This is a genomic window from Marinithermofilum abyssi (genome assembly GCF_014641195.1).
Classification (GTDB): domain Bacteria; phylum Bacillota; class Bacilli; order Thermoactinomycetales; family DSM-45169; genus Marinithermofilum; species Marinithermofilum abyssi.
Genome location: NZ_BMHQ01000010.1, coordinates 57,672 through 164,942, shown reverse-complemented (window position 1 = coordinate 164,942; position 107,271 = coordinate 57,672). Strand labels below are relative to the sequence as shown.

Here is a 107,271-nt window from a genome sequence, read left to right as displayed (position 1 = left end):
AATGAATTAACGGGTCACGTTCTGACCGCTCTTCAGTTTTCAAGGAACGCTTGTGTGAAGCGTTGTTCGCTTCCTTTCAGTGTCTTCCGCTCTCTCGCGGCGACAAGATCTATCCTATCACTTTCAGTAGATCTTGTCAACACCTTTTTTTAACTTTTTTCGTGGCCTCAGCGCCGGGCTTTCAGCGCCGTTTGCGTCAGCGACAAGAACTAATTTACCATGCTTCTAATAGAGAGTCAACCCATATTTCATAGAAAAATAGTTTTTACAATTCAATGTTTCATGCAAACGCTGATATCATATTCACCAACAGCCGAGATCCCTTTTACATTGTGTCATCGACCTACTTGGTCCCTGCCGCACGTTCCAATTCAAAAACAGGCATTCCCAATCCTCTCCTCAATGCCGCCCGTGTTCGCTGATTGGTCACTTCCCGTTTGTCTGATGCATCAGCATCGATGGAAGGAGAAAGTTGGAGCACTTCAAACACTTGTTGCATCTTCTTTTCTCCATACCGTTCCACCAAAAACCGAAACCACAAATAACATTGCCGGTAATATCGAGATACTGCTTTTCCTTTCAAGGATTCCAAGCTCGTCTTTTCCAAACGGGTTAAAGACCAGGATGGCTGTTCCGGCTCTTCCGGTTCTGTACGAATCCCCGGCAGCAAGTGGGACTGATAATATTCTGCCGCTCCCTCCTGCAGCCAATACGCTGCATTGTCTCCGGTCAGCTCACTTACCATCTGATGTGTCAACTCATGCACAATCCCTGACGAAAACCACTTCTTGTCGGCATAACTGTCCACACCTACAAATTTGATTGATTGGTTCGCTTCATGCCAACCTGTAGCCCATTGAGGGAGTGAAAGCTTGACCGATTGGCGGAACCATTCCGGATGATGGTACAGTTTTACCTCTACATGCCGCCGCGGCTGCCAACCGTACCGCTTATGAAATGCCTCCAATGATTTGGTGACGGCATCCATCGCAATGGATGACAATTCCGTCAGATGTTGATCCGTATAATGAACCGTTACATTGCCCCGCGTCAAATGAAAAAACGGTAGATCCGAGTCCTTCCACCCTGAAGCGGTTTCTTCAAACAAAAGCGGGTATTGAGATTCATGAAGTTGACGATGATGACGATACTGCTGCTTTACCCATACGCGCAGCTGGTGTTCACTGTCCGGCATGACCGAAACAGCTTCCAGCCGAAATGTTCCGGGATCCACAAAGCGGACCGCATCCCGGAACCATCGCTTTTGTTCCTCTATATAAGCAGGAAGATCCGGGTTCAATACCCGAAACAAACGTTCCCATTTATTGTGGTTGACTGCTTCTTCTTTTTCCTTTAACAGATGCCGGACATGCCACACCGCCCCCGGCTCAGCGGCAGCCTGCGTCTTCGCTTCCGGGATCATGCCGAGAAAACTGCACAGAAAAATGGCGATGATCCACACCGTCTGCTTTTTCCAAACTGCCAAACCAACCACCCCGATTTTTCATCTTATCGATAGTGTGGATGAAGGGATGGCAGTTCATTCTTGTGTTGAAAAAGAAAAACCGGGCTCCAAGATGAAGCCCGGTCCGTATAATCCTCAGATACCGCCCAAAAAAGCAAAGCGAAGAGTAAAGATAACGGCCAAAATATAAAGGATGGGATGAACTGCCCGCCATTTGCCGGCAAATACCTTTACCAAGGGATACAAGATGAAGCCAATGGCAATTCCGGTGGCAATGCTGAAGGAAAGGGGCATCATCACTACAGTTAAGAAGGTGGGGACTGCTTCGGACAAATCCTGCCAGTCAATTTGTTTGAGGCTGGAAGCCATTAAGGCACCCACAATAATCAGCGCCGGAGAGGTGATGGCCGCCACCGAAGCAAAAGCTTCGATCAACGGAAAGCAGAAGACGGACAACAGGAACAACACGCCAGCCGTTACGGCGGTCAACCCGGTCCGCCCGCCGGAAGCCACCCCCGCGGAAGATTCGATGTAAGAGGTCACAGTGGACGTTCCCATCGATGCACCGGCAATCGTGGCTACGGAATCCGCAGCCAGCGCTTTGCCCGCTCGGGGCAGCCTGTTGTTTTTCATCAAGCCCGCTTGATTGGCTACAGCCACCAACGTCCCCGCCGTATCAAAGAGATCCACAAACAGGAAAGCAAACACGATGGCGAAAAAGCCCATATCCAACGCAGCCATAACATCCATTTTCATCCATGTGGGAGCCATGCTGGGAGGCATGGCGAAAATCCGGCTGGGTATATCGACAACACCTGTCGCCATACCCAATGCTGCTGTCCCCAACATACCCAGAAAGACAGCCCCTTTGACCTTGCGGATCATGAGAAGCAGGGTAAATACCAGCCCGAAAAGGGTCAGCAACTCTTCCGGTTTGTTCAGATTGGGATTCAATGATACAAAGGTCTCTTTGTTAGCAACGACGATCTCTGCATTTTTTAGCCCGATAAAACAGATAAAAAGGCCGATCCCCGCCGATACGGCATGCTTCAAACCGATCGGAATGGCGTTAATGATTTGCTCCCGTAAACGGGTGGCAGTCAGGATCAGGAAAACCACACCCGAAATAAACACCGCACCCAAGGCAGTCTGCCAGGGAATGCCCATTCCCAGCACCACGCTATAGGTAAAGTAGGCAGTCAATCCCATCCCCGGTGCCAAAGCGATGGGATAGTTGGCGAACAAGCCCATGATCAAGGTACCCAAAGCGGAGGCGAGTGCCGTCGCTACAAAGACGGCACCGAAATCCATCCCCGCTTCTTTCCCTAATAAATAAGGATTGACCAGCAATACATAGGCCATCGTCAGGAAAGTGGTCGTTCCTGCCAGCACTTCCGTTTTCCAATTCGTTTGATGTTCTGCCAGCCGGAAAAAACGGGTCAGTTTGTTTTCAGCCTGCTCCATGTGCAGTTGCCCCTTTCAATCGGTGGTTATTCCCACTCAATCGTAGCCGGCGGCTTGGAGGTAATGTCGTAAACAACCCGGTTGACGCCATCCACTTCATTGATGATCCGGTTGGAGATTTTTTCGAGTACATCATAAGGAATGCGTGCCCAGTCCGCTGTCATGCCGTCGATGGATGTGACGGCACGAATGCCCACGGTGTACGCATAGGTACGGGCATCTCCCATGACGCCGACGCTTTTGAAATCCGGCAAAGCCGTGAAATACTGCCAGATCTCCTGATCCAGACCCGCTTTCTGGATTTCATCCCGCAAGATTGCGTCGGACTCCCGAACAATCTCCAGCTTTTCCTTGGTTACTTCCCCGATCACCCGAATACCGAGTCCCGGTCCTGGGAAAGGCTGCCGCCACACAATCTCTTTGGGCAACCCCAGTTCTTCACCGACTTTGCGCACCTCGTCTTTAAACAAGGTGTTGACCGGTTCTACCAGGTCCATTTTCATATCCTCGGGCAAACCGCCTACATTGTGGTGGGATTTGATCGTTTGCGCGGTTTCCGTACCGGATTCCACGATATCGGTGTACAACGTTCCTTGACCGAGGAAATCGTGATGACCGATTTCCTCCATCGTTTCTTCAAACACGCGGATAAACTCATTGCCGATGATTTTCCGTTTTTGTTCCGGATCCGATACACCGGCCAGCTTGCTCAAAAAACGCTCCTGGGCATCGACTTTGACCACGTTCATTTGGAAATGGTCGGCGAAGGTGCGCATCACACTGTCCGCTTCCCCTTTTCGCAGCAAACCGTGATCCACAAACACACAGGTCAACTGGTCACCGATGGCCCGATGGATCAACGCCGCCACCACAGAGGAATCCACACCGCCGCTCAATGCGCACAATACTTTTTTATCGCCGATTTTTTCCCGCAATTCGTTGACCGTGTCGTCGATAAAGGTTTCCATGCTCCAGTCCCCGCTGCAGCTGCACACGTCATAAAGGAAGCGCCGAATCATTTCATTGCCATTCTCTGTGTGGCGTACTTCCGGGTGGAACTGCACTGCATATATTTTGCGTACCGGATCACTCATCGCTGCCACTGGCGCGGAATGGGTTTTTCCGTCCACCTGGAACCCTTCCGGCGGAGCTATGACGACATCGCTGTGGCTCATCCATACCAGCTGAGAAGGGCTCAAGCCTTGAAACAGCGGGGAATCGGATACGATCTGCAGAGCGGCCTTGCCGTACTCCCGCTTATTTGCCCGTTTGACTTCCGCACCAAAGTGAGCGGAAATCAGCTGCATGCCGTAACAAATACCGAAAATCGGAATTCCCAAATCGAAGATCGCAGGATCGCATTTCGGGGAGTCCGGTCCGTATACACTGGCGGGACCTCCGGAAAAGATAATCCCTTTCGGGTTCATTTCCTTCAGCTTCTCCGCACTGGTGTAATAGGGAATCAATTCGCTGAATACTCCCAGATCCCGTACCCGGCGGGCGATAAGTTGGTTATACTGTCCGCCGAAATCCAATACGACAACGCGTTCCATCGGTTTGTCCATCGAAGACCCCTACTTTCTATTCAGGAATAGTTGATTGATATTAAAAAGACCGGCCACCTTGCATCGTCTCTACCCGACGATACAAGACTCCGGTCCGCCGTTCCTCTGCTCCGCGCAAAAAGAACACAAAGAAAGGCACCGGTGACCCATATACTCGTAGTCCAGCCATTTACGGTGGCCGGGTAGAAACGTTCAGGCCGTATTCCTGAATATATACGAGACAGATCTACCGATCTTATCCTACGTATTGGGTTGGACTCGCTCAATCATATCAAGATCATACCAAGCAGGGTGGGGGAGGTCAAGGACAAGGACCCGACAGGAAAATATTTATAATTATTTCATCTAACTTTTTTTGTCGATTTTGTGTTTCCCTTTGCTTTCCACCCGCTAACAATCATATAATCAGAAGCATGAGATAAACATTTTTGCGGCAACGATTAGATGGAAGATACGCTGTCGACTTCGTAAGTTACTATCATCCGACAAGGATTTGCCTTGTTTTCATATGGGAGAAGTGAACACCGCCATGATTCAAACCATTTTGGAAGTGCTGAAAGAATGGGGACTGCCCGGCCTTCTCGCAGCCACCGCCGTGGAAGCTTCATCCCTCCCTTTTCCCGGCGCTATGGTCGTCGTGATCTACGGGTATCTGCTGAAACCGGGAACGGTGGACTGGATCAAGATCACCCTCTCGGTCAGCTTGGTCTATACCCTTTTCACCTTAATCCCCTACTACATCGGTTATCGGCTAGAGCATATCGCCAAACGCAAGCTGAAAACCCAACAAATCGAAAAAGGACAGCACTTGTTCCAGAAGTACGGAGAATGGAGCATTGTTTTGTCCCGCCCCTTCGGAATCGGCAACTATATCTCCTATATTTCCGGGCTGAGCCGGATTCACCCCTGGCGTTTTATCGGCTTGACCTTTCTCGGGGTGTTTCCATGGAACGCATTTTTGCTGTTCATGGGGAAAACGGGAAATCTCGCCGAAGTTCAAGCTTTTTTTGAAAAAGCCAAACAACTGGGAACAGTCGGGTTCATCTTGCTGGCCGTTGGAATCGCCGTGTTCTATTTCATCAACAAAAAACGAAAGAGCAAGCCTTTGTCACACAAACAGTGATGCCGATGCGCCTCTTGCCTGAGGCGCATTTATAATGGCCATGGTTATCCGACACAAAAAGCCTCTTTATCGGAAACCCTCCTTACTCTAATGAAAAAAGACCCAAAATACCCCAAACCAAGACGAAAACGCCTTGCTGGAATATCTGGATCTTGCCTGCCGAATAGTCATCATCCCTAGAATGTGGTTAAGCCTTAGTCACTTCGCTGCTTGCACCGCTTGGTATGCATCTACATAGCCCGCACCAACCTGGTGCCTTCCATAACCGCTCATCGGTCGAGCAGTGTTCTCCAGGATGTTTTTTACTTGATCCGGTGTCAGCGACGGATTAGCTTCCAGCATGAGCGCCACCACCCCGGAGATATGAGGAGTCGCCATACTGGTGCCGCTGGCAGTCGTGTAATACGGTAGGTTTTGCGGCTCGATCGATTGGATGTCCTTCACCGTCCCCAACGTATTCAGCACCAAACCAGTAGAGGATTTGGTGGAAACGATGTCCTGACCGGGTGCCGTAATCGTCGGATGAACCAGCGGATCTCCCGGAATCCCGCGGGAAGAGAAGTCCGCCAATTTCCCGTCTTTTGTGCCCGCGGCTACCCCAATCACCCAGGGAGCAACGGAATACGGATTGAGCGTGTTGTTGTCGGGCCCTTCATTGCCGGCGGCAAAAGTAACCACCATACCGGCATCATGCAGCTTTTTGCTGGCGACATTGATCGGGTCGTTGGGGTCATAGGGACCGGTGGTACCCCAGCTGTTGCTGACCACGCGGATATCGTATTCTTTACGCTTGTCCAATACATAATCAAAAGCTTCCAAAGCCCACAAGATGGAGATCCCTTCTCCGGTTCCGATACCGATCAGCTTGGCACCGGGAGCCACTCCCTTGTAGGTGCCGCCGCCCGCTTTACCCGAACCGGCGATAATTCCTGCCACGTGGGTGCCATGGCCGCTGGTCGTATCCGTGTTAGACACATTCTCCAGATAGATCGAGTCGCCCCCGAACAGGGAATTACCCAACACCATTTTCACATTTTGAATCGTTTTATCTCCCATAGCCAGATCCGGATGAAGGCCGTCGATCCCCGAATCCACCACCGCCACCGTCACGCCTTTCCCAGAATAGCCCAAGTCGGACCAAACCCGATTCGCTCCGATATAAGGGACACTCTCTTTTAAAAAGTACCGCAAGGATTTGTCGTAATAAACGGATTGCACTTCACTTCGGTGGAAGAGTTTTTCCAGGGAGGTCAGCGAACCCTGAACGGCAACCATCGGTAAATGTTTGAAGGCTCTTGTTTTTAAACCGAGGGAATGCAATAAGTCGAGATCCGATACATCCGGCTGTTCCCGATAGGTTACCACTGCCGAAAGTTGATTCAGATCGGCCACCCGGTCCAATTGTTCCGGTTGTTTGAGAAGAGGGTCCACCTGCGGCAACAAGGCGGCTCCCGCCCGTCCCGAGGGAAAGGGAATCGCAAGGGAAAGCATCATCACAGCAACGATGAGCAAGAACATCCATTTTTTCTTTTGCAACAAGACTCACATCCTCCCGATAGGGTTGGTTAATATTTTATAATATTTCTGAATTTTATTAAATATATTCATCTATAAAAAAAGCCGCCCATAAGCGACTTTCAGTCCATTTGATTCGGATGGAGATCATACAGACTTATCGCATATCGGAAGGCAACAACGACCTTTTCTTTTGCATCTTTCGGTACAGAAGCAATCGAATACCGTATACAGCTAAAACGGCCGCCCAAGTGACAAAGCCCAATATCAACTGAATCCTCATATCAGGCATGACGAGCATGGAACTGATCACGACAATCATGAGCACGATCATTGCATAAGTAACATAGGGAAAACCCCAGACGCGAACCTTTAACCGTCTCGGGTTTTCCCGCTCCAGGATCCCCCTCATACGCAGCTGTGAAATGGAGATCAACAGATAGATAAACAGCGCGATCGCTCCGGAGGAATGGACGAGAAACAAAAACACTTGATCCGGAGAAACATAGGACGAAACAACGGAGAGAAAAGCGGCAAATGCACCCGCCAAGACAGATGAGAACGGTACACCCCGGCGGGTGAGGGAGAGACACCAAGCGGGTGCATCCCCGTATTTCGCCAGAGCGTATAACATCCGGGATGAAGCGTATAATCCGGAGTTGGAACCGCTGACCAAAGCCGTTAAGACGATCCCGTTCATGATTAGGGCCCCCTCTGGAATCCCCAGCTCCTTCAGTACGCTGACGTAAGGACTTTTTAGCACGGCTCCGTCATTCCAGGGAAGGATGGTGACCACCAGAAAAATGGAACCGATGTAAAAGAACAATACCCACCAAGTCACGGTGTTGGTGGTCTTGGCCACGGTCCGTGCCATCGTTTTTGATTCAGCCGAGGCGATGGTGACAATTTCTACACCGACAAAGGAAAAAATCGCAATAATGGCCCCTTGAAAGATGACCGTCAGCCCATTTGGGGCAAATCCCCCGTGAGCGGTAAGGTTAACAAAGCTGAGCTCTGTTCCGGGCCACCACCCAAACACAAATACCAAGCCCGCTAGAATAAATAGAATAATCGCGGTTACTTTTATCATTGAAACCCAATACTGGAATCTCCCGAAAAATCGTACGGATGCAGCGTTCGTCAGTATAAGAAGGAGGATAATTCCCAAACTGATTCCCCAGAGCGGAACGCTCGGAAACCAAGTCTTCAATATTCTCGCCGCCGCTATGGTTTGAGCCGATACGGCTATCACCCAAAAATACCAGTACAGCCAACCGACTGAAAAACCCGCCCAATTGCCCAACGCAAGCCGAGCGTATTCCGAAAAGGAACCCACCGATGGATGAACGGCGGCCATTTCACCAAGCATACGCATCACCAGTACAACAAGGATTCCCGCCATAAGATAGGAGAGAACGGAGGCAGGACCCACAGCATGAATCATGGATCCACTACCGACGAAAAGTCCAGCACCAATTGTCCCGCCATAAGCGATCATCATCAAATGTCGGATTTTTAAATCTCTTTTCAACTCAACCTGTTTTTCCTTCAAGGTAACCTCCTCCTTATAGCCCCCTATTTCGCGAATAATTTGTCTATTTTGATTATAACGCAATAATACAACTATTTGTCCATTCTATTTTTTTCTTCTTTTCCAAAACGCACATTCATTTGACAAAAAAAGAAAGCCGAATGGGCTTCTCTTCTAACACAGTCAATCCAATGGGATCGACGCTCTTTTCATAAATGAGTTGGTAAAAATGGCTGCCTTTTGGGATAATTCAGTTAGGTTAAAAGAAAGGATGAATCTCATGCACCAATTGCCGGTCTCTTTTTATGACATCCAACATGCAATGGAACGCTTACGCCCGGTTGTCCATACCACACCAGTCATGACTTCCCGGACATTGAACCGTCTTTCCGGACGCGACGTTTTCCTCAAATGCGAAAACTTCCAGCGCGGGGGCGCCTTCAAATTTCGTGGCGCATACAACACCCTGGCTCAACTGTCACCTGAGGCGAAACAACGGGGAGTGGTCGCTTTTTCGTCCGGTAACCACGCCCAAGCTGTTGCCTTGGCCGCATCATTGCTGAACATCCCGGCCACCATCTGCATGCCCCAAGATGCACCCCGAGTGAAAGCCGCAGCCACCCGGGATTATGGTGCGGAAATCGTTGTTTATGACCGACTGACCGAAGACCGGGAACAAATCGCCCGGAATATCGCCGCACGGGAAGGAAAAACGTTGATTCCCCCTTTTGATGACCCTCGTATCATCGCCGGAGCAGGGACAGCAGCCTGGGAACTGTTGGAGGAGATTTCGGATTTGGATGCAGCTATTGCTCCCATCGGCGGCGGCGGCCTCCTCTCCGGAACCGCTCTCGCTGTCAAAGGACAGCGACCTTCGTGTCGGGTTTTTGGAGTAGAGCCCGATCAAGCCGATGATGCCCGACAATCCCTGCACAGCGGGCAACGTACCGCCATCACACCTCCCGATACGATTGCCGACGGATTGCGCGTGCCTATGATCGGGGAGATCCCCTTTGCCATCATGCAACATACCGTGGAAGACATCGTCACGGTATCGGAAGCAGAAATCAAAGAAGCGCTCCAATTTGCCTTCACCCGGTTAAAAATCGTGATCGAACCTTCCAGCGCAGTCCCTCTGGCTGCCCTGCTGAACGGAAAGCTCCCGCCACAGGTTCGCCGGATCGGGATCATCGTAAGCGGCGGCAATGTGGACCCTGCTCTGCTGGGAGAACTGTTTTCCGTTTAATACAAAGGTGGTACGAGAGGTAACCCGTGCTTGCTCATAGAGGACGGGTTCCTTTTTTATGGATTCCTTTGCGGATGAATCATCCGATTAAAAGTACCTCTTTTTCCAAAAGATGATGGCTGTCAAGCTTGAAAGAACCAAGGAAACCAGCATGATGATGGTGAATGCATGGGGATAGTCTTGTCCCGGCAACGAAACATTCATTCCATATAAACTCGCCACCATAATGGGCACGGATAAAATGATGGTAATCGAGGTTAACACCTTCATCACATTGTTGAGATTGTTGGAAATTACCGAAGCAAAAGCATCCATCATCCCGCTGAGAATCGTGCTATAGATTTCGGCCATTTCAATGGCTTGCTTATTCTCGATGATGACATCTTCCAGCAAGTCCTGATCATCCGGATACATTTTCATGTATGGGCCCTTGAGCAATTTTTGTGTCATTAGATTGTTGGCTTTAAGGGACGTCGTAAAATACACAAGGCTTTTTTCCAAAGCGAGCAAGGAGAACAACTCTTGGTTTTTCAACGACTGATGAAGCTCCTTTTCGATCTGATCCGTTGTTCGATTAATCCTCTTCAAGTAGTCGAGATAATAAGTAGCGATGACATACAGTATCTGCAATACGAAGCGGGTTTTTTTATAAGTAAAAAATTGCCTTACCTCTTGGGAAGCAAATCGCTCCAAGATGGGGTTCTCCCTCAAACAGACCGTGATAAAAGCGTTTTCTGTGATAATCATGCCGAGCGGTAAGGTATCATAGGTTTCTACTTGCCTGTCCTCGTCCTGATTCACTACGGGAATGTCCACGATGATGAGTATTTGATTCTCCTCTTTTTCAATATGGGATCGTTCCTCCTCGTCCAGTGCGTCCCGAATGAAATTCGTGTTGATGTTTAATTGTTGGACGACTTGTCGAATTTCTTGTTCGGACGGTCGGATGAGATTCACCCAGCATCCTTTTTCAAATGCAGGGATTTCCTGCAGCTTTCCTTGACTATCCGTATTGTAGATTTTCAGCATGTCATCACCTCAAACAAATAGCCGGTAGTATCGGTATCCCGGACATCTGCGATCTCCTAACTTATTGCAGAAGTTCATTCCTCAAATCGTTACGTACTCCTCTCATACTTTAACCCCGGAACGGCAACCTCTTGGGACAGCTGTCCATTTTTTTAAATCCGTCTTACCTTCATCTATCTTACCCTGAGAGATCCATTCTCATCTGGTTGATATGAAGAAAAGGACACTTTTTAACCATTAAAATACTGGAGCTACCAATACACGACTTACAAATCTTGTTGGTACGGACACCATCATCGAAGTTGCCGGTATGGGATTCGTCGCTTCCCAAATTACGTTTGCAGTTTTCTTCGTGTGGAAAACGAAAAGATGGATTTGCGGCTGGTTATCTTGTGGATCGTTAGAAATAGAAACAGCGGCAGGGCCAGAAACCCTACCGCCGGGTAACCGCCGCTGACGAGCGGCCACGATATTATTCATAAACAATATCCCAGATGAAAGTTTTTTATCAGGGTCTTACCCTTTGACTCTTCTTTAGGCGTTTCATTCATCACCGAAGGAAAGATCTTGCGATGTGCGAGACTCCCACTCCACCGGTGTCCTTTATTTCATCATGTTACGCTCTTTTCCCGCCATTTTAGGAAGAACTCCTCAACCATCGGAATGAGGATAGAATCCGAAGAGACTTCTCCAACTTCTTGTAATGTTTTAGCGGGACCTTCCTTCTCAATCATTTTGTTCAGTTGAATCGCTTCCTGGTCCTCGGGATCATGGAACAGCAGGGCTGCGGCGATACCCGCTGCCAAACATTTCGGTTCCATCCCCCGCTCAACCATCTGCAGGGCGGGTCCTACCAGACGGTCAGAAGGTCCCAGCTTACGAAGAGGAGCACGTCCAACCCGGGAAACGGGATCGGTAATACTAGGATTAAGGAAGCGGGCTAAAATTTTTTCCATGTAATCCTGCTGCTTCTGTGCCTCAAAACCGTGTTTGGCGATCAATAATCTTCCGGTCTCCTCCAATGCGCCGGATACCGTTTCCCGAACCTGCGGATCCTTCATGGCCTCGAAGATGGTTTTCTGTCCTAATACATATCCGGTGTAAGCACAGACCGCATGCCCTGTGTTCACGGTGAATAATTTTCGCTCCACATAAGGGGTTAGATCATCTACATAGGTAATCCCCTCTATGGGAGGAAGATTACCTACGATCTCTCTCTGGTCGACGACCCATTCATAGAAAGGCTCCACAGAGACCTCGAGTAGATCATTCCCCGATTGGAGAGGGACAATCCGATCAACCGCTGCATCAGGAAAACCGACGTTCCCCTCCAGCTCCCCTGATCTTTCTTTCCCGAGGTAGGATACCACCTCTTCTTTCAAGCGGGTGGAACCGCCCAGCATATTTTCGCAGGCAATAATGTTTAAAGGAGCTCCCCTTTCTTGCAAACGGAGACTCAATCCTTCCGAAATGATAGGAGCAATAACGGGAAGAATATGAGGACCGACAGCGGTAGTAACAATATCAGCTTGGGCAATGGCCTTCACAACCCGGTCCGATTCAATTCGGCTGTCGAGGGCGGTGACCCCCGTTACCTCCAAGGTTTGGCTTCTTTCCCCCAAGAGATGGACCAAATACCGTTGACGTTCCTTCAATGCTTCAACCAATGGAGCTTGGACATCGACGAAACATACTTTGTAACCCGATTGACTCAGAAGCGCACCGATAAATCCTCTTCCGATGTTTCCCGCACCAAAATGAACGGCCAGCATGTTACTCGGCTCCTTCAAAGATCGAGAGGAGTTCCTTTTTGGAGGCGGCTTCCACTAACCGGGTTACATTTTGTTCATCAGAAACGATAAGCGCGATCTTGGAGAGAATATCCATGTGTTCATCACCTTTACCCGCAATTCCGATCACAATGTGAGCGGTTTGTCCATCTCCATAATCGACACCCTCAGGGAGTTGAACGATGGAGATTCCGGATTGTAAAATCAGTTGCTTGGCTTCCTCGGTTCCATGGGGGATTGCTACAGCATTTCCAATGTATGTGGTTAGACTTTGTTCCCGTTCCAGCATTTTTTCAATGTAAGACGGCTTGACATATCCGCCTTCTACGAGCAGGCGGCCTGCTAAACGAATGGCCTCTTCTTTGTTGTTGGCGTGTGCATTCAGCAAGACGGTGTTTTCGTTGAGAATGTGTTCATTCATCATCCGCTACTCCTTACTCCTTGAAAGTTTCTAATAACGTCCGGTAAAGCTTATCTGCCAGAAATCCTCTGATTTTCTCTTCGTCTTCGGACTGGAAGATGGAAGGTGCCTCAATTGTCAGGACACTAATCCGGCTCAGCAGTTCGGCATCCTTTTCTTCTCCTTCTTCCGGGGCAAGTAAGACCAACAGATTTGTCATTTTGACCCTATTCCCATCCATCCCCTCCACTTTAAGCGGGGTATCCAGTACATACTGGGTAAAGGATGGTTGAAGAACATCCGCTGACCGGGCATGAAAGAGTCCCAATCCCGTACCTGGAATACCAAGGCCACCCCGTCGCTCCCGTTCTAACAATTTTTTCGCCACCATTGAAGGATTTCGGAGGACACCCTTTGACTCTAGTTGAATACAGGCTTTTGTCAACGACTCCAATAGGGACCCTTGCGGAAGACGGGTCAAGCTGAAACCGTGGATTACATCCAAGGCCGTGCCCAACATTCGCTTTAGTTGAACCATGATTTCAACTGCATCCGATTCGCCAGCCTTCCTCCATGGCTTCCGATCTTCTCTCGTCCTTCTTGCTTGTAAATGCTTACGAATACGTTTGATGTCCTTCTCTGTCAGGTAGGGATGAACTCGGATGTATTTCGACTCCTCCATATCGAGAGGGATCGTGGACAGAATCAAGTCATACTTTCGGGTGTCCGGCTTTTCCCACTCTGTCAGAGAAGCAGTCTGTACCCGTGTTATCTCAGGAAACTCCCGCTGCAATCGGCTTGCTAACAGCCTGGACGTTCCGATTCCGCTTGCACAGACAACCAGAGCATGGAGGGGCTGCACTCTTTTTCTGCGTTCGATTGCCGCTCCGAAATGCATGACAAGGTAACCGATTTCTTCGCGGGGGATTTGATATTCCGGGAAGACTTCTTTTACCACTTCCCCTACTGTTTTGAACAGATCGGGATAATCTTTTTGAATTCGTTGCAACAAGGGGTTGTGGATGGGAAGCCCCTCTTCTAACCGGAAAATGGCTCGTTCGAGATGAGCCAAGAGTCCCTGCATCAGGGAGGGATCCCCTTCAAGGGAAACACCGGTTTTTTCACCGATTCGACGAACCAGTTCAGCCGTTTCTTCCAACGCTAGACCGGATCCATCAAACCAGTAGTTTCGATCATCTCCCAATTTGGCCCCCCGAAGGTGGAGAGCAATGTTGGCAATTTCGGATTCAGGAACTACCCATCCAAATTCCCTTTTTAGCTGTTCCGCGATTCGACTTGCCACGAGGTATTCTTCAGTCTGACGTAATTTTTCTACCAACTCCGGATGAAAGGAGATCGCCTCACCTTTTTCAATTCGTTCCAGGGCGAGAGCCAAATGAACCACCAATCCCGAGTAGGAGCTTCCGGCTAAGGTGTAAGGTAGATTTTCCACTTCTTTTTTAAGCACGTTTTCCACTCGGGTGATTTTTTCTTTCTCCACCAATCCCAGCAAGCGTTCTAACAGGAGGCTTGCGTGATCTGACTGCTCACCTTCAGGAATATCTTTGAAGTGAGTAAAAAGATCCGCCTCGTTAAAAAGTTCAGCCAGAAGATTGCGCATCGCCGACCGACGGTTGTTTTCTGTACCAATGATTTGGACGCCCCAGCCCCGTTTTTTGATGAGGCTAAGGTTAAAGGTGGATAACCATTTTTCTACCCCATCCAAATCCTGGCTAATTGTTGCAGGTGTTACACCGAGCTCTTTCGAAAGAGCGGCTAATTTAATCGGCTCAGAACTATCCAACAAAGTGGCCAATAGGATCTTTTGTCTTTCTTTCTGGGAATAATCGGTAGCCCGTGATTCCGTGAGCGAGGCCCGAAGGGCCTTTTCCCCCGCGGGATTCCCTTCCAAGAAAACACCCACCCCCGCTTTTCGCCGCAAGGTAAGGCCGAACCCGTCCAGCGTTGGTTCTAACGCTGCCAGATCGCGATGAATGGTTCGTTCGCTGACATCGAGGGTTTCCGCCAATTCTTTCACAGTCCAATGCCGATCCGGACCGGTCAAGAGCTGGAGAAGATTTCGTTCCCTGAAAGTGAAGTACATCGGGACCACCTACTTTTAGAGTCAGTCTCCGCTTTTCAGACGCTTGATCAAAGTGTCATACTCGGGACTGCTCAAGAAATTATCCACCGAAATGTGATAAGCATCAGGCACCATTTCTTTTGCACGGTCGGTCAAGCTTTTGTGGGTTATCACGATATCGGCATCCTTGGGAAGTTTACTGATTGACGTATTGGTCACTTCAATATCGAGTTCGGCTTGTTGCACTTTCTTTTTAAGTACGGAAGCTCCCATCGCACTGGACCCCATACCCGCATCACAAGCGAACACGATTTTCTTTACAGGTCCATTTAAAATCGGCGTATCTGTACCTTCCTCTGAACCGGTCAATGCTGTTGTTGCCATGCTTTTCTTTCCTTTCATGGCTTCCATGCTTCGGGCAGCTGCCTCGAAGTTGTCTTCTTCGTTTGCTGCGCTTCGTTTCAGGAAAATAGAAGCCACCAGGAACGAAACCGCACCTGCAACCAACACTCCGCTTAAAACACCGAGGTATCCTCCCCGAGGAGTCATCGCTAACAGAGCAAATATGCTGCCCGGCGACGGAACCGCCACTAACCCCGCTCCAAAAAGAGAAAAGGTGAAGACTCCCGATACACCCCCTGCAATAGCAGCCAGGATTAAGACCGGTTTCATCAAGATATAGGGGAAGTAGATTTCATGAATTCCACCCAGGAAATGAATTACTGCAGCTCCTGGTGCGGATTGTTTCGCTGTGCCTTTGCCGAAAAGCCAGTAAGCCAACAGGATACCCAGACCCGGACCGGGGTTGGTTTCCAGAAGGAACAGGATGGATTTCCCAGACTCTGCTGCCTGAGATAATCCGATGGGGCTTAGAATACCGTGATTGATTGCGTTGTTTAAAAACAAGACCTTGGCCGGCTCAATGAAAATGTTGGCTAAAGGGAGTAAGCCGGCTCCAATAATCCCTTCCACTCCTTGAGCCAAGGTTTTGTTAAGACCAAGTACAACCGGACCGATGGACAGATAGGCTGCGATCGTCAAAAGTGCTGCGATGATTCCGGCAGAAAAGTTGTTGACCAGCATTTCAAAGCCGGATCGTACCCTACCCTCAAAAAGACGGTCTACTTTCTTCATGACCCAGCCGCTTAGAGGGCCCATAATCATAGCCCCTAAAAACATGGGAATATCTGCGCCGACGATAACCCCAAGGGTTGCAGTGGCGCCCACAACGCCCCCGCGGGCACCATATATCATGTTTCCGCCGGTAAACCCGATCAACAGGGGAAGCAAAAATTTAATCATGGGGTCGACCAGCTTAGCCAAATTCTCGTTGGGAACCCAACCTGTAGGAATAAACAGGGCAGTGATCAGGCCCCATGCGATAAAAGCACCGATATTCGGCATAATCAACCCACTAAGGAGGCTGCCCAACCTCTGAACTTTTACACGCCATTGCGGCCCAGCAGCATTCGTCTTTTTATCTAGATGACTAGAAGCCATGTCATAATCCCTCCTCATAACCGTCTATTTTTAGAATAAAGCGGTTACAGGAGAACCTCAATGTAATCTAAATGCGGATTTGTCACATCACTTGTTGACATTGTTAAAGAGTTTCGTTTTCATCTGATTCCGGTTAACCGGGGAGGGTTTCATTGCTAGTTTTTTATTATAAAACCATAGTTGATGATATCCATTTCCTATCGAAAAAATCAATGTATTCAGTTATCATGGAAGTAAGATCACATATCACTTGTCCTTTAACAGAAAAGGAGGTTCCACGATGGATCCTGCCAAAAAAGACGAACGTCTCGGAGAAATTTTGCGAAATATCGGGCAAGTAATCGTGGCTTTTTCGGGAGGCGTCGACAGTACGTTCTTGCTCGCGCGGGCCAAACAGGAACTGGGAGATCAGTGTCTGGCGGTCACCGCCAGTTCCGATACGTTCCCTTCCAGGGAGTTTGATGCTGCCGTTCAACTCGCCAAGGAATTGAGAGTTCAACAAATCCAAACCCGCGTGGAGGAATTGTCGAACGAATCTTTTGCCGCCAACGAACCGGACCGCTGCTTTCATTGCAAGTATGGACTGTATACCCACCTGGCGGAATTGGCCCGCATCTACCAGGGAAACTCCACGATCATCGACGGCTCCAACATGGATGATAAGGGAGACTATCGACCCGGGTTGAAGGCAGCCCGCCAATTGGGAGTGCGAAGCCCTCTGCAGGAAGCCGGACTTTATAAACAGGAAATTAGGGAGCTGTCAAAACAAATGGGGTTACCAACCTGGAACAAACCTTCTTTCGCTTGTCTCTCCTCTCGAATTCCCTACGGGACCCGAATCACCCGAGAAAAAATTGATCAACTGGACAAAGCCGAGTTCTTTTTGCAGCAGCTGGGATTTACCCAGGTGCGCGTTCGTCATCACGGGGACATCGCCCGAATCGAAGTGACACCGCCTGATTTGGAAAAAGCGGTTCAAAAACGAAACGAGATTACCCGTAAATTGAAAAGCTTGGGCTTTACTTATATCACCCTCGATCTGGCAGGATACCGCAGTGGAAGCATGAATGAAACTTTCATCCGGCCGGTGGTTCAGCATGAAAAGTGAAGACCTGACCCGCCTTCTTCTTCAAGTAGCCCAAGGGGAGGTTTCTGTGGAAGCAGCCGTACGAAGCCTATCCCCCTCGGCTGACTTGGGGTTTGCAAAAGTCGATCTGCATCGTCCACGCCGGACCGGTTTTCCTGAAGTCATTTACGGAGAGGGGAAAACCCAAGAACAACTGAAAACATTATTTTTGAAGCTTCGAGAATCCCAAACGGTTGCCTTGGCAACCCGTGTCTCCCGTGAAAAAGCAGAAGCCGTATTGACTGCCTGCCCGGAGGCCGAATATCTGGAGACAGCCGGGATTCTGAGGTGGATCCCAAAAGATGTTGGTTATCGCCCCGGATATATCGCCGTGGTGTGTGCAGGCACCTCGGACCTGCCTGTGGCGGAGGAAGCGGCTGCCACCGCTGAAACTCTGGGAAGCCGGGTCGAGCGGATCTATGACGTAGGCGTGTCGGGGCTGCACCGTCTGATCGATCAAATGGATGTCATCAGACAGGCACAAACCGTCATCGTGGTTGCCGGGATGGAGGGGGCCCTTGCCAGTGTTGTCGGCGGACTTGTCGACAGTCCCGTTATCGCCGTCCCCACCAGTGTTGGCTACGGAGCCCATCTCGGCGGGCTGTCCACTTTGTTGTCCATGCTGAATTCCTGTGCTGCCGGGGTCGCGGTAGTCAATATCGACAACGGTTTCGGGGCCGGTCATTTCGCCGCCCGCATCCACCAAACTCAACACTGGGCAACCCTTGAAGAGGAGGCAGCAAAATGAACACCCTCTATCTGGATTGTGCCTACGGAATATCCGGTGATATGACATTAGCCGCTTTAATTGACCTGGGCGCAGACCTGAATTACATCACGGATCATCTCCGACGTCTGCCGATCAACTCCTTCGAAATCACCACCGAAACCGTCGTCAAACAGGGAATCACCGCACAAAAGTTGAAACTCGACCTTCCCGACTCGCACCCCTCCCACAGGGATGGATGTCACTCGCGCCACCGACATACAGCAGACCTGCTTCAGATGATACGGGAAAGTGAACTGCCCAATCGGGTGAAACAACGCAGCTTGGCTGTCTTTGAAGCCATCGCCTCTGCAGAGGGAAAGATACACGGAATCCCGGTGGAAAATGTCCATTTCCATGAAGTGGGAGCGATGGATTCCATCATCGACATTATCGGGGTTTGCCTTGCTATGGAGCATCTGCGAGTCGGGAAAGTCTACGCTTCACCGGTTCCCACCGGCCACGGGAAGATTCGGATCGCGCACGGGCTCTATCCCGTCCCCGCCCCCGCCACCGCGGAACTGCTGAAGGGAATTCCCCTGGCGAAACTGGATGTGGAAGGGGAATTGACCACCCCCACCGGTGCAGGGTTCCTCCATGCACTGGTCCAAGAGTTTGCACCTTTCGGCGGGTTTACCATCGATAGAATCGGTTACGGGGCCGGAGAAAAGGATTTTGATCACCCCAATATATTACGGGCCATTCTGGTTCATGAGGCTCCTTCCTCGCCGAGCCGGGAGACAGAAACGATTTGGGTCCTTGAAACACAAGTGGACGACATGACCGGCGAAGCTCTTGGTCATTGTCTGGACCGACTGTTCAAAGCAGGTGCTTTGGACGTCTACTATACTCCTGTTTATATGAAGAAAAACCGTCCAGGCACCCTATTAACCGTCCTGACCACATCGACTGCGATGGAAGCATGCGAAAACATCCTGTTCTGGGAAACCTCTACACTGGGGATTCGGCGCAGTCAATGGCTTCGCAGAATACTGGAACGAAAAACGGAGAAAGTAGAAACCCCTCTGGGTTCGATCCGGATCAAAGTGGCATACCGAAACGGAATGGTACTAAAAGCCGCCCCCGAGTACGAAGATGTTGCCCGGCTGGCACATCTTCAAAAACTCCCCTTTCGGGAAGTGTATGAGCAGATTCTTACCGCATTTATCTCATCGAATGAGAAAAAGCAGGTTCTGTAAGGACAGAAAAAAGGATCCCTTATGTTCGGATAGGGGATCCTTTTTTCTGAAAACTTCCGCCGCCGGAAGAAAGAGAGACCCGTTTTTGGGGATCATCCGTTTAATTTTTTCATCCATTCCTTCGCACCAGTAGAAAGAAACCCAATGTCAAACGAAACCGTTACATACTGAACGCCCATACCGAAAAATTCTCTCGCCAGTTCCGCCGTGGGAGCATGGATGCCCACGGCCTTGCCGGTGGAGCGCACTTTTCCGGCAATCTGCCGGATCGTATCCAACAACAATGGATGGTCAAACCGGCATGGAATGCCCAAAGACTGAGAAAGATCCGCCGGACCGATAAAAAAGAGATCGACGGCATCCCCCGCCTCCAACATCCCGTCTAATTGCTCCACGGCTTCCTTTGATTCAATCTGTAAAGCGAGAAGAGTATTCCGGTTGGACTCTGCCGCATATGCTGCAAAATCCTCTGTACCGTAACCGTTGGCTCGACAATCCCCCGCCACTCCCCGCTCCCCACAGGGATAATAGCGTGCCGCTCGCACCGCTTGAACTGTCTCCTCTATACGGTTGATCCGGGGTACAATAACCCCCGCTGCTCCCAGGTCCAGTGCGCTGCCAATCCCCGTAGCATCCAGACCCGGCACCCGTACAACCGCCGGGATCCTGCTTCCTTTGGCGGCCAGCAACAAGCGATCCATCGACTCAATGCCGATCGGTCCGTGTTCCATATCCACGTGGATAAAATCCAGACCGCTTTTGGCGAGCACTTCGATTACCGTGGGATGGGGAATACGCAGCCAAGTTCCGACTACCGTTTCGCCAGCGGCTAATCGTTGTTTCAGCATAGCTTGGTCTCTCCTTCGTTTACTCATTGGCCGATGGGGATGGCTGCTACATACCCATCCATGCCCGGTTCCTTTTTTCCATCCCGGAATCCTTAGACGGGCTTTCCCGTTTCATCCGATTTACCAGACGGCCCAGCCCGTCAATCTCCACGGTAACTTCATCTCCGTCTTTCAACCATATTTGCTGATCTTTGGGCATCCCGGCGATGACGCCTTCCGGTGTACCGGTCAAAATAATATCTCCCGGCTCCAACGTCATGTATTGGGAAATATAGCTGACGATTTCATCGCAAGCAAAAATCATATCGGAAGTGTTGGATTCCTGCCGGACTTCTCCGTTTAAGAGACCGCGAATTCCCAACCGGTTGGGATTACCCACCTCTTCCGATGTGACCAGGTACGGACCGAGGGGCAAAAATCCGTCCAAACACTTGCCCAGCAACCATTGCGGAGTACGAAACTGCAGGTCTCTGGCGGATAGATCGTTTGCAGCACAATACCCAAAGACGTAACCCAACGCTTCCTGTTTTTTTACCCCTTTGACGGTCTTTCCGATCACGATCGCCAATTCCGCTTCGTAATCCACCTTTTTGGCATCCGCCGGCAAGGAAATCTCGTCCCCATGGGCGGCGAGACCGTTGTTGAATTTATTAAACAATACCGGATACTCGGGGATGGACATCCCCGATTCCTCCGCATGAGCCCGATAGTTAAGCCCTACACAAAGAATCTTGCCGGGTCGGGGAACACAAGGACCGATATTCAGCTCGGATTCGTCCAGTAGACATTCGTTTTCGCTCTCTTCACTTGTGGACCGCCGGACCAAAAGGTCCAAGGCATCCATCGCCTCCTCCCCTCCAGTAAGCAGTTCCCCGACCGTTACCGGACTCGTTTCGTCCCCGTATCGCCTCTTCGCCGATTCCACGTCCAGAACCCCTCGCTCCGTTTTGACACCCAACTTCATCCCTTCCGAAGTGCGGAACGTCAGCAACTTCACCTTTCATTCCTCCTCACTTTTTGTCCCCTCTGTTTCAGGCCATCTTTCCGAATGTGATTCCCCCATCGATATACAGGGGTGACCCAAGTCCACTTAGGAGGAATAGATCCCGTAACCCATTTTTGCTGAAATTTCCTCTCCCGCTTGTTTCAAAAGAGTTAAAACCGTGTCCGTCTTCTCTTTCCCAAGCCCGGCAATGGGCGTAGAGATACTCATTGCCGCAACCACCTGACCCAGATGATTGCGAATAGGAACGGCAATACAATAAACTCCCGGCTCATTCTCTTGATTATCCACCGCATAACCCAGGGAACGAACCTTTTCCAACTCCTTTAAAAAGGCTTCTTCATTGGTGATCGTATTCTCCGTGTGTGCAACGAAGGCGTAACCGGCCAAAATCTCGCGAAGCTCCTCATCGGATTTAAAGGCGACGAGGACTTTTCCCACGGCGCTGGAATGAATGGGCACCCGCCTTCCGATGCGGGAATACATTACCACTCCGGACGTCCCTTCCACTTTATCGATATAGACGCCCTCTTTTCCATCGAGTATGACCAGATGCACGGTATAACCGGTTTTCACCGATAGATCCAGCAAATACCGCTTGACAATGTTACGGACGTCCAAACCTTGGATCACGAAGTTTCCCCGTTCAAACAATTTCATTCCCAACCTGTATTTTCCGTTTTCCGGATTTTGCTCAATATAGCCGTGGGACTGAAGGGTTTTCAACAGGGAGTGAACCGTGCTCTTGTGCAGATGCATCCGTTCGCTGATATCCGTGATTTTCAGCTCCGATTCATGCTCATTAAACAAATCCAAAATGCGCAGTGCGCGATCGACCGCCTGTATGATCGGCAAGCCAATCACCTCCTAGAAGAAAACCCTTTCGCCATCACCGAGTGCGATTCCTTTCTCCAATGGGGGTTCTTTTCTTTCCAATGGCTTCAACGTACAATTCTGCAGTCCTGGCAATCCTTTCGAAATCAGAGGTTTCCACCGACCGACGATCGACCAGTTCTCCCCCGATACCAACAGCAGCGGCGCCGGCTTCTATGAAGGAAGCGACGTTCTCCAGGTTGATCCCTCCGGTTGGAATCACGGGAATCTGGGGAAAAGGCGCTAGAATATCCCGGATGTATTTTGGGCCAAGCACTCCGGCGGGGAAGATTTTCACCATATCAGCACCGTATTCCAGGGCCATGATCATTTCCGTCGGAGTCATCACCCCCGGAACCGCCACTTTTCCATGACGCAAAGCCACACGGATAACATCCGGGTGCAGGCTGGGGCTGAACAAAAATTCCGCCCCACTCTCAATGGCCCGTTCCGCCGAGGTCGCGTCAATAACCGTACCCGCACCGATGACTGCCCGCTCGCCAATCACTTCAGAAACCTTCCGGAGCACCGAGTAGACCCCGGGAGAATCGACCGTGATTTCGAGAGCGGTGACGCCCCCCTTGATCAGGCTTTCCACAAGGGGCGGAATCCGGTCTTTCGGCACCCGTCGAATCACAGCAATAATGCCACTTTCCGTCATCCGTTGTATAAGGGAGACCTTGGGCAGCATGCTTCTTCATCTCCGTTCATGGAATATTATCGCAGCACCTGTTCCTCCGGATCGGGCGCCACCTCCGACCAAAAGGGCAACCCTTCCACATCCCCAACAACGGTGAGGGCATGAGCGGCCACCCGATTACCCAACCGAACCGCTTCGGACCATGACCAACCCCGGATGAGTCCCGAAAGGAACCCCGCGGCAAAGGCGTCACCGGACCCCACCGGATCTACAATGTGCGGTACCGGGTAGCCGTCAATACGGGCCGATTCGTGAACGGCAGCATAATAAGCCCCGCTTCCCCCCAACTTGACTACCACCGCTTTCGCCCCGAGGTCCAATAGATAAGCCGCTATCTCTTCCGGATCGGTGGATCCCGTCAACACTTCTCCCTCTTCCAAACCCGGCAACACGATGTCGCATCGTGCAGCCACATCCAGCAATTCACTGCGCACCCGCTCTTCCGACCACAGCTTCAGGCGGATGTTGGGATCAAAAACTACCGTGAGACCATGCCTGCGCGCCAACCGGATGGCGTGGTATACCGTTTCCTTATTGGAATCGCTCAGCGCGGGGGTAATCCCGGTTATGTGAAGAAACCCCGCTTTGGCGATGTACTCCTCATCCAGGTCATCCGGGCGAAGGCGACTAGCTGCAGACTCCTTCCGGTAATAATAGATTTTGGACTCCTTCATCGGCCGGCGTTCTTTAAAAAAAACACCGGTGGGGTATGCTGCATCAAAGATCACCCGGGACGTATCCACGCCTTCCCCCCGGATAAAGTTCCGTACGTACAATCCGAATTCATCCTTCCCCAACCGGCTGATCCAACCAGCTCGGTGCCCAAGCCGGGTCAGTCCGATGGCTACATTGGATTCTGCCCCTCCGATTGTTTTTTCAAATAATCCCGCGTACCGCAATGGTCCAACGGAGATGGGGTTAAAAAGAACCATCGTTTCGCCGAAGGTGACTACATCCACCGCTAATGCCTCCTATATTGGAATCCCGTCGTGATTCACATTAGGGGGTCGTCATATTCCGGACGGGCCACGTGGAACAAGGTCTCCATTCCCCGGATTGTTCCGGCACAGCATTGCATGGCCAGTGCGAAAATATCCCGCCCTTCGGTCAGGCTGTAATCAAATAAGTCCGGCACCGGGTATTCATGGTGAATATACGGATTGGCTCCCTTCATTTTGGGGTATCTTGGTACCTTACCACTCCGCAACGGTGCCATCTTCGTTCCGCCAGACCGGGTTTTTCCACTCATGCCCCTGTTGTGCGGCAACCTGCACGCGCTCCTCGTCGAGTCAATCCCCGAGACCGGGCCCATTGGGGATATTCACAAACCCTGCCTCATATCGAAAAACCTCGAGATTGGCCAAGTAATCCAGCAAGTCACCTCCCCGGTTGTAATGGATGCCCAGACTTTGTTCTTGAATGACCACATTGGGTGTACAGGCATCCAATTGCAGGGAAGAAGCCAAGTTAATCGGCCCGAGGGGGCTGTGGGGAGCCACGGCAACATCGAAAGCCTCGGCCATCGATGCGATTTTTTTCACCTCGAGGATCCCTCCGGCATGGGAAAGATCCGGTTGGATGATATCGACGTATCCATCCATCAACATCTGCTTAAAGCCCCACCGGGTATATTGCCGTTCACCGGTAGCAATCGGGATCGTCGTGTGGCGGGTGATCTCCCGCAGGACTTCCTGGTTCTCCGGAAGAACGGGTTCCTCGATAAACATGGGCCGATAGGGTTCCAACTCCTTGACCAGGATCTTAGCCATCGCCCTGTGAACGCGGCCGTGAAAATCGATCCCGATACCGAAATCCGGACCCACCGCCTCCCGAACGGCAGCGACACGGTTTAAAACGGCATCCACCTTGGCCAGCGAATCGATGTAATGCATCTCTTCCGTCCCGTTCATTTTAATCGCCGTCAATCCGGCATCCTTCTTTTCCTTGGCTGCCAAGGCGACGTCCCGGGGCCGGTCACCACCGATCCAGGCATATACACGTACCTTGTTCCTGGCGGCTCCCCCCAGCATGTCGAATACGGGAAGGCCGTGCCATTTTCCCTTGATATCCCACAACGCCTGTTCGATCCCCGAAATGGCACTCATGAGAATCGGTCCGCCGCGGTAGAAACCCCCGCGGTAGAGCACCTGCCAATGATCTTCGATTCGGCGGGGATCCTTTCCGACCATATATTGGCTCAATTCCTCGACACAGGCCCGAACGGTATCCGCCCGTCCTTCCACAATGGGCTCTCCCCACCCGCTGACTCCTTCATCGGTTTCCACCTTCAGAAACAGCCAGCGTGGTAGAATTTTATAGAGGTTCAGCTTGGTGATTTTCATTTCTCAACAACCTCTTCTTCATCGATGGATTCACACGGAAGCCTCGAAAAATCCATCTTCACGGGCTCCGTCAAGATCTCCAGGACTTCTTTTTCCCGTGCTTCCGCGACCAGGCTTTCGGAAATCCAGATTTCCTTGATATCCAACGTATTTTGGATACGAACCAATCGCACTTGGGAGAGGTCACGGGCGTTGCAGGTTTTGATCGCGGCTTTGACGGCCAGCTCTTCCGTGTCGAGACACATCGGCAATTTAACCGTATCCACCACGGTGCTCGTCAATGCGTTGGCGTATCCTTTTCCCCATGCTATCCCTTGAAATACCTTGCGGGTCGTCATATCCGCCAATCCGATCCCATTGGCGTTCCCGTGGGTTTTGTCGGTCAAACCGAGGACCACGATGCGCGCCACTTCCGGTCCGCCGCTGGCATATGGAGTTGCGTAGCGGCCGGTGATGTTGGGATCCATCCCGTCTCCGGAGATGTCCTTCCCGATTTCATCCACTACCAATACGTCGATTCGGTCAAAATGAATCCGCGGCATCCAAGATTTTGCTTCAAGCAGGAGGTTCGGTTCTTCCCTCTCGATACTCTCCGCAGGGATGGCGACGATTTTCGCCGGCCGATCATAAGCGTTTTCAATCGTTCCCAAACCGAAAATGATCGGTACTTGGCTTAGTACAACACGGGCCATCGCCGGGACATGCTCCGCCATGTATCTGAATCCGTAAGCGTGAGCTGCTTCTGCGCCCTTTTGTTTGCCCAGACCGATGGTAATCATTTTTAACAATCCACTTTCGACCGGGCCACGAAAGGCCGTGTGGGGCTTAATCCGGTTGATCACAATCACTTTGTCCGCCCCATAGGCGAGTTTGTCGGTATAGACGGGTAAACCGTTTTCCAAGTTCCCCACCTTCACAACTTCCATACTGGATCGGATCGGAGCACCGACAAAAGATTCGGTCACTCCCAACTGCTCCAGTACCTCCCGCTGTCCCTCCGCAGTGGCACCGCCGTGGCTGCCCATGGCCGGAACGATAAAGGGATGTGCACCCTTGCTTCGGACAAGATGAACCACTTCTCTCGTAAGGACATCGATCTCGGCAACACCACGGCTTCCCACGGCAATCGCCACCCGGTCGCCTTCCACAATCCGGGATAACAGCCCCCTTTGGACGACAGCATCCCTCACAGCGGCGGGGACGTCCGCAATCTCCGGAGCAGCGAATTTTTGTCGCACCTTGGCCATTCGGGGGAGTGGAACGTCCCGGAGCAATTCCTCAATCACTTTCATGACAAACCCTCCGCATCCGGCTTATTGCCGCGTTTTCTCCACTTCGTCATACAGCTGTTGAACCAGGACTTCCCCCCGCCAGGGCCAGCGAACCAGCTAAAAGAGCGCACAACCATTTTTTCACCATTTTGTAACCCCCTCCGGTTTCCGCTCCGGAATCTGCCTCACTTAACGCTTGCCGTTTGTGAGCGAAGCAAGCGGTTTCACCGACCGGTTGACCAAATATTTCGGATACTCCCTTTTTAACAGCACATCCCGAACAGCCGCGGCAGCCTTTCGCCTCATGTCCGAGGAAGCTTCCTCCGAATACCAGGCGACGTGAGGAGTCAAAAGGACATTTTCCATCGACAGAAACGGATGATCGGGCCGGATCGGTTCGGTTTCGAGATCGATGGTATCGACTCCGACTCCGTACCGGGCGATTACCTGACATTTTTCCAGCGCCTCTATCACCTTTCGGTTGATGGGTGCGTACTGATTAATAATCCCATCCACATCCCGGCAGGCGGCAACCACTTCCTCTTTCGTTCGGCACCGGGCGGGAATCAACTCAAGAGAATCATGATGTAACACCTGTTCTTCATAACGTAAATCATCATATTCCCAGTCCGTAACAACCACTTTCCATCGAGTCATCCTCCATCCCCTCCCGTCAAGTTAGCCAATCCAAAGGCACCGTCACTAGTTCAGGAATAAAGATCAGGATAAACTAAACCTTAATTTCGATCAGCAGGAAAGGCCAAAAGCCTTTGACCAAGTTGCCGATGCTGATTCGGCTGATCCCGCAACCTACGTAGAGGACAGTCCCTACAGGAGGTGTAATCAGACCGATACAAAGGTTGATCACCATGATAATTCCGAAATTGACCGGATCCATACGGTTTGATGAATTGAATACCGTACTCCTTTAAAAAATGCTCGTCTTCTTCATAACTTTTCTTCATCCGCTCCCACTCATAGGCAGCCGACTTTATATAACCTCCTTATGAGTTATTGTTTTATAATATAGAATTAGGTTTTGTATTATAGAGAAAATGTAAGGGTTTTCATAACATAAAACCCGGTTCTTTCTATTTATTATTCTGAATGTTTCCTCCATCCTAATATTAAAACAAAAATCATGTCAAGCCTTTTTGGGAAGGTATTCTACTACATCACAGACTCCTTTCGGACAAGGAAAAACTGACGGATGCGAACACCACGGTAAAGGCAAAGACCAAAGCTGCAAACAGGAATTCCATCTGGTTTCCGAGGGGATAGAGGAGTGCCCCCACCATCGGCCCTGCAGCCATCCCGAGATAGCGGAAAAAATTGTACACCCCCATCGCAGTCGCTCGATTCTGCCGAAATTTATTGGCAAGCAAGGTTGTCTGAACCGGGGCGGACAGCCCCAAACAAACACCAAACAAAGCGCTAATGACCAATGCCGTTGACAGGGAAATCGAAGACCCGATAACGAACAGCAACGTAGCAAATACGTTGAGGGATGCTGTCCCAATAAGCAGTTTTCGACTGTCCAATCTCTTGGTTTGGCAATTGATACACCGTGTAACTTTTCACTGGTTGAATGAAAATATTGTCTAGAATCAACGGCTTTTTCCCTCGATAGGTAACTGTAATCGTATTTGTCCCTTTCTTCAACTCCGCGCGGGACAACACATCCCTCCACAGGTAATCCTCGTCCGGGGAGCCCCCGGTGTCATGCCTAACCGCAGTCTCATTGTTAACGGTAACTACCAGCTCACCGGCCCCTTCGCTTTCCGTCTGCTTTTCAAAGGCGGCTTCGATCTGGACCGCCTCGTGGACACCCCAATCCAGAGTAAAACGGAGGGCATCTCCATCCTTCATCTCCACCAGTTTGCCGCTGTACAGTGCCTCACCGTTCCAAGAAGATTCTGGATTGATTATCTCCGGCTTTCCCGCCGCAGTTTCCCCTTGCTCCGCCTCCAGAATACGATAACTGTGCCGTTTCACCCGTTTGGCACGCATCCATGCCGCTGCCTCCGGGTTCGATGTAACCGCCTGCACCGCCATCAACGCTTCGATGGTCGATTCGGCCCCGGCGTTCCGGTTGATTTGACCAGGAGCGACTATTCCGTCATATCCCCGTCCCGTTTCGACATCATACATGATGGAGTCAGCTGAGTTGTTGCCAAAGAACCAGGAGGCGGCCAGTCCGGCCATCCGGTCGTATTTGCGATTGCCTGTCGCCTCCCCGACGGCGAGCAGCCCCTGAACCATCCGGTTGGCTCCGTATGCGATTTGCTCGTAATAAGAGGGTGTAGGCGCCATCTCCTTGATCATACCGGAAGTGAGCAAGTGAGCATACAGCCCATCAGCGGCTTTCTGTGCGGAACGGATGTAGTCCTTTCGCTTCAGCACCTGCCCTGCCCGGGCCAAAGCCATCGGCTGGGTGCTTCCCCAGGCGTGCCACAGTTGGATGGATCCGCTCCATTCCATATGGGCCTGGTAGGGATAACGCGAAAAACTACCCAGCTGATACCAGGACAGACCATCCCCTAATTTGACCATGGATTCCTTCACTACCGGCAATGGTTCCGCCCGGTAAAATTCGGTCAATCCCAGCAGAGCGTTGGATAGGGCATCGTATTCATCCATCCATGCCGGTACTTTTGCCCCGTGAAGGGAGCGGTAATCCCCGTATTTGGCGTTGATCTTCCGCTGCAATGCCTCATTCGCCAGCAAAAAGTGTTTTCTCAGCCGCTCCGCAAAAGCAGGATCCTCCTTTTGAAAGACACGGTATCCGTGTCCCATCGCCCACATCCCCCGGGCAGCCCACCATCCCATCGACTTATAACTGGTAGGCCCCTCTCGATTGATGCTGTAATCTTTGAATACAAAGTTGTAAAATTCTCCGTCTTCCGCCTGCATGTACAGGATAAAGTTGAGGGCTTTTTGGGCCCGTTCCAGACTCGATCGATCTCCCGTCTCTTCAAAATGCTGAAGGTATACCACTGTGGCTCGAGCCGTATCGTCGACACAAGCGATTCCCTCATCGGCATCCCCCACCCAACCGTAGTCGGGATATTCGGAATAAATGCGGGTCACGGCCATTTTCACACCGTTCACGTTCACCTCATCCTGGAGGTGATTCAGGTGACCGAGGTTCACCGTCCGTTGGTAAAGGGAAGATTTCGTTTCTTCCGCCGCGCTTGAGGATGACATCGATCCGGGCAGCACTCCGGCCGCCAACAACACACCTGCACCCAAACCACCGACCCAGCGCTCGGGAGTCCACTCGGCACCGGCACCAGCACCGGATCTAAACTCCGCTTTGGTACCGTATTCCACGGCATAAAAGCCGGCTTCGTTTTTCTGTTGAATCAGATCCAGATCGGCATCGTTCATATCGTCGGCATATTTGCGGCCGGGGTTTTGAATCAGATCGACCAGGATTTCGTCGGCATCGGACAGGCCACGGAAGCGGCCGCGGTTGACGTTCACATTGGCGTAGTAGGTACGCGGTCCCATGTAGAGGTTCATGTAAGGTCACTCCCTTTCGTTTGGCTAAAGTTCGAGATGGTAGAACGGTAGGATTTCCCCGTGTAGTCGCCTGTTTTGCTAGAGGCAACTGGGGATGAAGAGTGTGGGGTGTGAAATGGCGCAGAAGGATCGTGACGATCCAGCGGAGGGGAGAGACGGGAGTCTCTCATCGCGGCGGTCGATTCTCTCTTTCTTTGTTGACCTTCAATAGAACCGCGAGGGGAAATGGAATAAACGAAGAGCATAAAATAAGGGCAAAAAAGAGGAAATATGAAGAAGTGAAAAGTCCATGGAGTTTGATCTTATTTTGAGGAATTTTTTTCATGATGTAAAGGGAATGAAGGGGAATTCTATTAAGAATTTGAGCTATATCTGTAGGGTAGAATCAAAAAACTACCCATGAGGGTAGTGAGGTTAATGACAAACCCCAGCGAACCAAAAGGAATTTGGTCCGCTGGGGTGTTTGGTTTGGAATAAAAAGTGAAATTTGTCGAGGAAACAAGAAGTCGCGACCCGTTTCCGGGCCCCTGCTCCTTCCGATGGCGAAGCAGGAACAAGGCTAAAGTAGATAGAATTTCTTTATTCTTACGAATAACAAAGCAGAATGGGAACCTACGTGAGCCCCTGATTAATAAGGGAAGGGTGGAAACAGAATCCGCACGAAGGGATTGGTTCATTTGACAAAAGGTCGGGTTGTTTTTTTCAGTGTCTCGGCGCTTTTAGTTGGTACGTTGGCTTATGTCGTTTGGACCTTTGCTCAGGGCTCAGGAAAACACGACAGTGCCCCCCTCCACGCGGGAAAATACGACCATGTCCCTCTCAACGAACGGTTAATTCATACCATACCGAAAGATAAACGTGATGACTTCAAAGGCGAGGACGCTAAAGATTTGCAGAAGCTGGATCAATTAACGTACCGAGACAGATTGCTCGTTCCTACCACCTTTTTTAATCCCGACTTTCTTAATGTGACACTGTGGCCGAATCCATCTAAAACTAGAACCCAGTTGATCATGGTATATGACAACCAACCAAATCCATATATTAATAATAAAATGGAGGATTTAGAGTATGGAAGAATCATAGTGGATAACTTCCCAAATAGTGGTTATAAACCATACAGCAAACACACGAAGACGCTTACGATCGCCGGCAAACCTATCGAAGTCCACTGGGAACTTGAAAAGCCAGACGAAGAACATTTGACGGAACATAAAATCTATACTGCTCAATTTACCCATCAGGGGTTGAACTACTCGGTTACTATCAATGAACTTTACCTTCACTCGGAAAAAAAAAGGGTGAGCTAGAGTTCTTCCATATCCTCCGTTCCTTTAAACCTCTGCCACCTAATGCGTCTCCAGTTCATCGGCGGTCCTCCTTATTAAGGCCGATAGACCGCTGTACCGATCTTGGAATCGGCCATCCCGTAATACAGATACCACGCACCGCGAAACTCCGTCAGCCCCTCCAGAAAGACGACGTTGTCCACCTGTCCCTCCACTTCATCGCGGGATTCCGGAGTAAAGAAGGGCGTATCCGTCCGCCGGAGCACCTGCCGGGGGTTTTCCCGGGAAAAGAGAACCTGCCCTGCTTCATAGCGGACCGGTGACGGGTGGATGTTGCCGGAACCGCTCTTTCCGGTCTCGCTCAGCTTGCGAGCCCCGTTATAGATCAGCAGAATTCCTTCCGGTGTCAACAAGGGCTGGGGACCGGGTTCTACCAGCAGGCTGTCGAAAGATCCGGGACGGACTTGAAGTACCGGTTCCTCCTCCGGTTCCCAATGAATCCCGTCCTCCGACCAGGCGATCCAGATGGAACTGTCCCCGAAGTACATCACATACTTCCCGTTGATTTTCTCTGAGAGAATCGCGCCGGATTTAGACCATTCCTTCGGCTGATCGCCTTTCCATCCGGGAAAGACAACTCCGTGCTTTTCCCAATTCACCAGATCCTTGGAAGTGGCCAGACACATCCGGGCGCAATCCCCGTCAAAAGCGGTGTAAGTGAGGATATAGGTATCCCCGATTTTCGTCACCCGCGGATCCTCGCACCCTCCCGGCTGCTCATAAGGTTCCGTAGGAACCAGCACCGGCTCGGGGAACCGTTCGAAGTGAATACCGTCTTCGCTGACGGCCAGGCCGATCCGGGAAGAACCATTCCATTCTCCTGGTCCCGAGTGGTCTTCCGCCCGGTATAAAAGGTAAACTTTGTCGTCTTTTACCACTGCTGCCGGGTTAAATACATCTTTGGACTCCCAGCCGTCCCCTCTGGGGGACAAAATCGGGTTCTTTTCGCATTTGATAAACTGCCCGAAGGGAAAGGATTGCAACATCGTCGCGGTCATAGGATCTCCTCCCGGTTTTAAGTATGAAATTTCAAGATGTTGTCTCGAAGGTGTCTCTTTTCTCCGCCCAAAGGGAAGCCGCGCCCAGCACCCCTGCATCATCACCCAGTTCCGCTTGACGTAGATCAAAGGTACCGGAAAATGACGACATCAGCCACTTCCCCAGCCGTTCTCGCAGGGGATTGAACAGCCATTCACCCGACCGGGTCACTCCGCCGCCAAGCACGACTCTTCGGGGATTGAACAGATGAACAACATTGGATATACCGATAGCCAGGTACTCCACGGTGCGCTCCACAATGGCAGCGGCAGCCTCATCCCCTTTGTCGAGAGCGGAAAATACATGTTCCGCAGTCAAGAGAGTCCCCTTTTGCTCCGCCCATTCGGACAGAAGGGAGTTCCCCCGCTCGGCGGCCTCACGGGCAGCACGGGCCAGGGCTGTCCCGGAGGCCATCACTTCCAGGCAGCCTTTTCGTCCGCAGCCGCAGACCGGACCCGAAGGATCAACCGTCGTATGACCGATCTCCCCGGCATAGGTATCGGCTCCGCGAAACAGCCGTCCGTTCAGCACCACTCCGCCACCAATCCCCGTGCTGATGGTCATGTAGAGCATCGGATCGGCGCCCGATCCCGCCCCTCTCATGTATTCGCCCCATGCGGCGGCATTGGCATCATTCTCTATCCAGACAGGGAGGCCGAACGCCTTTTCCAGCTCCTCTCTCAACGGGATGTCCACCCAGCCCGGCAAGTTCGGCGGAGACAGAATCACTCCGGTCCGGGCATTTAAAGGGCCCGGTGCGGCCACCCCGATTCCTGCTACCCTTTCGGTTCCCATCACTTTCTGGATCTCTTTGCACATTCGCTGGATAATCACCTTCGGCCCGTCGGTGACCCGGGTGTCGATACGGCAGCGCCGACTGAGGGTGCCGTCCGGCTCCACTCTGGCCACGGCGATTTTTGTCCCGCCCAGATCCACACCGATACACGGGCCTGTCGGAAGTTGCATACACAGACCTCCTCGTCTTTCTGTCTATCCTTTCATCCCGGTGCTGCTGACGCTCTCAATGAAATACCGTTGGAAGAAGAGATACAGCACCACCACCGGCACCGCCAGAATCGTCGTCACCGCCATGATGCTGCCCCATTGACCGCCTTGCCCTTCCAACCCGAACAGCGTGGCGGCCTGCGCCAACGGCATCATTTCCTGATCCCGCGTCACCAGCAAAGGCCACAGCAGGTCGTTCCAGGGACCCATAAAAGTGAAGATCGCGACGGTGACACAAGCCGGTTTGGACAACGGCAGCATGATCCGGAACAAAATCTTCAACTCTCCCGCCCCGTCGATTCGGGCTGCATCGATGAGCTCCTGGGGAACGGTCCGGAAAAACTGTCGGAAGATGAAGATCCCCAAGGCATTGACCGACACCGGGAGCACCAATCCCGCATAGGTGTTCATCCATCCCAGTTTCACTACAATGATGTACAACGGGATCATCAGCAGCTGAAAGGGAATCATCATGGTCAGCAGAATAACGGAAAACAAGACGTCTCTTCCCCGAAACTCCAGCCGAGCCAACGCATATCCCGCCATGGAGGTGAAGATGAGGGTGATCAGGGTGACACCCCCCGCAAAGATGAAGCTGTTGAGGAGGGAACCCCACACCGGAATGCGGTCAAACATATACACATAGCTGTCCCAGGTCACTTTTGACGGGATCAGGCTGAGATCAAACACTTCCTCCGGGGTTTTGATCGACGCCAGCACCATCCAGTAAAAAGGAAAAATGAACAAAACGGCGCCTGCAATCAAAATGAGGTACATCGTCATTCGCTTCAACCCTCTCGAAATCCGGTCCATGCTCCTCCCCCCTTAGGCGTTAATAATAGGTATCCCGTTCCAGGAAGCGCTTCTGCAGCAAGGAAACAGTCAGGATGATCAAGGCTAGGACCAGCCCGATCGTGGCTGCATAACCCATGTCCAGGCTTTGAAAGGCGTTTTTATAAATGTACATGACGACGGAAAGGGAACTGTTGGCAGGTCCGCCTCCGGTCATGATAAAGGGTTCCGTGAACAGCTGAAACCCGTTGATGGTGGAGAGGATGACGACCAACAACATCGCCGGGTTCAGCATAGGCAGGGTGATACGGAAAAAGTTCTGCACAGGGCTGGCACCGTCCATCCGGGCAGCCTCATACAGGTTTTTAGGAATGCCTTGCAGACCGGCAAGAAAAATGACCACGTAATAGCCGAGATTCTTCCAGGCAGCTACCCAAGCCAGTGACGGAATCGCCCAGGTTTCCGAAGTCAACCAGGGAACGGGCGGGATGCCGATCCGCCCCAGCACTTCGTTGATAATGCCGCCGTCGGTGGACAACATCCAGGCCCACAGGAAGGAGATGACCACGCCGGAGGTAACGACGGGAAGAAAATACGCCCCCCGGAAAAATCCCCTCCCTTTAATCGGCTGATTCAATGCGACAGCCAACAGCAGAGCCAGGACGATCTGCAGCGGAATATTGATCAGAATGAACCGGACCGTATTCCAGAGAGATGTAAAGAACAACTCGTCTTCCATCAGTCGTTTATAGTTTTCCAGTCCCACAAAGGGAATGTCCGTCGACACGATATTCCAGTCGTGAAAGGTGAGCCAGACGGAAAACAAGATCGGGTAGATCAGAAATACCCCCAGGAAAAGCAGATAGGGCAGAATCAATAGATAAGCGGATCGATGGTTTCGTTTCACCATCTTCACCTCCAGTGAGGGCGGGCGAGAATCCCGTCTGCGACCAGCGGCCCCGCATCGCATTACCTAGCCAGAATTTCATTCACCTTTTTCTCAGCTTCGGACACTGCTTGTCGGGGATCTTTTTTTCCCATTATCGCCGATTGTTGATATTCCAGGGACAAAGCTTCAAAGAGATCCGTCAGTTTATCCGAGTCATCCGTGGCCCGGGTGTAGGGGGCTTGCTCGGCAAATTCCACTAACGCCGGATTTTTTTTGAAGAATTCCTTCGTGGCAGGATCTTTATCGATCCCTTTACGGAAGGGGATCTGCTGGGTGATCTCCAAAAACTTCCGATCGTTTTCCTTGCTGATCAGAAACTTGGCGAATTCCCAGGCTTCCTCGGGGTGCTCCGTTGATTTGAAAATCCCAATATTCTTGGGATCTCCGTAAGTGATGGAGCGTTTCCCCTCCTGACCATCGGGAACCGGAATGGGTGCCACCCCGATCTTCATATCCGGATTCTGCTTTTTCAAATCAGCCAGAGCAAAGGGACCGGTAATGGTCATCGAGACTTTCCCTTTGGCAAACAAATTTTCTTTGAAGGTGGACTTGGGTGCCATCCCTTCTTGGAAGAGCGAGCGGAAAAATTTCACTGTCTCCACGCCAGCTTTATTATTGAAGGCCGCCTTGTTGTTCTTTAAGAGCGTGTGACCGTCGGTGGCCGCCAGGTACCATGGATAGAAGTCGAAGAACCGCTGCCACCAGGTCTGCTCCACATTGGGGTTGATCGCCCAGACATCCGGTTTCCCATCCCCGTTTTTATCCCTTTTCAGCTTTTTGGCAGCATTCAGAAATTTTGAATAGGTACTGATATCCGGCTTTTCCGGATCCAATCCTGCCTCTTTGAAATGTTCTTTATTGTACAGCACCATGACCGGATTCCCTTTCCAAGGGATCTGGTACAGGTGGCCGTCTTTGGATCGGAACGCTTCGACCGTTTCTTTGGGCGTCCGTTTCGTAATGGTCTCCATCGCGCCGTCGATTTCATCGATCGGCAACATGCCCCCGGCTTCGATAAATTGACCCAGGGCTCCCGGATTGATGTTGGACGTGATGTCCGGTGTCGTCCCGCCGGCAATCGAGGTGAGGATGACTTCCTCTGACGAACGGCTGGCGGGCAACGGTTCCATCTTTACCTGGATATTCGGATGTTTTTTGTTCCACTCCTTGACCACTTCCTTGGCAAACTCCACCTCCGCGGGGTTGGCCGCCGGCCAGTACGTTAACTCGACCTTTCCCCCGCTGTCTCCGCTGCTTGAGCAAGCCGTCTGGACGAGAATCAACAGCAACGACATGCACAGAAACATCGCCTTTTTCACAGGGATCCCCTCCTTTTAGGATTTCATCCATCGCAGTGTGAACAGTTCCTCCAGCACCAGGGCAGCAGCCCCGATAAGAGCGGATCGTTCCCCCAATTCTTCCGGCACCACACACACCTTGTCCCGGAAAACGGAAATCACGCGTTCCCGGGCCGTTTGAGCAGCAATATCGACCATCTCCGGAAAGGCCCGGGGCACCTTCCCCCCGATAATCACCCGCTCCGGGTTAAAGGAGTTTAGAACCCCCGTGATTCCCATCCCCAGGATCTGAGCCGCTTCCCGAAAAGCCTGTTGCGTAAGACCATCCCCTTCTTGAAGCGCTTTCAACACTATGGGAAAAGAAAGATTCTCAGGTTGTTCGTAAAAAGAGGATGTCTCTCCCTTCTCCAGCTCGGACTTCACCTTTTTGACGACTGCAAGTCCGGAGGCCATCACCTCCAGACAGCCAGTATTCCCGCAGTTGCAGCGGGGACCGTTCATATCCACCGTGCCGTGTCCAATCTCTCCTGCACCGAACAAACTTCCCCGGTACAAGGCACCGTTGATCAATATGCCGCCACCGATCCCCTCGCCGACGAGGACATAGACCAGATTGTCCACGTCTTTCCCCGCACCGAGCCAGCGTTCACCCAAAGCGGAAACGTTCCCGTCCTTTTCCACCTTCACCACAAGGCCCAACGACTCTTCCAACAGACTCTTCAAGGGAACGATGCCCCATTTGGGAAGGTTCGGAGGATAAAACACTTCTCCGGTCCCGGCATCGACGGGTCCGGGAGAAGAGACCCCCATGCCAAGAATCTTGTCTTTTTCCACTCCTGTCTCCTCCAACAGCCTGTTGAGGCAGGAGGCGATGGTATCAACATAATCCGAAGGCTCCCGGTTCGGAGGTGCCGGCACACGAATCTCGCCGACGACACGGGTACGCACATCCAAAAGAGCCATTTTCACATCTTCCACGGAAAGTTCCACAGCTGCCGCAACAAAAGCATCCGGGTTTAACTGATACAAGATCGGCTTGCGTCCTCCGCTGGATTTTCCTTCGCCTATGGGAACAATAATCCCGGTTTCCTCTAGTCCCTTGACAATTTTGGAAACGGCGGCAAAAGTGAGCCGGGTCCGTTTCGCCAGCTCCGCCTTGGACAAAGGACCGGATGTGCGAATGATATCCAGCACCTGTGTTTGGTTCACTTTCTTCAGCAAACGATGATTACCGCGTATCAGAGGCAACGCCCCCTTGGATTCAACGTTGTTTAAACAGCTGAAGGATGTTTTGCTTTTTCACCACCTTTTTAAACAGTGTTGAATAAGTTTTGACAAAATATTATCAAATATGCTATGCATTATTCAAGGGTTAATTTTGGTAATATACTATCTTTTCTGTTTCCTGCGCAGACACCCCATCCCTATGGAAACACGGCAGCTTAGAGCCGCGACAGGAGGGAAAAAAGCGATATGCAACCGCCGTTATTTCTGCAACCGGTATTCAAAGAACGAATCTGGGGAGGCACTGCTTTAAGGGAGCGATTCGGATATGACATCCCCTCAGATCACACAGGAGAATGCTGGGCGATTTCAGGTCACCCCAACGGAGAGAGCATCGTTCGGGAGGGACCGTACCAGGGGATGTCCTTGGGCACACTGTGGAACCGCCACCGAGAGCTTTTCGGCCATTTTCCCGGGGAAAGTTTTCCTCTGCTGACCAAAATCCTGGATGCCAGCGAAGATCTGTCGGTTCAGGTCCATCCGGATGATGCCTATGCCCATGATCATGAAAACGGAGAAAGGGGGAAAACGGAATGCTGGTATATCCTTGATTGCCAGCCTGGGGCCGAGCTGATTTTCGGCCATTACGCCCAAACCCGGGAAGAACTGGAGCAAAAAATTCATCGGGGGGAATGGTCCTCCCTCCTCCGGAAAGTCCCGATCCGTCCCGGAGATTTTTTCTACGTCCCCAGCGGCACCATTCACGCCCTCTGTGCCGGAACGCTGGTGCTGGAAACGCAGCAAAGCTCGGATACCACTTACCGCCTCTATGATTACGACCGCAGGGATGGAAAAGGAAACCGGCGGGAACTGCATATCAACCAGGCGTTGGATGTCATCCAAGTGCCCCATCATTCACATCAAATGGAGCAAAAAGCAACCCGGCTTCCCAGCGTGCACATTGTCCATCTGGTGAAGAGCCCCTATTTCTCCGTTTTCAAATGGAGCATCCAAGGAGAAGCTGCCTTTCCCTCTCCTCATCCCTTTATGCTGGCCAGCGTGATCGCAGGGAACGGAGAACTCCTGTGTGAAACCGGTTCCTTCCCTTTTCGGAAAGGAGATCACCTCATTTTTCCGGCGAAAATGGGATCCTTCCAGATTCACGGGCAATCGGAGTGGATCCTTTCCTGCCCTGAGCAAAAAACGACGGCTGAGATGGTAGCACCGCAATCATATTCGCGATCACCGGTTGATGGACCCGCTACCAGTTAAAAAAGCCGAACAAAAAAAGAAGAAGGGATCCAGAATGAAACTTGTTGCAGTTACTTCTTGTCCCAATGGGATTGCCCACACCTATATGGCCGCGGAAAAACTGGCCAAAACAGCCGAAGCAGCAGGCATCGACATCAAAGTGGAAACCCAGGGCTCCATCGGCGTGGAAAACGAACTGAAAGCGGAAGAGATCGCTGGTGCGGACGGTGTCATCCTGGCGACGGATAAAAGCATCGAAATGGATCGCTTTGAGGGGAAACCAGTGCTGCAATGTGCGGTCGCAGACGCCATCCGAAAACCGGAAGATTTAATCCAACAGTTTAAAAATGGAAAGGTCCCCCTATACGCCACGAAACCGAAGGAAACGGAACAACAGGAAGGAACTCCGCCTGCCCATGGTCAGCAAGATCCACGCGGACAAAACCCTGTCTACCGTTCCTTGATGAACGGGGTTTCCTACATGATTCCTTTCGTGGTAGTAGGCGGCCTGCTGATCGCTCTTTCCCTCGGACTCGGGGGAGAGCCAACCGCAAAGGGATTCGTCGTTCCTGAAAACTCCCTCTGGTATTCCATGCAGAAAGTGGGGGAAGCCGCCTTTACTTTTATGGTCCCTATATTAGCCGGCTTTATCGCGGTCAGCATCGTAGACCGGCCGGGTTTGGCTCCAGGGATGATCGGAGGGTACATCGCGGCCAATGGCAGCTTTTACGGATCCGAAGCCGGAGCAGGTTTTATCGGAGGAATTTTGGCCGGTTTTATCGCCGGGTATATCACCCGCTGGATCAAATCATTGCCGTTCCCTCGCATGATCCAACCGATCGTTCCGATTTTGATCATCCCGTTGGGAACCTCCGCACTGGTAGCCATTCTTTTTATCTTTGTGCTGGGTGCACCCATCGCCTCACTGATGGAAGCGCTGAACAGCTTCCTACAAGGGATGCAAGGCTCCAGTAAAGTCCTCTTGGCTCTTGTTCTGGGAGCGATGATCGCCTTCGATATGGGCGGACCTGTCAACAAGGTGGCCTTTCTGTTCGGAGCAGCCATGATTGCGGAAGGACAAACGTTTATCATGGGTGCCATTGCCGCCGCGATTTGTACCCCGCCCTTGGGCATGGGACTCGCTTCCCTTCTGGCCCGCCGCAAATATCACCGGGAGGAACAGGAAGCGGGCAAAGCCGCCCTGGCAATGGGACTGATTGGCATCACCGAAGGAGCCATCCCCTTCGCTGCCGGAGACCCGCTTCGGGTGATTCCCAGCATTATGGCAGGCTCGATGACGGCGTCCGTGATCGCCATGCTCACTGGGGTGACGGACAATGTTCCACATGGAGGACCCATTGTAGCTGTAGTTCAAGCAGTGGGGAACGTGCCCATGTTTTTCACAGCGATTCTGGCTGGCACGGCAGTGACCTCCCTAGTGGTCAATTTGCTCAAAAAGCCGGTTTCATAGCGGGTCATGCTGGTGTAACCCCAAAGGTAAACCTCCAGCGAATCGCTGGAGGTTATTTCATTTATCCTGCAATATCCCGTTTGTTGTATCCAATATATCCACTGCCGATCAACACAAGCGCTATCATTGTCAGCATGGCAACCGGGGTAAATGCCATGTCTTCAATTGGCCATTTCGGAATATGACCGTAGGGAGAGAGCTTAGCCATCCAATCTGGAAATTGGAACAATCCGCCTAAATACACGACGACATAGGAATAAACCAAATATAGCCAGGTTAAACCAGTCAACTTTGGGGCCACCCCGATCAAGAACACGGCAATTCCAATCATCACGCATATCGCCGGCAAATAAACCCATGCGGCTTTCATAAACATACTCAACGCGATGCCGTTATCCATGGCGGTTGTTGCGGCAATCCCCATCCCCAGCGCCGCAATGGAGAGCATGACGAATCCGCTGACCAACGAAATGATAAAGTAGCTGCTCATGAGGTGTGTTCGAGACACCGCGCGGGCTAATACATGCTCGGTTCGGTTGTTTTTCTCTTCCCCTTTCAACTTAAACATGGCCATCAGCGCTGGAATGGTACATACCATTGAAATAATCGTCATCAACAAGGTTAAAAATTGTTCGGTTAAAGAAACCCCTTCCTTTGGCCTCAACAGCTCTTGCATGATTTCTACCTCTTCAAAAAATGACTCTGTATCGCCTAACACGGACCCATATGTCGCACCGAATACAAACAAACCAATCGACCAAGCCAATAACCCGGTGCGCTGTAGCCGTAAATTGAGACCCAACGGACTGAGCAAAAATGACGATGCGTGCTTCCTGCCGGGTTTGGAAGGTAAAAATCCAGATTCCAAATCACGTCTCACATTTAAATAAAGGGCCAAAATAATAAATACGAATGCAATCCCGACTGTCAAAAAGATTGGCCACCAGTAATTATTGACATAGACTTCTGTCCCTTGTACCCAGCCAAACGGTGAAAACCATGAAAGCGTCTGGTTACTCACATCACCAACCGCACGTATCAAATACGCGAGACCCAGCACGGCAAATGACAAGCCAATCGTGCCACGCGAACTGTCAGACAGCTGTGCAAAAAACGCCCCAATCGCTGTAAAGAATAGGCCAGTCGCCCCTAAAGCAGCCCCATATAATAGTGATCCTTCAAGATCCATACTTTCAATATTCAACAGATATAAACCAAAGCCATGCATGAATGCCAGCAGCACATTAACCCCACATACGACCAAAATCGTGGCCGTCAAATGGGATAGACGTCCCGTCGGCAATGACCGAATGATTTCAATCCGACCATGTTCTTCATCCGCACGCGTATGGCGCACGACGAGTAAAATACTCATAATGCCGACAACGAAAGCAGTAATCCCTAACATTTGATGGGCCATCATCGCGCCCAATGTATAATGATCCAATCCGTAACCGGGACCGACGATAGCTGTTGTCGCCGGATTGATCATTGTTTTAGCAATGGCCTGACGTTCTTCTTGGTTAGGATACAGATTCGCAAGCGCTAGCGCAGTGGCAACAGACGCGATGGTTAAGGAGAATAACCATATGGGGATACGAATCCGGTCTCGCCGGATGATAAACCGAGACAGCCTCTCCGTATGCGCATATAATTGTTTGGACATTATGACGCACCTCCCGCTCCTGCCCGTTCAGCATGCGCCTCTCCTTCGTAATAGCGCATAAATAAATCTTCAAGCGTTGGTGGCGCACTTTCTAATCTGATCACTCCAAACTGACTTACATATCTTATGACACTGTCCAATTCCTCCGTATCGACTTGGAACTTAACGGCCTGACCTTGTGCCGTAATATCATACACACCTTTTAACTCACCCAGAGACTTAATGGGCTGCTTCGTCTCCACAAGCAAATTTGTGCGCGTCAAGTGGCGGAGTTCGCTTAACGTTCCCGTCTCAATGATTTTTCCTTTTCTGATAATACCAACTTTGTCACATAATTTTTCAACCTCAGATAAAATGTGACTTGAAAGCAATACACTTTTACCTTCTCTTTTTACATCCATGACACACTCCTGAAACACTCTTTCCATCAGTGGATCCAGACCGGATGTTGGTTCATCTAAAATATACAGGTCCGCATCCGCTGAAAATGCCGCAACTAAAGCCACTTTTTGCCGGTTCCCTTTCGAATACGCATGGCATTTTTTAGATGGATCCAAGTCGAATTTTTGAATGAGTTCATCCCGGCGACTCTTGTTTTTCGTTCCACGTAACTTGACAAATAAATCGATTACCTCCCCCCCTGTAAGATTGGGCCATAAATTGACATCCCCTGGCACATAGGCAATGCGCTTATGAATATCAACAGCATCTTGCCAAACATCTTTGCCGAATATGTTGGCTTCACCCCCATCCGCTTTGATGATCCCAAGCAATATACGGATCGTTGTCGATTTTCCCGCACCGTTTGGCCCGATAAAACCATAAATTTCCCCTTCGTTCACTTCTAAGTCCACACCATCTAAGGCGGTAATATGACCAAATTTCTTTGTTAAGCGACGGGCTTCTAAGATTGCCACAGTCAACCCTCCCCTTATTTATAAAAACTCGTTTTTAATATATCCAGATATTCATAAAATTCATCCCAGTAAGGCTTGAAGTCGATGGATGAAAGCTTCTGACCTTTAAGACGGTCCAGCAGCTCTTTCTCATACCCTTCCATGGCCCAACGAATAATCTTAAACACTTTGTCAGCATCCACATCATTTCTAAATAACGTTTGATCAATATGGTCGTATATCTTGGAGTGACCCAGTTTTTTTATTTCTGCAAGCCGTTTTGCTAAATCGTCAGGTAATTCAACCTCTTGATTAAGCAAGATGCTCCCTAAAAAATGAAAAACATGAGGGTTCTTAGCATAGGCTTTCATTTTGATTCGCGCGGCTTGTTTGTATCTTTCAATGAAATCTGGTTCATGGTCATCAATAAGGCTAAGGTACTCATTGATAAGGAAATCTAAACCATAGTCAATTAAATAGTGATACAGCTCTTTTTTACTGTTGAAATAGTAAAAAAGCATGCCTTTACCTATCCCAGCTTCCCTTACGATTCGATTTGTTGAAGCCTGCTCATAGCCATACTCTGCAAATTCTGCCAGTGCCGCATTGATAATTCTCTGTTGTTTTGAGGGCTCTAATTGAGAAAATGTCTTGGTAATCGCCAATCCCTCCTTGAAAAAACAGGTAGACCACATCGGTCTATTTCAGTATACTCCTATCGACCACTCTGGTCAATAGATAGCATGCTTGTGTCCCCACTCATTGATTGCGCTATGCCAAAAAATAAAGAACCCCTTTACACGGTTAGCGGTTGATCTTTCCGTTCCGTGTAAAGGGGAGTGAAGTTTACGAACTAAGTAACCTAACGAAGGGTGGCATTTTTTGATTTATTTGCTTCGTAACTGTCCACAGGCAGCATCAAGGTCTCTGACATGCTCCCGACGGATGCCACAGTTGATCCCTTTCGCTTTGAGCGTCTCATAAAACGCTTACAACGGTTTGCATCATCATGTTCGCCGCCGCCCCCAATAGAATTCCCGTGAGTCGAACGCTTACTTTTTTTCATCACTTAAAATTTCCACAACTCCTTGGCTTCCATCCAAGCGAATCATCTGCCCGTCTTTGATTTTCTTGGTCGCATCATCCACGCCCACCACAGCCGGGATACCGTATTCACGGGCCACAACGGCACCGTGTGTCATCAGTCCGCCCACCTCTGTAACCAATGCTTTGGCTGATTGAAACAAAGGGGTCCAACCGGGATCGGTATGAGGAGCAACGAGAATTTCCCCCTCATTGAGATGGGCTTCTTCCGGTTTCAGGACGCTCCGGGCCTTTCCTTCTACCACTCCGGCAGAAGCCGGTGTTCCAACAAGCGCTCCTTGGGGAAACTCTCCTTTTCTAGGAGAACCCGTTACCATCTCTCCTTCACTTGTCATCACTCTGGGTGGGTTCAATGTATGGTGCCATTCATATTTTTCTTTGCGGTCAGCAACCAATGAGAAAACATCTTGTTTAAACTCCTCTTTGGAGAGTTGAATCAACTCGTCAAGAGTCAAGAAAAAGACATCTTCTGACTGCTGTAGAACCCCTTTCTTTACCAGTCCCTCCGCTTCGGTCATAATGGCTTTTTTGCATTCATCCAAAATCATTGTTAACAGATATTTGGGGTGCTCCCGAAGCCCGCCCATATGGCGATATACCTCCATCAGACGTTTAATCCATTTGGACTTAAAACTGCCCCGTCCCACATGATCCAGAATCCGTCGCGCAGCTTCTTGGGCTTCCTGTTCTCCTTGGATGAATTTTTGTCGATGTTCTCCCGGCTTCACGCTGCGCATATGTCCCAGGATGGCAGGAACCAGTTGGGCAGGTACCACACGCCAGCGAGGCCTCGTCAGGTCAATTTCACCCGGGCATCTATGTCCGTATTTGGCGATAAATTCTTCAAAAGCTCGTTTAAACCTCTCCCCTCCATAAACGTTGAAGAGCCCTTCATAGAAGGTCTGGTCATCTGCATGTTTCAGATACTCTTCCACTTCAGGCAGTTCGCGAACCAGATCGGCCAAATCGCCAATCTGTAGGCCCATTTCGCTGGTGATATTTCCAGGGAGAGATTTATTTAACTGATACAGTTCTTTCTCATCCCCGATCCAACGAATAAGCGCTTTCCTTAACAAGAGGAATGAAATCGGGAAACAAATGACGTAAGGAAAGAGGTTCTGTAACACATCCCTTCCCAAAATGCTTAATTGATCTTGAACGGCTTTCAGGCGTCCGGCCCCGCTTACACCCTGCAATTTTTCACGAACCTCTGTCCACTTTTTCTGCATAAAGCTTTCAACTATGCTTTTCGCTAATTTCGGGTCACGCTTGACAAGATTGTTCCACACCTCTTTTATGATGGGGGCCATGAACCGACGCGCTGACTTAACGAAACCCGGTTTAGGAGGAACTTGGAGAAACTCAGGTCGCTGAATGACTTCACTGATGGCACGGCTGAGCCCTTCATCAACTAAATGATGAAAAGCTTTGGGCAGTATTTTTCTTCCCGGCTTGGTTCGAAGCACTTCCGTGGGATCAACAAAAAGACGTCCTCCTGCTTCGAATAAAACCTTTTTCGGAAAAATGGTTCGTAAGACCGAAAGCCCCAGCGGTTTCATGGCATCTGTCATCATTTGTACATGGCCGAATGAGAACATGACACGAAGCGGATCTTGCGGAATGTCGGGCAGAGGATACAGCGACGTGATCGGCCGGCTTTGCACCACAAAGATCTTTCCGTTTTCAATACAGAACTCAATATCTTGTGGAGAGCCAAAATGCTTCTCGATTCTTTTTCCCAGCTCAGCCAAGCGCAAAATTTGGCTGTCCGTCAGAGCTTGTTTGGTCTGTTGATCCAGAGGCAACTCTTTTTTCACTGTCCCTCCCTCAGGTATTGAATATATCGCGATTTTCTTTTCCGATATGTTCTTGTGAATGAATTGACCGTCTTTCACTTTATACAAATCCGCCGACACTATTCCGGATACAATGGCTTCTCCCAATCCGAAACTGGCGTCAATGGAAACAACCTTGCGATTCCCATTCACAGGATCAGCGGTAAATAAAATCCCCGATATTTCCGGATTCACCATCCGTTGGACCACGACAGACAAATAGACTTGACGATGATCGAACCCATTTTTCGCTCGATAGGAAATGGCACGATCTGTAAACAAAGATGACCAACATTTCCGAATATGTTGAATCAGTCCATCTTGCCCCTTAATGTTCAAATAGGTATCCTGCTGTCCAGCGAAAGAAGCGGTAGGTAGATCTTCAGCTGTTGCACTGGAACGGACGGCATAAGCATACTCTTTCCCCACCGATTCCCAGGCATGAAAGATTTCATTTCTCAACTGGAAGGGGATCTCCAATTGTTGTAAATGAGTGCGAATACGCTCTCCTAACTTCCGCAATTGACTTAAATCATCCGGGTTCATTGCATTGAGTTCATCTAATAAAGAATCCATTTTGGGACTGGTGGCGATAAAGTCTTGATACGCGTGTGTCGTCACACAGAATCCACCTGGTACCGGAAAGCCTGTCTTACTCAGTTCACCCAGATTGGCTCCCTTTCCCCCGACATAAGGAAGACTGGAACGGTCCACTTCATCAAAAAACAGGACATAAGACTTCATAAAGCAGGTCTCCTTTTTCAGAAATGGAATAGTGGGGTAAATAGCCCCAGGCAAATCTACCCTTTCCTTCAACATTCAACAGCCAAGGAAATTCGTTTGTCCCTCAAAAAACGGAGATTGGAAGAGAATATGTGAATCCTCTTATTTTCTTGAGGGAGCACGGGAACCATCCATTCTGCGCCGGATCGCATCGCTAAGAATCGTTCTGCGATGAAAATCCTAATCCGCGACGAATTACCCTCCTTTATCGATATGGAAAACAGGGCCCGTTCCCTTTATACTACAATAAAGGTGTCGGAGAGGTGGCTTTTGATGTTGACAGAACGACAAGAGCAGCTATTATTGCCAAATTGACGGGCTCTCTAGGGTTTGAAGTCCTAAAAGTGCTCTGGGAAAACGGCGGGACACCCATCCAAGTTCAGGAAGTCTGGATCAACTGAATGGGCTGGCGGTACCCCTTGATGTATTGGGAGCGTTTCATGCAAGTAATGACGGAAACACCCCCCTTGTTCCCGATGGTGAACCCAACCAGACTACCTTCTCCGATAGATACGATAACGGCGTCAGTCACTCTATACTAGTATGGGACGTCCGGGGAAGATTGACGGCTCATGAATGGGTATAACGGCCGAAAAAGGAACAGAAAGGAGAAAACATGGAAGATATATTGATCAAAGATGTCGTTGCAGTACACAGGGATACGCCGGTAAGTGAACTCTTGCCGCAGATGGCTGAGAAACAGTCACCCACTCAGCGGCGGTCGTCGACGACAAGGGAAAACTGCGCGGGGTTGTGGTGCGAGGCGCCATTTTCGCCGCTCTCGCTGGAAACGGAGTGAATCAGTATGAACCTTCCTAAGATCCCGTTGGAGAAATGGGTCGATGGGTTGGTAGCTTGGCTTCAGGATAATCTGGCCCCCTTCTTCGGTTTCATTACATCGATAATCGAACCTCTAGTCGCCTTTTTCGAATCGATGCTCACCTCTCTCCCGACCGTGGTAACCGCACTGGTACTTGCGATCCTGACGCTGTTGGCCAGCCGTTGGTCAATCGCCGCCTTTACTTTCGTCGGATTACTCCTGATTGATAACCTAGGCTACTGGAACGAGAGCGCGGAGACCATCTCCCTTGTGCTGACCGCGACAATGATTTCCATCGTTTTCGGGTTACCCCTAGGAATCTTGGCAGCCCGTAGCAAAAGAGCGCAAAACATCATCACCCCGATATTGGACTTTATGCAGACAATGCCAGCCTTCGTCTATCTAATTCCGGCTGTCTTTTTCTTTAACCTCGGTGCGGTTCCGGGGATCATCGCCTCGGTCATCTTTGCGATGCCGCCGACGATCCGCCTGACCAGCCTCGGAATACGTCAGGTGGGGGATGACCTGATCGAAGCGGCGGACGCTTTTGGATCCACTCCCTCCCAGAAGCTGTTCAAGGTACAATTGCCCCTGGCCAAACCCACCATCCTGGCAGGGATCAACCAAACGATCATGCTCTCCCTGTCCATGGTCGTAATTGCCTCGATGATCGGCGCCAAGGGCTTGGGTACGGTCGTATTGCAGGCGATCACTCGTCTGGAAGTAGGGAAAGGTTTTGAAGGCGGTCTCTGTATCGTTATCATCGCTATCGTGCTGGACCGCATTACTCAGAGCCTGGGCCGTGGTAATGAAGGAGCGAAGGTTGCACAACAGAAGGGCTTCCGCTCCAGGTGGAAGGGCCTGGTTAGTCTTTTGCTCGTCCTCGCTCTAGTCGGTTCCGTCCTGGCACAAAAGCAGGGGGGGGCCAAGCAAACTATTACCTTGACTTACGTCAATTGGGATTCTGAAGTGGCCAGCACCTACGTATTGAAAAAAGTTTTGGAGAATGAAGGATTCAAGGTTGAGCTGCAGGAAGTGGATGTCGGCCCGATGTTCGCCGGATTGGCCAGCGGCGATGCGGATGGAACGACAGCCGCCTGGCTGCCAACTCAACACCGAGCCTACATGGAAAAATATAAGGGCCAGTTCGTCGATCTGGGTTCCAACCTGAAGGGAACCAAATTGGGTCTGGTCGTCCCACAGTATGTAAAGGCGAATTCCATCTACGATCTGAAGAAGAATCCGAGCCAGTTTGACCACAAGATCATCGGCATCGAGTCCGGGGCCAGCATGATGAAGCAGACGGAGAAACTAATCAAAGACTACGATCTAGACATGGAGTTGGTGGAAAGCTCTAGCGCAGCAATGGCGGCTTCCCTAACGAAAGCGTACAAATCCAGAAAGCCGATTGTTGTCACCGGCTGGAAACCCCATTGGAAGTTCGCCAAGATGAAGCTCAAGTTCTTGAAGGACCCCAAGAAAGAATTTGGGCAAGAGGAAGAAATCCACACTATCGTCCGTAAGGGATTGAAAGAAGAAAATCCGAAAGCCTTCAAGATCATGGACCGATTCTATTGGACGCCAGAGGACATGGAAGAGGTCATGCTGATGATTGAGGAAGGGAAAGCGCCGGAAACAGCGGCTGCAGAGTGGGTGGAAAAACACCATGACAAAGTAAAAAAGTGGACCGAGTAAGTCGACAGGGGAAGAAACCGTCGCTTTGACCTGGTTCCTGCGCGGAGATTTGCTCCATGGCCTCCCGGTATATGTCTCGAAAGTACGTACATCAAACAAATCTGTGGTATATATGCGACCATTTGCGAGGCGTGACACAGGAATGTGCCCAATTTAAGGATGATCACTACCAAAAATGCGCGGATGTCTATCGGCAATGTGCAGTTGAATGCAGAAAAATGGCTTCTTGACCTGTACAGCCCAGAATACCCCAGTCTCCTTGAACTAAGGGATTGGGGTATTTTAAGTTGGCAGCCGGGAGTTCACAGGTTTCTTGTTGAAGCTTGAAGAGATCCCCCGACGCCTTTTCCTAAACCCGGAGGTTAAAAAGAGAAAAGGCATCCAACGATAGCCGAATGCCTTTGAAGCTTTCGTTTATTCTGTTGTTCAAAACTTGCTCTTTCCCTTTATGCCCGCTTTTATTACATTTATTCCGGAGATGTTCCAGTGTTTTATTCTCATATGCCACTCTTTGGTGACAGATTCTGCCTTTGCTTATGTCTTCAAAGAGATGCGTTTTCATGGTACGAATGCGATCTCCATCTGAACACAGTCACTCATCTATCCTTTCTGTCATTGAATTTATTCAGGTTATAGCGTAAAGTTCATTAAGTATAAGGCTTCTTCTCGCTCTTGCTTCCCTAGCCATGCAAACTCCCCGCCAAACGGGGGGGAAAACGATAGTGACCGACCGGGATTTGGATCAAGCTGGTTTTTTCTTGCGGAGCTATCTTGTAAATCTCATCACACAAACTCGTATCGAATCCGAGGAGTGGGTGCCCCCCCATCCCGATGGCAGACGCCGCCAGCAGTAAACGCTGCACGAGCATGCCCGCTTCCATCTGCTGGATGCGGTATCCTCTGTACCCCAGTGCCGATTTGAGGTGATCCCGGTCCCCTGCTACATGCAGGCAAACTGGCACTTGAAATAGATTTACATTGTGCAGGGACATTCCCTGTTGTAGCCAGGGCCGTTGATCCCCGGGGCGTATCCACCACAGCGCATGAGCATCGCTGTCATAGTGGTATGCGCCATCCGGGATACCTTCTACACCATACAAACAGCTATACAGTGAGACACGGGACTCGGGCTTCTCTTGTGCTCCATCCAAATCATTTCGATACGAGAAAGAAGCCGTCGCCTCTTTGAGCAAAGTAGCCAGTTGCAAGAGGCTTACCTTTCCCAAAACGAAGTCCGTCCCCGGTGAATACCGCTTTCGACAAACCGACGCCAGATCATACGGTAACCGGTGTACGCGGGGCATAGTCACCGCCTGACCCTCATAGGTTACTTTCTTCTCCCCCCCGGGTTGTCGAAACGTTTCCATGGATTCCAGCAGAGCCGCTTCGTTCATCCTAATCAGCATCGGACACTCCAGGACCCTTACCGAACGGACGTAGTGATCATTCCGGACCGCTGTCAACTCCCGGCACAATTCGGTAGCAAAGACCGTTCCGACTCCGTCATTCCCGTCGGCAAACCAAGTGATCCCAGGCTTCACCGACAGCGGAACAACCGCATACACGCTCTCCTCCCGTTCGGATAGCCCGAGCAGATGATTGACGGCTCGATCAAGAAACCCAAAATAGACCCCCGAGGCGAAGCCAAACCGTTTGGCCACTTCCAGCAACTGCCCAATCAGCACACCGGCATCCAGCCCTTGCAGACGGTAGGCAAAGTTATTGTATTTAAAGAAATTTTTCCAAAACATAGTTGAAACAAAAACCGTGCCAAAACAAGCCGACACATCACAGCGATTGCCGAGAGCCCGGGCCAAATAGGAATCAAAATCGCCTTCGCGCAACAACACCAAGCGGTGGTGTGCCACATCATAATGGTACACCCCCGCAGGCACGTCTTCGATTTTCAGATACACGTACAATTCATTCGGATACAACGCCCCGCCGGAGGGAACAAACCGCCGGTACGACTGCATCGGGCCCACCGCTTGTTTCGTGGAATCCAAGGCAAAGCCTGACTGGCAAAACTGAGAAAGCCCGAATACGTACCAGAGAAAATGACCGATTTCCCGCAGGTCGGGTTCCAACGGCGCTTTCCTTCCTTCGAGGGTCAGCGGTACTTCCGGAGAAAGCGGAACCACAGGCAAGTCGCGGTAAAGCTTATAAGCAAGCGGTGCGTCTTCCCAATCCACCTCCCAGTCCGGCGGTTGGATCTTGTCGATGTCAAAATGCAGATCGTGCAAAAATGCATCCAGACTCATCCTTCTTCCTCCTAGGCACGGCTTATGGAAACGGATGCGGATGTGGATTGAGCTGTTCAAGCGTCAGTGGTTGCTTCGCATACCCGAGTTCCACCGGTACCCGGAGCACCCTCTCCAGCCCTGTCACGCGGGTAAGGTGATGTCCGAACGTCATTGGCAACATCCCCGGAATCAGCACTTTCACGCAAAAGAGTCCGTTTCGACTTATTTCCGGTGTCGTCTGGTCCACCACGATCACATCGAGATTCAATCGGCGAAACACCTGAAGAATATCCTTCAGGTCGTCGGTCAGATCCGCATGCGTCGACTTCCACTGGAACTCCTCGTCAAACGTTCGCAACGGCCGGTTTTCATCCAGCAAAAATTGCAGACGCTCCTGTGCTTGCGGCAAAGCGTAGAGCATGGAATGGTCCTCCATCTGTCGCACCAGAAACGGATCTTGGAACATTCGCTCAGCCTTCTCCCGGCTCTCCTCAAATTTCTCGTCAAGCATCAGCATCATGCCGGGCAATTCGTGGATCGCGCTTTTCACCGCCCGGACCGGATCCAGATGGGCTCCGGCCGCACAGATGAGATTCACTCCCTTTTGTTTCCTGTTTTTCGCAAACGCCCAAACGCTTGGAATCCCGTTCTCCATCGTCGAGTTAAACAAATATAGATCATATCCCGTCACCTCCTGCAACCGGTCGACCATCAACCGTAATTCCTGGTCGTCTGCAGAACTTGGATCAAGGCGTGGGATCGGGAGTTGCGCGTACCACGTCATCAGGAATGAATCACGTTCCACCACTTCCATAATGCCGTAGAAAATGGCCTCCTCCAAGTTTCCTCCCAACGCGCACCCGTTGGAAGTTTCATAGACAAAACCATCCCCACAGCCCAAGCTGTAATAGGCGAGCAACTGCGGAACCAGAATCGGACGCTCCTCTAAAAACGAATAACCCCATACCCAATCGATTGGGCGGTCCGGGTCAAAGGGTTTAAACGGAAAATCCGCCCGCGCATACTGTTCCTTCGCGTGCACCCCTACCTTGACGGGGTGAAGTGCTTGTTCTTCCAGATTGCGGTAACTGTCGCGGATCACCGTCCGTTTGCCGCGGGGTGCCAGGCCGCAGTACCGCTCCAGGCCCTCCAAAATAGCCGTTAACTCACTTTCCGCATAAGAATGATTCCGGCCGCCTGTTGCCTCGTCCCCCGCGAACAACGGCAGATTCACACTCGCATCGGCAAACGGAGACGCGAGGTCATACATTTTCCCATTCAACAGGCCAGTCCGGTAATCCAGATAGTCTTTGACCAAAACTTCTTTCAGGTCATCCAATGATCGACAGCGGAAAGTATCGGCGTTGATCTTCGGACTTGGTGTAAGCGTTATTCGGGCCGCTGTCGGCGAATCGTCGGGCAATCGGCCACAAACAGGACACAACGGGTCGGGTAGAAAGAAGTGACGGGAGCTCTTCAGTGTTTTCAGGTTAATCAAAGATATCCGTTCTTCCAAGTGGGCCCGTCTGCCTTGCAACACCCTCTCTGCCTCCGCCACAATCAGGTGAGCCATCTGCAAAAGACCCGGGCGCGATGCCCAGGGGTCACTCGTGGTTCCCCCGTGCGCCTCCAGCCTCTGTTGCAGCAGTGCCCGCATCTCTTTGCGGTCCCGTCCCGCCATGAGTCGTCGCCAATCCGCACACTGGGAGCATCCCGGCATACCCGGGCGAACCAGTGGTCCGACTACACCTTCGCCAAATGAAACAAAGCCGCGTAGCCAAGGGATGCCGGTGGGTTGCAACACCTCTTCCGCCTTGTGATGAACGGAGGGATACCAAGCATCGTGCAACACCAGAACCAAATCCGCCGCTTCCGGTATTCCTGCCTTCCAATCGGTCTGACGAACGACCTGGTCTTGGGCGGAGAGTTCTCCGCAAACGAAGTCCGCCAACAGCCCTTCTCCAACAACCGCCACGACAGCGCTCACCGGGATTCCTCCTCTCGCAGCAACACGCCAAATACTCCTGCCAGTCCCTCTTTCAAAAACGGTTCCAGCGCCAGATCGAAGACCAAAAGCCGCTTGCGGCTTCGTTTCAAGACCTGCAGGGCGGACTGCAAGACCTCCGATAGTGCCGCCTCTTCACAGGCGGGGATCAGAAGGTTTTGCGGCACCCTTTCTTTAAGAAGTACGGTGGATGCCTCCAACGCTTGCGTCGTGAGGCACGTCGCTTGGTTTTTCGACAGCGCCTGTTGCAGCGCCTCCCTGAGCGCCATTGTCACATTCAAGCCTACGCTGCCATACCAGCGGCCGTTCGTACTGACCCACACCACAGGGAATCCGGACACTTCCTCTCCCAAGCCGATCACCGGTGCTCCCTGCATCGTGGTCAATGCCTGTAAATAAAATCGGCAACGTTCATCTTCTACCGCACTCAACTGCACACGAAAGACAGGAGACTTCTGATTCACCGGTTGCTTGCCCATCTCCTCGGCCAGACACTTTTGCACCCCCCGGCAAACCCCTTCCGCAACCGTTTCCCCCGCTCCGACGCCAACAAATTCCTGTGCCTCTACCCTGCTATCCTCTATAAGCAGCCCGACCATTCGCGACACATACGCTTCAATCCCGGCCAGCCCCGCTTCCCGCCGTGCTTCCTCATGCGTCAGACCGGTACAGACCATCTCCGGCAGCAGCTCAGCCGGACCCTCCGACAGCGGGTCAGTTGCCTGCACGCGGCACTGAGCCAACGGAAGCTGCTTCAAATCCCCCTCTTCCCAAATATGGAAAATCCCCGATTCCGCCGATGTCAATAATCCGAAATAAGGAAGCAATCTGCTGGACTCACTTCTGCCCGTACGACCTTCGAGCCGCCGATCGAGATCCTGAACCCATTCAGCTTTCCCATGTCCGGCCACCAGGGGATGAGGGTTGAATGAATGCCAATTTCCTTCCAGCGTCTCCAGATTCAATAAGAAAAATTTGTTCTTCAGTTCCGATTCGGTCACGCCGGTAACCGTTTTAAACAATTCAAACACGATCACATTCGCCAACATCGCTCCCGCTGTGGAAGAGAAGGTGTGCAACTGCGGAGCTTTGCAAAGCGCGGATGAGTGTATGCGGCGCCACGCCGACTCCCAACATCCCTCAGAGTCCGGATGCACCAGCGGACCCGCCAAACCCACCTGCTGCAAACACATGGCGGGGAGTAACACTTTCTTCTCCTCCCGGCAAACCCCGTGAAGAACCCGCAGTTCCTCGACATCACCCTCCTCCGACACATACAAAATCGAATGAAACGGCTGCACGGCCTCCCGCCAAGAACTCATCCTTTCTAGGGCGACCTCCTCCAGCGCTGCCTCGGGATCCGTTTTTCGGGCATGTGCCGCCAGTTCCGCCAACCGCTGCCGATTGGTGGGAACCGAGTCCGTAACCAGCACGTGGACTTTGGGCAATCCCGAGTCAAACAATGCCGCAACCAACGAGATAAAAAACGGGCCGGAACCAACCGCTAACACTTTAGCCTGACGATAGGACTGAAAACGGTACGCACCCGAGCCGCCAAAACTATCCAAAAATTCAATTTGAGAAGCATACTTTTTAAGAACCTCATCCGGCAATTGGTGCGGATGGTCTTGGCTCACATCCCGAACAAAGCCGTTTTGGCACAACATGTCGGCGATTTCATACACCCGGTCCCGGTATGGATCGGGTAATCCGTCCGTCAAGTACTCTAACGTATGCTCCCCATTGAACATCGGTATGAGTTTTTCAATCCATTGGTTGATTGTCTTGCCTTCTATATGGAACGAGCATAAGTTGTTCCGAAAATACACACCGCCGTTTACATCAGGTAGAAAAAACGTGTCCCCGTTCACTTTTGGACGCATCGAAGGATCCAAATTGGCCATTTCCGCTCCTCCTTGCCGTGAGCTCTTCTCAAATTGCGCCATCACTCTGATATCTTATGTACTGCTATTTGTCTCTCATGCCTAATTTTTAAAGAGCGAGCGGGAAAACCCGGCCCTTCAGGATGGGGATGAAAGCGCGTCGGACGTAAAAGGGCTCAAGTCCTCTTGCATGTCCGACAGAATTTTGGCACAATCAAGCCACGGATGGGAAATCTCATTAAACTTAACAGAAATAAGCTTGGAGAAAGCCATCGTGGATGGATGTGGGTTGCCACGCCAGATGGGCGAGAAACCCACGGCGCCCGTAGGAAGTGCCCTTGGGGTGCTTTAGCTCTGTGAAGCAAGTAACAGAGAAGAACCCCTGACAGCCAAAAAACTTGTCTGTTCAGGGGCGATCTTCTCCTCAGGCAGCCACCGTTTCCGTTAGGAAACCATCCGCGGAATCAACCACGGCAATTACCACAACGAGCGCAATTAGCGCATCGGAAGCAATTGGCGCATCGGAAGCAATTGGCACAACGGAAGCAATTGGCGCATCGGAAGCAATTGGCGCATCGGAAGCAATTGGCACAACGGAAGCAATTGGCGCATCGGAAGCAATTGGCGCACCGGGCACAATTAGCACATCGGGCACAACCAGCGCATCGTTGAGCCACATCAGGATCGAACTGTTCTGGATCTTCCCAAGGCGTCACCTCGCTCTGTACGAACTCGTCGTCAACACTCAAGTTTTGGAGATCTTTTTTGAAATCATCCATTTTTACAACCTCCAGAATAGATTTGGCCAGCTCCGTAACCAGGAACCGATAAAAACAGAACGAAGAGAATCAACCTACCCAACGGGTGCAGTCGAATACTTCAGCCATCGAATATCCTCCCTCGACAAAATTATATTTATGAAATAAATCCGCTATTGTTACAGGTCCGAATAATTTTTTTATTGGGTGTTCGTAAAACCGTTCAAAGGAAACAGGATGGTCGTCCCATCCCGCGAGCAAACTTTCTAAGACAACCATCAGCAATGGTAAGCAATTGGACGCTCCTGTCGAGCCAGGAGTTAAAATCGCCTGAATCTGATGTTGACTTCTAGGAAACCCAAACGGAATTTTGCGCTAGATTTCTATCATGTATTGGATCATTGAAATAGGAGAGGTAAACAAAAAAAGTATCCCGATTTTAAACCAGGATACATTAAGGAGTTTTTTAATATTGAGAGCTCGCGGTAAGGACAGTCCCTCTCCACCTTTATTGGAAGTAGATCCATCAATAAGGAGCTTCATTTATACGACAAGCAAAAAGGCAATTTTGTAGACACGTGCGTTTACCTTGGAAATTCCTTGCTCGAAGTCAAAGAGAGGAGCCTTTCTTCGAGCACACCTTCCCCTTTCACTCACATAAAAAAAGGGCGCTTAAAACGCCCTTATCCCCCGAAAATACCGGAGTTATCGGCAACCGACTCACAACACCTTGCTGGCACGGGCACAGTCATCGAAGTTACCGGCATGAGCGCCGTCGCAGAAGGGCTTGTTTTGAGACAGGCCGCATCGGCAGAGAGCAAACTGCTTCTTCGTCTCAAAGCGGTTGCCCTCGGCATCCACCATCTCCACATCTCCTTTGACGAGCAACGGCCCTTTGTCCCTTACGGTAATTTTTACATCCGCCACATGAACTCCCTCCTTCTAATTCAATGGTCACTACCCACTTATTCTGTACATCAAACAAAAAACCTTTTCATTTGATTGGGATCATGTACACTCGCCGCAATGAAAAAAGTCCAGACATGCGCCTGGACTTAAAACGATTCCTTCACGATAACTCGATCGAGGGAGAAGCGGGCCGTCTGATGAGCCGGTTTGACAGCTTTCCCGATCGTAATCAACATCACCGGAATATAGCGGTCAGGAACGTGGAATGTTTCTACAAACTTTTGTCTGTCAAAGCCCCCCATCGGACAGGAGTCGTAACCTTTGGCTTTGGCAGCCAGCATCAACTGCATGGCGGCCAGAGAAGGATTCAGAACCGCTTCATCTCGGGCGAATTGTTGATTGGTGTAAGCACCGTTGATCTGATTGAGGAGGACGTCCTTCACTTCCTCTGTCATAAAGCCGTTGGCTACTGCTTCCGAGTAAACCGCATCAGCGTTTTTATTGGCTTCCAGATCGCCGAGGACAGCCACGACAACAGAGCTGTCAACGACCTGCTGCTGATTGAATGCAATGGGCAGCAGGATTTGTTTGTTTTTCTCACTTTGAATCACGAGAAATTTCCAATGCTGCAAATTCCAAGAGGACGGAGCGGTCGTTGCCGCTTGCAAAATTTCCCGTAATTCCTGCTCCGGAATAGCGATTCCTTTTTCATATTGGCGTACCGAGGCACGCTCTTTCATGACCGTAAAAATATCCCGATTCACTTTAACAGACATATAAATCCTCCTTGATGGTTGACGCCCGTTTGGACGAGGCTGCAGTGATTTTACCATATTATTTTCACACAGAACGAAAAAGAAAACCCCTGCGGAGAGTTTCCGCAGGGAGAAAAAGCCGATCGGCTTGCTTACATCATGCCGCCCATGCCGCCGCCCATATCCGGAGCACCCGCGCCGGCACCTTCGTTTTCTTCCGGTTTGTCCGCCACAACTGCTTCGGTGGTAAGCACCATGGCAGCCACAGAAGCAGCATTTTGCAGAGCGGAACGGGTCACTTTAGCCGGGTCCACAATACCCACTTTGATCATGTCTACCCATTCACCGGTAGCAGCGTTGAAGCCGATGCCGACTTCTTCGTTCTTGATCCGTTCCACAATGACGGAACCTTCCAGACCGGCGTTGAAGGCGATTTGACGCAGCGGCTCTTCGAGAGAGCGGCGGATGATTTTCACACCGGTTTTTTCGTCACCGGAAGTTTCAGCTTCCAGTTTCTCAACGGCTTTCAGCACGTTGACCAGAGCGGTACCGCCGCCAGCCACGATACCTTCTTCCACAGCTGCACGGGTGGAGTTGAGAGCATCTTCGATGCGCAGTTTGCGCTCTTTCAGCTCGGTTTCGGTAGCAGCGCCCACTTTGATGACGGCTACGCCGCCAGCCAATTTGGCCAGACGCTCTTGCAGTTTTTCTTTATCAAATTCAGAAGTGGTGTCTTCCAGTTGTTGTTTGATTTGGTTCACGCGGCTTTGGATTTCAGCGCTGTCGCCGAAGCCTTCCACCACGGTGGTGTCATCTTTGGTGACGCGTACTTGACGGGCACGACCCAGTACGCTGATATCAGCGGTTTTCAGGTCCATACCCAGATCTTCGGTTACCACTTGGCCGCCGGTCAGAGCAGCGATGTCTTGCAGCATGGCTTTGCGGCGATCACCGAAGCCAGGTGCTTTCACAGCCACAGCGTTGAAGGTACCACGCAGTTTGTTGACCACAAGGGTAGCCAGGGCTTCGCCTTCCAGATCTTCTGCGATGATCAGGAGCGGCTTGCCTTGCTGTACCACACGCTCCAACAGCGGCAGGACTTCCTGCACGTTGGAGATTTTCTTGTCGGTGATCAGGATGTACGGCTCATCCAGCACGGCTTCCATTTTGTCGGAGTCCGTCACCATGTAAGGGGAGATGTAACCGCGATCGAATTGCATCCCTTCGACAACTTCCAACTCAGTGACAAATCCTTTGGATTCTTCCACGGTGATGACGCCGTCGTTGCCCACTTTTTCCATCGCTTCTGCGATCAGTTGACCCACTTCTTCGTCGTTGGCAGAGATCGCAGCCACTTGAGCGATGGAGTCTTTGCCTTCGATCGGTTTCGCGATGTTGCGGATTTCTTCCACAGCTGCTTTCACGGCTTTTTCGATCCCTTTGCGCACAACCATCGGGTTAGCGCCAGCAGCAACGTTTTTCAGCCCTTCGCGAATCATGGCTTGGGCCAATACCGTAGCGGTGGTGGTACCGTCACCAGCCACATCGTTGGTTTTGGTAGCTACTTCTTTCACCAATTGAGCGCCCATGTTTTCGAACTTGTCTTCCAGTTCGATTTCCTTCGCAATGGTGACACCGTCATTGGTGATGAGCGGAGAACCGAATTTTTTCTCCAGAACCACGTTGCGGCCTTTGGGGCCCAGAGTCACTTTCACGGCATTCGCCAAAGCATCCACACCGCGCAGCATGGCGCGACGGGCGTCTTCGCTGAACTTGATTTCTTTTGCCATGATGTTCTTCCCCCTCCTATGTAGGGTTTTTATTCAAATCGATCCCTGAGGATGAAAAAGGTGTGCAAGCTTACTCCGAAACGATCGCCAGGATGTCGCTTTCGCGCAGCACGAGGTATTCTTGGTCGCCCACTTTTACCTCGGTTCCAGCGTACTTGGAGAAAATGACCCGGTCGCCTTCTTTCACTTCGAGCTCCACTTTTTGCCCGTTTTCATAGCGGCCGGTACCAACAGCAATCACTTTGCCTTCCTGCGGCTTTTCTTTGGCCGTTTCCGGCAGTACGATGCCGCTGGCAGTGGTCTCTTCTTTTTCGATGGCTTGAATTACAACACGATCACCCAACGGTTTGATCACGGAAAACACCCTCCTTCACGAGGTGGATATTCTTTTGTTAGCACTCAATCATAACGAGTGCTAACACCAATAACAATAATATCTCGTACCTAGGCATTTTGCAAGTCCTTGACGAAAAAAAATCCATCCCTTGGATGGATGGATCAGATTGATGACAAATATTATGATAGCTTCGACTCTTTTGCCCGTTGCTCCCTTTCCTCCGACGTAGAAGTCCATACTGTCCACTCCAAGTGATTCAACGAGACGCGGCACAATGCGGAGTATACTCAAAAAGTACAAGCACCCACAGGGCACACGTCACGCCTGGGTCGTAATCTCCCAGGTCGTGCTATGTGCCGCTTTTTTGTCTCGTTTCCTCTCTTGTCGCTGCGTTCGTCGTCAAAAGTCGCTGCTCGGGCAAAAGAGTTCTTCAGCTCATTTCAAGAAACTTTGTCAGCAGCCTCGCCCCGTTGGATACCGGGGCCTTGCTCCATTATTCATCGTCTTCCCGTTTCCGCCAACGGGCTTCCTCTTCTGCCTCTTCCTTTTCCATTTTGCGATAGACCCACGAGGACAGCAGAATGCTGAATTCATACAACACGATCAAGGGAATCGCGACCAGTACATTGGAGACGAAATCCGGCGGCGTAATGAGTGCCGCGAGAATCACCATGGCCAGGTAAGCGAAACGCCGTCCCTTTCGCAGCAGTCCGGGCTGCAAAATGCGGATCCGGGTTAAAAACAGGATAACCACCGGCAGTTCGAACAGGAAGGCGATCGGTACCACAATCCGGAACATAAACTGGAAGTATTGCGCCATCCCATAGGTTTCCTGTGCTCCGAGAGCTGTTGTCAAATTGGCCATAAAGCCCAACAGGTAAGGAAAGATCACCCCATACCCGAAGGCAATCCCCAACAGAAGCAAAATCAGCGCAAAGGGGATATAGGTCAGGGTGGCCTTTTGCTCCCTCTCCGTCAAACCCGGCTGCACAAACCGCCACATCTGATACAAAGCCATCGGCAACGTAAAGACGATGCTGACCACAAAAGCAAACTGCATATAGATACTTAGTGCTTCTCCGGGTGAAAACACATGCATGGAAACCCTGTTGGTTACCGCATCCTGTTTCAAAAAGCTGACGATATCACCGGCATAGCCCAACCCGATAATCAATCCGACGACAAACGTCGCCAGCGTCCACAGAATCCGCATGCGCAGCTCGCCCAGATGTTCAGTCCAATGCTGTTGTCTTTCATCCGTCATATCAAAACCCTACCTTACCGTCCGAACCTTCCATTTCGATTCGGCTCTCTATGGTTGTTCCTTGGCGGATTCGGTCAATTCCAATCCGGGAGGATCCTCATCTGCGGGGAAGTGCTTCAGGAAATAGATCAGGGTTTGAAGTTCTACGGTCAGGTCAATATTGTGCATACGAACATGGGAAGGAACAGTCAGCCGGGCCGGCGTGAAATTCAAAATCCCCCGAATCCCGGCCTCTACCAGTTGATTCGTGGTGGCTTGTGCCGCGCTGGACGGCACGGTCAGAATCGCCACCTCAACGTTATGAAGCTCCCTGACTTCTTTCAGGCGCTCCATCGAGAATACAGGTATTCCTTCGATTTCATCCCCCACTTTGGCAGGATCCGTATCAAAACCGGCTACGATTTTGGTATTGTGACTCCGGTAAAAATTATAGCCCAAAAGGGCCGTGCCGAGATGTCCCACACCCACCAGCACGACATTGGTTACTTCGTCCTGCTTTAAAAAGTCGCGCAAAAACTGCAGTAAATAATTCACATTGTAACCGTATCCCTTTTTCCCCAGCTCGCCCAGATAGGAGAAGTCGCGGCGGATCGTGGCGGGGTCGATTTGCAACGCATCGCTCAGTTGGGCGGATGACACGCGCTTTTTTCCGATGGCGTGCAGCTTCTCCAAATATCGATAGTATAAAGGCAATCGCTTGGCAGTCACATGGGGAATTTTTTGGTCACTCATCGGATCCCTCCATGCCCTGAAATTGCACTTTTCCATATGGTGGTGTGTCTTTTCTCAGTATACCACAGCACGCAGTTTCTCCTTGCGCCAATTTAGCAGGAATGAAGGCCTCCATGGCCCAATGCGATAATATCTGCTTTTTGGATCCTCTCCCCTGCCAAAATCCGCGGCAAAAACACATCAAACGACGTGTATTCATCGTGAATGACACACCCCGGCAAACCCAACACCGGCACCCCCCGGTAATAGGCCACCATCAGCATGGAACCTGGCAGCATCGGCGTGCCGTAGCTGACCACTTCCGCGCCCATCGAGGCGATCGCTCCCGGTGTTCGGTCATCGGGATCGACGGACATGCCGCCGGTAACCAACACCAGATCCGCCCCCTGCTCCAAAAAAGACCGGATCTGCTGCTGAATCCGCTCCCTATCATCCCCGGAAAATGTCTGGCTGATAACTTCCGCCCCAAATGCACCCAGTTTTTCTCGCAGCACCGGGCCGAATTTGTCCTCGATCCGCCCGTGGAGCACTTCGCTTCCCGTCGTGACGATCCCGACCCGGCACGATTGATAAGGAAGGACTTCCACTACCGGGCTTCGGCGTCCGATGGCCTCCACCTGCATCACCCGTTCCTCGGGATAGATGAGGGGAACGACACGGGCAGCTGCCACGATGTCCCCTTTTCGGACCGGGGTATAGGTGCGCAACGTGGACAGCACCGCATGCTCCACCTGATTGATGGCTGCAACGGCTTCGGCACGAACCCGCAGCAACCCGTCGATGCTGGAGACCAGATTCACTTTGCCTTCTTTGGGGCTTGTCATTTCCAGGTGGGGATGATCTCCCGCCGCCGCACGCGCAATCCGCTCGGCTGCATCGTTTTCGTGCAGCTCTCCTTCGGCCAACTCCATCACATAAATATGCGCCTTCCCAATATCCAACAGCGGTTCAATATCTTTTTCGGAAATGACATGACCTTTCCGAAAAAGCGGCCCTTTGTATTTTCCAGGAATCACTTGCGTTAAATCATGGGCCAGCACCAGGCCCACTGCATCTTGCACATGTACTTCTCGCAGCTTGCTTTTCACGGTCGATCTCCCTCTCCAGCTCCATTTCGCCGCCCCCGTTGCTACCTCAAAACATTGTACCCATTTGTCTCGGGGATTGGAGACAGATTTACAAAAACTTTACGTTTGCGCAAACCGCCACACCCGCTCCGGCGTCACTACGATGTGAAGCGGTTGGTCATGTTTTTCGGGAAACACGCTGGCTGCCTGTTGGAAGCTGTAAGCCACCCCCATCCGGACGAGATGATCCCCCGCCCGGGCAAAAAAATGGTCATAGTACCCGCCGCCATATCCCAACCGATAACCGGAGAGGTCAAAGGCAACCAGTGGCACCACCGCCAAGTCCACTTCTTTCGGCCCGACGATCCGTTCCGGAACTTCCGGCGGCTCAAGAATGCCGTAGGCTCCCGGCTCCAGCTCTTGCAAATGGAAAATCTCGATCAGTGTCATCTTTCGGGAACGAGGGTCCGATTTTGGAACCACTATACGCTTTCCTTGGTTCCAGGCATCTTTCAGCAACGGGCGTATATCCAGTTCATTGCGAAAAGGAATATAAGCAAACACTACCCTTGCTTTTCGGTAATCCCCCTCCATTTTAATCGATTCGCAGACGGCATGGGATTCCTTCGCAATCCTCTCGTCAGAAAGCTGACGACGTTTTTCCAGCATGCGTTGTCTCAGTTGCCGCTTCTCCGGATTCATATTACCCGTCTCCTTTTGTCCCGCACCTTCGTTTGTATTGTACACCAAGCCCATCCCTTCTCGTCAGCTCTTAAGAGCAACTCATCCCCGAACAATCGGTGATCCAAGCAAAGCTCTTCTTCCGGTCCGTGGTCAGAAAAGCTACCCGAAATAACAGTTTTACCACTTCTCCTTTTACATCGGGTTCAAGGCCTGCTCTTTCTTCCCTGTCCGGTCTGGGATACAATGAGGTTCAGAACAACGAGGTGAGAACATGAGCATTCTGCAGGTAAAAAATATACATAAAAGTTTCGGCGGACACAGCGTGCTGGCGGGCGCTGATCTGCGTGTAGAGGAAAAGGAGCGGGTCGCCCTGATCGGTCCCAACGGCGCGGGAAAATCCACTCTGCTCAAAATCATCACCGGGCAGATTGCCGCAGACGAAGGGGAACTCTTTCGTGCCAAGAATGCCCGGATCGGTTACCTGGCCCAGGACAGCGGACTGGACTCCGATAAGGATATGTGGACTGAAGTGTTGACGGCATTTCACGGGTTGAAACAGCAGGAGCTCCGATTGCGGCAGCTGGAAGCGGAGATGGGGAAGGAGTCCGTGCTGGCAGATGAAGAGAGATATCAAAAAATCCTCGAAGATTACTCCCGTTTGCAAGCAGCATTTGAAGAGAGCGGAGGTTACGAGTATGAAGCCCGGGCACGAAGCGCACTCAACGGCCTCGGCTTGGGCAGCTTGAACTGGGAGCACACACCCGTCCGCACCTTGAGCGGCGGTCAAAAAACCCGGCTGGCTCTCGCCAAATTGCTGTTGGAAACACCCGATCTGATCATATTGGATGAGCCCACCAACTATCTGGACATGGATGCCCTCGCCTGGCTGGAGCATATGCTTGCAAACTATGACGGGGCCGTGTTGGTTGTTTCCCATGATCGCTTTTTCCTCGACCGGATCGTCAACGTGGTCTATGAGATGGATCGTGCCAAAACCATCCGCTACAAGGGCAACTATAGCGATTACGTCCAACAGCGGGAAGAACGGATCGCCCTATGGGAAAAGGAGTACGAAAAGCAACAAACGGAAATACGCAAAATGGAGGAGTTCGTCCAACGGAACATTGCCCGGGCTTCCACTACCAAGCGGGCTCAAAGCCGGCGCAAGGCGCTGGAGAAGATGGATCGGCTGGAAAAACCCCCTTCGGAGCAAAAACAGGCGGCCATTCGCTTTGAGCCGGCGGTGACCAGCGGCAAAGAAGTGGTCATTACCGAGGATCTCAGCGTAGGATATGACCCGGGTCAACCGTTGATCCGTTCCCTGTCCATTCAGATTCACCGCGGGGATCGGATCGCCCTGCTCGGCCCCAACGGGACCGGCAAATCCACCTTGTTAAAAACGCTGCTGCATCGACTCCCTGCAATCTCGGGGACCATTCGGTTCGGAACGCATGTGGAAGCAGACTATTACGATCAGGAGCAGGAAGAGCTGACTCCTTCCCATACCGTACTGGAAGAAGTCTGGTCCGCTCACCCCAAGCTGGACCAGACCACCATCCGCTCCTATCTGGGTCAGTTTCTTTTCCACGGCGATGAGGTGTACAAACAGGTCGCCGATTTGAGCGGCGGTGAAAAAGCTCGTCTCTCCCTGGTCAAACGCTTACTGAAACGGGCCAACTTGTTAGTGATGGATGAACCGACCAACCATCTGGATATGGACAGCAAAGAACGGTTGGAGGAAGCATTGGAATCCTTCACCGGCACCTTGTTGTTCGTTTCCCACGATCGCTATTTCATCAACCGGCTGGCCAACCGTATCTGGGTACTGGATAACGGCACGATCTATGATTTTAATGGAACCTACACCGAATACTTGGAGAAGATGCAGAATTCCGAGCCGGAAAAAGCTGCTTCGGAATCAGACACCAGCTCAGCGGATTATGAAGAGCAGGTTAGAAAAGAACGGCAGCGGCAACGGGAGGAACGGCGCCGCAAAGAAGAAGCCGCCCGTTTGGAAAAGGAAATCGCCGATCTGGAAAAAGAATCCGCCGCTATCCAAGAGGAGTTGTGCCGTCCGGAAGTGTACAGCAATCCGGAACAAAGTGTGCCGTTGCAACAACGGTTGGGGGAAATCGAGCACATCCTGGCTGAAAAAACGGAACGCTGGTTAGAACTGGAGGAAGAAAATAGTTAAACAGCAGCGCGCTGCCCCCGAAGGACAGGTTAATAAATAAGCGCTTCTTAGCGTTACTCCTTGGCCTTTTTTCGGGCAGGTGTACGTTGTTGAGTCACGGTGGATCTCCTTTCACAGAGCAAATCGTTGAGACAAGTCGACATGGAATTCGCATAGGGGTTGATGAGACTATAAATGAGTGGCGAGAGTGCCCGACAATCTTCGGGGGTCATGGGTTCTCGCCACCATTTTCCTTTCAGGAGATGATGGATCTTCAGGGTATTGGTATAGACCAGACAGTTCTGGAACATTCGTTCATCGCTATGAGCCGGCCCATCAAGGCTTGTGGAGTACCAGACGCCAACTTGCTGCTTAATCCGGGGCTTTTAACAAGTGTCTACAAAATGGAGTCTTGACCAAATGACGAGGGCGGCTTATATGTTTAAAACTACAATACCCCGAACTGTTCATTTCTCAAGTCAGTAATAAACATATGTCCGGGAGAATGGGTAATCATTAGGTCAGGCTTTACCTGCATCGCTACAACTTGAGGAGTTACTCCGCATGCCCAGAAAACAGGTATTTCCCCCTCTTTGATGGGGACTGGATCGCCAAAATCGGGCCGACAAATGTTTCGAATTCCGATTGCTTCAGGATTTCCAATATGAACAGGCGCACCATGGACCGCTGGAAAACGCGACGTTACCTGTACTGCACGAACTACATCTTTTTCTGGAATGGGACGCATACTGACCACCATCGGACCTTCGAACCTGCCCGCTTTGACACATGGAATATTTGTCTTATACATCGCCACATTACGATCTTCTTCAATGTGTCGGACTGGAATTTCATTGTTTAACATTACCGACTCGAATGTAAAACTGCATCCGAGAAGAAACGCCACCATATCGTCTTCCCAGAACTTCACAATATCCGTCACTTCTTCAACCAGCTCACCGTGGTAGTAGATTCGAAACTTCGGAAGATCGGTTCGCAAGTCGGCCCCCGGGGCAACCAATTGCGGGATCGGAGAACCAGGGTCTGTCACATCAAGCACCGGACAAGGCTTTGGATTTCGCTGACAGAACAAGAGAAACTCAAATGCGAGATCTTTTCTTAAAATCACCAAATTTGCCTGTGTATAGCCATTTGCCATTCCCGAAGTAGGCTTGATCCATTCATTCCGTCGGATCATAGCACGGACTTCTTCAGGTTTCATATTTGCAACGTTCATTTCCCTCTCCCCTTGTAAACAGCACCAAGAAATTGGGGCTACATGAACAACTTAGGTATTTCTTTGAATAAGGTGACTCCGCCTAAGTAAGACATCACACCAACAACCAAAGTACCGAAGATCGTCAACCACAACGGATGTTTGTAATTGCCGACAATATTACTCTTATAGGCTGCAATCAGCATAATACCTAGGGCGATCGGAAGAATCAAACCGTTTAACGCCCCTACTAAAATCAGGGTTTTGACTGGACGCCCGATTAAAACAAATACGACCGTTGACATAAGAATAAATCCGATAATGATCCATTTGTGGTTCTTTTCTAACTTTTCGCTGAAGGTTCGAATAAACGATACTGACGTATAAGCAGACCCGACAACAGAGGTGATCGCTGCCGCCCACATCACAACTCCAAATAACTTAAACCCGATATCGCCTGCTGCCAGTTTGAATACAGACGCTGGCGGATTCTTCGGATCCAAAGCCAGACCGGCAGCTACCACACCAAAAGCGGCTAAGAACAATACGGTTCGCATAATAGCGGTGATCAAAATACCTGATACGGAGCTTCTCGTAACTTGCGGCAGCGCATCTGGACCTTTAATTCCGGCATCCAACAAACGATGACCGCCTGCAAATGTAATATATCCGCCTACTGTCCCGCCAACTAATGTAACAATCGCCATGAAGAACGCTGCCCTATCTTTTTCTTCTACAACGGGAGCGAAAGTTCTGATTACTACCTCTCCTACAGGTGGAGCAGATTTAATCGCTACATACAAGGTAAGACCGATCATGAGAAAACCGAGTATCTGAGTAAAACGGTCCATCGCCTTGCCTGCTTCTTTCGACAGGAAAATCCCGATTGCAATGAGCGCACTTACAATCGCACCAGTTTTTACGTCCATGCCAAACAACACGTTAAATCCAAGACCGGCACCTGCTATGTTCCCGATGTTAAATGCAAGACCCCCGATAACGGTCAATAAGGCCAGGAAATACCCAAGTCCCGGGAACACCATGTTGGCAATGTCTTGCGCTCGTTTCTCCGAAACTGCAATGATCCGCCAAATGTTCATCTGGGCACCGATATCAAGGATAATGGACGCCAGGATCACAAATCCAAAATTTGCGGCAAACTGTGACGTAAATACGGAGGTCTGGGTCAGGAACCCCGGGCCGATTGCCGAGGTCGCCATGAGAAACGCGGCTCCGAGCAGTAAACTCCAGTTGAACTTCTTGTCCAATCAAAACTTCTCCTTTCAACTTTTCAGTTAGTTTTATCATGTCTAACCGCATGAACGTTCACTCCAGAAGTTGTGAGGAGTTCCCGTATTCGACGGGGAGACAGAGACAATCCGGAAGATTAAATAATCATCCCTACTAATACAGCTAAGCACCCGCCAGTTCCAACTGACGCAACAATTTCTCTCTCTCCACTGCCAAGGCTTGCGCCTGATCGACACTTACCGCTTCAAAAAGAAGCCGAGTTCCGGGAGCGGCTTGCGCCACCCAGGGAAGATCAACAGAAATCACGGTGCCGATGACGGTATACCCTCCGACAGTTTGACGGTCTGCCATCAAGATAATCGGTTGGCCATCCGCCGGCACTTGAACGGCACCCGGAGCAACGGCATCGGAGATAATATCCGCTGACTCCCGATGCTGGATTTTCGGTCCTCGCAAACGATAACCCATACGATCCGACTGCGGCGTTACTTCATACACTTCAGTCAAGAAAGTACGTAATCCTTCCTCCGTAAAGGCATCCTCCTGAGGGCCCAATACGACCCGGACTTTTTTTTGCCGAGGATATCTGGGGCATTCTTCTCTCGACAGCCACCGTCCGGACAAATCATCCAACGATCTTCTCGGTGTTCCAATCGGCAAGCAGTCTCCTCGTTTCAGCGGACGACCATGGAATCCGCCGACCCGTGCCTTGAGATAGGTGGATTTGGAACCCATCACCGGTTGAACCGCAATTCCTCCGGCGATGGCTACATACGCTCGCAACCCTTCCACCGGTTGTCCAAAATCCAGCACCTGCCCCTGTTGGATGCGCATGCTTTTCCAACAGGTTACCGGGTTTCCATCGACAGTCGGGTTGAGATGGGCTCCCGTAATCGCAATCACCGTATCTGATTGAAACCGCAACCGAGGACCCGCCATGGTGATCTCCAACGCCGCCTCATGACGTGCATTGCCCACCAGAAGATTCCCTATCTGCAGCGCTAAGGAATCCATCGCTCCTGCAACAGGCATACCATATCCCTGATATCCGAAACGGCCCAGATCCTGAACAGTAGTCATCAATCCCGGTTTCAACACCTCGATGCTTCCCTTCACTCACTTCCCACCCTTTGAATCCGAATTCCCTGCTCCTGCAGCCGCTGTGCGAGCCGTTGTACAAAAGCCAACGCTTGGGGCTCATCACCATGGACACACACGGTGTCTGCTTGCAGGTCGACATCCGTTCCGTCCACAGCAGTCACCTTGCCTTCCGTGACCATGTGAATCACCCGTTCCACCGCTTCGTCGGGGTCATGGATCAATGCTTGGGGGTCGGTGCGGGGAGTCAATGTGCCATCCGGTTGATACGTTCGATCGGCAAATACTTCATTCGCCACTCTCAGACCCGCTGTCCTGCCCGCCTCGATCAGGCAGCTGCCGGCCAACCCGAACAGGATCAAATGTTTATCCACTGCGGCCACCGCTTCGGCAATCGCCCGAGCGATGACCGGGTCCTTCCCCGCCATATTGAACAGAGCCCCATGGGGCTTGACGTGCTGCAAACATTCCCCTTCTAGTTCCGCGAAAGCTTTGACAGCTCCCACCTGATAGACGACCATATTAAAAACGTCCTCCGGATCCACGGACATATAGCGGCGGCCGAAGCCCAGCCGATCCGGCAATCCGGGGTGAGCACCGAGACCGACTCCCTTTGCTGCCGCCAATTTCACAGTTTTCCGAATCACATTGTGATCACCAGCATGGTAGCCGCAGGCAATATTGGCTGAACTCACATATTCCAGCACCGCTTCATCCTGACCGATGGTATAGGCGCCAAAGCTTTCGCCCAGATCACTGTTAAGATCAACTGTGCGGATCATGATTCCACCTCTTCCTGTAGACAAACGCTTTTTTTCGTCTGATAGCTTCCATTCTTTACTTGTTCACAAACGAAGCGATATCCTTCTTCATCCACTGGGTCAAATTTCACATATTGACCGGCCTCCAATAAAATCGGCCGTTCCCGATCCGGATCATACAAGGGGACGGGAGTATGTCCGATCAAGCGCCATCCACCCGGGGTTTCCAAAGGATAGACTCCGGTTTGGATACCGGCTATCCCCACGGAGCCCGCTGGTATACGCGGGCGGGGCTCAGCCAAACGGGAAGCCGCGATTTTTGGGGACATCCCTCCCAGATAAGGAAATCCCGGCACAAACCCCATCATGTATACCAGATAAGGTTTCTCGCTGTGGATCCGGATCACCTCTTCCATCGAGAGCCCGTTGAGCTCCGCTACAGAGATTAGATCCGGGCCCCAATCCCCGCCGTAGATCACAGGCAAGTGAATCACTTCTACGGTGGAAGCCGCATCTTCCACCGGTTCTTCCCGAAGTTCCTTTACATACCGACATAATGTTTGATATCCGATCTGATGAGGGTGATACATGACAGTGACCGCGCAGTATGTAGGAATCCATTCGACAACGCCGGGAATTTTGGCATTCTCCAACTGCCGGCACAATACCCGCACCCGTTGATGAACCGAGGGATCGATCCGGTCACCCACCTGAATCCGCAAAGCCGAATCCCCCAAAGGTTGAAAGTTGAAGGACATGTTCCTGTCACCACCTTACCCAATCAGTAATCTCCTCAGCTCGATCTGCGTCAAGACAGAAATCCGGGTTATTATTCGAATTATTCATATATTAAATGCAAAAAGGCAAGGTTCCATTTTATTGTAACACAATGGTTTACACACTATAGACGTCTTTCGTCAGGCATAGATTTTCCCCCGATACTGTATATAATCGTCATTATTCTCATTTTTTCTTCCCGTTTCCCTATTTATCAAAACAAAGTTTTGCGCAAACGAAACATTAATGCTAAAGTTGTAGTTACTAATTACAGAGGATTAACCTCTATAGAAAATTTTTCATTACAACACTTTGGGTCAATGTCTAAGGAGGTAATGTATCTTGGACTTTCTGCTGAGTATTATAACTGCCCAGAACTGGGGATGGTTTGTCACCGCATTCTTTGTACTGGTCGTTGCTGTGATTGCAGGGATGATGATGGTAACGGAACGGATTGAAAAACGACAAAAAGCCGAATTTGAACAGGAGTTTACCGGTCAGTGGAAGGCCGTATCCGTTGAGGAAGAATAATACCACTTGAAATATGAAAACCCCACCGTAGAACCGGCGGGGTTTTCCAGTTAGACGGATATTGCCTTGGAACCTTTCCCTGATGGGGAGATCCATTCCCGAAGACCGACGAAAAGAAGCGGAATTACCACATACAACATCGTTGTCGCAGCTGCGACAATGCCGGAGTCATTGAATAAAAGCGCCGTCAGCGCGCCGATCCAGGCAGCATAAAAGGCATGATACAGCTGAGGATAACGGCTCCGTACGCGCTGAATACCTTGAATCGGACGATAAGCCAACACCGCCATCACACCCAGTGATACAAGAAAGGTTTTTCCCCACAAAGAAAGCCGGATCAACTTCAGGTTCATCTCCACCTTGCGTTTTAGAATCAACCCGATTTCCTGGACATTTCCCGCTTCCGCCAACCCCATCGCCCGACCGATGTGTGACGGTTGCTCCGGAGCCAGACACACATTGACGAAAATCAACGCGAGAATCCCCGCACCGATCAGCAACCCCCAAACCAGCCAGGTGGAAGAGTAACCCAAACGGAAAAAGCGGACATACGCCACCCCGAAAGCAACCGTTGCTGCCAAGGCCCCCCCGGCATTGGTTCCCCAGAAAGGAAAAGCAAAAAAGAAAACCAAACCCGCAAACAACAGCCCCATGCCCATGCGAAGCTGCCAACCCCATTTGGGTTGTTTCCATTCTATCCACGCTCCAGAGGCAAGGAGCACCGCTCCAATGACAACACCCATGTATTCATTGCCGATTCCATAGTACCGGGCTCCCTTGACCGGATCATAGCCCAGGAAAGAGTGCTGCACCCATAGACTCCCGCGGATCACATCCGCAATCAGCGGCACGGAGCTTATCACCCCGATCCAAAACAACAGGGGCAACGTCGGCAAACGAAGCAGCCACCAGCTCAAGCCGATTCCAGCAGCCAGCAGTAAGCCGCCTGTCACCCAAAACGGGGGCGTCCAGGAGCCGGGAATAATCAGAAACAGAAACGGAACCAGCATCAGGGCAATCATCAGCATTTGGATCCATTTTTCTGTTCCTTTCCTCCTTTTTACTAGCATATAGAGTGCCAGCAACAATCCAGCCAGTTGCAACAAGATATACAGATACAGAACCGACGGACGTAGAGCGCTATAATATTGAACCTGGTGCATGATGGACCAAAAGTCATTCAGTCCGCCGGAGACACTCGTTACCGGCTGTCCCAGCATCGAGGAGTCGGGTGGTACATGAAGGGCTTGCAGAATCGTTGGGGCCACATCCATATTGCTGATAATCCCTTGACGACGAGTGGTAGCCGACGTTAACAAACCCGGTTCTTGGCCCGGACGGTAAAGAACGGCAGGGAGCAGAAATTCCAACTTGGATTGGGTTTTTGTAGGTCCAGGAGAAAGAACAAACAACAACCGGTCTGATCCGGTTTTCTGTTGCACATCCTTTAAAAATTGGCGGATCTCTGTCAGTACCCTTTGCCGGACGGATTGAAACTGTTCCGGTGTCATCTCCCCAGCCAACTGCTCCAAACGGTATAGATCTCCCAGCTCCACAACTGCCATTCCTGGCTTCTTCCATTCCACCAACCGCTTCGCCAGCTGAGCATAGTCCGTTTTTACGCCGTAAGGGCGTGTCACATCTCGCTTGAACACCGTCCGCCCGATTTCGCCTGCAGGCACAGCACCCCTGGCATCCATCGCCAAAAAGGGAGCCAGTCGTATAGGCAAATCCCCTTGATCCAGGTTACCCAATACATAGACACCGCGCCCATGACGCCGCAGGCTTTCACCCAAAGCACCGGGAGTAATCCGATAGGATGATTTTTCATTCTCCCGGATATACTCCATCACTTTTGGATACACAATCCCCTTTGGAGGGGCCGTCCATCCCGTTCGCTGTCGATAAGCCTCATCTACCCTTACCGCAGAGAAACCCCCTGGCAGCGGCATTTGTTCATATGCATAAAAAAAGCCGGCATCATCCGGTGCCACAGCCCTGGACCCAGCACCCAAAGACGCATAAGCAGGGGGGAGTGCATCCTTATTGCTTCCGGTTTTCCCGTTTATTCCGCCAACCCTGCTGTGCAAAAGCCACTGATCCATCTGCGACATCGTATGGAGATCATCCATCGTCCACCCCGGGATCAGAATAACCCACACTTGACGTACCGGGGAAAGAGAAGAAGGAGGGTTTGCCATATAGGAAGGCGTCCACAAATGAATACAAATGGAGAGCAGATACAAAAAACGCACAAACCATCCCTCTTTCCCTGCATTTGATCCTTAGGGTTCCCTAGGACTTAGGATGTATCCTTCCATAAACCATCATCCGTTGTACACAGAGTTATCCACAACCATTTTCTTTGGATTATGTTATCCACAACACTTATCCACATTATCCACAAGTAGTAGGACTTTTTTATCCACATTTGTCCACAGGTCGGGACTTTTGGCGACCGACATAAAAAAGCACCTGCAAAAACAGGCGCTTTCCCTTACTCGACTAACGGCATATTGGGTTCTGCATTCATATCAAAGCCGGAAAAACGGCCTTCCAGGTATTTGTATGTTCCCGCCGCTGCTATCATGGCCGCGTTGTCTGTGCACAGTTGGAGCGGAGGAATGTAAATCTCGATACCTTCCTGCTCGCAACGGGCGGTTAAAGCCTGACGCAATCCCTGATTGGCTGAAACTCCTCCCGCCAAAACCAAATGGGACACACCGGTTTTCTTCACCGCCCGCATCGCTTTTTCCACCAAAACCTCCACGACAGATGCCTGGAAGCTGGCTGCGATCTCTGCCGGTTCCCAGGATTCACCCCGTTGTTTTCGGTTGTGAAGGTCATTGATGACCGCTGACTTCAACCCGCTGAAGCTGAAATCCAGAGAGTCCGGTTCCAGCCACGCCCGGGGATAATCGATCACCGGTGAAGCTTTCTGTGCCAATCTGTCGATCTCCGGACCGCCGGGATACGGCAATCCCAGCACCCGTGCCACTTTGTCAAAGGCTTCACCGGCAGCATCATCCCGGGTCCGTCCCAATCGCTCAAACCGATTGTGTTCGGGCATATAGATCAACTCTGTATGCCCTCCGGATACCACCAGTGCTACCAGCGGAAATTTCAGGGGTTTCACCAAGTGCGCCGCATAGATATGACCAGCGATATGGTGTACGCCCACCAGCGGAAGTCCCCTGGAAAAAGACAAAGCTTTCGCCGCGGAAACGCCGATCAACAAGGCTCCTACCAATCCGGGACCTTGCGTTACTGCCACAGCAGACAAATCGTCCAAGGTTACATCCGCCTGATCCAAGGCTTCCTGAATGATATCCGTGATCCGTTCCACATGTCTGCGAGAGGCTACTTCCGGCACCACTCCGCCAAACCGGCGATGCACATCCATCTGAGACGAGATTACATTGGACAGCATGCGATGTCCGTCTGCTATTACTGCTGCCGCTGTTTCATCACAGCTGGTTTCAATTCCCAGTACGATGGTTGATTTTTTCATCTAAAGTCACCCACATTATCAAGGCGTCTTCTTGATTGTTTGTATAATAGCGAGGGCGGATCCCAGTTTCTCGAAAACCCAGCTTTTTGTACAAGTGTTGGGCACCCTTGTTGGACACCCGAACTTCTAATGTCATGCCCGCAGCCCCCGCCAACCGGGCGGTAGCCATCATAAACTCCAATAAGTCCTGCCCGATGCGCTGTCCGCGATAATCCGGATGAATGGCGATATTGGTAATATGCGCCTCGTCCAGAATCAACCACATGCCGCAATACCCGATAACGCGACCCTCGTGTTCAACAACCACATAGTGGGCGAATTGATTATAAGTCAACTCGTTGTGGAAAGCCTGGCGCGTCCAGGGCGCCTCAAAAGAGGCGTGTTCCACTTCCATCACCGCGGGAATATCCTCCAAGGTCATCGGACGTATTTCAATGGGCGGACGATCCATCCTTGTTCACTCCATTTGCTTTCAACCACTTGGCTTCCGCTTCTGTCATCTGCAAATAGTTGGGCGCGGCTTGGATGACACTTCGGGGATCTTCTTTGTACATGCGGTATGCCAGCCACGCCAAATGGGAGGCGCGGGGGATATTTTCCCCAGGCAAACCAAAATGCGCTTGGTTCCCAAGCGTTTGGACGATAGAATCCCGGAATCGAGCCACATCATCGCCCAGAAACAACAGCGGCCCTTCTCCCCGCAACTCCTTCAGCCATCGGTCTACGGATCCTACCCGTTCCGGAATCACAGCTTCCATCCGTCCGTTTTTTGCCCGAAAGCATCCCGTATACGCACGGTTTCGCCGAGCATCAAACATCGGCACTACTTTTCCCGGAAAACGAATCCCGTTCATCGCCAGCACCGCCAAACTGGAGACGGACAGCATGGGAATATTCCGGCTCCATGTCAATGTTTTGGCTGTAGTAAAACCAATTCGCACACCTGTATAGGAACCGGGACCGGCGGCAACAGCCACTTGACCGATATCCGCCGGGGACAAGTCCAATTCCTGCAACAGGGATACCACCGTCGGCATCAGGCGGACGGAATGATTTTTTTTCAGATTGGTGGTTACTTCCCCCAAAACACGTTCTTCATCCAGCACCGCCACCCCCAACACCAGGGTGGAAGTATCTATGGCCAGCGTAATCATCGGTTGAATCCCCCCTGTACGCATAACCGCTCACGTTTTTCCGGCGGGGCTTCAATCGTAATAAGACGGCCGTCATCGGCATACTTCAGGCGAATCCATGTTATATCTTCCGGCAGCCATGGAGCGATACGGCTGGCCCACTCCACCAAGACCGCTCCATCCCCGTAAAAATACTCGTCCCATCCCAATTCTTCCTCTGCTGATTCCAGACGATATGCATCCATATGATAAAAAGGAATCCGGCCATCGTAGTATTCGTGGATCAATGTAAATGTCGGGCTGTCGATCGGACGTTCAATGCCCATTCCTAACGCCACACCCTGGGAAAAGGTGGTTTTTCCCGCTCCCAAATCCCCCTCCAAAGCGATCACGTCTCCCGGCTGCAGCCGCTCACCAAGCTGCCGGCCCAATTCCTTCGTCTCTTCCGGTGTATGGGTAACATAACGACATGCTTGTTGTTGCTCCTCCATGAATGTATCACCCATCTGCAAAATGATTGTATCCCCTTTGTCTCATCTTTTCCCGTTTTCCTTGTTTCAGCCATACGACCTCTGCCGGGCCGCTTTCCACCCGGCCGATCGGAATCAGAGACAACCCTTCTTTCACCATATCTCGGGATAATCTTTCAAAGGCGGCGGGATCTGTCGTACCCAACAACTGAAAGTCTTCGCCGCCAAACAAGGCCCAATCCGCCGGGTCCGCTCCCAGCTCTTCTGCATAAGCCAGAACCTCATCAGAATAAGGCATACGCTCCGCTTCCAGCACGATGCAAACTTCACTGGCCTCAGCAATTTCCCATGCTTCCTGCGCCAATCCATCACTCACATCATCACAGGCGACACGCAGGCCGGAGGCAGCCATCCGTCGTCCGGCAGCCACTTGAGGAACAGGTTGCTGGTGCCGTTTCACTAAGCGTGCATACGAAGCGGTCCGAGCCTCCGGAGAAGTATGAAGCAAATAGTGCAACCCTGCCGCAGCATCCCCCAAACTGCCGGTAACGAACACCACATCTCCGGGACGGGCATTGGAACGTGTCAGGGCTCGTCCTGCCTCCACTTCGCCCAGAAGAGAAACGGTAATAGTCAAATGCTTAGGCGATCGAACCGTGTCACCTCCGATCACATGAACCCCCCATTGTTCGGCACATGTCATCAAACCGAGAACCAATTCATCCAGGGCACCTTCTGATCCATAACCTTCACGGGGTGCTCCAATGGATACCAAAGCAAAGGCGGGTTCTCCTCCCATTGCAGCAATATCGCTCACATTGGCGGCCATACACTTCCATCCGATGTCCCAAGGAGACATCGTCCGGGGCAAAAAATGTATCGTCTCCACCATGGTATCACATGTAATCAGCTGATGGCGTCCAGGAGTAGGAGCAATGGCCGCTGCATCATCTCCCACATCCACCACCGTCCGCGGATGAGATGTTCGCCGATGTTGCATCCAATTCCGTATCATCGAAAATTCATCCGGCACGTTTCCACCAACCCCCTTCCTTCATTTCCTCCATTTTGGATAAAATAAGAAGACCGCAGCCGGAGGCTACGGTCTTGTCGTTGGAGCGGGTGAAGGGAATCGAACCCTCGCATTCGGCTTGGAAGGCCGATGTTCTACCACTGAACTACACCCGCATGATGAAGTCTGTGTAAAGCGGTTGTAATGGTCGGGGTGACAGGATTTGAACCTGCGACCTCCTCGTCCCGAACGAGGCGCTCTACCAAGCTGAGCCACACCCCGATTTATATCATAAACCCACGGTAAATGTCAAGATGGTGCGGTCGGCGAGACTCGAACTCGCACGGCCTTGCGGCCACTACCCCCTCAAGATAGCGTGTCTGCCGATTCCACCACGACCGCACGTTGCTGATCCCTTTGGTGCGGGTGGAGGGACTCGAACCCCCACGCCAGAGGCGCTAGATCCTAAATCTAGTGCGTCTGCCAATTCCGCCACACCCGCATAGGGTGGATTCGGGACAGGGGCTCCGTTTTCGAAGCCGCCTGACCACCATCCAATGTACCGCAGATGATGATATGGGTGGTGAGCCATCCAGGATTCGAACCTGGGACACCCTGATTAAAAGTCAGGTGCTCTGCCAACTGAGCTAATGGCTCGTAATCAAGTGGCTGGGGAGGTAGGGATCGAACCTACGCATCACGGAGTCAAAGTCCGTTGCCTTACCACTTGGCTACTCCCCATCATCGTAAAAATATGGGGCGACCAGTGGGAATCGAACCCACGAATGCCGGAGCCACAATCCGGTGCGTTAGCCACTTCGCCATGGTCGCCATAATAATGGCGGAGCTGACGGGACTCGAACCCGCGACCTCCGGCGTGACAGGCCGGCGTGAACTCCAACTTCACCACAGCTCCGCGTATGGTGGACGGTGACGGGATCGAACCGCCGACCCCCTGCGTGTGAAGCAGGTGCTCTCCCGCTGAGCTAACCGTCCAGTTTGGTGACCCGTAGGGGATTCGAACCCCTGCATGCCAGCGTGAAAGGCTGGTGTGTTAACCGCTTCACCAACGGGCCACGTTCTAAAACAACGGATCTTCGATGGCGGAGAGAGCGGGATTCGAACCCGCGCGGGGCCATACAGCCCCCTAACGGTTTAGCAAACCGTCCTCTTCGGCCTCTTGAGTATCTCTCCGCGAATTTGGCTCCTCCGGTAGGACTCGAACCTACAACCTACCGGTTAACAGCCGGCCGCTCTACCATTGAGCTACGGAGGAACATTTCGAAGCGACATGATCTATTTTAACTGATCTCGAGGCTGTTTGCAAGTCTTTTCTTCAACTTTTTTTGTGGATCCTTTCGTTTTCCCTGTCGCTTCGGGGTTTCCCTCGCGACGCTTTAATAGATTAGCACACATCTAACCCCTCGTCAACAGGGAAATCTACTTTTTCACAAAAGAGTATTTTCCGATGGTTTTCTCTGAACTGTAGACCGGAGCATGACCGTCATCCACAGGGTACACGTCTTGACCGTTATGCACTCAGGTCATGCTGTGACCCGGTTCCATGCCCCGGTCCTGCGGTGTTTTGTCTTCATATCCGTCTATCGTTCATCCCGCTGACGTTACCCTTCGTTTTTCAATCGATCACTTCCACCGCACAATTTCATCTGTCGGCACAACGTTCTTAAAGCCGTAAGAGGCTTTCTTGTTTCGTTCTTCGCCGGGACGATTCACCACTTCGATCCGAATCACGGATTTAACATTTAAACAATGACTGCTGCCATCGGGGACATACAGCCGGGCTGGGTACGCTTTGGACAGCGGCTGTCCATCCCGTGCATACAGGATAAACGCTTGTTCCAAATCCGTTAATGGAATATCTGCTTGGAAATCATCCGCTGCATGAAAGACCACATGGGTCGCACCCTGCAACATCCCCGCTTGAGTCAGCAAAGCCTTCAGGCTGACTGCGTTTCCCCGAAGCTCCGGAACCCGCTCGGCAGGATCCAAGCCTTCATCCAACGATTGCATCCTTTCGTATGTAAATGTGAGCGGTGTTTTAACCGCACCGTCCACCCGAATCTCCCAAGGCTTGACCATTTCTTCCTCCCCTTTTCCGACGGATGATCTACACTTTGCTCCATCGTTCCGCTTTGGATCACCCACTGTCGTCAACAACCCCGCTTAGGCAGCGGAAATATCTCCATACCAATCAAGCGGTGGGTTATTCGTGATCTCCATAACGGCCGCTCAAAGTTTCCAAGGCATGAGGTAATACATCCATCACCACATCCAGACATTCCCGCACCGCTTTGGGACTTCCAGGCACATTAAAAATCAGTGTGGTATTGCGCGTACCTGCTACAGCCCGGGACAACATGGCATACGGTGTTTTCTTCAACGTGGCAACCCGCATAGCCTCAGCGATCCCGGGCACTTCCCGGTGAATAACGGCCCGTGTGGCTTCCGGAGTGACATCCCGCGGCGAAAGGCCGGTTCCTCCGGTGGTGACGATGAGGTCCAACTGATCTTCATCCGCCATCTGTACCAATTTCTCCCGAATGATGTCCAAATCATCCGCAACCACTTCATATCGGATGACTTCTCCATCCATCCGGGATACCATCCGGCGGATTTCGTCTCCGCTTCGGTCTTCCCGTTCCCCACGTGATCCTTTATCACTGCATGTCAATATTCCCACACGCCACATCATCCTTCCTCCTTTCGTATATAGTCTCCGCTTTTCCCGCCGGTTTTTTCAACTAAGCAGGTATCCATCACCGTCATATCCTTATCAATGGATTTGCACATATCGTACACAGTCAAAGCGGCGATGCTGACCGCCGTCAATGCTTCCATTTCCACTCCGGTGACATTGTCCGTTTTGACTTCCGCCTCAATGACCAACACCTCTTCCCCCTCTTCCCGAAAACGGAGATTCGCTCCGCGAAGGGGAATAGGGTGGCACATGGGAATCAATTCCGATGTTTTTTTGGCGGCCATGATTCCAGCCACTTGAGCGACCGCCAGTACGTCCCCTTTTTGTACCCGCCCTTCCCTGATTTGCTGCAGCGTCTCCGCTTTCATCCGGATGCGGGCGCGGGCCGTTGCCCTTCGACGGGTTACGGCTTTGTCCGATACATCCACCATCTTGGCCCGCCCTTGTTCGTTGATATGAGGCAATAATGACATCTTGAATCCTCCTTGCATGTCTGCCCTCGACAGAACTCCTTCGTTGGATCGTTTCCTAAGCAAAGATCCAAATACCCTGTGATCATCCGCCGATATAAGACATCTCCACTTTTTGCCGCGAACGGGGAGAGTTGTGGGCACGCTCATCGGAATAGCGATCTGCCCGTTTTCCCCAAATCCCGCTGATTCGCTGCAACAGCTGTTCATCCTCTTCCCCCGCCCGCAAAGGGCCGCGCAAATCGGCCCCTGCCGAGGCGAACAGACAGGTATACAGTTTGCCGTCTGCCGACAGGCGAGCACGGGTGCAACTGCCGCAAAAAGAGTCAGTCACAGAAGAAATAATCCCTACTTCCGTTTGTGTATCGCGATAGCGGTAACGGGTGGCCACTTCGCCGAAATATCCCGGTTCCAACGGCTCCAACGGCAACTCCTCCTGCAATATGTGCAGAATTTCTTGTTTGGAAACCACTTGGTCCGTGTTCCAACCGTTGTGATTGCCAACATCCATAAACTCGATGAAGCGAAGGGGGATCCCTTTCTTGTAGAAATAACGGGCCATGGGCAAGATTTGGTGATCATTGACACCCTTTTGAACTACCATGTTTACCTTGACGGCCAAGCCGGCACGGGTTGCAGCGTCAATGCCGGACAATACTTTTTCCACACTGGATCGACCGCCGTTCATGTTGGCAAAAACCTCGTCATCCAGTGCATCCAGACTCACATTGATCCGATCCAAGCCCGCTTTTTGCAAGGCAACAGCATAGCGATCCAGAAGAAAAGCATTGGTGGTCAGAGCCAGGTCCTTCACACCCTTCACCCGACGAATCTTCCGGACAAGAAGGGGCAAATCTCGGCGAAGTAAAGGTTCACCGCCGGTAATCCGTACTTTCTTCACTCCAAGTTGCACGAATAACCGCACCAGGCGTTCCATTTCTTCAAAAGTGAGCAGTTCTTGCCGCGGCAAAAAGGTGTAGTCAGGGCCGAAAATCTCCTCCGGCATGCAGTACCTGCATCGAAAGTTGCACCGATCCGTTACGGACAATCGCAAATCCCGCAACGGCCGTTGATGACGGTCCACAATCGAAGAACCTGCATGAGACATGGTACCGCACTCCTTTCCGTCAACGATTTCCCGGTTCCCATCCCCTGCCCGATAGGAGGATGGACCCTACATCGTTCAGGTTGTATCCGCCCCACTCCATTGCCCTTTTATTCAGGCCGGGAGATTGAAACGCCTCAACCATGGCTCTCCCGCCTTCTTTTTCATAAAAGGAAACGGTCATCAAAAGGTCCAACCGGGCAGGATAAAGGGGCACAAAGTCCAGTCCGGCTAACTTGGCTGCAGCTTGGGTGCCTATGCCGACATCTGCCGTACCGCCGGCAATGGCTGCCGCAGCCTTCAAAAGGGAAGGCAGTTTAAGGCGGCGATCCGACTCTGACGCTTGTTTCGGTTCGTTTCCATCGACATCGGCCACATAGACCCATGTTTGATCCTTATGATGAGCATCGCGGACTCCTGCACCATTTCGGGAATACCCGCCCGCCTTCATCCATCCCTGCTGACGCTGAAAGCCTTTGAGCAAAAGCCAATCTTGTACCGGCTTTTCTTGCGCTACCAGTGAGGATAACTCCTCGTCTTCTCCCGACCATAGGATGCACGCCACATGGCATTCACCCCGGGCCCAAGCGCGGATGCCCTCCGATCGGCTGGTGCTTTCTCTGGAAAGACGCCGTCCGCTCCGTTGTTTCAATAGGGATCCCCACACATCCAACAGCGGATCATCGTTTCCGGTTAACAGCCACTGGTGTTGCAGTTCATTCTGGGAGCGGGACAGTACGAATGGCACCTGTTCCCCCGCTCTGATACCCGAGGAAGTGCGAAGCCACCCATCCGACCGGATCAAAGACAATGTTGCCCCAGCGCCTTTGGATACAGGAGCGGCCTTCATCTGCCCCCCGACTTTGCCTGCACGCATGCGAACAAAGTGCTCCGCACCGGATTTCACCTGAACGGGATGGGTGAGTTGGACGTGGATCGTTTCCCGTTCAGCGATGGGTTGATTGTACCATGCCCGAATCAACGGAAGGGCAAACCACTCCAGGGACAAATAAGCGGAAACCGGATAACCGGGCAACCCCAATACCGGTGTTCCATCAACCACGGCCAGCACCACCGGCTTCCCTGGTCTTGCGGCTACGCCATGTACCAAAACAGTCCCCAGTTCCTTCAATACACGAGGGGTAAAATCCTTGCTGCCAGCCGAAGAGCCGGCATTTATAATCACAATGTCGTGGGTTTGAGCAGCCTGTCGAACGGCCTTTGCCAACGATGCCGGTTCATCCGGCACAATCTGCTCTACATTCGGTTCGGCACCCCACTCTTTTAAATAAGCTTCAAAAACCGCGCTGTTGAATTCGGGCAGCTCACCCCCAGCCAACTCCTGTTCCGGGGGAACCATTTCCGAACCGGTAGGGATCACCGCCACCCGGGGCTTGTGCCACACCGGCACCTTCTGAATCCCCCCTGCCAGCAAAACGCCCAAGTCTGCCGGACGTAAAGACTGACAAGCGGAAATCAGCATCTCACCCTTTGCGATGTCTTCCCCTGTATGACGCACATGTTTCCAGGGAACCGCAGGTTCGGTGATTTCTACTGTATGGGAATCGACTACGTGTACTTTTTCAATCATGACGACGGCATTGGTACGTCGAGGAACGGGATCACCCGTATTGATGAAAACGAATTGGTCGCCATGCAAGCGAAGCGGGCTTTCTTCCGTCGCCCCGTATGTATCCCGGGCGTTGACGGCAATCCCGTCCATCGCTGCTGCCGGAAAGGGAGGCATCGACCGCTTGGCGAAAATCGGCTCCGCTGTTACTCTGCCCAACGCCTCTTTGACGCGTACATTTTCCACATCCGGCTGCAAGGTAACCGCCTGTAGTAATATGTGCACTGCTTCCTCAATCAAAGGCTCTTCCCGAATTTGATTATGCAACGAGGGCACCTCTTTTTACCCAAATTTGGACTTGTCCGTTTGCAACAGGATAGCACCCCGCCCTTCCGTTGTCGACACCGAAGAAAAGCCATCTGATTTCATTATATCATTCGCAAGGGTTGAAAGATTTGTTACAGTGAAAAGGAGAGGAGGATCCGTCATGACGAAAACGCCGAAATTTTCACGAATCGTAGAGGCATTGCCTCCCACTGTACCGTTTGTACCGCCGGAAGAGATGGAAAGACAGTTCGGGCGCAAGGTGATACTGCGCTTGGGAGCCAACGAAAGCTCTTTTGGACTCTCCCCCAAAGCGCGGGCGGCCATGGAACAGGCCGCGGAGGAATCCTATCTGTACGGGGATGCTACCAGTCACGAGCTGCGTACCAAACTAGCTGCCCGTCTTGGAATCGGCACCCAACACCTGGTGATCGGAAGCGGAATCGATGAACTGTTGGGGCTGATCGCACGGGCTTTTCTCGATCCCGGTAGCGGAGTAACCACCTCTGAAGGAGGATATCCTACCTTTAACTACCATGTGGAAGGCTATGGAGGTGTACTGCATACGGTACCTTACCGAAGCGATTTTTATAATGACCTGGATGGACTGGCACGCTCAGCCCGGGAAACCCGTTCCCGGCTGGTGTATCTGGCCAATCCCGACAACCCGACAGGCACCTTTTACACAGCAGACGAAATCGCTCGCTTCCGGAAACAGCTTCCTTCCGACTGTCTGCTTATCCTGGACGAAGCTTATGTGGAATTTGCCCCGGAGGATCAGATCTATCCGATCGATCCGGATGACCCGCAAGTGATCCGCACCCGAACCTTTTCCAAAGCGTACGGAATGGCCGGTGCCCGAATCGGGTATGCGATAGCGCATCCGGAGATCGTTCAGGTATTTGAAAAAATCCGGAATCATTTCGGGGTTAACCGGATGGCTCAGGCAGGAGCTGCCGCCGCATTGGAGGATGTGGAATTTCTCCGGCAAGTGGTCCAAGGGGTTAAAAAAGGGCGACAGGAATATGAAGAATTAGCCCGTAAAACCGGTGTCCGAGCCATTCCTTCCCACACCAATTTCGTGGCCATCGATGCGGGGAGCAAAGAAAATGCGCAGGCATTATTAGAAGCATTGTGGAAGCAGGGCGTTTTTGTCCGGGCCCCCCAAGCTGCCCCTTTGCACCGCTGTATCCGGGTCACTATTGGAACACCGGAAGAACGCCGTCAGTTTGCTGCAGTATTTGAAAAAATCATGCAGACCAGTCCGACATCGTAAAACTTAAATCGCCCCTCAGGCTTTCGGCGATTTTTGTCAGACATATTTCGTCTCCAAAAGCTTACCCTATCCATACAAAGGACGGATAACGGGAGGGGCACGATGGACGAAATCGAGCAGACCTATTCGCTTCAATTCTGGGGGCCGGGGGAGGAAAAAGCTGCCCAGTGGCTGGAAACGCACGGATGGAAAGTAAACACTGAACAACGGAAGGAAGTCCGTTTCACCGACGAGGCGGATTTACACCGATGCCTGTGTCGACTGGATCATGCGATGAATGAGCAGCTGTTTGTGCAAACCACACAGTCGCCAAAGTAAAAGGAAGCGATAATCCGAAGGGAGTTCTTCTGTCTGCCAATCCCTCAGGCCGTCACTTGGCAGAAGGGCTCCTTTCTGTTTCTTTTTTCTTATACGGTGCTTTTGTAAAATTTCGAATGATGTCGGGAATATATACCACACTTCTTTTGGATAAGAAAATTCGATCTTTGATATCCCTTATGAAATATTGAATTACGACAACCCCTTCGTAATTGTGGGTCCCTAAAAATTCAGCCAACCTTACCGAACACATTAATAAATCATTTGTTCCTTCCGATTGATCCAGCCTTAGAGGCAGTTCGGGATTTTCTTCAAAAAATCGATGACGGTAAAGGGACAAAAGATGTCTTTTTCCTGCCAAAATTTTTCCGGTCAACTGATTAAACCACACGGACGAAACCATGGGCTTCCTGACGGAAATCCCTATATCCTCAACGGTGATCGGGACTAAGCCAATGTTTTTGACACTGATTCTGTGATTGAAAATGGGTTTATGGTGTTCTTCCAATCGGTTGGAAACGATCCATTCATTTTTGACCTTAATTCGTGCTTTGGGTTGACTTTGTTGAAGAGTGACTTTGACCGCCCATGCCGTTACCAATCCGCCGAACCACGTTCCCAATGCTTCCACTATATTCCAATCAACGACCACCTTGATCCCTCCAACTCGTAAATGGAATAGGCGGGGATGAAGGGGCTAAAAGCATTTCGCTGGATTCGCGTCTGCCTCTGATAAAAAACCAAAAGCGGGCTGCTTCATTCCCTGTTGCCCGCTTTTGGTGTGATCTCCACTTTAGTCCCGGCTGCCGAAAATCCGGAGCAGATAAATGAAGATATTGATAAAATTGATATACAAGCCCAAGGCCCCGTAGATGGCAAGCTTGGTGTGCTCATCTTCGTCCACCTGATAAGCTTCCATCGCTTTGATTCTCTGCACATCGTAAGCAGTCAAACCGCAGAAAAGGATAACCCCTACATAGGTGATAATCCAGTACAGCACGGAGTTGGCCATAAAGATGTTGACGATCGTAGCCAGGATCAACCCGATCAACGCCATCAGGAACAGGGAGCCCAACTTCGATAAATCTTTGTTCGTCTTAGCGCCGTACAGAGCAAACAGGCCGAACATTCCCGCCGTCACAACAAAAGTGCCGGCGACGGAAGCGGACGTATACACAAGCAGCAGTGGAGTCAGCGTGACACCGTTGAGGGCGGAGTAAAGGAAAAAGAGAAAGGTAGCCGTACCGGGAGCCATTTTCTGAATGCGAGCGGAAATAAAAAAGACGAGGAGAAACTCCGCGATAAGCAAACCATAAAAAATACCCATATTTTCTTCAAAGACATAGAGCAGACGATCATCGGCACTCAAAATGAGCGAAATGATCGCTGTCATGGACAAGCCGGCAAACATCCACGAAAACACACGGGGCAAGAGACGCTGTTGCGTTGCCACTCTGCTGACACTGGTATCCATGCTAAGGAATCCCTCCCAGACTAGTACTATTCATCAGTATAGAAATAGTTCCCATGCGAATGCAATACCGAAAAAGATCTATTTATCATAACATTATCTTTTGTTTAATGTTCTCCTCCTTCTTCCCCGGGCTTCACTTCCTTCAGCGCGCGATCCAATTGTTCCAGCAAACGTTCTACCATTCGGGCCCGCCGTTCCCAAGGGAAGTCGGGTAACACCCGTTCCAGATTACGCAATTTTTCCTTGTCGTATTCCAAAAACTGCATCACCGATTGGCACGCTTGCACCAACTCTTGCCACTTTTCCTCTGACACATGAATCCCATCGGTTGGCGTCATTTCTCCCACCTCTTCTTCCCGTGAACGAACATCCACAACATACGCACTCCCATCCTTGAGCGTCAAATCCAATCGCCGCTCAAACACTTCGAGCCGCTGTATCCGTCGTTCTTGTTCAGCCATGGTTTCCAGTTGCCGTACCAGCAAATCAAACAATAAATAGGCGACTTCCTGTTCCTTTCCCACGTCATTTCCTCCTCGGGTCTGTCCTTTCTGCCCGGTCTCGTTTCCTTCCTTGAGTTTTTACTTTTGGTCGTGCCTGTCCACACCCGCAACCATTCTCTATTGTGCGTTATAATTAAGAGGGAATGCAGCTGATTCCGGAATTCGAAAGGAGGAGAAGGCGCTTTGAGCGCCGCCCCTGTCATGTCGATCCGTGTATTATTATTTGCAGGACTGGCTGATGCGATCGGCCAACGCACTCTCGTCGTCGATGTAGAAGGTGAAATCACCGTCGCCAAACTGCAGGAGCATATCGAAAAGCAATGGGCCGAAGCGGCTCCATTGATCCGTCAATGTGTGGTTTCCGTCAATCAGGAGTATGCTTCCCCCGAGCAAATTGTTCGCCCCCAAGACGAAGTAGCTTTTATTCCGCCGGTCAGCGGGGGCGAAGAAACGGACGGATGGTGCACGATCACCGAGGAACCCTTGTCGGCTGATGCCTTGATTCGCCGTGTCTCCAACCCTTATGCGGGAGCGGTGGTAACCTTCGCAGGAACGGTTCGGGAGTTTACACAAGGCAAACAAACCGTGCACCTTAAGTATGAAGCATATACTCCCATGGCGATCCGCAAAATGGAAGAAATTTGCACGGAGGTTCGCCAACGGTGGCCCGAAGCACGAATCGCCATGTCTCACCGGATCGGCACGCTGGATATTGAAGAAATCAGTGTAATCATCGCTGTAGCTACGCCCCATCGGCCGGAAGCCTTTGAAGCAGGCCGCTATGCATTGGAGCGGTTGAAGTCCATCGTCCCGATCTGGAAGAAAGAAGTGTGGCAAGACGGATCCGAGTGGAAAGGGCATCAACAAGGCCCTTGGAATCCAGTGTCTCCTTGATCGTTCAGAATAGAACATTCGATTTTACAGGCCGGGGCTTTCCCGGCTGCAGTTTCAGAGGTGAACGCAATTGTTGAATACCACACGTTACTCTCGTCAAATCCTTTTCGCTCCCATCGGGGAAAAGGGACAGCGGCAACTGCAGCAATCCCGTGTGGCCATCGCGGGACTGGGCGCTCTCGGAACAGCACTCGCAAACCATATGGTCCGCTCCGGCGTCGGCTATGTACGCTTGATCGACCGCGACTTTGTTGAGGAAAGCAATTTACAACGGCAAATGCTGTATGACGAAACCGATGCTCGGGAAGGCCTGCCCAAAGCTGTCGCGGCCAAACAAAAACTGCAGGCGGTCAATTCCGAAGTGACAGTGGAAGCCCATGTGGCAGATATTCACGCAGACAACGCCGAAGCATTATTAACCGATGTAGACCTGATTCTCGATGGAACCGATAATTTCGGTATCCGTTACTTAATCAACGATGTCAGCCTGAAACACGCCATTCCCTGGATTTACGGAGGTGCTGTCAGCTCCAGGGGCATGACACACACCTTCCTTCCGGGAAAAACGCCATGTCTTCGCTGTCTGTTTCCCCAACCGCCGGAACCGGGATCTGCGGAAACCTGCGATACCGCTGGCGTAATCGGCCCGATTGTGCAGATCGTGGCCTCACTCCAAGCGACAGAAGCACTGAAGCTGCTGACTGGAAACGCCACCGCAGGGCACGGCAAAATGCGCCATATGGATATCTGGTACAACCATGATCTCACCATGGATGTCTCGGGAAAACGGGACCCCCAGTGTCCGGCCTGCGTTCAACGAAAGTGGGAGTACCTGGACCCCCGGCACAACCGGGAGGGGGCCGTTTCCCTGTGCGGGCGCAACACCATTCAAATCTCTCCAGTACAACCTCGGCAGCTGGACTTTTCACGATTGTCCGAACGACTGAAGGCTGTAGGGAAAGTAGAACAAAATCCCTTTCTGCTTCGCTTAAATGTTGATGATCATCGATTGGTCATTTTTCCCGACGGGCGCATTTTGGTGCAGGGAACCGATGATCCGAGTACTGCCCGGTCTCTTGCCGCCCGCTATGTCGGACTGTGAATCATTCCTTCGACGGCACGATTTTCAGATTGCCTAGTTGCTCCATCACCCGAATCAGGGCATGTGTGCCGTCTTCTCCCCCATCATGGGCCTCCACACTGCGCAACAGCTGATGCACGGTGGATGTACCCAGCAAGGGAAGCATCAACCGGGCCGCCTCTTCCAGTACAATCCGCAGATCTTTTTGTTGGAAGCGGACAGAGAATCCAGGATCCAAGTCTCCACGGACCACTCGGGGCGCCAAATTGGCCAATGCCCAGGACCCCGCTGCCCCCTGGGTGGTCACTTGGATCATTTTATCCAGATCCACCCCGGATTTGCGGGCAAAAGCCAGCGCCTCTACCATCCCCAACAAATTGACCCCGCACATGATCTGATTGCAGGCTTTGACGGTTTGCCCTGCTCCGGCTGAACCGCAATGGACGATGTTTTTCCCCATCGCCTCCAACACCGGCTTCACTTCTGCCAAGGTTTCCTCGTCGCCGCCCACCATGATCGACAAGGTTCCCTCCCGCGCTCCGACATCGCCGCCGCTCACCGGCGCATCCAACATCCGCACGCCCCGTTCCGCCGCAACCCGGGCCAGTTCCCGGGTCGCATCGGGAGAGATCGTGCTCATATCGATCCAGATCAATCCCTCATGCGCCCCTTCCAGGAGACCATTGGGTCCCAACGCCACCTCCCGCACATCCGACGTGTCCCCCACAATGGTGATCACGACATCACACTGTTCAGCCGCTTCTTTGGGATGAGCCGCCAAACGGGCTCCCCACTCCCGGGCCTCCGCCATTTTGGCGGGAGTTCGGTTCCAAACGGTGACCGGAAAGCCTCTCTTTGCCACGTTTTTTGCCATTGAACGTCCCATGATTCCCAAACCGACAAAGCCGACCCGTTTCGATTGTTCCATGGCCATCCTCCTCCTGGACTCATTGTTTCTTGAGTTTCCTGTTTCTTCTCTCCCTTTTCATTCCTCTTCACTTACGATTTAACCACAAACCATCCTCAAAACGAAATGCAGCTTTCCTCTCTTGAAGAAAACACTGGAAGGGACTAAAATGGGTTTCATATCCTTTTTCAGCAACCGCGTGCAGGGCTCTTTATTTTTTCATCGAAAGAGGGAGGTTCACATTGTCTAAACGAGTGGTCTATATAGTGATGACGCTGAACATGCTGGTCTGGGGATTAAACACCATCGCCATTAAGATCCTGGTTCAATATTTCCCTCCGGTTACCATGCAAGCCATGCGTATTATGCTTGCGGGAGTCGAGCTCTCTCTATTGGTTCTATTCCGAAGGGAATGGCGCAAGTTGACGACATTGGAATGGAAATACGTAACGGGCGCTGTCTTGTTCGGTGTCGTCGGACACCATTCTTTTTTGGCAGCGGGACTGGCCGACACCACTGCCACCAACGGTTCCCTGATTCTCGCTCTGCTTCCCTTGAGCACCGCCTTGTTGTCAGCGGTTTTTCTCCACGACCGTTTGACCCTGTTCCGCACTCTTGGCATTTTCAGCGGATTGACGGGTGTTGCTTTTGTGGTGCTGACTGGCAATGAAGGTGCATCCGGCGTCACTTCAGGAGATGTATTGGTCTTTTTCGCCATGCTTGCCCAGGCGATCAGCTTCCTCTTCATCAAAAAAGCGACCGATACGATGGATCCCAAGCATCTGACAGCAGTGATGTTCCTCTTAGGGTCTACCGGAATCCTGGTGACCAGCTTTCTCTTCTATCCCCATCCGCTCGACCTGTCCGGCGCATCACCGGCAGCATGGATTCTCCTGATCGCCTCCGCCCTGATCGCCACCGGGCTGGGGCATATGGTCTACAACTTCACCATCCGGCGACTGGGTGCGGGCCAAACAGCGATTTTTATCAATATGACCCCCTTCTTCTCCCTCATCGGATCGGCATGGTTTCTGGGAGAGAAGATCTTGCCCAGCCACGTGGTCGGATTTATCATGATCGTTGCAGGTGTAATACTCGGTTCAGGGGCTGTAGAGGAGAAATGGAGGACCCGGCAGGAAGTAACGAAGTCAAAAGAAATGCCGCACGCACGACCCTGATCAGCCATCGCTTCCATTCTCGGATTATCGAAGGCGGTAAATCTTCACTCTCCGAAAGCTCCGTCCACCCAAAATAGCGGGGAGTTTCCTCCCCTCCTCCGATGTTCCCTTTCATTCCACCCTTAAAAACCGGGTTCCTTACCCAGATACTATTCAACCTTCCCCATGGGAAATCTTTTTTCCAATGCAGGAAGGTTTTCCTTCCTATTTGATATCTTTTGTGGAATAATAGAATTATTTCTAAGTTCTATTTATTTGAAAGGTGGGTCTTTTATGATTCGTTTATCCCGTTGGCTGTCTCTTCCGCTGGCAGCCGCAATCGTCCTTTCCGGATGTCAATCTCTCAATGCCGTAAACCCGGCCAAGCCTGAAAAGCTGACAACGGAACAAGTATTGCAAAAGGCGGATGCCGCTTCGGAAAAAGCCAAAGGATATACATACAAGGTAAACGGGGATCAAACCCTGACGGTGGAAGCCGATGGACAAAGCCACTCCGTTGATCAGACCGTGCAGATGGATATGGAACTGCTGAATCATCCGCGTTCGATTCACTACAAGGGGCAACTCGAAAATAACGGGCAAACCTTGAAGATGGAAGCCTATCAGGTGGGCAAAGAAATCTATCAAACCCCGGACGGCATCACCTGGGCCAAATCGGAAGGACTGGATCTGGACCAAATCGCGGGCGGACAAACCCAGAACCCTTCCAAGGCACTGCAAAAGGTGCAAGAGCTCCTCTCCAAGCTGGAGAGCGATAAAAACAAACCGCTCTCCATGAAAGAAACCGGCAAGAGCTATCTCGTCAAGCTGAACGTGACCGACAAAACCAACAAACAAGTACAAGACATGTTCCTGAAGCAGCTGACCGCCGCTCTCGCTCCGGGGCTCAAACAATCCGGCCTGACGGTGGATCTGGATCAAGTAAAACTGGATAAGCTAGTACAAACCTATACGATTGATAAAAAGAGTTTTGAACAAAAGAAAATGGTGCAAGAGATGGAATTGCAGATTCCGGTCAGTGACGGCACCTCCTCCGGAACCATCCGTGTCACGCAAACCATGACGCTCAAGAACACGGGCGAGTTTAAAGGCACCATCGAAGTGCCTCAGCATGTGAAGGGCACGGCTCAGGAGGTTCGACCCGAAGACATCGCACCGCAACAGTAATCCACGAAAAATCCCGGATTTCCCTCCGGGATTTTTTAAGGCTCATAAACGCACAATATCTCGAAGATCTCCCTTTTCAGGGGCTAACCCGGATGCTCTGACAATCGCTCCAATCGAAGGGAACCTCCGCATGCGCCGCAGACGTATCGGGCAGGATCCATCCGTTTGCGTCGGTATGCTTTTTGTCCGCAGGTTTGACAAATCAGCACGTAACGAAAGCTGCGGGATTTTTTCTTGGGTAACGACGGCAAGGCTGGTGCATGGCGAAGCCCCTTCACCTTTTTCAATAAACGTTGAAAATCGGCATCCCGGTGCCGGTATCCTTTGCCCTCCAAGTGTAGGTGATAATGGCACAATTCATGTCGAATAATCTCCAATACCACCTCTTTTCCCAACTGTTCCAGGTGTTTGGGGTTAATCTCAATCCGGTGATCATGGAGAAAATACCGGCCGCCGGTGGTTCGCAGGCGGGGGTTAAAAACGGCACGATGCCGAAAAGGTTTGCCGAAGTCTTTCAGAGAGACGGACTCGACCCATTTTTGCAGTTCGTTGTGATCAGCGGTGCACGGCTGCCGTATATTAGAATGGGAACTCTCTTCATTCACGGACGCATGCCCTCCTTCATAGGTTATAATACACCACGCGATCCCCGGGGAGGCATCATCTATGCCCAATTGGTTAAAGAAGCAGCTGATGCGCGCCTTTAACGGGAAAGACCGCCGGCAAATCCGCATATTAAATCATTGCTGGTTTCATTATCAACAAAAATTGACGGATTCAACGGCGGGACAATAGCTTTCACATGAAAAAGGGCGGGTGAAGACCCGCCCCAGATTAATGACAAACCTTTATGCTAGCTTCGACGCTTTTGCCCATTGCTCCCTTTCCTCCGCCGCAGAAGTATACTGTTCGCTCCAAGAGATTCAACGAGACGCGGCACAATGCGGAGTGTGCCGCTTTTTTGTCTCGTCTCCTCTCTTGTCGCTGAGTTCGTCGTCAAAAGTCGCTGCTCGGGCAAAAGAGTTCTTCAGCTCATTTCGAGAAACTTTGTCAGCAGCCTCGGGCGGGTGAAAACCCGCCCCATCCGTCAGCAAATTCTTCATTGTTTAACTGCATGGCCGCATCGATTCGGCTAGAGTAGGCCACCATCAACTTCGACAAAACCGAGACGGAACGTCGAATCACCATCTCCTCCTCCATCAAATATTTCATCTATTTCGCAAACTGGATTCTCCGTACAGCCATAAATCCATCATCTGTAAAAAACGCAAAAATACCGTCCCAAAGTGATTGAGACGGTTTGTCGAATAAAAGCTTTGCTCATATTTTTAAGGTATCTCGTATCCCCGGTCCCCGTTTTCGCGGATGGCACCGCCGCTTGCTCCCGATGTGACCATCAGAATGGAGCCCATTACGGCCGCTCCTGTCACAAACAGCGCTTCAGCCGTCTTGGGATCGATCGCGTACTGTGCATTTGTCTCCCACCCTGCAAAAGCAGAGGACCCATTCGTCATTCCGGCCTTGCGCAGCATGTGATCGACGGCATTGCGACAATCTGCTGATTGCAACACTTTGGGATACATCTGTTGAAAAGTATCCGCAACAAATTCATCCCGGCCGCGGGCCGCCTCGGGCAGGTGCTGCCCTTTCATCTCCGCCTCCACAAAGCGGACAACTTGTTCCACCTCCTGAGGAGACTGCTGATAAATCCGACTGCATGAATCGGCCATATCCTGTACTTTTCGTGCCAACTCCTGAGGGATGTTGTGTTCGATCATATCCCGTTGCACCCTCCTTCCTTCTCACCTTAATCTTCCATTTTACGGACAAAATCATACCTAAAAAAACTCCGCCCGAATCCAGGCGGAGCTCAACCTTTTCTTGCGGGTCATTTATGAGACCAAGCACTGCTAGTTGACCTTTTGCTTGCAACCAGCCGATCACGTCAGGGGTAGCGTTGTATACGGGCGAAGGATGAAAAGTCCGATCATGGATGAGACAGGTTACCCTCCATGCTGTTCCCAAGCTTTTAGAAAAGCAAAGGGATTCACTGCTTCCCGAAAAGGAGACAGCATCCCTTTTCGGACATACATGCCGAAGTGTAGGTGAGGAGCGAATTTTCCGGTCGTCCCTTCCGGCCCATAACCGCTGTCCCCTACATACCCGATCACTTGCCCTTTTCTCACCTTGTCTCCCACACCAATTCCACCGGCATAGCGGGACAAGTGGGCGTAATAGTAGGAAACCTGGGGATGCTCGGTATCCACGATCGTCAAGCGCCAGCCCCCCAGTTGGTTCCATCCTTTGGAGACTACCCTGCCATCGCTGACGGAGACAATCGGCGTGCCTTTCGGCGCCACCAGATCCGTACCTTCATGGGTCCGTTTGCCCCCATAGCTGCGGCTGGCTCCCCAGGTATCCCCATAGGAAACGTGACCGCGATCCTTTTTTCGGAAAGGAAAAGCATACTTCTCCCCCAAAGAAGAGGCCGCCCATTCATAGGAGGTTGCCAGTGAGAGGATCCGTTCCGCTTTATCTGGTGCAAACTCGTGACGGATGAGAGCTTCCAAGGCAGATTCGGCCAGCGGACCATCCACCTTTTTTGCCCAATTCACGGCACGCTGCCGGATCGAAGCGGGCGTGGTTTTTTTATAGCGGTGTGTACTTTCATCCACGGCAGCCAGATACGCCCAGGGAATTCCCGTTTTCTGTTCCGCCGCTGCATAATCGGCTGCCAGATCGCCAGGTACCTTGATCTCCGGAATATTCATGGGCCGAGCCCATTCATAGAGCAGCCATCCGCCCACTGTCAACAAGACGATTAACACCAAACGAAACAGCCACTTCACACGGGATTCCCTCCTTAAGTCAAGGTCAATCCATTTGTATACGTTCCAGCTTCAGCTGCAGAACGATAGGCAACTCCTTGTCGGCGTGAAAAACACTTAACCACAGCAGATAATTTCCCCGATGCCAACATACAACAGCAGCATGTCCCCTGTCGAGCAAATCCTTAGCGGGCTTTTCCATCCAGCCCGAACGGGTATCGGGAGTTTCGGAGTCCATTGCGGGGAAGTCGGGAGGACCCAACAATTCTTTTAACAATATGGCTGTCTCATTCCGCTTTTCCCGAAACAGACCATCTAGGGCTTCCACGGCCTCCAGACTGTATCGCCGGGTTGCACCGTCGTAAACCCACCCCGCATCCCGCAGTTCCTGCGTATGAAAAAAGACTTCCAGCTCCAATTCCCACAACTGGATGCGGTCCTGATGATCCCGCTCCCAGCCGCAAAATAGGGGGGGATGGTCCGACTTTTGGTACAGTTGGCGACGGTCGTCTTCCCGAATAGGAAGAAACCCCGCCCCTTCCATCACAGTATGCCACCGGCCGGGGTTCTCTTCAGCCGGCCGATCGCTTTTCGCAAGTTTCGTCAGTAAATCGCCGAATAACCTTGTTGCCTGTTGCTGATGCTCCAGCAAATGGGAAGTTAATAGCAAATAGTTGGCATCATTATAAGGATCCAACTGGACAATCAGTCGTTCCACTGCTTCACATCCTATTCCATCGGCACCATGCTCAGGGCAACCCGTTCCCGCTCGTGATCCACCTGGATCACCCATACATCCACCACATCGCCCACACTGACCACATCCATCGGATGCCGGACAAATCGTTCGCTCATTTTGGAGATATGAACCAAACCATCATTTTTTAAGCCGATGTCCACAAATGCGCCAAAGTCGACGACATTGCGTACCGTTCCTTTGAGCTGCATGCCCTCTCGCAAATCTTCCAGTTGCAACACGTCGGAACGCAACACCGGCGCCGGCAGCTCTTCACGGGGATCCCGCCCCGGGCGGAGAAGAGCATCGACAATGTCGCGAAGGGTAGGCTCTCCGCAATTCAGCCGTGCCGCCATCTCTTTGATATTCACTTGACGAAGACGATCGTTCAAAACAGGGGATCCGATCTCTTCCGGACGACTCTCCAAAGCTTCCAACAATTGTTCCACTACCGGATAGGACTCGGGATGGATCGGCGTCTTGTCCAAAGGATGTTTTCCGTCCATGATCCGCAAAAATCCAATGCACTGTTCATAGGTTTTCGCTCCCAACCGGGGCACATCGCTCAGCTGCTCCCGGCTTTGATATCGACCGATGGCTTCCCGGTGCTTTACGATATTTTTCGCGACGGACGCACTGATCCCGGACACATATTGCAACAGGGAAGGGGAAGCGGTATTGACGTCGACACCCACATGGTTCACGACGGATTCCACGACATTTCCCAGGCTTTCTCCCAGGCGCTTCTGGGAAACATCATGCTGATACTGACCAACGCCCACCGCCTTGGGCTCGATTTTGACCAATTCGGCTAAGGGATCCTGCACGCGGCGGGCAATGGAGACGGCACTCCGCTGCGCCGCGTCCAAGTCGGGGAATTCTTCCCGTGCCAGTTTGGAAGCAGAATAGACACTGGCTCCCGCTTCGTTGACGATCATATAATACACCGGTCGATGGAACTCCTTGATCAGATGGGCGATAAATGCTTCTGTTTCTCTTGAGGCGGTTCCGTTTCCGATGGCTATCAGCTCCACCCCATATTCTTCGATCAAGCGGCGCACCGTCTGTTTGGCTTCCTCTACCCGGTTTTGCGGCGGTGTCGGGTAAACCACCCCGACATGCAGCATTTTCCCCGTATCATCCACAACGGCTAATTTGCAGCCGGTCCGATACGCCGGGTCGACACCCAAAACTTTTTTCCCGCGAATCGGCGGTTGCAATAACAGGTTGCGCAGGTTTTCCGAGAAAATATGAATCGCCTGTTCTTCAGCAGCTTCCGTCATCGCTGCCCGGATTTCCCGTTCAATGGAAGGCGCGATCAACCGCTTATAGCTGTCTGCCGCCGCTTCCTTCAGATAGGTATGGGGACGGGTCGGGAACCACTTTTCCAACTGTTTCAGGATCGGCTCTTCCTCCACATCCACCCGCAGCTTCAGCACTTCTTCCCGTTCGCCTCGATTGACGGCCAGGATTCGGTGAGCCGGCATCTTTTTCACCGGTTCCTTCCGGTCATAATACATCTCGTATACCGTACGGGCCTCGGGATCCTTGGCTTCCGAGACAAGCACGCCCTGATCCCAGGTAAACTCCCTGACCCATTTGCGGATGTCGGCATCATCGGCCAACTCCTCCGCCACAATATCCATAGCGCCCTGCAGCGCCGCTTCCACCGTATCCACACCCTTCTCCGCATCCACATAACGGAGTGCTTCTTCTTCCACCACCTGTTCCCGCTCGGTTTGCTTCATAAATTCCGCCAAGGGAGCCAATCCGCGCTCCCGGGCTTGGCTGGCACGGGTCTTCCGCTTGGGTCTGAAGGGACGGTAAAGATCCTCCACTTCCTGCAACTTAACCGCTTGCTCTATTTTTTGGCGCAATTCGTCCGTCAATTGATCTTGTTCGTCGATCAGACGAATGACTTCTGCTTTCCGTTCCTGCAGTTGGATTAAATAACGGTTTCGTTCTTTAATGGCCCGCAGTTGTTCTTCATCCAACTCCTGGGTCCGCTCTTTCCGGTACCGCGCAATGAAAGGGATGGTATTCCCCTCTTCCATCAGTTCCACAGCAGCCCTCACTTGCTGCACTTTCAGCCCCAACTCTTCCGCGATCAAACGAAACCTTACGTGTGCTTCCATAACTGCCTCCGATCAGTGAAATTGATGCTTCCCCATCATACCTTTCTTGCGACCGGTGCGCAATTTTCCAAAAAGGCGTAACCTCGGGTACCGCTTTAGTCGGATGTTCCTCCTAATAAAAAAACCGCGGTTGTCCATCTGTCAACCGCTGTGATCCGGAAGAAGTCACAGCATGGACAGATACCGTCGGTTCTTGCAAGGGCATGGTTCACCCCAGATGGATTTCAGTTGGTTCCACACGAATCGCTTCCCTCAGCTTGCGAAGCGCCCGACGCTGCAGCCGGGAGACGTGCATTTGCGAAATCCCCAGCTGTTCCCCTGCTTGCTTTTGGCTCATGCTATCAAAGAAGGTCATACGGATGATCGATTGCTCCCGATCCGTCAACACCTGAAAGGCTTTCTCCAGCAGCATCTGTTGGTCCACGTGCTCATACCCTTCTTCCTCATTGCCCACCAATTCCAACAGCGTCACCTGGCTGCCATCATTACTGGCTTCGATGGGACTATCCACAGAGACGGCATTGTAGCTGCGCCCCATCTCCAGGGTTTCCAACACCTCTTCCGAGGAGACGTGCAAATAATCTGCAATCTCGTCCACTTGGGGGGAGCGCTGATATTGAATCGTCAGCTCTTCCACCGCTTTTTTGATCCGGGGGCCCAATTCCTTGATTCGGCGGGGCACATGCACACTCCACGTTTTATCACGGATATAGCGCTTGATCTCCCCTACGATGGTGGGAACGGCAAAACCTTCAAAGCTCCGTCCGTATTCGGGGTCGTACCGTTTCAGAGCGGCAAGAAGACCGATCATCCCCACCTGAACCAAATCCTCGTAAGGCTCTGCTCCACGAGCAAATTTGGACGCGAGTGTTTCCACCAGATCGGTATAATGCTCCACCAACCGGTTTTGAATCTCGTCATCCGCCTCTTCCCTGTACCGGCGGATCAGTTCGAGAGCCTCCTCATCTGTGAGTTTGTGTTTTTGCGGGCGAGTCGACATCCCGATCCACCTCGTCCCCATGAATAAACTTGGTAAGTGTAACGACTACACCATCGTTACCGTCAATTTCGACTGCGTCCATTAACGTTTCCATCAGGTGCAGACCCAGCCCCCTTTCCCGCAGGGACGTCAGCGGCAAATGGCTTTCGATCGGACCAGAACGGGCTTTGACCGCAGCCACATCGAAGCTGTTCCCGCGGTCGGTCACCTGGATCACCAGGCGATCGTCATAAATTTGAAAGGCGACTTGCACTTGACCGGAAGTTCCTTGATAGGCATGATCCACCGCATTGGTGCAAGCTTCGGCCACAGCCAGCTTCATATCCTCAATATCATCGTAGTGAAAACCCATCCGATTGGCGATTCCGGAGACAGCCAAACGGATGACACCTACATATTCAGCCTTAGCAGGAATGGTCATTTCAACCAAGTCTTTGACTTGATCTTTCATGAGCATACGCCCCCTACGCTCCATCTTCGATATCTATAATTTCAGCCAATCCTGTAATTTTCAAAAGCCGGCTCAACCGCGGGCTTACTCCGACCAATATCAATCGGCCTTGATTGGCGCGGAGGGATTTGTATGCACCGATTAACACACCTAAACCGGTGCTGTCCATATAATCCACTTTGGATACGTCCAGATAAACCTCGCGGCTGTCCTTGCATAACGGCATCAGTTTCTCGCGCAGCTGCGGAGCGGTGAAAGCATCGACTTCCCCTTCCACAATCAGCGTCTTTACCTTATCGGAATCCGACTTTTCCTGAATGGATACATTCATGTCATATTACCTCCATACTTGAAACTTTACCCAAAATCACCACAGGAAAAACATCGGGGTTCATGCATCCGTTGGACGACGAAGAATGATGATGGTCTGGTCATCTTTCAACTCATAATTGGCTTTTTCATAAATCTCTTGATATATTTTTTCAGCCGCCTCTTGTGCCGGCAGGTGCAAATGCTTCTGTACAATTTCCTTAAACCGCTCGCGTCCCAGGAATTGGCCGTCAATGCGGCATTCTGTCACTCCGTCGGAAAACAGAATGATGGCATCACCGGGTTCCAGATCGACACTGTACTCCTCATAACAGATATCCCGGGAAACTCCTAATACTAATCCCCGTGTTATGAGATCCTCAAACCTTCCTTCTTTTTCCTGGTAAAACAGACCGGGTTCATGCCCTGCGGCCGCATAACGAAACCGGTGATGTTCGATATCATATACTCCATATACCATCGTGATAAACATGCTGGGATCCACATTGCGCTCCACGACCGTATTCAGCCGCCGCAGGATCTCCGAGGGATCCGAAGGGTATTCCAGCTGATCCATGGCATATTTGATCATCGACATACACAATGCCGCGGGAATCCCTTTTCCAATAATATCGGAAAGCGCCACACCGATGGTGCGGCCCCCATGATCCTCAAAGTTGTAATAGTCCCCGCTCATACGATGAGCCGGAACGCTTATCACTCCCACATCGATTCCACTGTGGGTCGGAGGCTCGTCCGGAAGTAGGGTCTGCTGCATACCGACAGCTACCTCGATTTCATACTCCAGCTCTTTTTGCCGGTGCAACAAGTTTTCATGCTCCCGATAGGCAATGCCGTACCCGATCATCATCTCGATCAAAAAGTCGAAGGAATCCAAGACGGCTTGCGGCACGTTCTCCAGCTCTTCTTTCATCGCGGCGACATGATAACTCACCATCTCTTCCGGAGGAATCTTTTGTTCCAGCATCCACTTGCTCATTTGTTGAGCGGCATACAGTTGATCTTCTCTCTTTTCGCGCAAATACGAGGTGAGCAACTCCGCGTATTCTTGCCTTAGTTTTTCTTTCATTATGTCACCTCAAAATAATCCGACGTCACTATGGACACACACTGGAACTGCCTGGCCTTACTCCGGCCGGCAGCCCGTTGCACCGCTCTTATATTATACCAACAAAAAAGAGAGAGGCGGCTGCATGCGCATCTCTCTTTTTAGAAATCGATCAAACCGAGACTGATTTGCAGGGCTTCATTCACCCGAACCATCATCTCATCATCCAAATGGGTGATCTTATCGGTCAATCGTTGCTTATCTATCGTTCGAATCTGTTCCAGCAAAATGACTGAATCGCGGTCAAAACCATGCTTCGCGGCGTCGATTTCCACATGCGTGGGCAACTTGGCTTTTTGAATTTGGGCAGTAATCGCGGCGACGATAACCGTGGGGCTGAACCGATTTCCGATGTTATTTTGAATGATCAAAACGGGGCGCACCCCACCTTGCTCGGATCCGACCACAGGAGAAAGATCGGCAAAATAAACATCGCCACGCTTCACAATCAAATCGGTTACACCCCGCTAACCAAGCGAATCGTAGTATCGTCCGCCTCTTCTTCCGCTTCAAACGCTTCTGATGCAATGTTGAGGTTGATCTTTGCCATCTCCATGTAACCCCGCTGCATCATTTCGCGAATCAAGCGCTTTTTCCGCTCATACAGGTAAAGTTTCATCGCTCTCCGAACAAGCTCGCTTCGGTTGGAATTTTCTTTTTCCGCCAACCCGTCCACTTCTTGTAGCAAGTGCTGAGGCAAGCTGATCATGATTCTCTTTGTCTTCGTCTCGGACAATCTTCGCACCCCCAACCAATCATCACCGTTGGCGATTTCCCTTATCAATACTACCATTATGTTAAACCCGTTGCAAAAATATACTGGTATGAGGACAACCGCACACACCAAGTGCAGCCCCAGCCATCGCCCATCTCCCCGGTCCAACGGGAAAACCCGGGAACGAGGGCTCCAACATCTGATCCGCCTTGTATCTGCTCAGGGACAATATTAAATGTATTCGCCTTGGTCAGCAAAATTCCTTCCTTTTCAAAGCGCTGTCCTTGTGCACTCCCGTGATTGTTTTTGCTCCGTCGCTTTTGGCCGGAACACAAAACGCCCGTTGGCCAAAACAGCTGCGCCTCTTTAAACTACACCGCCGCCCAGACGGTTTAACACGCCGATCCGCTGTCCGGACCGAACGTAAACCCGCGGCACCCGACGATCGATCATGCAGGTCACTTCGTAAGAAATGGTCCCCAGTAAACGGGCCACTTCATCCACATGAATGACGGCATCCCCCTGTTGGCCGTACAGTACCACTTCATCTCCGACAGCTACCGGCATGGCATCGGTCACATCCACCATCGTCTGGTCCATGCAGACTCTTCCCACCACCGGCACCTTTTTTCCCCGGACGAGGGCGCTTCCCCGGTTGGACAACAAGCGGTTGAAGCCGTCGGCATAGCCGATAGGCAGTGTGGCGATCCAGCGGGTGCCATCAGCAACAAAGGTTTTACCATAGCTGATGCCGGTTCCAGCTTTGGGCTGTTTCAGGTGAACAATCCGGGTTTTCAGAGCAAGCGCCGGCTTCAGATGAACGGCTTCCCGATCCACTTCTTCCGACGGATAGTAACCGTACATGCTGATGCCCAAACGAATCATGCCATCCGCCATTTCGGGGAACTCAATCGCAGCTGCACTGTTGGCGCTGTGTACCATGGGTACGGGCAGATTTTCCCGGCGCAGGTCCTCCACCATTCGGGTAAGGGTCTCATATTGCTTCCGTGTATAGGTTTTATCCCGTGCATCGGCACAAGCAAAATGAGTGTACAACCCTTCCACATGCACACCCGGAATCGTCGTCAATTTCTGCATGAATGGGACGAGTTCCTCCTCAGCTAAACCCAATCGCCCCATCCCTGTATCCACTTTGACATGAACACGCACTGCTTTACCTGTTTTCACTGCGGCATCAGCCAAGGCAGGAAGCGATTCTTCTCTGTAAACGGTGAGCGCCACGTCCGCCTCCACGGCAGGGCGGATTCCGCGGTCAGGCGTATAGCCCAGTATCAAAATCGGGGCGGTAATCCCCGCTTCACGCAACTCCAAAGCCTCATCCAAAAAAGCGACGGCCAAATCCGTCGCTCCGGCAGAGAGGGCGGCTTCGGATACAGGGACAGCCCCGTGCCCGTAGGCATCTGCCTTTATAGCCGCCATCAGTCTCACCCGGGAGGGATAACGGCGGCGGAATTGCCGGACATTGTGTTCAATGGCATCCAGGTCGATTTCTGCATAGGTATCCCGGTAATAATCCTGTCTCATTGAGCATCCAACCCATGTTTGATCATTTCCAGTCGGGTTTCCAACGATTCGAGAAAGGCATCGCTAACCAACAAATACAATCGCTTGTTACCCCATTGATATACATAGGGAAAGTCATAAGCCGGACGGAGTTGCTTCAAATTATAGACATCCTTGCTCCGGCCAAACTGGATCTCCAGCCGGTCAGCATACAAAGTATAGCGAGGACGGTATACCAGCCGGTAGATCGCAGGTGCCCCCAACATCACGAAAGCCGCAAACATAATCAATGCGATCGCAAAAGAGGGGGAACGCACCTCAAAAAAAGGGAGCATGAAAAAAAAGCCCGCCAAAAAAATCCCCATCTCCCACAAACGTAACGAACGGCTTTTTTTGTGCAACAGAAGGCGGTAAGGGGTCTTTTCCTGTTGAATCGGTTTGACTTCCATCATCCCAAGCTCCTTCACAACGCGAACCTTCACCTGCTCATCGGATGACAAATCCATGAAGCATTCGCCGACTCGGCCGGCTCCAGCTGCTCGCGAACCCCGTCATTCTTGCAAGTTTTAAAGATATGATACATCGCATGGAGGCAGTTTGCAAAGACTAGTCTGTTAGAACCCGGATATTTATCCTCCCGTTTTTTCAATCAACAAAACATATCTTTTGGTTACCTGTGATTTCATTTTATTGTTTAAAAAGACTTTCCTTGATAAAATGACTTTATCAAAACGACTCCACCCTTTGGTGTATCCGATTATCTCATCCGAACTAAATATTCGGCGTTTATTTTGAATACGTTTTCTTATCAAGAGCGGGGAAAATTTGTCGGTAGACGGATGCCGGGTAGGTTATGGTACACTGTATTTTTGTAAGGGGGCCATTAGCAATTTTTGTACCATAACTTTTGTGCAGAGGGAGATATAGGTCTGTTTACTCAAGCAACCGTTTGCACAATAAAGGAAGCGCAATCATCCTATACCAACGGGTGGATCAAGTAAGGAGGCACAATCATGTTTAAGAAAGCATTTGGAACCCTGCAACAGGTAGGGAAAGCGCTGATGCTTCCCGTTGCAATCCTGCCCACGGCAGGATTGCTGCTTGGACTGGGTCATAAAAACGTGTTGGACATCCCTGTGATGGCCCAGGCAGGACAAGTTATCTTTGACAACCTGCCCCTTATCTTCTCGATCGGGGTGGCCATCGGGTTGGCTGGCGGGGAAGGCGCCGCCGGGTTGGCTGCGGTGATCGGTTTCCTGATCATGAATGCCACCATGGGTGCACTGGCAAAGCCTTTTGGTGTGAAAACCGAACCCGTACTCGGGATCGAAACCGTGAAAATGGGTGTCTTTGGCGGAATTATCATGGGTATTGTCGCCGCCATGTTGTATCGCCGATTTAAGGACTTTGAGCTACCGCCGTTCCTCGGCTTCTTTGCCGGTCGACGATTTGTACCTATTATTACAGCAGCCACTTCCGTGGTGCTGGGTTGCCTGTTCATCTTTATATGGCCCCCGATTCAAAGCGGCATTGACAAGTTCTCAGTTATGGTCACCCATCAAAATACGGTGCTGTCCGCCTTTATCTTCGGTTTGGTGGAACGCTCCCTGATTCCCTTTGGCTTGCACCACATTTGGTATTCGCCCTTCTGGTTTGAGTTCGGTACTTATACCGATCCTGCAACGGGTAAAGTCGTTAAAGGGGATCTGCTTCGGTTCTTTGCAGGTGACCCCACTGCCGGAACCTTCATGACCGGGAAGTTTCCCTTCATGATATTCGGTCTTCCGGCGGCCGCCTTCGCCATTTATCGCAAGGCCCGTCCCGAGAAGAAAAAAGTGGTCGGCGGGATCATGCTGTCTGCGGCCCTAACCTCGTTCCTGACGGGGATTACCGAACCGATCGAGTTCTCTTTCTTGTTCGTGGCACCGCTCTTGTTCGCCATTCACTGTGTATTTGCCGGTCTATCCTTCGCCCTGATGGCATTCCTGGGCGTCAAAGCCGGACAAACCTTCTCCGGTGGATTTATTGATTACCTGTTGTACTGGAAAATGGACACCAAGCCGGAGCTGATCATCCCCGTCGGGATCGGCTTCGCCATCGTTTATTACTTCATGTTCAGCTGGGCGATTGAGAAGTTTGACCTGAAGACGCCCGGCCGGGAAGATGATGACGAAGACGAAGACAATACCGCGTCTTCCGGTGATCAGAGCGAACTGGCTAACAACGTCCTGGAAGCACTGGGCGGTAAAGAGAACTTGACTAATCTGGACGCTTGTATCACCCGTCTGCGGGTCTCTGTGGCAGATCCGAGCAAAGTGGACAAGTCCCGGTTGAAGAAATTGGGCGCTTCTGGCGTGTTGGAAGTGGGCAACAACATCCAAGCCATTTTCGGCCCCAAATCGGATACCATCAAAGAACAGATGAAGGATATTATCGCCGGAAAAACACCGCGCAGCGCGCATGAAGTAAAAGAAGAAAATAAAGTAGAAAGCGACACTACGGAGGAAAAAGGCAACGGAGAGGAGAAAGACATGTTCTTCAAAAAGAAAAAGCAAGCCTCCGACGAAATCGCCGCACCTCTGACAGGAAAGGTCATCCCGATCACGGAAGTGGATGATCAGGTATTCTCGCAAAAAATGATGGGCGACGGCTTTGCCATCGAACCGACTGATGGAACCGTCGTATCCCCGGTCGACGGCGAAGTGGTTAATGTCTTCCCCACGAAACACGCGATCGGCATAAAAGCCGATTCCGGAAGAGAAATCCTGATTCACTTCGGCATTGATACCGTCAACCTGAAGGGAGAAGGCTTTACTTCCTTTATCTCCGAAGGGGACAAAGTAAAACGAGGACAGAAACTGCTGGAAGTCGACCTGGAGTTTGTGAAGAAGAACGCACCTGCCATCACGACTCCGGTGGTCTTCACTAATCTGGCTGAAGGAGAAAGCATCAAGATCCTGAAGGACGAAGTTTCTCAGGGAGATGCCCCGGTCGTCTCCATCGAGAAGTAAATCCGTTAATCAGCAAAGCGACCCGTACTCATACGCGGGTCGCTTTTTCTTTGGCCTTTTTGCACCTGAAAGTCAACACGCAAGCATCCGGATCACTACAAAAATAAAATGGACAGCAAACCATACTGTCCATCAGCTGACGACATGCACTTGTCATTACAAAAGCTCTCCTTACTTCGCCTCTTGTCCGTAGACCGACCGGGCAATGCGTGTCAAATCATTTTCCGACAGTGCACCATACAGTTCGAATTCGGTCCCATCATAGATCCAGGAGAGGCGCTTTCCCTGATCCATCTCCAACAGCACACCCACGGTATACCCCAACTCCACCGGTTTTCCGTACACATCTGCACTTGTAGAGATAGCCTGTGGTTGCCTTTGACTCAAGGTGAAGGGCTTTTTCCCTTGATAACGAAGGATCACCGCTTTGCCTGCCGGAGTTTGTACAGCGTGTTCCCCTTCCAGTTCGCTTCCCTGAGGTACCCAACCCGGGGTGCGAATCTGCAGCTTTTTCTCCTTGTCCTTGCTCGACGGCTTCTTGACAAAG

Annotated in this window: 99 protein-coding genes, 12 tRNA genes, 3 pseudogenes and 1 riboswitch (1 of these 115 cut by a window edge); of the genes and pseudogenes, 20 read left to right on the top strand and 94 right to left on the bottom strand. The window is 51.4% G+C overall.

Annotated elements, in window-relative coordinates; genetic code table 11:
- Positions 1-343: 343 nt before the first annotated feature.
- From IEW70_RS14130 to guaA, 3 genes are all read right to left on the bottom strand, one after another.
- Positions 344-1,486 (bottom strand): peptidase MA family metallohydrolase, encoded by a 1,143-nt coding sequence (locus tag IEW70_RS14130; RefSeq protein WP_188648545.1) that lies wholly within the window; start codon positions 1,484-1,486, stop codon positions 344-346.
- 114 nt (positions 1,487-1,600) lie between these two features.
- On the bottom strand, positions 1,601-2,908 hold the full coding sequence (locus IEW70_RS14125) for an NCS2 family permease (RefSeq protein WP_188648561.1): 1,308 nt from the start codon (positions 2,906-2,908) through the stop codon (positions 1,601-1,603).
- A 47-nt stretch (positions 2,909-2,955) separates the two neighbouring features.
- A complete protein-coding gene (gene guaA / locus IEW70_RS14120) occupies positions 2,956-4,494 on the bottom strand; it encodes a glutamine-hydrolyzing GMP synthase (RefSeq protein ID WP_188648544.1) in 1,539 nt (512 codons plus the stop codon).
- 137 nt (positions 4,495-4,631) lie between these two features.
- Positions 4,632-4,733: riboswitch (purine riboswitch) on the bottom strand.
- A gap of 290 nt (positions 4,734-5,023) precedes the next feature.
- Here guaA and IEW70_RS14115 point away from each other — a divergent pair.
- Positions 5,024-5,617, top strand: coding sequence for a DedA family protein (locus tag IEW70_RS14115; RefSeq protein WP_188648543.1), 594 nt, complete (start codon positions 5,024-5,026; stop codon positions 5,615-5,617).
- A 198-nt stretch (positions 5,618-5,815) separates the two neighbouring features.
- On the opposite strand, the gene IEW70_RS14110 is transcribed toward IEW70_RS14115, so the two are convergent.
- A complete protein-coding gene (locus IEW70_RS14110) occupies positions 5,816-7,156 on the bottom strand; it encodes a S8 family serine peptidase (protein ID WP_188648542.1) in 1,341 nt (446 codons plus the stop codon).
- Between the two features lie 133 nt (positions 7,157-7,289).
- The gene (locus tag IEW70_RS14105; protein ID WP_229752005.1) at positions 7,290-8,684 is read right to left on the bottom strand and encodes an amino acid permease; all 1,395 of its coding nucleotides are present in this window, start codon (positions 8,682-8,684) and stop codon (positions 7,290-7,292) included.
- Between the two features lie 259 nt (positions 8,685-8,943).
- Between IEW70_RS14105 and IEW70_RS14100 the strand changes: the two genes are divergently transcribed.
- Entirely contained in the window at positions 8,944-9,909 is a 966-nt protein-coding gene (locus IEW70_RS14100; RefSeq protein ID WP_188648541.1) for a pyridoxal-phosphate dependent enzyme, read from the top strand.
- A gap of 87 nt (positions 9,910-9,996) precedes the next feature.
- Here the strand turns inward: IEW70_RS14100 and IEW70_RS14095 are convergent, their stop codons facing one another.
- From IEW70_RS14095 to IEW70_RS14070, 6 genes are all read right to left on the bottom strand, one after another.
- Entirely contained in the window at positions 9,997-10,938 is a 942-nt protein-coding gene (locus IEW70_RS14095) for a magnesium transporter CorA family protein (RefSeq protein ID WP_188648540.1), read from the bottom strand.
- 237 nt (positions 10,939-11,175) lie between these two features.
- Positions 11,176-11,418, bottom strand: a complete 243-nt coding sequence (locus IEW70_RS14090; RefSeq protein ID WP_188648539.1) for a hypothetical protein — start codon at positions 11,416-11,418, stop codon at positions 11,176-11,178.
- 131 nt (positions 11,419-11,549) lie between these two features.
- Positions 11,550-12,710, bottom strand: a complete 1,161-nt coding sequence (locus IEW70_RS14085) for a mannitol-1-phosphate 5-dehydrogenase (RefSeq protein ID WP_188648538.1) — start codon at positions 12,708-12,710, stop codon at positions 11,550-11,552.
- Between the two features lies 1 nt (position 12,711).
- A complete protein-coding gene (locus tag IEW70_RS14080) occupies positions 12,712-13,149 on the bottom strand; it encodes a PTS mannitol transporter subunit IIA (RefSeq protein WP_188648537.1) in 438 nt (145 codons plus the stop codon).
- A 13-nt stretch (positions 13,150-13,162) separates the two neighbouring features.
- Positions 13,163-15,232: a BglG family transcription antiterminator gene (locus IEW70_RS14075; RefSeq protein ID WP_188648536.1), complete on the bottom strand. Its 2,070-nt coding sequence runs from the start codon at positions 15,230-15,232 to the stop codon at positions 13,163-13,165.
- A gap of 21 nt (positions 15,233-15,253) precedes the next feature.
- Positions 15,254-16,711 carry a PTS mannitol transporter subunit IIBC gene (locus IEW70_RS14070; protein WP_188648535.1) on the bottom strand — a complete coding sequence of 486 codons (1,458 nt, stop codon included), beginning with the start codon at positions 16,709-16,711 and terminating at the stop codon, positions 15,254-15,256.
- A gap of 280 nt (positions 16,712-16,991) precedes the next feature.
- Between IEW70_RS14070 and larE the strand changes: the two genes are divergently transcribed.
- From larE to larC, 3 genes are read left to right on the top strand one after another with little or no spacing between them, the layout of a single operon-like run.
- Positions 16,992-17,819 (top strand): ATP-dependent sacrificial sulfur transferase LarE, encoded by an 828-nt coding sequence (gene larE / locus IEW70_RS14065; protein WP_188648534.1) that lies wholly within the window; start codon positions 16,992-16,994, stop codon positions 17,817-17,819.
- Positions 17,809-18,585 carry a nickel pincer cofactor biosynthesis protein LarB gene (gene larB, locus IEW70_RS14060; protein WP_188648533.1) on the top strand — a complete coding sequence of 259 codons (777 nt, stop codon included), beginning with the start codon at positions 17,809-17,811 and terminating at the stop codon, positions 18,583-18,585. The genes larE and larB overlap by 11 nt, the downstream gene beginning before the upstream one ends.
- Complete coding sequence (larC, locus tag IEW70_RS14055; RefSeq protein WP_188648532.1) at positions 18,582-19,802, top strand: nickel pincer cofactor biosynthesis protein LarC; 1,221 nt, start codon at positions 18,582-18,584, stop codon at positions 19,800-19,802. The genes larB and larC overlap by 4 nt, the downstream gene beginning before the upstream one ends.
- 92 nt (positions 19,803-19,894) lie before the next feature.
- On the opposite strand, the gene IEW70_RS14050 is transcribed toward larC, so the two are convergent.
- The 12 genes and pseudogenes from IEW70_RS14050 to IEW70_RS13995 all read right to left on the bottom strand — a co-directional run bounded on the left by IEW70_RS14050 (position 19,895) and on the right by IEW70_RS13995 (position 30,364).
- Positions 19,895-20,650, bottom strand: a complete 756-nt coding sequence (locus IEW70_RS14050) for an HpcH/HpaI aldolase family protein (RefSeq protein ID WP_188648531.1) — start codon at positions 20,648-20,650, stop codon at positions 19,895-19,897.
- A 46-nt stretch (positions 20,651-20,696) separates the two neighbouring features.
- Positions 20,697-21,647, bottom strand: a complete 951-nt coding sequence (locus tag IEW70_RS14045) for a fumarylacetoacetate hydrolase family protein (RefSeq protein ID WP_188648530.1) — start codon at positions 21,645-21,647, stop codon at positions 20,697-20,699.
- Between the two features lie 93 nt (positions 21,648-21,740).
- On the bottom strand, positions 21,741-22,508 hold the full coding sequence (locus IEW70_RS14040; RefSeq protein WP_188648529.1) for an IclR family transcriptional regulator: 768 nt from the start codon (positions 22,506-22,508) through the stop codon (positions 21,741-21,743).
- 34 nt (positions 22,509-22,542) lie between these two features.
- The gene (locus tag IEW70_RS14035; RefSeq protein WP_188648528.1) at positions 22,543-23,217 is read right to left on the bottom strand and encodes a bifunctional 4-hydroxy-2-oxoglutarate aldolase/2-dehydro-3-deoxy-phosphogluconate aldolase; all 675 of its coding nucleotides are present in this window, start codon (positions 23,215-23,217) and stop codon (positions 22,543-22,545) included.
- Positions 23,218-23,243: 26 nt separating this feature from the next.
- Positions 23,244-24,185: a sugar kinase gene (locus IEW70_RS14030; protein ID WP_188648527.1), complete on the bottom strand. Its 942-nt coding sequence runs from the start codon at positions 24,183-24,185 to the stop codon at positions 23,244-23,246.
- A gap of 35 nt (positions 24,186-24,220) precedes the next feature.
- Positions 24,221-24,442, bottom strand: a complete 222-nt coding sequence (locus IEW70_RS14025) for a hypothetical protein (protein WP_188648563.1) — start codon at positions 24,440-24,442, stop codon at positions 24,221-24,223.
- Positions 24,420-25,568, bottom strand: a pseudogene (dgoD, locus tag IEW70_RS14020) (galactonate dehydratase). Before dgoD ends, IEW70_RS14025 begins: the two are co-directional and overlap by 23 nt.
- Positions 25,565-26,860 carry a nickel pincer cofactor-dependent isomerase, group 22 gene (locus tag IEW70_RS14015; RefSeq protein ID WP_188648526.1) on the bottom strand — a complete coding sequence of 432 codons (1,296 nt, stop codon included), beginning with the start codon at positions 26,858-26,860 and terminating at the stop codon, positions 25,565-25,567. Before IEW70_RS14015 ends, dgoD begins: the two are co-directional and overlap by 4 nt.
- Before the next feature lie 168 nt (positions 26,861-27,028).
- Positions 27,029-27,496, bottom strand: a complete 468-nt coding sequence (locus IEW70_RS14010) for a Rossmann-fold NAD(P)-binding domain-containing protein (protein WP_188648525.1) — start codon at positions 27,494-27,496, stop codon at positions 27,029-27,031.
- 73 nt (positions 27,497-27,569) lie between these two features.
- A complete protein-coding gene (locus IEW70_RS14005; RefSeq protein WP_188648524.1) occupies positions 27,570-27,737 on the bottom strand; it encodes a TRAP transporter large permease subunit in 168 nt (55 codons plus the stop codon).
- Positions 27,738-28,014: 277 nt separating this feature from the next.
- Positions 28,015-28,326 (bottom strand): MFS transporter, encoded by a 312-nt coding sequence (locus IEW70_RS14000; RefSeq protein ID WP_229752003.1) that lies wholly within the window; start codon positions 28,324-28,326, stop codon positions 28,015-28,017.
- Entirely contained in the window at positions 28,274-30,364 is a 2,091-nt protein-coding gene (locus IEW70_RS13995) for a prenyltransferase/squalene oxidase repeat-containing protein (RefSeq protein ID WP_188648522.1), read from the bottom strand. Before IEW70_RS13995 ends, IEW70_RS14000 begins: the two co-directional genes overlap by 53 nt.
- Before the next feature lie 677 nt (positions 30,365-31,041).
- Here IEW70_RS13995 and IEW70_RS13990 point away from each other — a divergent pair.
- Complete coding sequence (locus tag IEW70_RS13990) at positions 31,042-31,674, top strand: hypothetical protein (RefSeq protein WP_188648521.1); 633 nt, start codon at positions 31,042-31,044, stop codon at positions 31,672-31,674.
- A 74-nt stretch (positions 31,675-31,748) separates the two neighbouring features.
- Here IEW70_RS13990 and IEW70_RS13985 read toward each other — a convergent pair whose 3' ends face one another.
- The 6 genes from IEW70_RS13985 to IEW70_RS13960 form a co-directional block, all read right to left on the bottom strand.
- A complete protein-coding gene (locus IEW70_RS13985; RefSeq protein WP_229752002.1) occupies positions 31,749-32,711 on the bottom strand; it encodes a glycoside hydrolase family 130 protein in 963 nt (320 codons plus the stop codon).
- A 31-nt stretch (positions 32,712-32,742) separates the two neighbouring features.
- Positions 32,743-33,717: an ROK family protein gene (locus IEW70_RS13980; RefSeq protein ID WP_188648520.1), complete on the bottom strand. Its 975-nt coding sequence runs from the start codon at positions 33,715-33,717 to the stop codon at positions 32,743-32,745.
- Between the two features lie 24 nt (positions 33,718-33,741).
- The gene (locus IEW70_RS13975; RefSeq protein ID WP_229752001.1) at positions 33,742-34,569 is read right to left on the bottom strand and encodes a carbohydrate ABC transporter permease; all 828 of its coding nucleotides are present in this window, start codon (positions 34,567-34,569) and stop codon (positions 33,742-33,744) included.
- A 19-nt stretch (positions 34,570-34,588) separates the two neighbouring features.
- Positions 34,589-35,455 carry a carbohydrate ABC transporter permease gene (locus IEW70_RS13970; RefSeq protein ID WP_229752000.1) on the bottom strand — a complete coding sequence of 289 codons (867 nt, stop codon included), beginning with the start codon at positions 35,453-35,455 and terminating at the stop codon, positions 34,589-34,591.
- A gap of 62 nt (positions 35,456-35,517) precedes the next feature.
- The gene (locus tag IEW70_RS13965) at positions 35,518-36,816 is read right to left on the bottom strand and encodes an ABC transporter substrate-binding protein (protein WP_188648518.1); all 1,299 of its coding nucleotides are present in this window, start codon (positions 36,814-36,816) and stop codon (positions 35,518-35,520) included.
- A 15-nt stretch (positions 36,817-36,831) separates the two neighbouring features.
- Positions 36,832-38,043: an ROK family transcriptional regulator gene (locus tag IEW70_RS13960; protein WP_188648517.1), complete on the bottom strand. Its 1,212-nt coding sequence runs from the start codon at positions 38,041-38,043 to the stop codon at positions 36,832-36,834.
- Positions 38,044-38,268: 225 nt separating this feature from the next.
- Here IEW70_RS13960 and manA point away from each other — a divergent pair, with 225 nt between their 5' ends.
- Positions 38,269-39,291 (top strand): mannose-6-phosphate isomerase, class I, encoded by a 1,023-nt coding sequence (manA, locus tag IEW70_RS13955; RefSeq protein WP_188648516.1) that lies wholly within the window; start codon positions 38,269-38,271, stop codon positions 39,289-39,291.
- A 34-nt stretch (positions 39,292-39,325) separates the two neighbouring features.
- Entirely contained in the window at positions 39,326-40,741 is a 1,416-nt protein-coding gene (locus tag IEW70_RS13950; protein WP_188648515.1) for a PTS fructose transporter subunit IIC, read from the top strand.
- A gap of 61 nt (positions 40,742-40,802) precedes the next feature.
- Here the strand turns inward: IEW70_RS13950 and IEW70_RS13945 are convergent, their stop codons facing one another.
- The 5 genes and pseudogenes from IEW70_RS13945 to IEW70_RS13930 form a co-directional block, all read right to left on the bottom strand.
- On the bottom strand, positions 40,803-42,407 hold the full coding sequence (locus IEW70_RS13945) for an ABC transporter permease (RefSeq protein ID WP_188648514.1): 1,605 nt from the start codon (positions 42,405-42,407) through the stop codon (positions 40,803-40,805).
- Entirely contained in the window at positions 42,407-43,324 is a 918-nt protein-coding gene (locus IEW70_RS13940) for an ABC transporter ATP-binding protein (RefSeq protein WP_188648513.1), read from the bottom strand. Before IEW70_RS13940 ends, IEW70_RS13945 begins: the two co-directional genes overlap by 1 nt.
- 14 nt (positions 43,325-43,338) lie before the next feature.
- Entirely contained in the window at positions 43,339-43,968 is a 630-nt protein-coding gene (locus IEW70_RS13935; protein WP_308423167.1) for a TetR/AcrR family transcriptional regulator, read from the bottom strand.
- Between the two features lie 222 nt (positions 43,969-44,190).
- Positions 44,191-44,292, bottom strand: a pseudogene (locus IEW70_RS17920) (hypothetical protein); the annotation flags it as partial.
- A 63-nt stretch (positions 44,293-44,355) separates the two neighbouring features.
- Positions 44,356-46,986, bottom strand: coding sequence for a phosphoenolpyruvate synthase (locus IEW70_RS13930; protein ID WP_188648511.1), 2,631 nt, complete (start codon positions 46,984-46,986; stop codon positions 44,356-44,358).
- Positions 46,987-47,830: 844 nt separating this feature from the next.
- Here IEW70_RS13930 and IEW70_RS18290 point away from each other — a divergent pair.
- Both IEW70_RS18290 and IEW70_RS18715 read left to right on the top strand, forming a co-directional pair.
- Positions 47,831-49,540: an ABC transporter permease/substrate binding protein gene (locus IEW70_RS18290; RefSeq protein ID WP_188648510.1), complete on the top strand. Its 1,710-nt coding sequence runs from the start codon at positions 47,831-47,833 to the stop codon at positions 49,538-49,540.
- A gap of 47 nt (positions 49,541-49,587) precedes the next feature.
- Positions 49,588-49,770, top strand: a complete 183-nt coding sequence (locus IEW70_RS18715) for a four-helix bundle copper-binding protein (protein ID WP_505712054.1) — start codon at positions 49,588-49,590, stop codon at positions 49,768-49,770.
- Positions 49,771-50,220: 450 nt separating this feature from the next.
- Here the strand turns inward: IEW70_RS18715 and IEW70_RS13920 are convergent, their stop codons facing one another.
- The 12 genes from IEW70_RS13920 to IEW70_RS13865 all read right to left on the bottom strand — a co-directional run bounded on the left by IEW70_RS13920 (position 50,221) and on the right by IEW70_RS13865 (position 63,985).
- On the bottom strand, positions 50,221-51,801 hold the full coding sequence (locus IEW70_RS13920; RefSeq protein ID WP_188648509.1) for a SagB family peptide dehydrogenase: 1,581 nt from the start codon (positions 51,799-51,801) through the stop codon (positions 50,221-50,223).
- A gap of 22 nt (positions 51,802-51,823) precedes the next feature.
- Complete coding sequence (locus IEW70_RS13915) at positions 51,824-53,770, bottom strand: TOMM precursor leader peptide-binding protein (protein WP_188648508.1); 1,947 nt, start codon at positions 53,768-53,770, stop codon at positions 51,824-51,826.
- A complete protein-coding gene (locus IEW70_RS13910) occupies positions 53,767-55,692 on the bottom strand; it encodes a putative thiazole-containing bacteriocin maturation protein (protein WP_188648507.1) in 1,926 nt (641 codons plus the stop codon). The genes IEW70_RS13915 and IEW70_RS13910 overlap by 4 nt, the downstream gene beginning before the upstream one ends.
- A gap of 443 nt (positions 55,693-56,135) precedes the next feature.
- On the bottom strand, positions 56,136-56,450 hold the full coding sequence (locus tag IEW70_RS13905) for a heterocycloanthracin/sonorensin family bacteriocin (RefSeq protein WP_188648506.1): 315 nt from the start codon (positions 56,448-56,450) through the stop codon (positions 56,136-56,138).
- A 699-nt stretch (positions 56,451-57,149) separates the two neighbouring features.
- The gene (locus tag IEW70_RS13900; protein ID WP_188648505.1) at positions 57,150-57,356 is read right to left on the bottom strand and encodes a CDGSH iron-sulfur domain-containing protein; all 207 of its coding nucleotides are present in this window, start codon (positions 57,354-57,356) and stop codon (positions 57,150-57,152) included.
- 128 nt (positions 57,357-57,484) lie between these two features.
- A complete protein-coding gene (locus IEW70_RS13895) occupies positions 57,485-58,114 on the bottom strand; it encodes a nitroreductase family protein (protein WP_188648504.1) in 630 nt (209 codons plus the stop codon).
- Between the two features lie 131 nt (positions 58,115-58,245).
- Complete coding sequence (gene groL / locus IEW70_RS13890) at positions 58,246-59,883, bottom strand: chaperonin GroEL (RefSeq protein ID WP_188648503.1); 1,638 nt, start codon at positions 59,881-59,883, stop codon at positions 58,246-58,248.
- Positions 59,884-59,953: 70 nt separating this feature from the next.
- Positions 59,954-60,238 carry a co-chaperone GroES gene (gene groES / locus IEW70_RS13885; RefSeq protein ID WP_188648502.1) on the bottom strand — a complete coding sequence of 95 codons (285 nt, stop codon included), beginning with the start codon at positions 60,236-60,238 and terminating at the stop codon, positions 59,954-59,956.
- Between the two features lie 475 nt (positions 60,239-60,713).
- Positions 60,714-61,484 (bottom strand): twin-arginine translocase subunit TatC, encoded by a 771-nt coding sequence (gene tatC / locus IEW70_RS13880; protein WP_188648501.1) that lies wholly within the window; start codon positions 61,482-61,484, stop codon positions 60,714-60,716.
- Between the two features lie 48 nt (positions 61,485-61,532).
- Positions 61,533-62,216: a redox-sensing transcriptional repressor Rex gene (locus tag IEW70_RS13875; protein WP_188648500.1), complete on the bottom strand. Its 684-nt coding sequence runs from the start codon at positions 62,214-62,216 to the stop codon at positions 61,533-61,535.
- A 92-nt stretch (positions 62,217-62,308) separates the two neighbouring features.
- On the bottom strand, positions 62,309-63,304 hold the full coding sequence (locus IEW70_RS13870; RefSeq protein ID WP_188648499.1) for a molybdopterin-binding protein: 996 nt from the start codon (positions 63,302-63,304) through the stop codon (positions 62,309-62,311).
- A 99-nt stretch (positions 63,305-63,403) separates the two neighbouring features.
- On the bottom strand, positions 63,404-63,985 hold the full coding sequence (locus IEW70_RS13865) for a 5-formyltetrahydrofolate cyclo-ligase (RefSeq protein ID WP_188648498.1): 582 nt from the start codon (positions 63,983-63,985) through the stop codon (positions 63,404-63,406).
- Between the two features lie 253 nt (positions 63,986-64,238).
- Between IEW70_RS13865 and abc-f the strand changes: the two genes are divergently transcribed.
- On the top strand, positions 64,239-66,161 hold the full coding sequence (gene abc-f / locus IEW70_RS13860; RefSeq protein WP_188648497.1) for a ribosomal protection-like ABC-F family protein: 1,923 nt from the start codon (positions 64,239-64,241) through the stop codon (positions 66,159-66,161).
- A gap of 53 nt (positions 66,162-66,214) precedes the next feature.
- Here abc-f and IEW70_RS18555 read toward each other — a convergent pair whose 3' ends face one another.
- From IEW70_RS18555 to pxpB, 6 genes are all read right to left on the bottom strand, one after another.
- The gene (locus IEW70_RS18555; protein ID WP_188648496.1) at positions 66,215-66,451 is read right to left on the bottom strand and encodes a Tn3 family transposase; all 237 of its coding nucleotides are present in this window, start codon (positions 66,449-66,451) and stop codon (positions 66,215-66,217) included.
- 137 nt (positions 66,452-66,588) lie between these two features.
- Complete coding sequence (locus IEW70_RS13850; RefSeq protein WP_188648495.1) at positions 66,589-67,377, bottom strand: putative hydro-lyase; 789 nt, start codon at positions 67,375-67,377, stop codon at positions 66,589-66,591.
- A gap of 38 nt (positions 67,378-67,415) precedes the next feature.
- On the bottom strand, positions 67,416-68,576 hold the full coding sequence (locus IEW70_RS13845; RefSeq protein WP_188648557.1) for an NRAMP family divalent metal transporter: 1,161 nt from the start codon (positions 68,574-68,576) through the stop codon (positions 67,416-67,418).
- A 193-nt stretch (positions 68,577-68,769) separates the two neighbouring features.
- Positions 68,770-69,723: a 5-oxoprolinase subunit C family protein gene (locus IEW70_RS13840; protein WP_188648494.1), complete on the bottom strand. Its 954-nt coding sequence runs from the start codon at positions 69,721-69,723 to the stop codon at positions 68,770-68,772.
- Positions 69,720-70,487: a LamB/YcsF family protein gene (locus IEW70_RS13835; RefSeq protein WP_308423166.1), complete on the bottom strand. Its 768-nt coding sequence runs from the start codon at positions 70,485-70,487 to the stop codon at positions 69,720-69,722. Before IEW70_RS13835 ends, IEW70_RS13840 begins: the two co-directional genes overlap by 4 nt.
- A complete protein-coding gene (pxpB, locus tag IEW70_RS13830) occupies positions 70,484-71,224 on the bottom strand; it encodes a 5-oxoprolinase subunit PxpB (protein ID WP_188648493.1) in 741 nt (246 codons plus the stop codon). The genes IEW70_RS13835 and pxpB overlap by 4 nt, the downstream gene beginning before the upstream one ends.
- A gap of 361 nt (positions 71,225-71,585) precedes the next feature.
- Between pxpB and IEW70_RS13825 the strand changes: the two genes are divergently transcribed.
- Entirely contained in the window at positions 71,586-71,774 is a 189-nt protein-coding gene (locus IEW70_RS13825; RefSeq protein ID WP_188648492.1) for a hypothetical protein, read from the top strand.
- Positions 71,775-71,824: 50 nt separating this feature from the next.
- On the opposite strand, the gene IEW70_RS13820 is transcribed toward IEW70_RS13825, so the two are convergent.
- From IEW70_RS13820 to IEW70_RS13710, 23 genes are all read right to left on the bottom strand, one after another.
- Complete coding sequence (locus IEW70_RS13820; RefSeq protein ID WP_188648491.1) at positions 71,825-74,029, bottom strand: LTA synthase family protein; 2,205 nt, start codon at positions 74,027-74,029, stop codon at positions 71,825-71,827.
- A 242-nt stretch (positions 74,030-74,271) separates the two neighbouring features.
- Complete coding sequence (gene tsaD / locus IEW70_RS13815) at positions 74,272-75,285, bottom strand: tRNA (adenosine(37)-N6)-threonylcarbamoyltransferase complex transferase subunit TsaD (RefSeq protein WP_188648490.1); 1,014 nt, start codon at positions 75,283-75,285, stop codon at positions 74,272-74,274.
- Positions 75,254-75,736: a ribosomal protein S18-alanine N-acetyltransferase gene (rimI, locus tag IEW70_RS13810; RefSeq protein ID WP_188648489.1), complete on the bottom strand. Its 483-nt coding sequence runs from the start codon at positions 75,734-75,736 to the stop codon at positions 75,254-75,256. Before rimI ends, tsaD begins: the two co-directional genes overlap by 32 nt.
- Entirely contained in the window at positions 75,717-76,439 is a 723-nt protein-coding gene (gene tsaB / locus IEW70_RS13805) for a tRNA (adenosine(37)-N6)-threonylcarbamoyltransferase complex dimerization subunit type 1 TsaB (protein WP_188648488.1), read from the bottom strand. The genes rimI and tsaB overlap by 20 nt, the downstream gene beginning before the upstream one ends.
- Positions 76,436-76,909, bottom strand: coding sequence for a tRNA (adenosine(37)-N6)-threonylcarbamoyltransferase complex ATPase subunit type 1 TsaE (tsaE, locus tag IEW70_RS13800; RefSeq protein WP_188648487.1), 474 nt, complete (start codon positions 76,907-76,909; stop codon positions 76,436-76,438). The genes tsaB and tsaE overlap by 4 nt, the downstream gene beginning before the upstream one ends.
- A 7-nt stretch (positions 76,910-76,916) precedes the next feature.
- Positions 76,917-77,921 (bottom strand): thiamine-phosphate kinase, encoded by a 1,005-nt coding sequence (gene thiL / locus IEW70_RS13795; RefSeq protein WP_188648486.1) that lies wholly within the window; start codon positions 77,919-77,921, stop codon positions 76,917-76,919.
- Between the two features lie 81 nt (positions 77,922-78,002).
- Positions 78,003-78,076: transfer RNA gene (locus tag IEW70_RS13790), tRNA-Gly, on the bottom strand.
- A gap of 29 nt (positions 78,077-78,105) precedes the next feature.
- Positions 78,106-78,182, bottom strand: a tRNA-Pro gene (locus IEW70_RS13785).
- Between the two features lie 33 nt (positions 78,183-78,215).
- A tRNA-Leu gene (locus IEW70_RS13780) sits at positions 78,216-78,302 on the bottom strand.
- 16 nt (positions 78,303-78,318) lie between these two features.
- Positions 78,319-78,402: transfer RNA gene (locus IEW70_RS13775), tRNA-Leu, on the bottom strand.
- A gap of 79 nt (positions 78,403-78,481) precedes the next feature.
- Positions 78,482-78,557 (bottom strand) — tRNA-Lys (locus IEW70_RS13770).
- A 9-nt stretch (positions 78,558-78,566) separates the two neighbouring features.
- A tRNA-Gln gene (locus IEW70_RS13765) sits at positions 78,567-78,641 on the bottom strand.
- Between the two features lie 14 nt (positions 78,642-78,655).
- Positions 78,656-78,731, bottom strand: a tRNA-His gene (locus tag IEW70_RS13760).
- Between the two features lie 8 nt (positions 78,732-78,739).
- Positions 78,740-78,816: transfer RNA gene (locus tag IEW70_RS13755), tRNA-Asp, on the bottom strand.
- A gap of 5 nt (positions 78,817-78,821) precedes the next feature.
- Positions 78,822-78,896 (bottom strand) — tRNA-Val (locus IEW70_RS13750).
- 4 nt (positions 78,897-78,900) lie between these two features.
- A tRNA-Glu gene (locus IEW70_RS13745) sits at positions 78,901-78,976 on the bottom strand.
- A gap of 25 nt (positions 78,977-79,001) precedes the next feature.
- Positions 79,002-79,094 (bottom strand) — tRNA-Ser (locus IEW70_RS13740).
- Positions 79,095-79,101: 7 nt separating this feature from the next.
- Positions 79,102-79,176, bottom strand: a tRNA-Asn gene (locus IEW70_RS13735).
- A 368-nt stretch (positions 79,177-79,544) separates the two neighbouring features.
- Positions 79,545-80,000 carry a molybdopterin-dependent oxidoreductase gene (locus IEW70_RS13730; protein ID WP_188648485.1) on the bottom strand — a complete coding sequence of 152 codons (456 nt, stop codon included), beginning with the start codon at positions 79,998-80,000 and terminating at the stop codon, positions 79,545-79,547.
- Positions 80,001-80,124: 124 nt separating this feature from the next.
- A complete protein-coding gene (locus IEW70_RS13725; protein ID WP_229751998.1) occupies positions 80,125-80,613 on the bottom strand; it encodes a MogA/MoaB family molybdenum cofactor biosynthesis protein in 489 nt (162 codons plus the stop codon).
- The gene (gene moaC / locus IEW70_RS13720) at positions 80,610-81,092 is read right to left on the bottom strand and encodes a cyclic pyranopterin monophosphate synthase MoaC (RefSeq protein WP_188648483.1); all 483 of its coding nucleotides are present in this window, start codon (positions 81,090-81,092) and stop codon (positions 80,610-80,612) included. The genes IEW70_RS13725 and moaC overlap by 4 nt, the downstream gene beginning before the upstream one ends.
- A gap of 82 nt (positions 81,093-81,174) precedes the next feature.
- Positions 81,175-82,197 carry a GTP 3',8-cyclase MoaA gene (gene moaA, locus IEW70_RS13715; RefSeq protein WP_188648482.1) on the bottom strand — a complete coding sequence of 341 codons (1,023 nt, stop codon included), beginning with the start codon at positions 82,195-82,197 and terminating at the stop codon, positions 81,175-81,177.
- 19 nt (positions 82,198-82,216) lie between these two features.
- A complete protein-coding gene (locus IEW70_RS13710; protein ID WP_188648481.1) occupies positions 82,217-84,091 on the bottom strand; it encodes a molybdenum cofactor synthesis domain-containing protein in 1,875 nt (624 codons plus the stop codon).
- Between the two features lie 160 nt (positions 84,092-84,251).
- Here IEW70_RS13710 and hisC point away from each other — a divergent pair, with 160 nt between their 5' ends.
- Both hisC and IEW70_RS13700 read left to right on the top strand, forming a co-directional pair.
- A complete protein-coding gene (gene hisC / locus IEW70_RS13705) occupies positions 84,252-85,364 on the top strand; it encodes a histidinol-phosphate transaminase (RefSeq protein WP_188648480.1) in 1,113 nt (370 codons plus the stop codon).
- A gap of 102 nt (positions 85,365-85,466) precedes the next feature.
- Positions 85,467-85,682 (top strand): hypothetical protein, encoded by a 216-nt coding sequence (locus IEW70_RS13700; protein WP_188648479.1) that lies wholly within the window; start codon positions 85,467-85,469, stop codon positions 85,680-85,682.
- Positions 85,683-85,734: 52 nt separating this feature from the next.
- On the opposite strand, the gene IEW70_RS13695 is transcribed toward IEW70_RS13700, so the two are convergent.
- From IEW70_RS13695 to IEW70_RS13685, 3 genes are all read right to left on the bottom strand, one after another.
- Complete coding sequence (locus IEW70_RS13695; RefSeq protein WP_188648478.1) at positions 85,735-86,334, bottom strand: hypothetical protein; 600 nt, start codon at positions 86,332-86,334, stop codon at positions 85,735-85,737.
- 141 nt (positions 86,335-86,475) lie between these two features.
- Positions 86,476-87,156, bottom strand: coding sequence for a Bax inhibitor-1/YccA family protein (locus IEW70_RS13690; protein ID WP_188648477.1), 681 nt, complete (start codon positions 87,154-87,156; stop codon positions 86,476-86,478).
- Between the two features lie 104 nt (positions 87,157-87,260).
- Positions 87,261-87,680 (bottom strand): hypothetical protein, encoded by a 420-nt coding sequence (locus IEW70_RS13685; protein ID WP_188648476.1) that lies wholly within the window; start codon positions 87,678-87,680, stop codon positions 87,261-87,263.
- A gap of 180 nt (positions 87,681-87,860) precedes the next feature.
- Between IEW70_RS13685 and moaD the strand changes: the two genes are divergently transcribed.
- Positions 87,861-88,553 carry a molybdopterin converting factor subunit 1 gene (gene moaD / locus IEW70_RS13680; protein ID WP_188648555.1) on the top strand — a complete coding sequence of 231 codons (693 nt, stop codon included), beginning with the start codon at positions 87,861-87,863 and terminating at the stop codon, positions 88,551-88,553.
- A gap of 70 nt (positions 88,554-88,623) precedes the next feature.
- Positions 88,624-89,655 carry a ThiF family adenylyltransferase gene (locus IEW70_RS13675; protein WP_188648475.1) on the top strand — a complete coding sequence of 344 codons (1,032 nt, stop codon included), beginning with the start codon at positions 88,624-88,626 and terminating at the stop codon, positions 89,653-89,655.
- 1 nt (position 89,656) lies between these two features.
- On the opposite strand, the pseudogene IEW70_RS18550 reads toward IEW70_RS13675, so the two are convergent.
- Positions 89,657-90,574: pseudogene (locus IEW70_RS18550) on the bottom strand (NAD(P)-dependent oxidoreductase); the annotation flags it as partial.
- A gap of 209 nt (positions 90,575-90,783) precedes the next feature.
- Between IEW70_RS18550 and IEW70_RS13665 the strand changes: the two are divergent.
- Together IEW70_RS13665 and IEW70_RS13660 are read left to right on the top strand one after the other, a co-directional pair.
- Positions 90,784-91,719, top strand: coding sequence for a DMT family transporter (locus IEW70_RS13665; protein ID WP_188648473.1), 936 nt, complete (start codon positions 90,784-90,786; stop codon positions 91,717-91,719).
- A gap of 273 nt (positions 91,720-91,992) precedes the next feature.
- Positions 91,993-92,886 (top strand): DUF6612 family protein, encoded by an 894-nt coding sequence (locus tag IEW70_RS13660; protein WP_188648472.1) that lies wholly within the window; start codon positions 91,993-91,995, stop codon positions 92,884-92,886.
- 83 nt (positions 92,887-92,969) lie between these two features.
- Here the strand turns inward: IEW70_RS13660 and IEW70_RS13655 are convergent, their stop codons facing one another.
- Entirely contained in the window at positions 92,970-93,491 is a 522-nt protein-coding gene (locus IEW70_RS13655) for a SprT family protein (RefSeq protein ID WP_188648562.1), read from the bottom strand.
- A gap of 61 nt (positions 93,492-93,552) precedes the next feature.
- On the opposite strand from IEW70_RS13655, the gene cmpA reads away from it, so the two are divergent.
- The gene (cmpA, locus tag IEW70_RS13650) at positions 93,553-93,681 is read left to right on the top strand and encodes a cortex morphogenetic protein CmpA (RefSeq protein ID WP_188648471.1); all 129 of its coding nucleotides are present in this window, start codon (positions 93,553-93,555) and stop codon (positions 93,679-93,681) included.
- Between the two features lie 255 nt (positions 93,682-93,936).
- Here cmpA and IEW70_RS13645 read toward each other — a convergent pair whose 3' ends face one another.
- The 13 genes from IEW70_RS13645 to IEW70_RS13585 all read right to left on the bottom strand — a co-directional run bounded on the left by IEW70_RS13645 (position 93,937) and on the right by IEW70_RS13585 (position 104,219).
- Complete coding sequence (locus IEW70_RS13645) at positions 93,937-94,074, bottom strand: hypothetical protein (RefSeq protein ID WP_188648470.1); 138 nt, start codon at positions 94,072-94,074, stop codon at positions 93,937-93,939.
- 140 nt (positions 94,075-94,214) lie between these two features.
- Positions 94,215-94,664 (bottom strand): hypothetical protein, encoded by a 450-nt coding sequence (locus IEW70_RS13640; protein WP_229751996.1) that lies wholly within the window; start codon positions 94,662-94,664, stop codon positions 94,215-94,217.
- Positions 94,665-94,889: 225 nt separating this feature from the next.
- Positions 94,890-95,735: a M23 family metallopeptidase gene (locus IEW70_RS13635; protein WP_229751995.1), complete on the bottom strand. Its 846-nt coding sequence runs from the start codon at positions 95,733-95,735 to the stop codon at positions 94,890-94,892.
- A 25-nt stretch (positions 95,736-95,760) separates the two neighbouring features.
- Positions 95,761-96,432, bottom strand: a complete 672-nt coding sequence (locus IEW70_RS13630) for a hypothetical protein (RefSeq protein WP_188648468.1) — start codon at positions 96,430-96,432, stop codon at positions 95,761-95,763.
- 11 nt (positions 96,433-96,443) lie between these two features.
- Positions 96,444-98,585, bottom strand: coding sequence for a Tex family protein (locus IEW70_RS13625; protein ID WP_188648467.1), 2,142 nt, complete (start codon positions 98,583-98,585; stop codon positions 96,444-96,446).
- Between the two features lie 208 nt (positions 98,586-98,793).
- On the bottom strand, positions 98,794-99,585 hold the full coding sequence (sigB, locus tag IEW70_RS13620) for an RNA polymerase sigma factor SigB (RefSeq protein WP_188648466.1): 792 nt from the start codon (positions 99,583-99,585) through the stop codon (positions 98,794-98,796).
- The gene (gene rsbW, locus IEW70_RS13615; protein WP_188648465.1) at positions 99,548-100,036 is read right to left on the bottom strand and encodes an anti-sigma B factor RsbW; all 489 of its coding nucleotides are present in this window, start codon (positions 100,034-100,036) and stop codon (positions 99,548-99,550) included. Before rsbW ends, sigB begins: the two co-directional genes overlap by 38 nt.
- Before the next feature lie 13 nt (positions 100,037-100,049).
- Complete coding sequence (locus IEW70_RS13610; protein WP_188648464.1) at positions 100,050-100,367, bottom strand: STAS domain-containing protein; 318 nt, start codon at positions 100,365-100,367, stop codon at positions 100,050-100,052.
- Positions 100,368-100,427: 60 nt separating this feature from the next.
- A complete protein-coding gene (locus IEW70_RS13605; RefSeq protein ID WP_188648463.1) occupies positions 100,428-101,435 on the bottom strand; it encodes a PP2C family protein-serine/threonine phosphatase in 1,008 nt (335 codons plus the stop codon).
- A gap of 140 nt (positions 101,436-101,575) precedes the next feature.
- On the bottom strand, positions 101,576-101,926 hold the full coding sequence (locus IEW70_RS13600; RefSeq protein ID WP_188648462.1) for a type II toxin-antitoxin system PemK/MazF family toxin: 351 nt from the start codon (positions 101,924-101,926) through the stop codon (positions 101,576-101,578).
- Between the two features lie 5 nt (positions 101,927-101,931).
- Positions 101,932-102,183, bottom strand: coding sequence for a CopG family ribbon-helix-helix protein (locus IEW70_RS13595; RefSeq protein WP_308423169.1), 252 nt, complete (start codon positions 102,181-102,183; stop codon positions 101,932-101,934).
- Positions 102,184-102,555: 372 nt separating this feature from the next.
- The gene (alr, locus tag IEW70_RS13590) at positions 102,556-103,734 is read right to left on the bottom strand and encodes an alanine racemase (protein ID WP_188648461.1); all 1,179 of its coding nucleotides are present in this window, start codon (positions 103,732-103,734) and stop codon (positions 102,556-102,558) included.
- A complete protein-coding gene (locus IEW70_RS13585) occupies positions 103,731-104,219 on the bottom strand; it encodes a hypothetical protein (protein WP_188648460.1) in 489 nt (162 codons plus the stop codon). Before IEW70_RS13585 ends, alr begins: the two co-directional genes overlap by 4 nt.
- Positions 104,220-104,726: 507 nt before the next feature.
- Between IEW70_RS13585 and ptsG the strand changes: the two genes are divergently transcribed.
- Positions 104,727-106,724: a glucose-specific PTS transporter subunit IIBC gene (gene ptsG / locus IEW70_RS13580; RefSeq protein ID WP_188648459.1), complete on the top strand. Its 1,998-nt coding sequence runs from the start codon at positions 104,727-104,729 to the stop codon at positions 106,722-106,724.
- Positions 106,725-106,895: 171 nt separating this feature from the next.
- Here ptsG and IEW70_RS13575 read toward each other — a convergent pair whose 3' ends face one another.
- On the bottom strand, positions 106,896-107,271 hold the end of the coding sequence (locus IEW70_RS13575) for a LolA family protein (RefSeq protein ID WP_188648458.1). Its footprint extends 650 nt past the window's final position; the window shows 376 of its 1,026 coding nt (coding positions 651-1,026); the start codon falls outside the window, past its right edge — the gene reads right to left on this strand; its stop codon occupies positions 106,896-106,898.

Excerpts from the sequence above, each read along its gene's own strand:
- guaA (WP_188648544.1), bottom strand. The coding sequence starts at position 4,494 with ATGGACAAACCGATGGAACGCGTTGTCGTATTGGATTTCGGCGGACAG.
- IEW70_RS14115 (WP_188648543.1), top strand. The coding sequence starts at position 5,024 with ATGATTCAAACCATTTTGGAAGTGCTGAAAGAATGGGGACTGCCCGGC.
- IEW70_RS14100 (WP_188648541.1), top strand. The coding sequence starts at position 8,944 with ATGCACCAATTGCCGGTCTCTTTTTATGACATCCAACATGCAATGGAA.
- IEW70_RS14095 (WP_188648540.1), bottom strand. The coding sequence starts at position 10,938 with ATGCTGAAAATCTACAATACGGATAGTCAAGGAAAGCTGCAGGAAATC.
- IEW70_RS14090 (WP_188648539.1), bottom strand. The coding sequence starts at position 11,418 with ATGAATAATATCGTGGCCGCTCGTCAGCGGCGGTTACCCGGCGGTAGG.
- IEW70_RS14085 (WP_188648538.1), bottom strand. The coding sequence starts at position 12,710 with ATGCTGGCCGTTCATTTTGGTGCGGGAAACATCGGAAGAGGATTTATC.
- IEW70_RS14080 (WP_188648537.1), bottom strand. The coding sequence starts at position 13,149 with ATGAATGAACACATTCTCAACGAAAACACCGTCTTGCTGAATGCACAC.
- IEW70_RS14075 (WP_188648536.1), bottom strand. The coding sequence starts at position 15,232 with ATGTACTTCACTTTCAGGGAACGAAATCTTCTCCAGCTCTTGACCGGT.
- IEW70_RS14070 (WP_188648535.1), bottom strand. The coding sequence starts at position 16,711 with ATGGCTTCTAGTCATCTAGATAAAAAGACGAATGCTGCTGGGCCGCAA.
- larE (WP_188648534.1), top strand. The coding sequence starts at position 16,992 with ATGGATCCTGCCAAAAAAGACGAACGTCTCGGAGAAATTTTGCGAAAT.
- larB (WP_188648533.1), top strand. The coding sequence starts at position 17,809 with ATGAAAAGTGAAGACCTGACCCGCCTTCTTCTTCAAGTAGCCCAAGGG.
- larC (WP_188648532.1), top strand. The coding sequence starts at position 18,582 with ATGAACACCCTCTATCTGGATTGTGCCTACGGAATATCCGGTGATATG.
- IEW70_RS14050 (WP_188648531.1), bottom strand. The coding sequence starts at position 20,650 with ATGCTGAAACAACGATTAGCCGCTGGCGAAACGGTAGTCGGAACTTGG.
- IEW70_RS14035 (WP_188648528.1), bottom strand. The coding sequence starts at position 23,217 with ATGCTGCCCAAGGTCTCCCTTATACAACGGATGACGGAAAGTGGCATT.
- IEW70_RS14025 (WP_188648563.1), bottom strand. The coding sequence starts at position 24,442 with ATGGCACCGTTGCGGAGTGGTAAGGTACCAAGATACCCCAAAATGAAG.
- IEW70_RS14015 (WP_188648526.1), bottom strand. The coding sequence starts at position 26,860 with ATGAAAGTGATTGAGGAATTGCTCCGGGACGTTCCACTCCCCCGAATG.
- IEW70_RS14010 (WP_188648525.1), bottom strand. The coding sequence starts at position 27,496 with ATGACTCGATGGAAAGTGGTTGTTACGGACTGGGAATATGATGATTTA.
- IEW70_RS14005 (WP_188648524.1), bottom strand. The coding sequence starts at position 27,737 with ATGGATCCGGTCAATTTCGGAATTATCATGGTGATCAACCTTTGTATC.
- IEW70_RS13995 (WP_188648522.1), bottom strand. The coding sequence starts at position 30,364 with ATGAACCTCTACATGGGACCGCGTACCTACTACGCCAATGTGAACGTC.
- IEW70_RS13985 (WP_229752002.1), bottom strand. The coding sequence starts at position 32,711 with ATGACCGCGACGATGTTGCAATCCTTTCCCTTCGGGCAGTTTATCAAA.
- IEW70_RS13980 (WP_188648520.1), bottom strand. The coding sequence starts at position 33,717 with ATGCAACTTCCGACAGGCCCGTGTATCGGTGTGGATCTGGGCGGGACA.
- IEW70_RS13975 (WP_229752001.1), bottom strand. The coding sequence starts at position 34,569 with ATGGACCGGATTTCGAGAGGGTTGAAGCGAATGACGATGTACCTCATT.
- manA (WP_188648516.1), top strand. The coding sequence starts at position 38,269 with ATGCAACCGCCGTTATTTCTGCAACCGGTATTCAAAGAACGAATCTGG.
- IEW70_RS13950 (WP_188648515.1), top strand. The coding sequence starts at position 39,326 with ATGAAACTTGTTGCAGTTACTTCTTGTCCCAATGGGATTGCCCACACC.
- IEW70_RS13945 (WP_188648514.1), bottom strand. The coding sequence starts at position 42,407 with ATGTCCAAACAATTATATGCGCATACGGAGAGGCTGTCTCGGTTTATC.
- IEW70_RS13930 (WP_188648511.1), bottom strand. The coding sequence starts at position 46,986 with ATGAAGTCTTATGTCCTGTTTTTTGATGAAGTGGACCGTTCCAGTCTT.
- IEW70_RS18290 (WP_188648510.1), top strand. The coding sequence starts at position 47,831 with ATGAACCTTCCTAAGATCCCGTTGGAGAAATGGGTCGATGGGTTGGTA.
- IEW70_RS13920 (WP_188648509.1), bottom strand. The coding sequence starts at position 51,801 with ATGAGTCTGGATGCATTTTTGCACGATCTGCATTTTGACATCGACAAG.
- IEW70_RS13910 (WP_188648507.1), bottom strand. The coding sequence starts at position 55,692 with ATGGCCAATTTGGATCCTTCGATGCGTCCAAAAGTGAACGGGGACACG.
- IEW70_RS13905 (WP_188648506.1), bottom strand. The coding sequence starts at position 56,450 with ATGGATGATTTCAAAAAAGATCTCCAAAACTTGAGTGTTGACGACGAG.
- IEW70_RS13895 (WP_188648504.1), bottom strand. The coding sequence starts at position 58,114 with ATGTCTGTTAAAGTGAATCGGGATATTTTTACGGTCATGAAAGAGCGT.
- groL (WP_188648503.1), bottom strand. The coding sequence starts at position 59,883 with ATGGCAAAAGAAATCAAGTTCAGCGAAGACGCCCGTCGCGCCATGCTG.
- tatC (WP_188648501.1), bottom strand. The coding sequence starts at position 61,484 with ATGACGGATGAAAGACAACAGCATTGGACTGAACATCTGGGCGAGCTG.
- IEW70_RS13875 (WP_188648500.1), bottom strand. The coding sequence starts at position 62,216 with ATGAGTGACCAAAAAATTCCCCATGTGACTGCCAAGCGATTGCCTTTA.
- IEW70_RS13865 (WP_188648498.1), bottom strand. The coding sequence starts at position 63,985 with ATGAATCCGGAGAAGCGGCAACTGAGACAACGCATGCTGGAAAAACGT.
- abc-f (WP_188648497.1), top strand. The coding sequence starts at position 64,239 with ATGAGCATTCTGCAGGTAAAAAATATACATAAAAGTTTCGGCGGACAC.
- IEW70_RS18555 (WP_188648496.1), bottom strand. The coding sequence starts at position 66,451 with ATGTTCCAGAACTGTCTGGTCTATACCAATACCCTGAAGATCCATCAT.
- IEW70_RS13850 (WP_188648495.1), bottom strand. The coding sequence starts at position 67,377 with ATGAACGTTGCAAATATGAAACCTGAAGAAGTCCGTGCTATGATCCGA.
- IEW70_RS13845 (WP_188648557.1), bottom strand. The coding sequence starts at position 68,576 with ATGGCGACCTCGGCAATCGGCCCGGGGTTCCTGACCCAGACCTCCGTA.
- IEW70_RS13835 (WP_308423166.1), bottom strand. The coding sequence starts at position 70,487 with ATGATCCGCACAGTTGATCTTAACAGTGATCTGGGCGAAAGCTTTGGC.
- pxpB (WP_188648493.1), bottom strand. The coding sequence starts at position 71,224 with ATGTCCTTCAACTTTCAACCTTTGGGGGATTCGGCTTTGCGGATTCAG.
- tsaD (WP_188648490.1), bottom strand. The coding sequence starts at position 75,285 with ATGAAAAAATCAACCATCGTACTGGGAATTGAAACCAGCTGTGATGAA.
- rimI (WP_188648489.1), bottom strand. The coding sequence starts at position 75,736 with ATGGATCGTCCGCCCATTGAAATACGTCCGATGACCTTGGAGGATATT.
- tsaB (WP_188648488.1), bottom strand. The coding sequence starts at position 76,439 with ATGATTACGCTGGCCATAGATACTTCCACCCTGGTGTTGGGGGTGGCG.
- tsaE (WP_188648487.1), bottom strand. The coding sequence starts at position 76,909 with ATGGAGGAGCAACAACAAGCATGTCGTTATGTTACCCATACACCGGAA.
- IEW70_RS13730 (WP_188648485.1), bottom strand. The coding sequence starts at position 80,000 with ATGGTCAAGCCTTGGGAGATTCGGGTGGACGGTGCGGTTAAAACACCG.
- IEW70_RS13725 (WP_229751998.1), bottom strand. The coding sequence starts at position 80,613 with ATGATGTGGCGTGTGGGAATATTGACATGCAGTGATAAAGGATCACGT.
- moaC (WP_188648483.1), bottom strand. The coding sequence starts at position 81,092 with ATGTCATTATTGCCTCATATCAACGAACAAGGGCGGGCCAAGATGGTG.
- moaA (WP_188648482.1), bottom strand. The coding sequence starts at position 82,197 with ATGTCTCATGCAGGTTCTTCGATTGTGGACCGTCATCAACGGCCGTTG.
- hisC (WP_188648480.1), top strand. The coding sequence starts at position 84,252 with ATGACGAAAACGCCGAAATTTTCACGAATCGTAGAGGCATTGCCTCCC.
- IEW70_RS13700 (WP_188648479.1), top strand. The coding sequence starts at position 85,467 with ATGGACGAAATCGAGCAGACCTATTCGCTTCAATTCTGGGGGCCGGGG.
- IEW70_RS13690 (WP_188648477.1), bottom strand. The coding sequence starts at position 87,156 with ATGGATACCAGTGTCAGCAGAGTGGCAACGCAACAGCGTCTCTTGCCC.
- moaD (WP_188648555.1), top strand. The coding sequence starts at position 87,861 with ATGTCGATCCGTGTATTATTATTTGCAGGACTGGCTGATGCGATCGGC.
- IEW70_RS13660 (WP_188648472.1), top strand. The coding sequence starts at position 91,993 with ATGATTCGTTTATCCCGTTGGCTGTCTCTTCCGCTGGCAGCCGCAATC.
- cmpA (WP_188648471.1), top strand. The coding sequence starts at position 93,553 with ATGCCCAATTGGTTAAAGAAGCAGCTGATGCGCGCCTTTAACGGGAAA.
- IEW70_RS13645 (WP_188648470.1), bottom strand. The coding sequence starts at position 94,074 with ATGGTGATTCGACGTTCCGTCTCGGTTTTGTCGAAGTTGATGGTGGCC.
- IEW70_RS13640 (WP_229751996.1), bottom strand. The coding sequence starts at position 94,664 with ATGATCGAACACAACATCCCTCAGGAGTTGGCACGAAAAGTACAGGAT.
- IEW70_RS13625 (WP_188648467.1), bottom strand. The coding sequence starts at position 98,585 with ATGGAAGCACACGTAAGGTTTCGTTTGATCGCGGAAGAGTTGGGGCTG.
- sigB (WP_188648466.1), bottom strand. The coding sequence starts at position 99,585 with ATGTCGACTCGCCCGCAAAAACACAAACTCACAGATGAGGAGGCTCTC.
- rsbW (WP_188648465.1), bottom strand. The coding sequence starts at position 100,036 with ATGAAAGATCAAGTCAAAGACTTGGTTGAAATGACCATTCCTGCTAAG.
- IEW70_RS13610 (WP_188648464.1), bottom strand. The coding sequence starts at position 100,367 with ATGAATGTATCCATTCAGGAAAAGTCGGATTCCGATAAGGTAAAGACG.
- IEW70_RS13605 (WP_188648463.1), bottom strand. The coding sequence starts at position 101,435 with ATGAAAGAAAAACTAAGGCAAGAATACGCGGAGTTGCTCACCTCGTAT.
- IEW70_RS13595 (WP_308423169.1), bottom strand. The coding sequence starts at position 102,183 with ATGATCAGCTTGCCTCAGCACTTGCTACAAGAAGTGGACGGGTTGGCG.
- alr (WP_188648461.1), bottom strand. The coding sequence starts at position 103,734 with ATGAGACAGGATTATTACCGGGATACCTATGCAGAAATCGACCTGGAT.
- IEW70_RS13585 (WP_188648460.1), bottom strand. The coding sequence starts at position 104,219 with ATGGATTTGTCATCCGATGAGCAGGTGAAGGTTCGCGTTGTGAAGGAG.
- ptsG (WP_188648459.1), top strand. The coding sequence starts at position 104,727 with ATGTTTAAGAAAGCATTTGGAACCCTGCAACAGGTAGGGAAAGCGCTG.